The 110,479-nt window shown below is 72.6% G+C and carries 111 protein-coding genes (2 of these 111 cut by a window edge); 47 read left to right on the forward strand and 64 right to left on the reverse strand.

Annotated features, from left to right (window positions below; translation table 11 throughout):
* The 5 genes from ACIBO8_RS34925 to ACIBO8_RS34945 all read right to left on the reverse strand — a co-directional run.
* A protein-coding gene (locus ACIBO8_RS34925) for a M1 family metallopeptidase (RefSeq protein WP_396119764.1) crosses the window boundary here: on the reverse strand, positions 1-1,164 show its 5' portion. Its footprint begins 318 nt before the window's first position; 1,164 of the gene's 1,482 nt are visible here — the first part of the coding sequence; the start codon lies at positions 1,162-1,164; its stop codon lies off the left edge, out of view.
* 62 nt (positions 1,165-1,226) lie between these two features.
* Positions 1,227-2,045: an SAM-dependent methyltransferase gene (locus ACIBO8_RS34930; RefSeq protein WP_396119765.1), complete on the reverse strand. Its 819-nt coding sequence runs from the start codon at positions 2,043-2,045 to the stop codon at positions 1,227-1,229.
* A gap of 123 nt (positions 2,046-2,168) precedes the next feature.
* A complete protein-coding gene (locus ACIBO8_RS34935; protein WP_396119766.1) occupies positions 2,169-3,371 on the reverse strand; it encodes a hypothetical protein in 1,203 nt (400 codons plus the stop codon).
* Between the two features lie 186 nt (positions 3,372-3,557).
* Positions 3,558-4,805, reverse strand: coding sequence for a formaldehyde dehydrogenase, glutathione-independent (gene fdhA / locus ACIBO8_RS34940; protein ID WP_396119768.1), 1,248 nt, complete (start codon positions 4,803-4,805; stop codon positions 3,558-3,560).
* A gap of 109 nt (positions 4,806-4,914) precedes the next feature.
* A complete protein-coding gene (locus tag ACIBO8_RS34945) occupies positions 4,915-5,298 on the reverse strand; it encodes a MarR family winged helix-turn-helix transcriptional regulator (RefSeq protein ID WP_396119770.1) in 384 nt (127 codons plus the stop codon).
* A gap of 101 nt (positions 5,299-5,399) precedes the next feature.
* Between ACIBO8_RS34945 and ACIBO8_RS34950 the strand changes: the two genes are divergently transcribed.
* Complete coding sequence (locus ACIBO8_RS34950; RefSeq protein ID WP_396119771.1) at positions 5,400-6,020, forward strand: maleylpyruvate isomerase family mycothiol-dependent enzyme; 621 nt, start codon at positions 5,400-5,402, stop codon at positions 6,018-6,020.
* Positions 6,021-6,657: 637 nt separating this feature from the next.
* On the opposite strand, the gene ACIBO8_RS34955 is transcribed toward ACIBO8_RS34950, so the two are convergent.
* Positions 6,658-7,059 carry a hypothetical protein gene (locus ACIBO8_RS34955; protein ID WP_396119773.1) on the reverse strand — a complete coding sequence of 134 codons (402 nt, stop codon included), beginning with the start codon at positions 7,057-7,059 and terminating at the stop codon, positions 6,658-6,660.
* A 50-nt stretch (positions 7,060-7,109) separates the two neighbouring features.
* Positions 7,110-7,505, reverse strand: coding sequence for a nuclear transport factor 2 family protein (locus ACIBO8_RS34960; protein WP_396119774.1), 396 nt, complete (start codon positions 7,503-7,505; stop codon positions 7,110-7,112).
* A gap of 49 nt (positions 7,506-7,554) precedes the next feature.
* Here ACIBO8_RS34960 and ACIBO8_RS34965 point away from each other — a divergent pair, with 49 nt between their 5' ends.
* Complete coding sequence (locus ACIBO8_RS34965; protein WP_396119776.1) at positions 7,555-8,394, forward strand: DUF1028 domain-containing protein; 840 nt, start codon at positions 7,555-7,557, stop codon at positions 8,392-8,394.
* Between the two features lie 5 nt (positions 8,395-8,399).
* On the opposite strand, the gene ACIBO8_RS34970 is transcribed toward ACIBO8_RS34965, so the two are convergent.
* Positions 8,400-8,987: a LuxR C-terminal-related transcriptional regulator gene (locus ACIBO8_RS34970; RefSeq protein ID WP_396119916.1), complete on the reverse strand. Its 588-nt coding sequence runs from the start codon at positions 8,985-8,987 to the stop codon at positions 8,400-8,402.
* Between the two features lie 41 nt (positions 8,988-9,028).
* Positions 9,029-10,267 (reverse strand): sensor histidine kinase, encoded by a 1,239-nt coding sequence (locus ACIBO8_RS34975; RefSeq protein ID WP_396119778.1) that lies wholly within the window; start codon positions 10,265-10,267, stop codon positions 9,029-9,031.
* Positions 10,268-10,416: 149 nt separating this feature from the next.
* On the opposite strand from ACIBO8_RS34975, the gene ACIBO8_RS34980 reads away from it, so the two are divergent.
* The 9 genes from ACIBO8_RS34980 (at position 10,417) to ACIBO8_RS35020 (ending at position 21,136) form a co-directional block, all read left to right on the forward strand.
* Positions 10,417-11,964: a long-chain fatty acid--CoA ligase gene (locus tag ACIBO8_RS34980; RefSeq protein ID WP_396119779.1), complete on the forward strand. Its 1,548-nt coding sequence runs from the start codon at positions 10,417-10,419 to the stop codon at positions 11,962-11,964.
* Between the two features lie 150 nt (positions 11,965-12,114).
* The gene (locus ACIBO8_RS34985; protein ID WP_396119780.1) at positions 12,115-13,410 is read left to right on the forward strand and encodes a hypothetical protein; all 1,296 of its coding nucleotides are present in this window, start codon (positions 12,115-12,117) and stop codon (positions 13,408-13,410) included.
* Positions 13,410-14,384, forward strand: coding sequence for a glutamate ABC transporter substrate-binding protein (locus ACIBO8_RS34990; protein ID WP_396119782.1), 975 nt, complete (start codon positions 13,410-13,412; stop codon positions 14,382-14,384). The genes ACIBO8_RS34985 and ACIBO8_RS34990 overlap by 1 nt, the downstream gene beginning before the upstream one ends.
* Complete coding sequence (locus ACIBO8_RS34995; RefSeq protein ID WP_396119784.1) at positions 14,384-15,571, forward strand: hypothetical protein; 1,188 nt, start codon at positions 14,384-14,386, stop codon at positions 15,569-15,571. Before ACIBO8_RS34990 ends, ACIBO8_RS34995 begins: the two co-directional genes overlap by 1 nt.
* Entirely contained in the window at positions 15,572-17,749 is a 2,178-nt protein-coding gene (locus ACIBO8_RS35000) for a tetratricopeptide repeat protein (protein ID WP_396119785.1), read from the forward strand.
* Complete coding sequence (locus tag ACIBO8_RS35005; protein ID WP_396119786.1) at positions 17,746-18,708, forward strand: PP2C family protein-serine/threonine phosphatase; 963 nt, start codon at positions 17,746-17,748, stop codon at positions 18,706-18,708. Before ACIBO8_RS35000 ends, ACIBO8_RS35005 begins: the two co-directional genes overlap by 4 nt.
* A 10-nt stretch (positions 18,709-18,718) precedes the next feature.
* The gene (locus ACIBO8_RS35010) at positions 18,719-19,984 is read left to right on the forward strand and encodes a VWA domain-containing protein (RefSeq protein ID WP_396119787.1); all 1,266 of its coding nucleotides are present in this window, start codon (positions 18,719-18,721) and stop codon (positions 19,982-19,984) included.
* Positions 19,981-20,631, forward strand: coding sequence for an FHA domain-containing protein (locus ACIBO8_RS35015; protein WP_396119788.1), 651 nt, complete (start codon positions 19,981-19,983; stop codon positions 20,629-20,631). The genes ACIBO8_RS35010 and ACIBO8_RS35015 overlap by 4 nt, the downstream gene beginning before the upstream one ends.
* A gap of 64 nt (positions 20,632-20,695) precedes the next feature.
* Entirely contained in the window at positions 20,696-21,136 is a 441-nt protein-coding gene (locus ACIBO8_RS35020) for a DUF1707 domain-containing protein (protein WP_396119790.1), read from the forward strand.
* Between the two features lie 2 nt (positions 21,137-21,138).
* Here ACIBO8_RS35020 and ACIBO8_RS35025 read toward each other — a convergent pair whose 3' ends face one another.
* The gene (locus ACIBO8_RS35025; RefSeq protein WP_396119791.1) at positions 21,139-21,921 is read right to left on the reverse strand and encodes an inositol monophosphatase family protein; all 783 of its coding nucleotides are present in this window, start codon (positions 21,919-21,921) and stop codon (positions 21,139-21,141) included.
* Positions 21,922-21,954: 33 nt separating this feature from the next.
* Positions 21,955-22,767 carry a phytanoyl-CoA dioxygenase family protein gene (locus ACIBO8_RS35030; RefSeq protein ID WP_396119792.1) on the reverse strand — a complete coding sequence of 271 codons (813 nt, stop codon included), beginning with the start codon at positions 22,765-22,767 and terminating at the stop codon, positions 21,955-21,957.
* 59 nt (positions 22,768-22,826) lie between these two features.
* Here ACIBO8_RS35030 and ACIBO8_RS35035 point away from each other — a divergent pair, with 59 nt between their 5' ends.
* Positions 22,827-23,828 (forward strand): LacI family DNA-binding transcriptional regulator, encoded by a 1,002-nt coding sequence (locus ACIBO8_RS35035; protein ID WP_396119794.1) that lies wholly within the window; start codon positions 22,827-22,829, stop codon positions 23,826-23,828.
* A 9-nt stretch (positions 23,829-23,837) separates the two neighbouring features.
* Here ACIBO8_RS35035 and mraY read toward each other — a convergent pair whose 3' ends face one another.
* A complete protein-coding gene (gene mraY, locus ACIBO8_RS35040; protein WP_396119795.1) occupies positions 23,838-24,950 on the reverse strand; it encodes a phospho-N-acetylmuramoyl-pentapeptide-transferase in 1,113 nt (370 codons plus the stop codon).
* Positions 24,951-25,059: 109 nt separating this feature from the next.
* On the reverse strand, positions 25,060-27,840 hold the full coding sequence (locus ACIBO8_RS35045) for a DEAD/DEAH box helicase (protein WP_396119796.1): 2,781 nt from the start codon (positions 27,838-27,840) through the stop codon (positions 25,060-25,062).
* A gap of 89 nt (positions 27,841-27,929) precedes the next feature.
* Here ACIBO8_RS35045 and ACIBO8_RS35050 point away from each other — a divergent pair, with 89 nt between their 5' ends.
* Positions 27,930-28,673 (forward strand): HAD family hydrolase, encoded by a 744-nt coding sequence (locus ACIBO8_RS35050; RefSeq protein WP_396119917.1) that lies wholly within the window; start codon positions 27,930-27,932, stop codon positions 28,671-28,673.
* Between the two features lie 2 nt (positions 28,674-28,675).
* Here ACIBO8_RS35050 and ACIBO8_RS35055 read toward each other — a convergent pair whose 3' ends face one another.
* The 7 genes from ACIBO8_RS35055 to ACIBO8_RS35085 all read right to left on the reverse strand — a co-directional run bounded on the left by ACIBO8_RS35055 (position 28,676) and on the right by ACIBO8_RS35085 (position 33,591).
* Complete coding sequence (locus ACIBO8_RS35055) at positions 28,676-28,870, reverse strand: hypothetical protein (RefSeq protein WP_396119798.1); 195 nt, start codon at positions 28,868-28,870, stop codon at positions 28,676-28,678.
* A gap of 71 nt (positions 28,871-28,941) precedes the next feature.
* Positions 28,942-29,844, reverse strand: a complete 903-nt coding sequence (locus ACIBO8_RS35060; RefSeq protein WP_396119800.1) for a diacylglycerol kinase family protein — start codon at positions 29,842-29,844, stop codon at positions 28,942-28,944.
* A 25-nt stretch (positions 29,845-29,869) separates the two neighbouring features.
* Complete coding sequence (gene tatC / locus ACIBO8_RS35065; protein ID WP_396119801.1) at positions 29,870-30,832, reverse strand: twin-arginine translocase subunit TatC; 963 nt, start codon at positions 30,830-30,832, stop codon at positions 29,870-29,872.
* Positions 30,833-30,838: 6 nt separating this feature from the next.
* On the reverse strand, positions 30,839-31,159 hold the full coding sequence (gene tatA / locus ACIBO8_RS35070) for a Sec-independent protein translocase subunit TatA (RefSeq protein WP_396119802.1): 321 nt from the start codon (positions 31,157-31,159) through the stop codon (positions 30,839-30,841).
* A 149-nt stretch (positions 31,160-31,308) separates the two neighbouring features.
* A complete protein-coding gene (locus tag ACIBO8_RS35075; RefSeq protein WP_396119803.1) occupies positions 31,309-31,599 on the reverse strand; it encodes a hypothetical protein in 291 nt (96 codons plus the stop codon).
* Between the two features lie 10 nt (positions 31,600-31,609).
* Positions 31,610-32,599, reverse strand: a complete 990-nt coding sequence (locus ACIBO8_RS35080) for a helix-turn-helix transcriptional regulator (RefSeq protein ID WP_396119805.1) — start codon at positions 32,597-32,599, stop codon at positions 31,610-31,612.
* On the reverse strand, positions 32,596-33,591 hold the full coding sequence (locus tag ACIBO8_RS35085; RefSeq protein ID WP_396119806.1) for a helix-turn-helix transcriptional regulator: 996 nt from the start codon (positions 33,589-33,591) through the stop codon (positions 32,596-32,598). Before ACIBO8_RS35085 ends, ACIBO8_RS35080 begins: the two co-directional genes overlap by 4 nt.
* 149 nt (positions 33,592-33,740) lie before the next feature.
* On the opposite strand from ACIBO8_RS35085, the gene ACIBO8_RS35090 reads away from it, so the two are divergent.
* Both ACIBO8_RS35090 and ACIBO8_RS35095 read left to right on the forward strand, forming a co-directional pair.
* A complete protein-coding gene (locus tag ACIBO8_RS35090) occupies positions 33,741-34,718 on the forward strand; it encodes a cation diffusion facilitator family transporter (RefSeq protein ID WP_396119918.1) in 978 nt (325 codons plus the stop codon).
* A 10-nt stretch (positions 34,719-34,728) separates the two neighbouring features.
* Positions 34,729-35,808 (forward strand): DUF3866 family protein, encoded by a 1,080-nt coding sequence (locus ACIBO8_RS35095; RefSeq protein ID WP_396119807.1) that lies wholly within the window; start codon positions 34,729-34,731, stop codon positions 35,806-35,808.
* Here ACIBO8_RS35095 and ACIBO8_RS35100 read toward each other — a convergent pair.
* From ACIBO8_RS35100 to pafA, 3 genes are read right to left on the reverse strand one after another with little or no spacing between them, the layout of a single operon-like run.
* Positions 35,805-36,455 carry an O-methyltransferase gene (locus ACIBO8_RS35100; protein WP_396119809.1) on the reverse strand — a complete coding sequence of 217 codons (651 nt, stop codon included), beginning with the start codon at positions 36,453-36,455 and terminating at the stop codon, positions 35,805-35,807. The genes ACIBO8_RS35095 and ACIBO8_RS35100 overlap by 4 nt on opposite strands.
* 15 nt (positions 36,456-36,470) lie before the next feature.
* Positions 36,471-36,689: a hypothetical protein gene (locus tag ACIBO8_RS35105; RefSeq protein ID WP_396119811.1), complete on the reverse strand. Its 219-nt coding sequence runs from the start codon at positions 36,687-36,689 to the stop codon at positions 36,471-36,473.
* A gap of 26 nt (positions 36,690-36,715) precedes the next feature.
* Positions 36,716-38,074 carry a Pup--protein ligase gene (pafA, locus tag ACIBO8_RS35110; RefSeq protein WP_396119812.1) on the reverse strand — a complete coding sequence of 453 codons (1,359 nt, stop codon included), beginning with the start codon at positions 38,072-38,074 and terminating at the stop codon, positions 36,716-36,718.
* A gap of 118 nt (positions 38,075-38,192) precedes the next feature.
* On the opposite strand from pafA, the gene rfbB reads away from it, so the two are divergent.
* Positions 38,193-39,167: a dTDP-glucose 4,6-dehydratase gene (rfbB, locus tag ACIBO8_RS35115; RefSeq protein WP_396119813.1), complete on the forward strand. Its 975-nt coding sequence runs from the start codon at positions 38,193-38,195 to the stop codon at positions 39,165-39,167.
* Positions 39,168-39,224: 57 nt separating this feature from the next.
* On the opposite strand, the gene prcA is transcribed toward rfbB, so the two are convergent.
* From prcA to arc, 6 genes are all read right to left on the reverse strand, one after another.
* Positions 39,225-40,052, reverse strand: coding sequence for a proteasome subunit alpha (prcA, locus tag ACIBO8_RS35120; RefSeq protein WP_396119815.1), 828 nt, complete (start codon positions 40,050-40,052; stop codon positions 39,225-39,227).
* 57 nt (positions 40,053-40,109) lie between these two features.
* Complete coding sequence (gene prcB / locus ACIBO8_RS35125; protein ID WP_396119816.1) at positions 40,110-40,949, reverse strand: proteasome subunit beta; 840 nt, start codon at positions 40,947-40,949, stop codon at positions 40,110-40,112.
* Positions 40,868-41,038 carry a hypothetical protein gene (locus ACIBO8_RS35130; protein WP_396119817.1) on the reverse strand — a complete coding sequence of 57 codons (171 nt, stop codon included), beginning with the start codon at positions 41,036-41,038 and terminating at the stop codon, positions 40,868-40,870. The genes prcB and ACIBO8_RS35130 overlap by 82 nt, the downstream gene beginning before the upstream one ends.
* An 82-nt stretch (positions 41,039-41,120) precedes the next feature.
* Positions 41,121-41,336 carry a ubiquitin-like protein Pup gene (locus ACIBO8_RS35135; protein ID WP_106124861.1) on the reverse strand — a complete coding sequence of 72 codons (216 nt, stop codon included), beginning with the start codon at positions 41,334-41,336 and terminating at the stop codon, positions 41,121-41,123.
* Between the two features lie 106 nt (positions 41,337-41,442).
* Entirely contained in the window at positions 41,443-42,960 is a 1,518-nt protein-coding gene (dop, locus tag ACIBO8_RS35140) for a depupylase/deamidase Dop (protein ID WP_396119819.1), read from the reverse strand.
* A 250-nt stretch (positions 42,961-43,210) separates the two neighbouring features.
* Positions 43,211-44,992, reverse strand: a complete 1,782-nt coding sequence (gene arc, locus ACIBO8_RS35145; protein ID WP_364713778.1) for a proteasome ATPase — start codon at positions 44,990-44,992, stop codon at positions 43,211-43,213.
* 174 nt (positions 44,993-45,166) lie between these two features.
* Here arc and ACIBO8_RS35150 point away from each other — a divergent pair, with 174 nt between their 5' ends.
* Positions 45,167-45,460 (forward strand): ferredoxin, encoded by a 294-nt coding sequence (locus ACIBO8_RS35150; RefSeq protein WP_396119820.1) that lies wholly within the window; start codon positions 45,167-45,169, stop codon positions 45,458-45,460.
* Positions 45,461-45,519: 59 nt separating this feature from the next.
* On the opposite strand, the gene ACIBO8_RS35155 is transcribed toward ACIBO8_RS35150, so the two are convergent.
* The 3 genes from ACIBO8_RS35155 to ACIBO8_RS35165 all read right to left on the reverse strand — a co-directional run bounded on the left by ACIBO8_RS35155 (position 45,520) and on the right by ACIBO8_RS35165 (position 48,307).
* Positions 45,520-46,110 carry a hypothetical protein gene (locus ACIBO8_RS35155; protein ID WP_396075151.1) on the reverse strand — a complete coding sequence of 197 codons (591 nt, stop codon included), beginning with the start codon at positions 46,108-46,110 and terminating at the stop codon, positions 45,520-45,522.
* Between the two features lie 67 nt (positions 46,111-46,177).
* A complete protein-coding gene (locus ACIBO8_RS35160; protein WP_396119821.1) occupies positions 46,178-47,125 on the reverse strand; it encodes a tRNA (adenine-N1)-methyltransferase in 948 nt (315 codons plus the stop codon).
* A 15-nt stretch (positions 47,126-47,140) separates the two neighbouring features.
* On the reverse strand, positions 47,141-48,307 hold the full coding sequence (locus tag ACIBO8_RS35165) for a site-2 protease family protein (RefSeq protein ID WP_396119823.1): 1,167 nt from the start codon (positions 48,305-48,307) through the stop codon (positions 47,141-47,143).
* 76 nt (positions 48,308-48,383) lie between these two features.
* Between ACIBO8_RS35165 and ACIBO8_RS35170 the strand changes: the two genes are divergently transcribed.
* Positions 48,384-49,421 carry a RecB family exonuclease gene (locus ACIBO8_RS35170; protein ID WP_396119824.1) on the forward strand — a complete coding sequence of 346 codons (1,038 nt, stop codon included), beginning with the start codon at positions 48,384-48,386 and terminating at the stop codon, positions 49,419-49,421.
* A 102-nt stretch (positions 49,422-49,523) separates the two neighbouring features.
* Positions 49,524-50,243, forward strand: a complete 720-nt coding sequence (locus ACIBO8_RS35175; RefSeq protein ID WP_396119826.1) for a response regulator — start codon at positions 49,524-49,526, stop codon at positions 50,241-50,243.
* A 152-nt stretch (positions 50,244-50,395) separates the two neighbouring features.
* Here the strand turns inward: ACIBO8_RS35175 and ACIBO8_RS35180 are convergent, their stop codons facing one another.
* Positions 50,396-51,199, reverse strand: a complete 804-nt coding sequence (locus ACIBO8_RS35180) for a DUF4097 family beta strand repeat-containing protein (RefSeq protein WP_396119827.1) — start codon at positions 51,197-51,199, stop codon at positions 50,396-50,398.
* Positions 51,200-51,228: 29 nt separating this feature from the next.
* On the reverse strand, positions 51,229-51,726 hold the full coding sequence (locus ACIBO8_RS35185) for a DUF1778 domain-containing protein (protein WP_396119828.1): 498 nt from the start codon (positions 51,724-51,726) through the stop codon (positions 51,229-51,231).
* 238 nt (positions 51,727-51,964) lie between these two features.
* Here ACIBO8_RS35185 and ACIBO8_RS35190 point away from each other — a divergent pair, with 238 nt between their 5' ends.
* Together ACIBO8_RS35190 and ACIBO8_RS35195 are read left to right on the forward strand one after the other, a co-directional pair.
* A complete protein-coding gene (locus ACIBO8_RS35190; protein ID WP_396119829.1) occupies positions 51,965-52,732 on the forward strand; it encodes an ABC transporter ATP-binding protein in 768 nt (255 codons plus the stop codon).
* Positions 52,732-55,266, forward strand: a complete 2,535-nt coding sequence (locus tag ACIBO8_RS35195; protein WP_396119830.1) for an ABC transporter permease — start codon at positions 52,732-52,734, stop codon at positions 55,264-55,266. The genes ACIBO8_RS35190 and ACIBO8_RS35195 overlap by 1 nt, the downstream gene beginning before the upstream one ends.
* Positions 55,267-55,390: 124 nt before the next feature.
* On the opposite strand, the gene ACIBO8_RS35200 is transcribed toward ACIBO8_RS35195, so the two are convergent.
* Positions 55,391-56,104, reverse strand: a complete 714-nt coding sequence (locus ACIBO8_RS35200) for an HAD family hydrolase (protein ID WP_396119831.1) — start codon at positions 56,102-56,104, stop codon at positions 55,391-55,393.
* Between the two features lie 88 nt (positions 56,105-56,192).
* Here ACIBO8_RS35200 and ACIBO8_RS35205 point away from each other — a divergent pair, with 88 nt between their 5' ends.
* On the forward strand, positions 56,193-56,930 hold the full coding sequence (locus ACIBO8_RS35205; RefSeq protein ID WP_396119832.1) for a YqjF family protein: 738 nt from the start codon (positions 56,193-56,195) through the stop codon (positions 56,928-56,930).
* Between the two features lie 81 nt (positions 56,931-57,011).
* Here the strand turns inward: ACIBO8_RS35205 and ACIBO8_RS35210 are convergent, their stop codons facing one another.
* From ACIBO8_RS35210 to ACIBO8_RS35220, 3 genes are read right to left on the reverse strand one after another with little or no spacing between them, the layout of a single operon-like run.
* Positions 57,012-57,557, reverse strand: coding sequence for a hypothetical protein (locus tag ACIBO8_RS35210; RefSeq protein ID WP_396119833.1), 546 nt, complete (start codon positions 57,555-57,557; stop codon positions 57,012-57,014).
* A gap of 27 nt (positions 57,558-57,584) precedes the next feature.
* On the reverse strand, positions 57,585-58,304 hold the full coding sequence (locus tag ACIBO8_RS35215; protein WP_396119834.1) for a hypothetical protein: 720 nt from the start codon (positions 58,302-58,304) through the stop codon (positions 57,585-57,587).
* 53 nt (positions 58,305-58,357) lie between these two features.
* Entirely contained in the window at positions 58,358-59,371 is a 1,014-nt protein-coding gene (locus ACIBO8_RS35220; protein ID WP_396119835.1) for a CDP-alcohol phosphatidyltransferase family protein, read from the reverse strand.
* A 312-nt stretch (positions 59,372-59,683) separates the two neighbouring features.
* Between ACIBO8_RS35220 and hpt the strand changes: the two genes are divergently transcribed.
* From hpt to ACIBO8_RS35235, 3 genes are all read left to right on the forward strand, one after another.
* A complete protein-coding gene (gene hpt / locus ACIBO8_RS35225) occupies positions 59,684-60,232 on the forward strand; it encodes a hypoxanthine phosphoribosyltransferase (protein WP_396119836.1) in 549 nt (182 codons plus the stop codon).
* Positions 60,229-60,933 carry an HAD family hydrolase gene (locus ACIBO8_RS35230; protein WP_396119837.1) on the forward strand — a complete coding sequence of 235 codons (705 nt, stop codon included), beginning with the start codon at positions 60,229-60,231 and terminating at the stop codon, positions 60,931-60,933. The genes hpt and ACIBO8_RS35230 overlap by 4 nt, the downstream gene beginning before the upstream one ends.
* A gap of 103 nt (positions 60,934-61,036) precedes the next feature.
* Positions 61,037-61,906: a PAC2 family protein gene (locus tag ACIBO8_RS35235; RefSeq protein ID WP_396119838.1), complete on the forward strand. Its 870-nt coding sequence runs from the start codon at positions 61,037-61,039 to the stop codon at positions 61,904-61,906.
* A 52-nt stretch (positions 61,907-61,958) separates the two neighbouring features.
* Here the strand turns inward: ACIBO8_RS35235 and ACIBO8_RS35240 are convergent, their stop codons facing one another.
* Together ACIBO8_RS35240 and ACIBO8_RS35245 are read right to left on the reverse strand one after the other, a co-directional pair.
* A complete protein-coding gene (locus tag ACIBO8_RS35240) occupies positions 61,959-62,312 on the reverse strand; it encodes a hypothetical protein (protein WP_396119839.1) in 354 nt (117 codons plus the stop codon).
* Positions 62,313-62,323: 11 nt separating this feature from the next.
* Complete coding sequence (locus tag ACIBO8_RS35245; RefSeq protein ID WP_396119919.1) at positions 62,324-63,121, reverse strand: class I SAM-dependent methyltransferase; 798 nt, start codon at positions 63,119-63,121, stop codon at positions 62,324-62,326.
* Between the two features lie 94 nt (positions 63,122-63,215).
* On the opposite strand from ACIBO8_RS35245, the gene ACIBO8_RS35250 reads away from it, so the two are divergent.
* Positions 63,216-64,007, forward strand: coding sequence for a GntR family transcriptional regulator (locus tag ACIBO8_RS35250; protein ID WP_396119840.1), 792 nt, complete (start codon positions 63,216-63,218; stop codon positions 64,005-64,007).
* On the opposite strand, the gene ACIBO8_RS35255 is transcribed toward ACIBO8_RS35250, so the two are convergent.
* Positions 63,994-64,491, reverse strand: a complete 498-nt coding sequence (locus ACIBO8_RS35255; protein WP_396119841.1) for a MarR family winged helix-turn-helix transcriptional regulator — start codon at positions 64,489-64,491, stop codon at positions 63,994-63,996. The two genes, ACIBO8_RS35250 and ACIBO8_RS35255, sit on opposite strands and share 14 nt — an antisense overlap.
* Before the next feature lie 120 nt (positions 64,492-64,611).
* Here ACIBO8_RS35255 and ACIBO8_RS35260 point away from each other — a divergent pair, with 120 nt between their 5' ends.
* Positions 64,612-65,679 (forward strand): alkene reductase, encoded by a 1,068-nt coding sequence (locus ACIBO8_RS35260; RefSeq protein ID WP_396119842.1) that lies wholly within the window; start codon positions 64,612-64,614, stop codon positions 65,677-65,679.
* Between the two features lie 367 nt (positions 65,680-66,046).
* On the opposite strand, the gene ACIBO8_RS35265 is transcribed toward ACIBO8_RS35260, so the two are convergent.
* The 6 genes from ACIBO8_RS35265 to ACIBO8_RS35290 all read right to left on the reverse strand — a co-directional run bounded on the left by ACIBO8_RS35265 (position 66,047) and on the right by ACIBO8_RS35290 (position 71,501).
* Complete coding sequence (locus ACIBO8_RS35265) at positions 66,047-66,478, reverse strand: HEAT repeat domain-containing protein (protein ID WP_396119843.1); 432 nt, start codon at positions 66,476-66,478, stop codon at positions 66,047-66,049.
* A 454-nt stretch (positions 66,479-66,932) separates the two neighbouring features.
* Positions 66,933-68,171, reverse strand: coding sequence for a cysteine--1-D-myo-inosityl 2-amino-2-deoxy-alpha-D-glucopyranoside ligase (mshC, locus tag ACIBO8_RS35270; RefSeq protein WP_396119844.1), 1,239 nt, complete (start codon positions 68,169-68,171; stop codon positions 66,933-66,935).
* 55 nt (positions 68,172-68,226) lie between these two features.
* Positions 68,227-69,042 carry an SCO1664 family protein gene (locus ACIBO8_RS35275; protein ID WP_396119845.1) on the reverse strand — a complete coding sequence of 272 codons (816 nt, stop codon included), beginning with the start codon at positions 69,040-69,042 and terminating at the stop codon, positions 68,227-68,229.
* Positions 69,039-69,635 (reverse strand): DUF3090 domain-containing protein, encoded by a 597-nt coding sequence (locus ACIBO8_RS35280; RefSeq protein WP_396119846.1) that lies wholly within the window; start codon positions 69,633-69,635, stop codon positions 69,039-69,041. The genes ACIBO8_RS35275 and ACIBO8_RS35280 overlap by 4 nt, the downstream gene beginning before the upstream one ends.
* Positions 69,636-69,744: 109 nt before the next feature.
* A complete protein-coding gene (locus ACIBO8_RS35285; protein WP_396119920.1) occupies positions 69,745-70,428 on the reverse strand; it encodes a histidine phosphatase family protein in 684 nt (227 codons plus the stop codon).
* Positions 70,429-70,448: 20 nt separating this feature from the next.
* A complete protein-coding gene (locus tag ACIBO8_RS35290; protein WP_396119847.1) occupies positions 70,449-71,501 on the reverse strand; it encodes an LLM class F420-dependent oxidoreductase in 1,053 nt (350 codons plus the stop codon).
* A 167-nt stretch (positions 71,502-71,668) separates the two neighbouring features.
* Between ACIBO8_RS35290 and ACIBO8_RS35295 the strand changes: the two genes are divergently transcribed.
* Positions 71,669-72,685: an aldo/keto reductase gene (locus ACIBO8_RS35295; protein WP_396119848.1), complete on the forward strand. Its 1,017-nt coding sequence runs from the start codon at positions 71,669-71,671 to the stop codon at positions 72,683-72,685.
* A gap of 5 nt (positions 72,686-72,690) precedes the next feature.
* On the forward strand, positions 72,691-72,882 hold the full coding sequence (locus tag ACIBO8_RS35300) for a DUF5703 family protein (protein WP_396119849.1): 192 nt from the start codon (positions 72,691-72,693) through the stop codon (positions 72,880-72,882).
* Positions 72,883-73,144: 262 nt separating this feature from the next.
* Here ACIBO8_RS35300 and ACIBO8_RS35305 read toward each other — a convergent pair whose 3' ends face one another.
* Both ACIBO8_RS35305 and ACIBO8_RS35310 read right to left on the reverse strand, forming a co-directional pair.
* On the reverse strand, positions 73,145-73,819 hold the full coding sequence (locus ACIBO8_RS35305; protein ID WP_396119850.1) for a hypothetical protein: 675 nt from the start codon (positions 73,817-73,819) through the stop codon (positions 73,145-73,147).
* Positions 73,820-73,838: 19 nt separating this feature from the next.
* Positions 73,839-75,155 (reverse strand): M20/M25/M40 family metallo-hydrolase, encoded by a 1,317-nt coding sequence (locus ACIBO8_RS35310; protein ID WP_396119851.1) that lies wholly within the window; start codon positions 75,153-75,155, stop codon positions 73,839-73,841.
* A gap of 66 nt (positions 75,156-75,221) precedes the next feature.
* Here ACIBO8_RS35310 and ACIBO8_RS35315 point away from each other — a divergent pair, with 66 nt between their 5' ends.
* The gene (locus tag ACIBO8_RS35315; protein WP_396119852.1) at positions 75,222-75,947 is read left to right on the forward strand and encodes a hemerythrin domain-containing protein; all 726 of its coding nucleotides are present in this window, start codon (positions 75,222-75,224) and stop codon (positions 75,945-75,947) included.
* 156 nt (positions 75,948-76,103) lie between these two features.
* Positions 76,104-77,081: a LysR family transcriptional regulator gene (locus ACIBO8_RS35320; protein ID WP_396119853.1), complete on the forward strand. Its 978-nt coding sequence runs from the start codon at positions 76,104-76,106 to the stop codon at positions 77,079-77,081.
* A 44-nt stretch (positions 77,082-77,125) separates the two neighbouring features.
* Here ACIBO8_RS35320 and ACIBO8_RS35325 read toward each other — a convergent pair whose 3' ends face one another.
* Positions 77,126-79,630: an ATP-dependent Clp protease ATP-binding subunit gene (locus ACIBO8_RS35325; RefSeq protein WP_396119854.1), complete on the reverse strand. Its 2,505-nt coding sequence runs from the start codon at positions 79,628-79,630 to the stop codon at positions 77,126-77,128.
* A gap of 79 nt (positions 79,631-79,709) precedes the next feature.
* On the opposite strand from ACIBO8_RS35325, the gene ACIBO8_RS35330 reads away from it, so the two are divergent.
* The 5 genes from ACIBO8_RS35330 (at position 79,710) to ACIBO8_RS35350 (ending at position 84,677) form a co-directional block, all read left to right on the forward strand.
* Positions 79,710-80,105, forward strand: coding sequence for a hypothetical protein (locus ACIBO8_RS35330; RefSeq protein ID WP_396119855.1), 396 nt, complete (start codon positions 79,710-79,712; stop codon positions 80,103-80,105).
* Between the two features lie 86 nt (positions 80,106-80,191).
* Positions 80,192-80,452: a hypothetical protein gene (locus tag ACIBO8_RS35335; protein WP_364713724.1), complete on the forward strand. Its 261-nt coding sequence runs from the start codon at positions 80,192-80,194 to the stop codon at positions 80,450-80,452.
* Between the two features lie 4 nt (positions 80,453-80,456).
* Positions 80,457-81,338: a hypothetical protein gene (locus ACIBO8_RS35340; RefSeq protein WP_396119856.1), complete on the forward strand. Its 882-nt coding sequence runs from the start codon at positions 80,457-80,459 to the stop codon at positions 81,336-81,338.
* Complete coding sequence (locus tag ACIBO8_RS35345; RefSeq protein WP_396119857.1) at positions 81,331-83,976, forward strand: FtsK/SpoIIIE domain-containing protein; 2,646 nt, start codon at positions 81,331-81,333, stop codon at positions 83,974-83,976. The genes ACIBO8_RS35340 and ACIBO8_RS35345 overlap by 8 nt, the downstream gene beginning before the upstream one ends.
* Complete coding sequence (locus tag ACIBO8_RS35350; protein WP_396119858.1) at positions 83,973-84,677, forward strand: hypothetical protein; 705 nt, start codon at positions 83,973-83,975, stop codon at positions 84,675-84,677. Before ACIBO8_RS35345 ends, ACIBO8_RS35350 begins: the two co-directional genes overlap by 4 nt.
* Before the next feature lie 16 nt (positions 84,678-84,693).
* On the opposite strand, the gene ACIBO8_RS35355 is transcribed toward ACIBO8_RS35350, so the two are convergent.
* Positions 84,694-85,941 carry a cupin domain-containing protein gene (locus ACIBO8_RS35355; RefSeq protein ID WP_396119860.1) on the reverse strand — a complete coding sequence of 416 codons (1,248 nt, stop codon included), beginning with the start codon at positions 85,939-85,941 and terminating at the stop codon, positions 84,694-84,696.
* A 12-nt stretch (positions 85,942-85,953) separates the two neighbouring features.
* Entirely contained in the window at positions 85,954-86,271 is a 318-nt protein-coding gene (locus ACIBO8_RS35360) for a BatC protein (protein WP_396119861.1), read from the reverse strand.
* A gap of 85 nt (positions 86,272-86,356) precedes the next feature.
* On the opposite strand from ACIBO8_RS35360, the gene ACIBO8_RS35365 reads away from it, so the two are divergent.
* Together ACIBO8_RS35365 and ACIBO8_RS35370 are read left to right on the forward strand one after the other, a co-directional pair.
* The gene (locus ACIBO8_RS35365; RefSeq protein ID WP_396119921.1) at positions 86,357-87,109 is read left to right on the forward strand and encodes a DUF72 domain-containing protein; all 753 of its coding nucleotides are present in this window, start codon (positions 86,357-86,359) and stop codon (positions 87,107-87,109) included.
* A gap of 10 nt (positions 87,110-87,119) precedes the next feature.
* Complete coding sequence (locus ACIBO8_RS35370; RefSeq protein WP_396119862.1) at positions 87,120-87,902, forward strand: aminotransferase class IV; 783 nt, start codon at positions 87,120-87,122, stop codon at positions 87,900-87,902.
* A 12-nt stretch (positions 87,903-87,914) separates the two neighbouring features.
* Here ACIBO8_RS35370 and ACIBO8_RS35375 read toward each other — a convergent pair whose 3' ends face one another.
* The 5 genes from ACIBO8_RS35375 to ACIBO8_RS35395 all read right to left on the reverse strand — a co-directional run bounded on the left by ACIBO8_RS35375 (position 87,915) and on the right by ACIBO8_RS35395 (position 91,379).
* Positions 87,915-88,781, reverse strand: a complete 867-nt coding sequence (locus ACIBO8_RS35375; RefSeq protein ID WP_396119863.1) for a DUF72 domain-containing protein — start codon at positions 88,779-88,781, stop codon at positions 87,915-87,917.
* A 71-nt stretch (positions 88,782-88,852) separates the two neighbouring features.
* Positions 88,853-89,275 carry a TraR/DksA family transcriptional regulator gene (locus ACIBO8_RS35380; RefSeq protein WP_396119864.1) on the reverse strand — a complete coding sequence of 141 codons (423 nt, stop codon included), beginning with the start codon at positions 89,273-89,275 and terminating at the stop codon, positions 88,853-88,855.
* Positions 89,276-89,492: 217 nt separating this feature from the next.
* Positions 89,493-90,125, reverse strand: a complete 633-nt coding sequence (locus ACIBO8_RS35385; protein WP_396119865.1) for a uridine kinase — start codon at positions 90,123-90,125, stop codon at positions 89,493-89,495.
* Positions 90,126-90,177: 52 nt separating this feature from the next.
* The gene (locus tag ACIBO8_RS35390) at positions 90,178-90,756 is read right to left on the reverse strand and encodes a winged helix-turn-helix domain-containing protein (protein WP_396119866.1); all 579 of its coding nucleotides are present in this window, start codon (positions 90,754-90,756) and stop codon (positions 90,178-90,180) included.
* Positions 90,757-90,953: 197 nt separating this feature from the next.
* A complete protein-coding gene (locus tag ACIBO8_RS35395; protein ID WP_396119867.1) occupies positions 90,954-91,379 on the reverse strand; it encodes a signal peptidase I in 426 nt (141 codons plus the stop codon).
* A 52-nt stretch (positions 91,380-91,431) separates the two neighbouring features.
* Here ACIBO8_RS35395 and ACIBO8_RS35400 point away from each other — a divergent pair, with 52 nt between their 5' ends.
* Entirely contained in the window at positions 91,432-91,824 is a 393-nt protein-coding gene (locus tag ACIBO8_RS35400; protein WP_396119868.1) for an ankyrin repeat domain-containing protein, read from the forward strand.
* 1 nt (position 91,825) lies between these two features.
* Entirely contained in the window at positions 91,826-92,746 is a 921-nt protein-coding gene (locus ACIBO8_RS35405) for a DUF3500 domain-containing protein (protein ID WP_396119869.1), read from the forward strand.
* Here the strand turns inward: ACIBO8_RS35405 and secA2 are convergent.
* Entirely contained in the window at positions 92,743-95,037 is a 2,295-nt protein-coding gene (gene secA2 / locus ACIBO8_RS35410) for an accessory Sec system translocase SecA2 (protein ID WP_396119870.1), read from the reverse strand. The two genes, ACIBO8_RS35405 and secA2, sit on opposite strands and share 4 nt — an antisense overlap.
* Positions 95,038-95,091: 54 nt before the next feature.
* Positions 95,092-96,822 (reverse strand): ABC transporter ATP-binding protein, encoded by a 1,731-nt coding sequence (locus ACIBO8_RS35415; protein WP_396119871.1) that lies wholly within the window; start codon positions 96,820-96,822, stop codon positions 95,092-95,094.
* 127 nt (positions 96,823-96,949) lie between these two features.
* Between ACIBO8_RS35415 and ACIBO8_RS35420 the strand changes: the two genes are divergently transcribed.
* The 4 genes from ACIBO8_RS35420 to ACIBO8_RS35435 are packed head-to-tail and all read left to right on the forward strand — an operon-like array spanning position 96,950 to position 101,364.
* The gene (locus ACIBO8_RS35420) at positions 96,950-97,693 is read left to right on the forward strand and encodes an ATP-binding protein (RefSeq protein ID WP_396119872.1); all 744 of its coding nucleotides are present in this window, start codon (positions 96,950-96,952) and stop codon (positions 97,691-97,693) included.
* Positions 97,690-98,706: a chemotaxis protein CheB gene (locus ACIBO8_RS35425; RefSeq protein ID WP_396119873.1), complete on the forward strand. Its 1,017-nt coding sequence runs from the start codon at positions 97,690-97,692 to the stop codon at positions 98,704-98,706. The genes ACIBO8_RS35420 and ACIBO8_RS35425 overlap by 4 nt, the downstream gene beginning before the upstream one ends.
* A gap of 31 nt (positions 98,707-98,737) precedes the next feature.
* Complete coding sequence (locus ACIBO8_RS35430; RefSeq protein WP_396119874.1) at positions 98,738-100,579, forward strand: CheR family methyltransferase; 1,842 nt, start codon at positions 98,738-98,740, stop codon at positions 100,577-100,579.
* Positions 100,580-100,638: 59 nt separating this feature from the next.
* Positions 100,639-101,364 carry an ATP-binding protein gene (locus ACIBO8_RS35435; RefSeq protein ID WP_396119875.1) on the forward strand — a complete coding sequence of 242 codons (726 nt, stop codon included), beginning with the start codon at positions 100,639-100,641 and terminating at the stop codon, positions 101,362-101,364.
* Between the two features lie 7 nt (positions 101,365-101,371).
* On the opposite strand, the gene ACIBO8_RS35440 is transcribed toward ACIBO8_RS35435, so the two are convergent.
* Entirely contained in the window at positions 101,372-102,508 is a 1,137-nt protein-coding gene (locus ACIBO8_RS35440; RefSeq protein WP_396119876.1) for a SigB/SigF/SigG family RNA polymerase sigma factor, read from the reverse strand.
* A gap of 3,642 nt (positions 102,509-106,150) precedes the next feature.
* Between ACIBO8_RS35440 and ACIBO8_RS35445 the strand changes: the two genes are divergently transcribed.
* Complete coding sequence (locus ACIBO8_RS35445) at positions 106,151-106,402, forward strand: CDGSH iron-sulfur domain-containing protein (protein ID WP_396119877.1); 252 nt, start codon at positions 106,151-106,153, stop codon at positions 106,400-106,402.
* Positions 106,403-106,436: 34 nt separating this feature from the next.
* Here the strand turns inward: ACIBO8_RS35445 and ACIBO8_RS35450 are convergent, their stop codons facing one another.
* On the reverse strand, positions 106,437-107,390 hold the full coding sequence (locus ACIBO8_RS35450) for an iron-containing redox enzyme family protein (RefSeq protein WP_396119878.1): 954 nt from the start codon (positions 107,388-107,390) through the stop codon (positions 106,437-106,439).
* Between the two features lie 178 nt (positions 107,391-107,568).
* Here ACIBO8_RS35450 and ACIBO8_RS35455 point away from each other — a divergent pair, with 178 nt between their 5' ends.
* Complete coding sequence (locus ACIBO8_RS35455; RefSeq protein ID WP_396119879.1) at positions 107,569-108,108, forward strand: hypothetical protein; 540 nt, start codon at positions 107,569-107,571, stop codon at positions 108,106-108,108.
* Between the two features lie 118 nt (positions 108,109-108,226).
* Here the strand turns inward: ACIBO8_RS35455 and ACIBO8_RS35460 are convergent, their stop codons facing one another.
* The gene (locus ACIBO8_RS35460; protein WP_396119880.1) at positions 108,227-108,478 is read right to left on the reverse strand and encodes a hypothetical protein; all 252 of its coding nucleotides are present in this window, start codon (positions 108,476-108,478) and stop codon (positions 108,227-108,229) included.
* A gap of 15 nt (positions 108,479-108,493) precedes the next feature.
* Positions 108,494-108,742 (reverse strand): hypothetical protein, encoded by a 249-nt coding sequence (locus tag ACIBO8_RS35465; RefSeq protein WP_396119881.1) that lies wholly within the window; start codon positions 108,740-108,742, stop codon positions 108,494-108,496.
* A gap of 157 nt (positions 108,743-108,899) precedes the next feature.
* Between ACIBO8_RS35465 and ACIBO8_RS35470 the strand changes: the two genes are divergently transcribed.
* A complete protein-coding gene (locus tag ACIBO8_RS35470) occupies positions 108,900-110,375 on the forward strand; it encodes a glutamate--cysteine ligase (protein ID WP_396119882.1) in 1,476 nt (491 codons plus the stop codon).
* Positions 110,376-110,379: 4 nt separating this feature from the next.
* Here ACIBO8_RS35470 and ACIBO8_RS35475 read toward each other — a convergent pair whose 3' ends face one another.
* Positions 110,380-110,479 carry the 3' end of a cobalamin biosynthesis protein gene (locus ACIBO8_RS35475; protein WP_396119883.1) on the reverse strand. Its footprint extends 266 nt past the window's final position, so only the last 100 of its 366 coding nucleotides appear in the window; the start codon falls outside the window, past its right edge; the stop codon is at positions 110,380-110,382.

Here is a 110,479-nt window from a genome sequence, read left to right on the forward strand (position 1 = left end):
GGCGGTCGGGTCGCCCGGCTCCACCGTCCAGAAGTCGGCGGGCTCCGTCGCGTACAGGTAGTCGAAGATCTCCTGGGCGGTGCCTTCGCCCTGCTCCTCGGACCACAGCCACTCGACGTAGCTGGCGAAGCCTTCGTTCAGCCAGATGTTCTTCCACTGCGCGACCGACACCGCGTCACCGAAGTACTGGTGGGCGTTCTCGTGCACGATCACCGAGGTGTTGGCACCGGCCCGGAAGAACTTCGCCGAGTAGTTCGGCCGCGTCTGGTTCTCCAGCGCGAACCCGAGCGTGCTCGGCGGCGCCACGACCCCGCCGCGGGCGGTGAAGGGCCACGGCCCGAACAGGCTCTCCTCCCACTCGGTGATCTCGGCCGTCCGCTCCACGCTGGCCCGCGCCGCCGCGTCGAAGTCCTCCGGCAGCAGCTGCGAGTACGCGTTGATCACCGGCTCGCCGGCGGGGGTGACGTCCCGCGTGATGTCGTACTGCCCGATCGTGATGAATGCCAGATACGTGGCCTGCGGCTTGGCGGAGCGCCAGTACCACCGGGTCCAGCCCGAGATCTCCGGCGTGGGATCACGCGGCTGCACGCCGTTGCTGATGACCTCGACACCGTCCGGCACGGCGACCGAGACGTCGAAGGTGGCCTTGTCGGAGGGGTGGTCATTGCTCGGGAACCACCACCACGCCTCCTCCGGCTCCCCGACGGCCATGGCGCCGTCCGGCGTACGGATCCAGGCGGTGAAGCCGGCCGCGACCTTGTTGGACGGTACGCCCGAGTACTGCACGACGACGGTCATGGCCTGCCCGTCGGCGACCGGCCGGGCCGGTGTCACCACGAGCTCGTGATCACCCTGCCGCGCGAAGGTGGCGGGGCGGTTGTTCACCTTGACCGAGGCCACGTCCAGGATGAAGTCGAGGTTGAAGGAGCTGAGGTCCTGCTCGGCACGGGCCAGGATCGTGGTGGTGCCGGTCAGCCTGTCCTCGTCCGGGTAGTAGCGCAGCCGGATGTCGTAGTGGGAGACGTCGTAACCACTGTTGCCGTAGTCGGGGAAATACTCGTCCCCCAGGCCGGCACCACCGGGTGCGGGCGCGGCTGCGGCGGGGGCGGCGGTCCCGGCGAGGGTCAACACGGTGGCGAGGGTCGCCACCAGGAGTCGTCGCACGGTCGGGCTTCCTTCCGTCGGCGGACCGGATCACGGTCCGACGTGGATCGGTCACCCAGAACCTATCGAAGTTCGCCGATCCGGGCGACGCCCGCGTACATGGCGGTCTCGGCCGGGGCCGGGCGCGGCGCGGGCTCGTCCTCCGCCCGCCACTCCGCCACCGGCGCCAGCCCCGGCGGGATCAGCTCGAGCCCGTCGAAGAACCGGGCGATCTCGTCCCGGGTCCGCAGCCGCCCCTGCCCGTGCCGCCCCGACGAGATGTCGGCGATCAGTTCCGGCGGCAGGTAGTCGCTGGTCGCGTGGGAGACGACCAGGTAGCTGCCCGGTGGCAGGGCGCCGACCAGGCGGCGCACGATCGCGTACGGGTCGTCGCCCTCCGGGACGAAGTGGAGGATGGCGAGCAGCATCAGGGCCACGGGCTGGGAGAGATCGAGGGTACGGCGCAGCTCCGGCGCCTCGAGGATCTTCTCCGGCTCCCGCAGATCCGCGTCGACGTACGCGGTAGCACCGGCGGCGGAGCTGGTGAGCAACGCCCGGGCGTGCACCAGGACGAGCGGGTCGTTGTCGACGTAGACGATCCGCGAGGCGGGCGCGAGCGCCTGGGCCACCTCGTGGGTGTTGTTCGCCGTCGGGAGTCCGGTGCCGATGTCGAGGAACTGGCGTATCCCGGCCTGACCGGCGAGGAAGCTCACCGCCCGGCGCAGGAACCGCCGGTTCTCGACCACGGCGGTCCGGATGGCCGGAAACTGCGTGGCGATCGCATCGCCCGACTCCCGGTCGGCGGCGAAGTTGTCCTTGCCTCCGAGCCAGTAGTCGTAGCGCCGGGCGGGGTGCGCCACCGTCGTGTCGATCGCCGGCGGCGGCAGCTCCTGGGCGCCCATCCGTGAACCTCCCGGGACGTCATGATCCGTCGCACCATCGTAGGGGCGTACCGCGGCGCCGGGAAATGCCGATGTCGCCCGGACGTGGGGACAGCGATCCCCGGCGGCCGGACGACCGCCGGGTCAGGCGGTGAAGCGGCCGCCGCGGCGGCGGGTCAGGGCGAGGCCGAGGGCGCCGAGCAGCAGCATCGCCGCACCCGCGGCCGCGACGGCGCCGATGGGCAGGCCCGTGATCGGCAGGCCGCCCTCGGTGCCGGCGCCGCCGGCCGCGCCCGCAGCAGGCGCTGTCGTGGTCGCCGAGGTGCCGGGGGTCGCCGTCGGCTCGGCGGGCGCCGGGGTGCTGGGCGACGGGTTGCCGCCGGGGGCCGGGAGGACGTGGACACGCCCGAAGGCGAGATTGTTCGCGCCGTTCGAGTCCGTGGTGCGGGTGCGCCGCGCCGCCGCCCGGGGCACCAGCTTCAGGTCGTCCGAGGTGCCCTTGATCAGGCGCGGGAAGATGGCGGTCTCGTCGAAGTCGTCGCCGGTGAAGAGCATCACGGAGAAGCCGCTGTCCCTCGACGGGTCGGCGTCGCCGCGGACCGCGAGCGGGGCCGCGGAGAGCACGTACGTCGCGCCCGGTGCCAGCTCGCCGGCGAAGCGGCAGTAGAGCTCCTGGTCGTCGCCCCGCTCGTGGCCGCAGTTGGTGAAGGTGTCGCGCGACGTGAGGCCGCCGTACCCGACCAGGCGAAACGCAGCCCCGGAGACCGGCTTGGTGCCGGTGTTGGTCACCAGGATCGGCGGGTCGACCGCGTCGCCCGGGTGGCCCTCGGTCCTCGCGTCCCCGACGGTGACGGCGAGGTCCACGTCCTGGGCCACGGTGATGGTGGGGGTGGCGACCAGCGGTTCGATGCCGTCGCCGGTGACGGTCATGGTCAGCTTGCCGCTGCGGCCGATCTCGGCGCCCGGCCTGGCCTCGACGACCATGTTCGGCAGGCCGAGGGTCCAGTTCGACCGGGTGCCCAGGTCACACGTCAGGACGGTGCCGTCCTGGGTGCAGTACGGCGCCGGGTGCGGTTCGCCGTCGGCACCGAAGTTCGCGATCCACGCCGTCGCGAACTCGGCGACCGCGGTGGTGTCGATGACGAGCTTCGTGTGGTCGAGCCGCCAATCCGACCAGTCCGTGGCGTGCAGGGACGGGTGGAACCACTTGCCGGCCTCCGACACTCCCCCGTCGTTGACCGAGAAGGTCAACGACGGCGGCGCGGCCTGGGCCGCGCCGGGTGTGACGAGCGCTACGGCGGCTACCGCCACAGCGGTCAGCGCGGCGCGGATCAGGCGGATGTTCATCGACAGCTCCCCGTGTGGACGACCGCCGGAGCCTACCGACCTTGATCAATCCGTGGGGGACCACCCCGGCCGGCGGTCGCGCCACGGCCCGGGGGGCCGCTGCGGTCGCGGGGTACGGCGGGGAGCCTGGTGTGTCCGTACTTGTCAAGGGGTGCACCCGGGCCGAGCCGACCCGGGTGCGCTCCTTCAGGCGGCGCGGGACCGCAGCATGCCGTGCGGGTCCAGGACGTACTTGCGGGCGGCGCCCTGGTCGAACTCCTGATAGCCCTGCGGGGCCTCGTCCAGCGGGATCGGCGTGGCGTTGACGTTCTTCGCGATCTGCACCCGGTCGTGCAGGATCGCCATCATCAGCTCCCGGTTGTACTTCATCACCGGGCACTGGCCGGTGACGAACGAGTGCGACTTGGCCCAGCCGAGGCCGAGCCGCAGCGACAGCGAGCCGACCTTCGCGGCCTCGTCGACGCCGCCGGGGTCGCCCGTGACGTAGAGGCCGGGGATGCCGATCGCGCCGCCGGCCCGGGTCATGTCCATCAGCGAGTTGAGGACCGTCGCCGGCATCTCGGTGGCCGCGTCGGCGCCGTGCCCGCGGGCCTCGAAGCCGACCGCGTCGACCGCCGCGTCCACCAGCGGCTGGCCGATCGCCGGGGCGTCCTTGCCGAGGATCTGCTGCACCTGCTCGGCGGGTTCGCCGTCGCCCACGTTCACGGTCTCGCAGCCGAAGCTGCGGGCCTGGTCCAGCCGTTCCTTGTTCAGGTCACCGACGATCACCACCGCGGCGCCGAGCAGGAACGCCGACGTGGCGGCGGCGAGCCCGACGGGTCCGGCGCCGGCGATGTACACCGTGGAGCCGGTGGTGACACCCGCGCTGACGCAGCCGTGGTAGCCGGTCGGGAAGATGTCGGTCAGCATGGCCAGGTCGAGGATCTTCTCCATGGCCTGGTCGCGGTCGGGGAACGGCAGCAGGTTCCAGTCGGCGTACGGCACCATCACGTACTCCGCCTGGCCGCCGACCCAGCCGCCCATGTCGACGTACCCGTACGCCGAGCCCGGCCGGTCCGGGTTGACGTTGAGGCACACGCCGGTCTTGCGCTCCTTGCAGTTGCGGCACCGCCCGCAGGAGATGTTGAACGGCACCGAGCAGATGTCGCCGACCTTGATGAACTCGACGTCACGGCCGATGTCGACCACCTCGCCGGTGATCTCGTGACCGAGCACGAGCCCCTCCGGCGCCGTGGTGCGCCCGCGGACCATGTGCTGGTCGCTCCCGCAGATGTTGGTGGCGACCGTCTTGAGGATCGCGCCGTGCGGCGTCTTGCGCCCCACGTTGGCCTTGTTGACGCCGGGACCGTCCTTCATCTCGTACGTGGGGTAGTCGGTGTCGCGGATCTCGACCCTGCCAGGGCCCTGGTAGACGACCGCTCTGTTGCCTGCCATCGGCTTCGCTCCCTTCCTGGCTCCTACCGCCATCCTGCTCGCGTCGGCCGGGGAGAGAAGCCCGCAATAGTTTCGATGCCTGTCGATAAAGGCATAACGCCGCGTGTCGTCACGCGTACGGATCGGTGATCTCCCGCAGGCTGGTCAGGGCGCTGCGGAGCTGAGCCGTCGCGCGCTTGCCGAGGTGCCGGGTCCACTCCGCCTCGACCCGGGCCTCCGCCTCACGGGCCACGACCACCACCGCTTCGCCGCGCGGCGCCATGCGCACCAGCCGCGCCCGGGCGTCCGACGGGTCCGGGGTGCGGGTGACGTAGCCGGCGCGCTCGAGCTGGTCGACCAGGAAACCCGCGGTCTGCTTGGTGACCTGCGCCTGCTCGGCCAGGTCGGTGAGCCGGGTGCCGTCCGGCCCGATCCGGGCCGCCAGCCGGCCCTGCGCGACGGTGAGGTCGTCGAACCCCGCCTCGGCAACCGCCTTCATCACTTCGACTTCCATCGCCCGGTACGCGATGAAGCACAACAACCCCAGATTCACTTGATTCAGTCAGCCTCTCGTACCAATATAGTCAGAGGATCGTACCAAATTAGGGAGGCGTCATGGACCTTGACGCGGTGTGGAAGACGATCGACGACGAACGGCTGAGCCTGGCGGACCTCCTGGACGACCTCTCCCCCACCGAGTGGGAGACGCCCTCGCTCTGCACCGGCTGGCGGGTGCGCGACGTGGCGGCACATCTCACCCTCTCCCACACCGGCGTCCTTGCCGGCACCACGGCGTTCGTGCGGGCGCGGGGCAGCTTCAACCGGATGATCCGGGACTCGGCGCTGCGGCAGGCCCGGTTGCCGACGAGCAGCTATGCACCGATGCTGCGGGCGATGGCGGGCTCGCGGCGCAAGGCACCCATGATCTCCCACCTGGAACCGCTGATCGACGTGCTCGTGCACGGTCAGGACATCGCGATCCCCCTGCATCGGGAACGCGAGATGCCCCCGGCCGCCGCCGCGGCCGCCGCGGACCGGGTCTGGCCCGACCTGTATCCCTTCCGGGCGGGGCGGCGGTTGCGGGGCGTGCAGCTTCGCGCGACCGACCATGCCTGGTCGGCGGGTGAGGGCGCGCTGGTGGAGGGACCGATCTCGGCGCTGTTGCTGCTGCTGACCGGGCGGCGGGAAGCGGCGGTGAGCCGGCTTCGCGGGCCGGGCGTCGCCCTGCTGGCCTGATCCACGGCCGTCCGCGGCTCAACCCGCCGGGGACGGAGCGCCCGGCCGGCCGGCGCCCGGCACGCCGTGGGAAGGCGAGAACCGCCGAGCCAGTCCGTCAGCCGGGCCGCCTCCGCCGTGAGGGCGTGACCCACGCCGGCCCTTCCACCCCATCACGGTCGGGTCGAGCACCGGCAGCAGGGCCGGCCACGGACCGGGACCGGCCTCCTCCGCGAGATCGTCCGGCAGCACCCGGGCGACCGCGCCCCGGTCGAGAGTGACGCACGGGGCCGGAACGTCACCGAGCCGATCCCGCATCAGAGTCCATCGTGGTCGGGGACGTGAGCCAGTCCGAGGAGTTGGTGCCGCGCACGATGTCGGCGGTGGCACCGAGGTGGGTGGGCGCCCGGGGCGCCGAGGTGGGTGGGCGCCCGGGGCGCCGACGCGCCGTGCGGCCCAGGGGTGCACCGGCCAGGACGGCGAGCACCTCCGACCGGGCGCGGTGGAGCCGGTCGTGCCCGTCGGCGGCGAGGCCGGCCCTGACGACGTCCTCGGCGATCCGCGCGCGCGGCCACCGGTGAGGAGCTGCGGTGCGTGGGCGCGAGCGCCGTTCGTCGTCGGAACACGTGGCGGGCCGGCGGCGCCGCGGGGCGGCCGGTCATCGCGGCCGGCGGATGTCGGCGTGGCCGAGGCGCAACGCGTCGACGGCGCCGTCGGACCCCGGCGGCCGTACCCGGTCGAGCTCCTGCCACACCCGCTCCAGCGCCTCCTCCAGCACACCGTGCTGGCGCTGGAACTCCGCCCGCAAGGTCTCGATGCGCCGCACCCAGCCCGCCGCCGCCTCGGACGCGGCCGCACCGGAGGCGCCGGCTTCCGAGGGGGCAGCGTCCGAGGAACGGGCGGCCGGGACGATGGCGGCCAGCGGCCGGCCGCCGTCCAGGACCAGCGTGCTCTGCCCGGTCAGGCTCGCCAGCCGGGCCAGCTGCACGAAGCGCGTGCGCGCCTCGGCCAGCGACAACTCCAGACGCGGACGCGGAATCCGACCTGCGGGCTCAGCCATGCTCCGATGATGGCCGCCGGGTACGACAATTTCCGGCGGCCCCACCGGTCTCACGCCGCGAAGTAGTCCCGCAGCAACGCGATCGCGCCGTCGCGAATCCGGAAGATCTGCACGAGCGAGACCGTGGCCGGATCTCCGTCCGCGGCGGCGAAAGCCGTGTCGGTCTCGGCGATGAAGACGTCGGGATCCGCCGTCTCGTGCAGCACATAGCGGGACCGGGCGACGTCCACCGCCCCCTGGAACGCGGGATAGGTGTGGAAGGCGCCGACGCCCGCACGGATCGCCTCGCGGCCTTCGAGCCGGCGGGGCAGCGGATGGCCGTCGGGGACGAGCGGTGCTTCGAAGATGCCGTCGGGCGTGAACATCGCCGCCACGGCGTCCGGGTCCCGGCTGATCGCGCCGGCGTAGACGTACCGTTCGAAGATTTCCTGATGTGTTCTGCTCACTCTCCAGCCTAACGCGAAAGCCTGACGCGACTCGGATAGCGTGCCCTCCATGACGTTCTCGATCGTGGCGCGCTCGGCGGACGGCCGCGCCCTGGGTGTCGCCGTGGCCAGCAAGTTCCTCGGGGCCGGCGCCGCGGTGCCGGCGGCTCTCGCCGATGTGGGCGCGGTCGCGACGCAGTCTTACGCCAACCTCGCCTACCGTCCGCAGGCGCTCGCGTTGCTCGGCACCGGGGTCACCGCCGCCGGGACCGTCGGCGCGCTCGTCGCGGCCGACGCCGGCCCGGTGGACCACCGTCAGGTCGGCGTCGTGGGCACGACCGGCGAGGGCGCGACCTTCACGGGTACGGCCTGCCACGACTGGGCGGGCGGCACGGCCGGCGACGGCTTCGCGATCCAGGGCAACATGCTGGCCGGCCCGCAGGTGGTCGACGAGATGCGGGCGGCGTGGCTGGCGAGCGCGGCTCAGGAGCGGCTGGCGTACCGGCTGCTGGCCGCTCTGCGCGCCGGGGACGAGGCGGGCGGCGACCGGCGGGGGCGGCAGAGCGCGGCACTGCTGGTGGTGGCCAAGGGCATGGGCTATGGCGGGACCAGCGACGTCGTGGTGGATCTGCGCGTCGACGACCATGCCGCACCGGTGACGGAGCTGGCCCGGCTGCTGGAGATGCACACCCTCTACTTCGAACGCCCGGATCCGGCGACCCTGCTCGACCTCGACGGTCCGGTCGGCGCCGAGGTCCGGGAACGGCTGGCCGCGGCCGGGCATCCGGCGGGGCCGTCGCTCGCCGAGCTGGACGAGGCGCTGGCCTCCTGGGCGGGCATCGAGAACCTGGAGGAACGCATCGTCCCCGGTCGCATCGATCCCCTGGTGCTGGATCAGCTGCGCCGATAAAGAGATCAGCTGCGCAGGAAGGCGAGCACGGCGCGGACCCGGCGGTGGTCGTCGGCGTCGGGTGGCAGGTCGAGCTTGGCGAACAGGCTGCCGATGTGCTTGGCGACCGCCGCCTCGCTGACCACCAGGGTGCGCGCGATCGCCGTGTTGGACCGGCCCTCGGCCATCAGGGCGAGCACCTCCCGTTCCCGCGGCGTCAGGCGCTGCAACGGATCCCGGCGGCGGCCGAGCAGCTGGCGGACCACCTCCGGATCGACGACGGTACGCCCGCCGGCCACCTGCTCCAGCGCGTCCACGAACTCGGCCACCTCGCCGATGCGGTCCTTGAGCAGGTAGCCGACCCCCGCCGAGCGGCCCGAGTCGAGCAGCTCCGCGGCGTACGTCTGCTCCACGTACTGGCTCAGCACCAGCACCGGCAGCTCGGGGTCGGCGGCGCGCAGGGCAATCGCGGCCTGCAGCCCCTCGTCGCCGAAGCCGGGAGGCATGCGGACGTCGGTGACGACCACGTCGGGCCGGTGCGCGGCGACGGCGGCGTGCAGCGCGGGAGCGTCGGCGACAGCGGCGACCACGTCGTGGCCGAAGCGGCGGAGCATCCCGGCGATACCCTCGCGGACGATGAGGCCGTCCTCGGCGATCACGACTCGCACGGGATCTCCACGTGGACGAGGGTGGGCCCGCCGGGCGGGCTGGACATCGCGACGCTGCCGCCGACCGCCGCGACCCGGTCCGCCAGGCCGACCAGCCCGGTCCCCCGCTCCGGGTCGGCGCCGCCGCGCCCGTCGTCCCGGACGTCGAGGCGCAGCCGGCCGTCGTCCAACCCGGCAGTGACCAGCGCGCGGGTGGCCCGGCTGTGCTTGGCCACGTTGGCCAGCGCCTCCACGACGACGAAGTACGCCGCCACCTCGACCGCCTCCGGGAGCCGGCCGGTGAGCCGCAGGTCGAGGTCGACCGGGACCGGCGCGTGCCCGGCCGCCTCGCCGACGGCCGCGACCAGGCCGCGGTCGGTGAGGACCTTGGGGTGCACGCCGCGGATGAGCTCGCGCAGCTCGGCGAGCGCCTGCTTGGCGAGGTCCTGGGCGGCGGTCAGGGAGCTCTCCGCCGGCGAGCCCGGCGCCACCTCCAGGCGGGCCAGGCCCAGCTGCATGCTGAGGGCGACCAGGCGCTGCTGGGCGCCGTCGTGCAGGTCGCGCTCGATGCGGCGGCGTTCCACCTCGAAGGCGTCGACGAGCCGGGCGCGGGAACGGGTCAGCTCCACCAGCTCGGCGTTGGTGTCGTGGCTGCGCGGGGCGAGAATCGCGCGGGCCATCGCCGCGCGCGCACCGGCCCACGCCGTCACCGGATAGGCGGCGATGACGAACGCCAGCGGCGCGAAGAGCATCAGCGGCACGGTCCGCGACAGCGGCTGGTCGTGGATGTAGACGGGGGCGAAGAGGAGGGCCCCGGGGACGTACAGCGTGGCGAAGACGACGGCCGCGTCCATCCAGCAGAGCACCAGCGCGGACACCATCGTGTAGCCGAGCTCGCGCCACGTGGCCTGCTCCCGCAGCCGGCAGAGCAGCCAGGCGCGCAGGCCGGGCCGCGGTGGCCGCCGGTGCGGGTCGGGCAGGGCGTCGCGGTCGACGATCCGCATCCGCCACCGCTCGAGGCGGCCGACGGCCACCCCGGACAGCAGGGTGGCCAGGTATCCGGCGACGCCGATCACGACGACGGTGAGCACCAGCCCGGCGCCGAGCAGGCCGAGCACCACGAAGACCGTGGCGAAGCCGATCAGCGCGCCGCCGGTCAGGTACGCCAGCGAACGCCACGGCCAGGAGGAGACCAGGAACCGGGTCGGGCGCATGGTGAGCGCGTCCAGCGCATTGCGGGGCGGCATGGGCACTGACGCTACCGGCGGCGCGCACGGGAGAAAGTAGTGCTGGGACTACCCCGGGCTCAATCGCGACCGGAACGGGGGTTCACCCGCGCCCTCCGGCGTGCTGGGATCGAACCGTCGTCACCGCGTTTCATCGAGGAGTCTCACGCATGCTCAACCTCTCCGTGTTCCTGGAGGACAGCGCCCGGCACTACCCGGAGCGCGCGGCGGTCGTCCTGGGTGACCAGCGGTTGTCGTACGCGCAGGTGAACGCGGCCGCGAACCAGGTCGCCAACCTGCTCGTCCAGCGGGGGATCCAGCCGGGCGACAAGGTCGCGCTGTCCTGCCCGAACCTGCCCTACTTCCCGGTCGTGTACTACGGCATCCTCAAGGCGGGCGCGGTCGTCGTGCCGCTGAACGTGCTGCTCAAGGGCCGGGAGGTCGCCTACCACCTGGCCGACTCGCAGGCGAAGGCGTACTTCTGCTTCCAGGGCACGCCGGAGCTGCCGATGGGCGCCGAGGGGCACGCGGGATTCGGCCAGGCCGACGGCTGCGAACACTTCTTCCTCATCACCGCCGACCCCGCCGCGCCCTCACCGATCGAGGGCGCGGAGACGCTCGGGCAGGCCCTCGCCGGGCAGTCGCCGGTCTTCGAGACCGTGCTCGCCGCCGAGACCGACCCCGCCGTCATCCTCTACACCAGCGGCACGACGGGCCAGGCCAAGGGCGCCGAGCTGAGCCACTCCAACCTGGTGCTCAACGCGCTGACCTGCAACCGGCTGTTCCGGACCCAGCCGGGCGTCGACACCCATCTGCTCGTGCTGCCGCTGTTCCACTCCTTCGGCTCGACGGTCAACATGAACGCCGGCTTCGCCTCGGCCGCGACGCTGGTGCTGATGCCGCGCTTCGAGGCCGCCGGGGCGGTGAAGCTGCTCGAGACCGAGGACGTCACCTTCTTCGCGGGCGTCCCGACGATGTACTGGGGACTGCTCAACGCCCTCTCCGACGGGGTCGACGTGGACCGGATCGCCCGGAACATGCGGGTCGCCGTGAGCGGCGGCTCCAGCCTCCCGGTGGAGATCATCAAGGAGGTCAAGGCCCGGCTGGGGGTCCAGCTCCTCGAGGGGTACGGCCTGAGCGAGACCTCGCCGGTGGCCACGTTCAGCGATCCGGACAGCGAGCCGCGGCCGGGTTCCATCGGCATCCCGATCTGGGGTGTCGAGGTGAAGCTCATCGACGAGTCGTGGAACACCGTCGAGGGCGCGGACGAGATCGGTGAGATCGCCATCCGCGGCCACAACATCATGCGCGGCTACTACAACCGTCCCGAGGCCACGGCCGAGGTGATGAACAACGGCTGGTTCCGCACCGGCGACCTCGCCCGCCGCGACGAGGACGGCTTCTACTACATCGTCGACCGCGCCAAGGACATGATCATCCGGGGCGGCTTCAACGTGTACCCGCGCGAGATCGAAGAGGTCCTCATGACGCACGAGGCCGTCTCGCTCGCCGCCGTGATCGGGGTTCCCCATCCCAGCCACGGCGAGGAGATCAAGGCGTACGTGATCCGCACGGAGGGCGCCACGATCACCGAGGAGGAGCTGGTCGCCTGGGCCAAGGAGCAGATGGCGGGCTACAAGTACCCGCGGATCGTCGCCTTCGTGGACTCGCTGCCGATGACCGCGACCGGGAAGCTGCTCAAGCGCGCCCTGTCCTGACGGTCCACCGGACGCGCCCGCGGGGAGGACCTCGCGGGCGCGTACCGCTGCGTAGACTCTGCCGGTCGCGGGCCCATGAAGATCGTTGCACGGGTGCGGCACAGTGGCGGATGGGAGCGTTCCACCACGTACGGGATCGACGGAGGAAGCTTGAGCACAGCCCAGCTCGACCGGGCCATGACGGCGCCGAGGACCCCGGCCCCCGCGCCGGGCGGGGTGCTGCAGCGTCTGGGGCGCCTGCGCCGCACGTCTCCGGGGCGCCTGCAACTGATCCTCGCCCTGTTGCTGACGCTCGGCCTGCTGACCGGCCTGGTCGCGGGGATCACCGCCGCCTCCGCCCGCTCGGGCACCGACGACCTCGGCGAGCGGGCGCAGCCGCTGCTCGTGGAGGCGGAGACGATCTATTCGGCGCTCGCGGACGCGGACACCACCGCCGCCCAGGCCTTCCTCGCCGGCGGCCTCGAACCGGCCGACCTGACCCGCCGCTACGAGGCGGACCTCGACCGGGCCACCACGGCGCTGACGGCCGCGGCCCGCCGTACGCCCGCCGACGGCCCCGCCGCCGAGGCGATCCGCACGCTCTCCGCCGACATCCCCCGGTACGCGGCGCTGGTCGCCAGCGCCCGCGCGAACAACCGCCAGGGCCTGCCGGTCGGCGCGTCGTACCTGTCCACCGCCTCGCAGCTGAGCCGCACCTCGCTGCAGCCGCAGGCGCAGGCGCTGTTCCGCAGCGCGCAGCGGGAGGTGGATGCCGGCTACTCGAACGCCCGCAGCTCCTGGTGGACGGCCCTGCTGGTGATCCTGCTGCTGGGGCTGCTCGCGGCGCTCGTGCTCGCCCAGCGCCACCTGAGCTGGACCACCAACCGTACGTTCAACATCCCGTTGCTGGCCGCCACCGGGGTGACGCTGCTGCTGATCCTGACCACCGCAGTGGTCCTCGCCGGGCAGCGCGCGCACCTCGCGAGCGCCGACTCCGACGGCTCACAACCGGTCGCCGAGCTCGCCGAGGCCCGCATCCTGGCTCTGCGCGAGCGCGGCGACGAGGCCCTGACCCTCGCGGCCCGCGCCGGCGAGGGCGAGCAGGAGAAGGACTTCGACGAGACGAGCCGGCAGCTCACCGGGCTGTTGAGCCGGATCGGCGGCGACGCGCAGGCCGGTCACCGGGACTACGTGATCGACCATGACAAGGTGCGCGAGCTGGACAACGGCGGCAATTACGACGGCGCGGTCGAGCTGGCCATCGGCGAGGCGACGACCCGGAACTTCACCACGCTCACCGACGACCTCGGCCGGGGGCTGGAGGACCGCAAGACCGTGTTCACCGACGACATCCACGGCGCCGGCCGGGGCCTGGGCCTGCTCACGGTGCTCGGCCCGCTGCTTGCGCTGGTCCTCTGCGTCCTGGCCGCCGCCGGCATCCGCGCCCGCCTCGAGGAGTACCGCTGATGCGTACCCGTGCCGCCGTCGCCGCCGTCGCCGTGCTGACCATCCTCGGCGCCACCGGTTGCTCGGACGATGCGGCGTCGCCGTCCCGGCCGGCCGCCGCTGCCTCGACCGAGGCGAGCGCGCCCGCCGGCCCCGGCACGGCTCCCGACACCTCCTGCAAGCCGCGCGCCAGCCTGCGCCCCTCCGGGCCGTTGCCGAAGCCGGGAAACATGCCGGCCGGCAGCTACATGCGCACGATCCAGGACCGCGGCCGCCTCGTCCTCGGCACCAGCCAGGACACGCTGCTGTTCAGCTCGCGCAACCCGTTCACCGGGCACATCGAGGGCTTCGACGTGGACATGGGCCGGCAGATCGCCCAGGCCATCTTCGGCGACCCCGACAAGATCCAGATCAAGGTCGTCGGGTACGACCAGCGCGTCGGCTCCGTCGACCTCCCCGACCCCGCAGCGCGCGTCGACATCGTCGCCGACACCATGACCGCCAACTGCGAGCGGTTGAAGCACGTCCGCTTCAGCACCATCTACTACGAGGCCGGGCAGAAGGTGCTCGTCTCCTCGACGTCCGGCGTCCACGGCATCGGCGACCTCGGCGGCAAGAAGGTCTGCGCGGCGAAGGGGTCGACGTCGTACGACGCCATCGCCGCGGCGACGAGCAAGCCCGTGGCCGTGACCCGCCCGAGCTTCGGCGACTGCCTGGTCGCCTTCCAGCAGAACGAGGTCGACGCCATCTCCACCGACGACACGATCCTCGTCGGGCTCGCCGCGCAGGACCCGTACGCCAGGATCGTCGGCGACCCCATGTCCGCCGAGCCGTACGGGATGGCGATGTCCCAGAAGCACCCCGAGTTCACCCGCTTCGTCAACGCCGTGCTGGCGAAGAACCGGGCGAACGGCACGTGGAAGCGCACGTACGAGCGCTGGCTCGGCGACCTCGGCCCGGCACCGAAGCCGCCCGTGGCGGAGTACCGGGACTGATGAGCGCCCCGTTCCCCGAGTTGCTGGCCCGTGCGGACGCCGAGCTCTCCCGGCTGGAGGCCGCGGCCGCGGCCGTCGCGGCCAACCTGGTCGACCTCGACGACAACAGCGCCCGCAAGGACCTCGACAAGGGCCCGCTGACCGGCGCCACGGCCGCCGCGTGGGCGGACGCCACCGCCGCGCTGACCCAGCTGTGGGACGGCTACGGCATGCTGACGGCGCTGATCACGTCGGCCCGGGCGGCGCGGGGGCAGCGGCGGTTCACCGACGCCGAGCGGTCGGCGTACATCGATCAGGTGCTCGGCCGCTCGATCACGTTGTCCACGACCACCGTGCCGCTCGCCCAGCGGGGGCTGCTCGGCGCCGGCAAGGTCAGCACCACCTGCTCCCCCGCCGAGCTGTTGTCGGCGATGGAGGCCGCGTTCCGCACGGCGGTGGACGTCGCGTCCCGGGCCGGCGACGTGTGGCAGCGGCTGATGCCGGCCGCCGCGGACGCCGCCGCCCGCATCGGGCACCTGCGGACGCTGACCCGGTCGGCGACGCTGGACGAGGCCGACCGGCGCCTCGGCGACTTCACCGCGGCGCTGGCCGCCGATCCCCTCGGCTGCGACGAGCGGGCGCTGGACACGGTCCGGGCCCTGATCGACCGGGCGGACGCCGAGCGCACGTCGGCGTCCGAGCTCCGGGAGGCGCTCGGGCAGCGGCTCGCCGACGCGCACGCCCTGGCCGACCGGCTGGCCGTCGCCGCACGGACCGCCGCGGCCGCCGAGGAGGCGGTGGCCGGGCGGTTCGACGCTGCCGCCGTCGCCTCGGTGAGCGGTCCGGACCTGCGCCCCGACCTCGCCGCGATCGACGCCCTGGCGGCCGCCGGCCAGTGGGCCCTGATCAGCCCGCGGCTGGCCGCCTGGAGCCGCGCGGCCCGCGACCGGCTCGCGGCCCTGGAGGGCGCCGCGGCGCGCAACTCCGCGATGCTGGCCGCCCGCAACGAGCTGCGGGGCCGCTTCGAGGCGTACCGGGCCAAGGCCGGCAGCCGTGGGCTCGCCGAGGACACCGCGCTGGCGCCGCTCGCCGAGCGGGCACGTGACACGCTCTACACCGCTCCGTGCGACCTCGAGGCGGCGCGCGCCGCGGTGGCGGCGTACCAGGACGGGGTCTCCGCACTGACGACCGCGAGGGAGGGCCGCTAGATGAAGTGCCGGCGCGACTGTCCGGGCACCATTCAGGACGGTTACTGCGACACCTGCGGCATGGCCCCGCTCAAGGGGGACGCTGCGGCTCCGCGGCCGCGCACCGCCACGGCTCCATCGGTACGCACGGGCGCACTGTCCACGCGCACCAGTGGCTCGGCGCGCACCGGCAGTGCCCGCACCGGAAGCCGGAGGCGGCGCTTCGGCGGCGGCCTGGTCGACGTGGCACCGCTGCCCGCGCGCGACCCGGCGACCGCGGTCATGGCCGTGGCCGAGGTGCCCGAGGAGAAGCGGTACTGCGGCAAGTGCGGCAACCCCGTGGGGCGCGCCCGCGGCGATCGTCCCGGGCGTACCTCCGGCTTCTGCCCCTCCTGCGGCGAGCCGTTCAACTTCACGCCGAAGCTGGGCAAGGGCGACCTGGTCGGCGGCCAGTACGAGGTGGTCGGCGCGCTGGCCCACGGCGGCCTCGGCTGGATCTACCTGGCCGTCGACAAGAACGTCTCGGACCGCTGGGTGGTGCTCAAGGGCCTGCTCAACTCGGGTGACGAGGACGCGCTCGCGGCGGCGGTCGCCGAGCGGCGCTTCCTCGCCGAGGTCGAGCACCCGAACATCGTCAAGATCTACAACTTCGTCGAGCACGACGGCGCCGGCTACATCGTCATGGAGTACGTCGGCGGCGAGTCGCTCAAGGGCATGCTCAAGGACCGCCTCGCCGCCAAGGGCTCCCCCGACCCGCTCCCGGTCGACCAGGCGCTGGCCTACGTGCTGGAGATCATGCCGGCCTTCGGCTACCTGCACGACCGGGGGCTGATCTTCTGCGACTTCAAGCCGGACAACGTCATCCAGACCGGCGACCAGGTGAAGCTCATCGACCTCGGCGGCGTGGTGCACGTCGACGACCACGACGCCGCTCTCTACGGCACGGTCGGCTACCAGGCGCCGGAGATGGCCCACGCCGGCCCGTCCATTCAGAGCGACCTCTACACCATCGGGCGCACCCTGGCGGTGCTGACCACCGACTTCCGCGGCTACCAGACGACGTTCAAGGACAGCCTGCCCGAGCGCGGCGAGTTCGCCGTGTACCGCGAGCACGAGTCGTTCTACCGCCTGCTGCTGCGCGCCACCCGCACGGATCCCGCCGAGCGGTTCGTCGACGCGGGCGAGATGACCGACCAGATGCTGGGCGTGCTGCGCGAGGTGCTCGCCGCGGGCGGGGAGCCGCATCCCGCCACGTCGCGGCTGTTCACCGGCGAACTGCGGACCGACGCCCGCGGCGACGACCCGAACTGGCGCTTCCTGCCCGCGCCGATGATCGACCTCACCGACCCGGCCGCCGCGTTCCTCGCCTCGGTCACGGTCACCGACCCGGCCGAGGTGCTGGCCCTGCTCGGCCGGGCGCCCGAGCACACCGTGGAGGTGCAGCTGCGGGCGCTGCGGGCGTACATCGACCTCGGGCCGGACGCGTTCGGCGAGGCGGCCAAGCTGCGCGATGCGATGACCGCGACCTTCGGCGGCGACTGGCGCATCGCCTGGTACGACGGCATGCTCGCGCTCGCATCCGGAGACTTGAGCCGCGCCCGGGACCAGTTCGACGCCGTCTTCTCGGCGCTGCCCGGGGAGCTCGCGCCCAAGCTCGCCCTGGGACTGAGCCTCGAGCTCGCCGGCGAGCACGCCGAGGCGGCCCGCTACTACGACGTGGTCAGCCGCACCGATCCGGCGTACACCACCGCCGCGGCGGGGCTGGCCCGGTGCCGGCTCGCCGCCGGGGACCGGGACGGCGCGGTGGAGGCGTACAACCGGGTGCCGGGCACGTCGGCCGCGTACCGCAGTTCGCAGGTGGGCGCGGTCCGCGCGCTGGTCCGTCCGCACCCGACGGCTCCCACGGCCGTCACCGCCCTGGCCGCCGCCGCGGCGCTGATCGAGCGCCTCGAGATGGAGGCGGCCCAGCTCGCCGCCCTCCGCGCCGAGCTGCTCGAACAGGCGCTCGCCGCCCAGCGCGGCGGGACGCCGGTCCCGGCCGCGGTGCTCGGAAAACCCGGGGACGGTCTCGCACCCGAGCGGGAGCTGCGGTTCGCGCTCGAGGGGGCGTACCGCGAGATGGCCCGCGCCGCCCACGGCGAGGAGAAGATCCGCCTCGTGGACCTTGCCAACGCCTCCCGACCGAGGACCCGCACATGACCCTGATCGAGGACTGCGCCTCGTGCGCCGACGAGCGGGCCGCCGGTGCCGCGTTCTGTGAGAACTGTGGCAAGGCGCTCGCGACCGGTGCCGAGCCCGCGGCCGGCGCCGACTGCGCGGCCTGCGGCACGGCCGGCGCGGTGGGCCCGGACGGCTACTGCGGCACCTGCGGCATCCTCGCGGCCCGGCCCCGCGACCACGCCGAGGCCGAGGCGGGTGGTGTCGCCGCCGCGGTGACCGACCGCGGGCTGCGTCACCACCGCAACGAGGATGCGATGTGGCTGGCCGCCCGCGGGTCCGATGTGGACGTCGTGGTCTGCGACGGCGTCTCCGCCTCGTTCGACCCCGACGTCGCGTCCGAGGCCGCCGCCGAGGCCGCCGGCAAGGTGCTGGCGGCCGCGACCTCCGACCTGGCCGAGCACGTGGCCGCCGCGATCACCGCGGCCGGCGAGGTGGTCGCGGAACTGGCCGGCACCGGAGATCCGCGCCGGGCCGCCTCCAACCCGGCCTGCACGATCGTCGCCGCCTGCGTCCGCGGGACCGAGATCGGGTACGGCTGGGTCGGCGACAGCCGCGCGTACTGGATCTCCGAGGACGGCGACGCCGAGCAGCTCACCGAGGACGACTCCTGGGCGACGCACGCGATCGCGCTCGGCGCCGACCCGCAGGCGGCCTGGAACGACCCCAAGGCGCACGCCATCACCGCCTGGCTGGGCGCCGATGCCGGCCCGGTGCGGCCGCGGACGGCGACACTGCGGGCGGAACGGCCGGGTCTGCTCGTGCTCTGCAGCGACGGCCTGTGGAACTACCTGACCGAACCGGCCGCGTTCGCCGGGACCGTGCGCCGCGCCGTACGCGAAGCACCCGACCTGCTGGCCGCGGCCCGGGCGCTGACCGCCTTCGCGAACGAGCAGGGCGGCGCCGACAACATCACCGTCGTCCTCGTACCGATCAACTGAGGGAGAGCCCATGGCATACACCGCCGAGGCGTTCCAGAACGAGTTCCTCGCCCTGGGCGCCACCGAGGTCAACGCGATCGTCACCGTGACGTCGTCCGGCGCGGAGGGCGGGCGGCGCACCGCCGGGGCGACCGAGATCATCATCGTGGACTGCTCCGGCTCGATGCAGGCGGAGGGCCGCATGGTCGCCGCGCGGCAGGCCGCGAAGGCCGCCGTGAACTGCATCGACGACGGCGTCCGCTTCGCGATCGTCGCCGGGGTCAGCACGGCGCAGCAGCTTTTCCCGGACCCCGGTCAGCTCGCGGTCGCCACCGCCGAGACCCGGGCCCAGGCGGTCAGCGCCATCGACCGGCTGCAGGCCAACGGCGGTACGGCGATGGGCGCCTGGCTCAAACTCGCCCACCAGCTGTTCGCCCAGCGCCCCGGGGACATCCAGCACGCCATCCTGCTCACCGACGGCGAGAACGGCGAGTACAAGGGTTACCTGGAGAGCGTGCTGCAGGAGATCGGCGGCTCGTTCACCTGCGACTGCCGCGGCGTCGGCACCAACTGGCAGGTCTCCGAGCTGCGGAAGATCGCCACGGCGATGCTGGGCACGGTCGACATCGTGGCCCGCCCGCAGGACCTGGCCGCGGCGTTCGAGCAGATGATGACCGCGGCGATGGGCAAGACCAGCGCCGACGTCCAGCTCAAGGTCTGGACCCCGGTCAACTCCACGATCCGCTTCGTCAAGCAGGTCGAGCCGCAGGTGGTGGACCTGAGCGGCAAGCGTACGGAGGACGGCCCCCGCGCCGGACGCTACCCGCTGGGCAGCTGGGGCTCGGAGAGCCGCGACTACCACGTCTGCGTCGACGTGACCGCGGGCGCGGCGGGCGACGAGATGCTCGCGGCCCGGGTGTCCGTCGTGGAGGGTGACGTCGTGCACGCCCAGTGCCTGGTCCGTGCGGTGTGGACGGACGACACCGCCCTGTCGACCCGGATCAACCGGCAGGTCGCGCACTACACCGGGCAGGCCGAGCTGGCGGACGCCATCCAGGCCGGCATCGAGGCTCGCAAGGCCGGCGACGACCGTACGGCGACGCTCAAGTTCGGCCGCGCCGCGCAGCTCGCGCACGAGAGCGGCAACAAGGCCACCGAGGAGCTCCTCGCGACGGTCGTGGAGATCGAGGACGCGGCGACCGGCACGGTCCGGCTGCGCCGCAAGGTCGACGCGGCCGACGAGATGGCCCTGGACACCCGCTCGACGAAGACGGTACGGGTGGGACGGGCGCAGTGACGACGTACGCCTGCCCCAAGGGTCACGCGTCCACGACGGACGACTTCTGCGACACGTGCGGGGCCCGCATCGGGGGCGCCGCCGCGCCACAGCCCGCAGCCGCAGCACCCGCCGCCGCCCCCGCGGTGCACGGCGAGGCGTGCCCGCACTGCGGAGCACCGCGCGCGGGAACCGGCCGGTTCTGCGAGGACTGCGGCTTCGATCACAGCACCGGCAAGATGCCCGTCCTCGAGACCCCGGCGGCCCCGCCCCCGGCCCCGGCGGCGGGCTGGACGGCGACGATCGCGGCCGACCGCGAGTACTTCGAGGCCAACGCCATCGAAGGGGTCGAGTTCCCGGCCGAGACCCGCACCCGCACGGTCGCCCTGCCCCCGCCGCAGATCCGCATCGGGCGGCGCAGCACCTCCAAGGGCACCGACCCGGAGATCGACCTCGCCGACGACGACCCGGGCGTCTCGCACAGCCATGCGCTGCTGACGCTGAGCGTGGACGGGGTCTGGCTGCTGTCGGACCTGGGCTCGACCAACGGCACGTACCTCAACGACGAGCCGAAGCCGCTCACCGCGGGCCAGACCCGTACGCTCGCCGCCGGGGACCGCGTGCACGTCGGCGCCTGGACCACGATCACGCTGCACGCCCCCGCCTGAGCGGCGTCGAGAGCCGTCCATATCCGCCCGCGACGGCCCGGCCACGCGATACGGTCGGGCCGCGATGAAGGACGAGCGCATCGGTACGGTGCACCGCACCCAGGTGATCGACCTGCTGAACCAGGCGCTCACCGAGGGCCACCTGCCCGAACCCGCCTACGACGCCCGCATCGTCGCGGTCAGCACGGCCACCTACGCCTCCGACCTGCTGGCCCAGGTGCAGGACCTGCCGCCCCGCCTGCAATGGGACCCGCGCAACGCCGCGCCGCCCGCGCCGCCGGACCGCAATGCCGGGCGGGGGGCGCTCATCCTCGGGCTGTTCGCCGTGCCGCTGTCGTTCTGCCTCATCGGCGGCATCCTGGGCGTCGTGGCGATCGTGCTCAGCACCCGCGGCCGCGGCGCGCACGGGGTCGGCCCGGCGCTGATGGGCCGGGTGCTGGGCATTCTCAGCGTGGTCCTGTCGATCGGCGCTGCGGCCGCCCTGATCTTCGCGGCCCGCTCCTGATCTCAGCCCCACAGCGCCCGGCGGGCCTCCTCCCAGAGGGCCGGGCTCCTGGCGAACAGCGACGTGCCGGGCCGCGGGCCCCGGATGCCGTCCACGCCGCCGTACGCGCCGCCGGCCTCGGTCACGATGAGGGAGGTCGCCGCGAAGTCCCAGACCTGCCCCCGGGTCTGCACCGCCAGGTCGAGGCCGCCGCTCGCGACCATCAGCGGGGCGTGCACGTCCCAGTCGACGGTGGTCGCCCGGGCGGCGAGGGGTGCGGCGATCAGCCGGTCGGATTCCAGGTAGTTGGGCGGGGCCGGGACCACGCCGAGGCGGGCGCCCTCCAGGACGTCCGGACGGTCCGTGGGGACGGTGACGGGTGCTTTCCCCGTACCGTCGAGGGCTGAGCGGAACGCACCGCCGCCGCGACTCGCCCACCAGAGCGTGCCCTGCGCGGGCTCCGCGGCCGCCGCGGCGACGACGGCGCCGTCCTCCTCGAGGGCGACCAGCACGAGCCACCGGTTGTCGCCGGCGAGGAACTGCGCCGTACCGTCGATCGGGTCGACGATCCACCGCCGCCGGCCCTCGCCCGCCGCCCCGCCCTCCTCGCCGAGCAGCGCGTCGCCGGGGCGTTCGCGGCTCAGCAGCTCGCGGATGGCGATCTCGGTCTCCCGGTCGGCCGCGGTGACCAGGCTGCCGTCGGGTTTGACCTCACGGGGCAGTTCGGCCAGCGCGGCGAAGTGCCGCAGCGCGACGTCCGAACCCGCCCGGGCGGCCGCGCACGCCAGATCAAGATCACTCAGCATGCGTCCATCCTGCCCCGGACCGGCGGCCCGGGTTCACGCCTCGCCCATGACCAGACCTTCGATGGTGTGCTTCTGGGTGATCGGCGTCAGCACGTCCACGACCGGGCAGTGCAGGTGGTCGCGGACCTGCCGGGGCAGCCTCTCCCAGTAGCCGCGGGTAACGGCCGTGTCGTGCCGCTCGCCGTTGATGCCGCCGGGGGCGTCGACGCCGAGCACGAGAACGGGCCGCGACTTCTGCGACTCGTTGCGGGTGCCGCGGTGGATCGTCAGCGCGGACCGCGCCGAGATGTCGCCGCGCTTGGGGTACTTGCGGACCGCGCGCTGCTCGTAGCGGGGGTAGAACGGCTTCGGCGGGAACATGCCGTGACCGAACTCCGGTTCGTCGTCGAACTGGGTGCCCGGGGCGATCTCGAACGGTCCCATGTCCTCCTCGGTGTCCACCGCGGTGAGGTTGAAGGCGAGCGAGTCGAGGACCCCGGTCGTCCGCGTGATCTCCGGCATCGGGAAGTCGCGGTGCCAGGGCTGGTTGACCGCGCCGGCGAACGGGATGTCGAAGCCGAGCTCGACGATCTCGTAGCCGGGGCCGAGCACCGCCTCGCACACCGCGGTCACCCACGGATGGGTCACCAGGTCGACGAAGCCGCGCAGCTGTTCGGGATGGATCTCCACGTAGTAGCGGCGTGGGCCGCGGCCGACGGCGCCGCCGGGCCGGGCGATCGCCTCCGCGAACGCCTTCTCGATGTCCTCGCGCATCATGTCCGCCCATTCGACGCTGAACGCGCCCCGGCACGCCGTGATGCCGTCCTCATAGATCGCTGCCTTCGCGGCCGCTCCGATGTCCGTCATGACGCCATGGTTGCAACGTTGCATGCCACGTTGCAACCAGGGCCGGTAAGGTTTTCACCATGAGCGCGAGCCTGCGTCAGGTGGCCGAGCGGGCCGGGGTGTCGATCCGGACGGTGTCCAACGTCGTCAGCGGCTTCGCCCTCGTGGCACCGGAGACCCGGGCCCGGGTCCAGGCGGCGATCGACGAGCTGCAGTACCGGCCCAACGCCGCCGCCCGGCACCTGCGCGGCGGCCGCTCCGGGCTGGTGGCACTGGCCATCCCGGAGATCGCCTCGCCGTACTTCGGCGAGCTGGCCGGTCTGCTCGTCGAGGAGGCCGAGCGACGCTCCTGGATGCTCCTGGTCCAGCAGACCGGCGGCGACGCCGAGCACGAGCGCGGACTCCTCGGCGGCGTCCGCGGCCAGGTTGTCGACGGCCTCGTCCTCAGCCCGTGGGCGCTGTCACCCGCGGAACTGCGGCGGCGGCCGGACGCCGTACCGCTGGTGCTGCTGGGCGAGCAGGACGCCGACGGCCTCCTCGACCACGTGGCGGTCGACAGCGTCGCCGCGGCCCGCGACGCGACCCGGCACCTCATCGGCCGCGGTCGCACCCGGATCGCCGCCATCGGCCTGCAACCCCACCTGGAGAACGGCACCGCCGCGCGGCGCGTCGAGGGCTACCGGCAGGCGCTGGCCGAGGCGGGGATGCCCGCCGACCCGAGCCTGGAGATCGCGGTCCAGCGGCTGCACCGGGCGGACGGCGCCGACGCGATGCGGCGCCTGCTCGACGCGGGACCGGCGGCGGACGCCGTCTTCTGCTTCAGCGACCAGCTGGCCCTCGGCGCCATGCAGACGGCGTTACGCGCCGGGCTGCGCATCCCCGGCGATCTCGCGGTGGTCGGCTTCGACGACGTGGAGGACGGCCGGTACGCGACGCCGGCCCTGACCACCATCACCCCGGACAAGGCGGCGATCGCCCGGGAGGCGCTGACCTGCCTGGCCGACCGCGTCTCCGGCGACCGCACAGCCCCGGCGCGGCGCATCGTCGTGCCGCACACCCTCACGGTCCGGGACAGCGGCTGACGACCCGGGTCAGATGCGCTGTCCGGCGGCCGTCAGGAAGTCCGAATAGAACAGACCCAGGCCGATCGCCACGCAGACGCCGGCCACGGTCCAGAACCGGACCACGATGTTGACCTCGCTCCAGCCGCCCAGCTCGAAGTGGTGGTGCAGCGGCACCATGCGGAAGACCCGTCTGCCGGTGGTGCGGAACGAGACGATCTGGATCACCCAGGTCACGGTGATGATGACGAACAGCCCGCCGATCAGGATCGAGAGCAGCGTGGTGCGGGTCGCCACCGCGAGCCCGCCGATCACGGCGCCGAGGCCGAGCGAGCCCACGTCGCCCATGATGATCCGTGCCGGGGACGTGTTCCACCACAGGAAACCCAGGCAGGCACCGGCGGCCGCCGCCGCGATCATGGCGATCTCCAGGGGATCCCGGACCTGGTAGCAGTAGTTGTGCGCGCGGGCGTACGCCTCGTCGGCGCACCAGTGCCGGTATTGCCAGTAACCGATCAGCGCGTACGCGCCGAGCACCAGGGTCGACGCGCCGGTGGCCAGGCCGTCGAGGCCGTCGGTGAGGTTCACGCCGTTCGACATCGCCGTGATCACGAAGACGAACACGATCACCGAGCCGACCTTACCGACGTTCAGCCAGCTGATGTCCCGGATGAACGAGATGTGCTCGCTGGCCACGGTCTGGCCGTTGCTGCTGGCCACGTAGAGCGCGGCGATACCGAACCCGCTGCCGACGATCGCCTGGCCGAGCAGTTTGCCCTTGGCGGACAGGCCGTCGGAGTTGCTCCGGCGCACCTTGAGGAAGTCGTCGAGGAACCCGACCACTCCACAGAAGACGAACAGGCCGAGCAGGACCAGGGCCGTCATGGTCGGCTTCTCCTGCGCGATCTGCCGTTCGGGCAGCGTGATCAGCGCAAAGTGCCCGGCGACGTAGGCGAAGAGGGTCGCCACGATGAACACGACGCCGCCCATGGCGGGAGTGCCCTTCTTGCCCTCGTTCGAAGCGAGCCCGAGGGATCGAATCGGTTGAGCGGCCTTGAGCGCGGTGAAGACCCGGATCGCCACCGGCGTGCCGAGCAGGGAGATGACGAACGCGACCGCCGCCGCAACGATGACCGCCCTCACGGGGTGACCCCCACGAGATCCGACCCGCTCAGGGCGTCCCCACCGGCATCAACGATCACATGGAACGATCTTGCCATCCGGCAGCAACCGGACGGCCGCGCCTGCTTCGTCACAGACCTGTCTGGTAGGCCAGCACCCCCCGGTTGATCGCCGTCATCGCCTTGCGCGCCGTCTCCCGCACCCCCGGCGAGGCCGACGACGCGTCCTTCAGCTGCGCCAGCAGGTCGAGGACCTGCCGGGCCCACCGGACGAAGTCACCGGCCGGCATGTCCGAATCGTAGTTGTGGCCGCTGGCCAGCACCCGCGCGAGCGGTTCCCCACGGGCCCAGCGGTACATCGGCCACACGAACCCGGGATCCGGCTCGCGGGTCAGCGAGAGCCCGTGCGCCGCCTCCTGCGACTCGATCTCGGCCCAGAGCTTCTGGCACGCGTCCACCGCGGCCGTCGTCGCGCCCTTGGGGACCGAGGCTCGTTCGTCACCCTCCCGGCGGGACTCGTAGAGCACCATGGACACCGCCGCCGCCAGCTCCTCGGGCTGCAGGTCCTCCCACAGGCCGCGGCGCAGGCACTCGGCGACCAGGAGGTCAGCCTCCGTCCAGATCCGGCCGAGCATCCGGCCGGCGTCGGTGACCTCGCCCTCGGGGGTGAGGTAGCCGCGCTCGGTCAGCACCGCGCAGACCTGGTCGAAGGTGCGCGCCAGTGAGCCCGTGCGTCCGGCGACCTTCTCCCGCAGCGCCTCGGTGTCGCGCTGGAGCCGGTGCCGGCGCTCGGCCCACCGGGCGTGCTCCTCGCGCTCCGGGCAGGCGTGGCACGGATGCTGCCGCAGCTGCACCTTGAGCAGCGCGATCTCCGCGTCCTCGCCCGGCGCACCGCGGTTGCGTCCCCGGCGGCCGCCGGGCCCGTCGTGCCGGTCCAGGCCGGTGGCGCTGATCGTGGCGGCGAGGTCGCGGCGGTGGGCGGGCGAGCGCGGGTTGAAGTGCTTGGGCACCCGTACCCGGTCGAGCACCTCGAACGCGCCCGGGAAGTCGGCCGGGCCGACGCGGCCGGCCCAGCGGTCCTGGGTCAGCACCAGCGGGCGCGGCTCGCCGAAGCCACCGGAGGGCGGCTCCAGCACGACCGCGAGGCCCGCGCGCCGGCCCTGCGGCACCCGGATGACGTCGCCGACGCGGAGCCGCTCCAGTGAGGACACCGCGGCCGACCGGCGCTGCGAGGCGCCCTGCCGGGCCAGCGCCCGCTCCCGGTCGGCGATGGCCACGCGGATGGCGAAGTACTCGTCGAAGTCGCCGTGGTGGCAGGCGGCGTCCTTGCCGTACGTCCCCATGGTGTCGATGTTGCGCTGCACCTGGCGGGCCAGCCCGACGACCGAGCGGTCCGCCTGGAACTGCGCGAAGGAGGACTCCAGCAGGTCGCGGGACTTCTCGGCGCCGACCGAGCCGACCAGGTTGACGGCCATGTTGTACGACGGCCGGAAGCTCGACCGCAGCGGGTACGTCCGGGTCGAGGCCAGCCCGGCGACGTGCCGGGGATCGACCTCGGGGCTCCACAGGACCACGGCGTGGCCCTCGACGTCGATGCCGCGGCGCCCGGCCCGGCCGGTGAGCTGGGTGTATTCCCCCGGGGTCAGGTCGACGTGGGCCTCGCCGTTGAACTTCACCAGCCGCTCGAGCACCACGCAGCGGGCCGGCATGTTGATGCCCAGCGCCAGGGTCTCGGTCGCGAACACCGCCTTGACCAGGCCGCGGACGAAGCACTCCTCGACGGCTTCCTTGAACGCCGGCAGCATGCCCGCGTGGTGGGCGGCGACGCCGCGCTCCAGCCCGTCGAGCCATTCCCAGTAGCCCAGCACCGACAGGTCCTCCGCCGGGATGCCGGCCACCTTGGCCTGGGCGATGGTGCGGATCTCGGCCCGCTCCTCCGGGTCGGTCAGGCGCAGGCCGCCGGCCAGGCACTGCTGCACGGCGGCGTCGCAGCCGGCGCGGCTGAAGATGAACAGGATCGCGGGCAGCAGGCCGGCCCGGTCGAGCCGGTCGACCACCTCGGCCCTCGGCGGCGGCTGCCAGCGCCGGGGACGGCCGCTGCGGTTGTGCCAGCCCGGCCCCGCCGTGCGGTCGGTGAGCTCGAGCCGGCGCAGCATCTCCCGGGTGTAGCGCAGCAGCTCGGGGTGCACGTCGTGCTTGCGGGCCGCGTCGGCGTCGTGGAACAGGTCGAACATCCGCTTGCCGACCAGCATGTGCTGCCACAGCGGCACCGGCCGGTGCTCGCTCACCACGACCTCGGTCTGCCCGCGGACGGTGACCAGCCAGTCGGCGAACTCCTCGTAGTTGCTGACCGTCGCGGACAGCGACACGAGCGTGACCGAGGCCGGGAGGTGGATGATCACCTCTTCCCAGACCGCGCCGCGGAAGCGGTCGGCCAGGTAGTGCACCTCGTCCATGACCACGTAGGCGAGGCCCTGCAGGCTGGCCGAGCCCGAATAGAGCATGTTGCGCAGGACCTCGGTCGTCATCACGACCACGGGCGCGTCGCCGTTGATGGCGTTGTCGCCGGTCAGCAGGCCCACCTGAGCGGCGCCGTAGCGCTCCACCAGGTCGTGGTACTTCTGGTTGGAGAGCGCCTTGATCGGCGTCGTGTAGAAGCACTTGCGGCGCCGGCCGGAGCCGTCGGAGCGCAGCGCCAGGTGCACGGCGAACTCGCCGACCACCGTCTTGCCGGCACCGGTCGGCGCGCACACCAGCACGCCGCTGCCGCGTTCCAGGGCCTCGCAGGCGTGCCGTTGGAAATCGTCCAGGTCGAAGCCGACGTCCAGCATGAAATCTTCCAGAGCCGGGAACTCGGCCACCCGGGCCGCCCGCCTCTTCGACTCCGCGTAGCGTTCGGCGGGGCTCGTCATGACCACAAGGCTAATGCGTGGGTACGACACAACGAAGGTCATGGCTCGCCGGGCGGTTGCCGACAACCGCGCCGGAGCGCCTCGGTATCGTGCACGGCGTGCCGGATGCCGCCGAATCGACCGCTCCCCCGTCGCGCCGCCAGGTCGACGCCGTGCTCTTCGACTTCCACGGCACGCTGGCCCAGGTGGAGGACCCGGTGGCCTGGGTGATCGCCGCCGCGGCGGCCTGCGGCACGGAACTGGACCGGGGCAAGGCCACCATCCTGGCCGACCGGCTGGTCACGGCCGGGCGGGCCGGCGGCCCGTTACCGCGCCGGGTGCCGATCCACCTGGCCGAGCACTGGGCCGACCGCGACCTTTACGAACACAGCCACCGAGCCGCGTACACGGGCCTCGCGGAGACGGTCAGCACGGACGTCGAGGGACTGGCCGACGCCCTCTACGACCGGCTCCTGGGACCCGACGGCTGGCTGCCCTACCCGGACACGCTGCCGACCCTGCGCATCCTGCGCGAGGCCGGCGTCAAGGTCGGCGTGGTCAGCAACATCGGCTTCGACATCCGCCCGCACTTCGCCGCCTGGGGTATGGACACCCTGATCGACGCGTTCGCGCTCTCGTACGAGGTGGGCCGCACGAAACCCGACCCGGCGATCTTCCTGCGCGCCTGCGGCATGCTGGGCGCGGACCCGGAGCGCACGCTCATGGTCGGCGACAGCCCGGCGGACGCGGGCGCGGTGCAGGCCGGCTGCGCGGCGCTGGTGCTCCCGGCGGCGGAACCCGGCCGCGCCAACGGCCTCGGAGCCACCCTCGCCCTGGCCGGCTGCGAGGTGTGACCTCAGAGGTACGTGTCGACCAGCGTGCCCATCGTGGCGGAAGCGCTGCGGATCGGCTGCTGCTCGTCGGAGGCCGCCACGTGGTCGGCGATCGTCGGCTCCCCGCCCGTCTCCGGCGCCTGCTTGGCGGCGGCGGTGTCCGCCGAGCCGAGGTACGCGGTGGAGACCGTGCTGGCGCTGACCGAACCGACCGACATGCTGCCTCCTGAGGAATCTGGCGGGTTGCACCGGTCCGTTCGGCCCCGCCGGGGATCCGCTTATCGCGAGGTCACCGCAGCAACCGGAGAGCACCCGGCTCGCAGCCGATCACGAGGGGCAGCGCGGCGAGCCGTTCACCGTCGGCGTACCCGATGATCCCGGGCGTGTCGATCCGCACCTCGCGCGCCCGATAGCTGGTGACCAGCGGGTCCGTGACGTGGGTGCCGCGCCGCAGGCGGGGCTTGAGCCGGACGAGCTCGCGCCGGCCGAGCGGTGCCGCGACGACCACGTCCAGCAGCCCGTCGTCGGGGTCCGCGTCGGGGCAGATCCGCAGGCCACCGCCGTAGCTGACGGTGTTGCCGACCGCGGCCAGCACCCCGTCGAAGCTGTGGTCGACGCCGTCGAGGACCAGCGTGTAGGGGCGCGGCCGCAGCCGGGCCGTCTCGAGCACGATGGCGAGGTCGTAGCGGCGGGGCCCGCGCGGCCACACCATCCGGTTGGCGCGCTCGTTGACGACCGCGTCGAAGCCCGCCGCGAGCACCGCGCCGAACCAGCGGACGTCACCCTGCGTCGTGATCACCCGGGCCAGATCGAGCGGCTGGTCCCGCCCGTCGCCCAGAGCGGCGGCGATCGCCTCCGCTGCCCGCAACGGATCCGACGGTACGCCGACGCCGGCCGCGAAGTCGTTGCCGGTGCCGGCCGGAACCAGGCCGAAGCAGGTCCCGGTGCCCGCCACGGCCTGCAGCGCCCGGTGCACCGTGCCGTCCCCGCCCACCGCCACCAGCGCCGCCACCCCTTCGGCGACGGCCCGGTGACATGCCTTCTCGGCGTCCTCGGCACTGATCGCCTCCAGGAGGCGCACGGTCCGGCCACCCGCCCCGAGGCGCTCGATGACCGCCGGAAGCACGCCGCGGTGCCGGCCGCGCCCCGCTTTGGGGTTGGCCAGCACCGCGATGTCGTCACTGCTGCTCACAGCCGGGAATGTACCGGCCGTGCGCTCAGGTCATATCGTCGAAACGGCTCTCGAGCGGCATCGGTTTCGCCACGGGCGCCGGAGGCTCGACCGAGGTGGGCGCGTCAATGCGGTCGGAGACGCCGACCGGCACCTGCTCCTCCTCCAGCGGCGAGATCTCGTCGTCGTCCAATCCGGCGTAGATCTCCTTGCCCCGGCCCTTGCGCTTGTCGTTGATCGCCGCCACAGCCACCGCGATGAAGTACAGCACCGTCATGCAGGCCGCGAGCAGTGTCATGCCGAACGGTCCCGGGTCGGGGGTGGCGATCGCCGCGAAGGCGAACGACAGGAAGACCACGATCCGCCACCAGCTCAGCAGCCGCTTCGCGGTGACAACGCCGGTGAAGTTGAGCATGAGCAGGACGAGCGGGAACTCGAACGCCGCGCCGAAGATGAGGAGCATGTTCGTCACGAAGCCGACGTAGGCGCCGACCTCGAGCTGGGTCGTCACGCCGAGGATGCCGGCCGTCTGGATGAACGCGAGGCTGTGCTTGACGACGAAGTAGGCCAGCGTGACGCCGCCGACGAACAGCGGCGCCGCGATGGAGACGAAGACGTACGCCCACTTGCGCTCGTGCCGGTGCAGTCCCGGCGCGATGAAGGCCCACAGCTGGAACATCCAGACCGGCGAGCCGACGATGAGTCCGACCCACAGCGCGATCTTGAGCTTCACGATGAGCGGATCGACGACGCCGAGCACCACGAAGTTGCAGACCCGCTGGCCTTTGGCGTTGACGATCCACGAACTGTCCAGCGAGCAGTACGGGTCTCGCAGGATGTCGAAGACCCATCCCGAGATGATGAATCCGACGATCAGTCCGGCGACGATGCCGATCGACGCCCAGAACAGCCGGTTACGCAGCTCCCGGACGTGCTCGATCAGGGTCATCGAGCCGTCGGCGGCCTGCTCGAACTTGCTCGGACCCCGGCGGCGCAGGGAGATGGCCACGGTGGGTCAGCGGTCGTTCGTACGCTGCACCGGGTCGACGTACGGCTGCGCCGGGGGCTGCTGCGGCTGCTGGTACGCCTGACCGGGCTGCTGGTAGCCCTGCTGCCCCGGCTGGTGGATCTCGTTGGGGTGCAGCGGCTGGCGCGAATACTGCGGCTCGGCCTTCTCGGCCACGTTGTCGTCGTCGACCAGGCCCTTGGTCTCCGCCTTGATGATCCGCAGCGACCGGCCCAGCGACCGCGCGGTGTCCGGAAGGCGCTTCGCGCCGAACAGCAGCACGAGCACGACAACGATGACGATGATGTGCCATGGCTTGAGGGCGCCCATGGGTGACTCCAGTCGGTTCGGATCAAGGGTGGATCAGGACGGTGCGGGATCCATCGTACGTGTGGTTGTCGGGAGTGACCCCCGCCGCACCGGTTTGTTTGGCCACCGATCCGAGGAATTTTCGGACAACGGACCGGGAACGCGGCAGGTTACCACGGGCCGGCAGCATTCTGTAAGGAGTGCTTACCGTCGGACGCGCCGCGGCCGGCCTTGATCACGGCCACCTGCTCCTGCGCCAGCTCGGCGCGGCGCTCGAGCCCGGCGATGGTCTCTTGCAGCACCTCGGCCTTCGCCTGGAGCTTCGCGGCCTGCTCCTGGCGGCGCAGCAGCTTGCGCATCGCCCGGTCGAGACCTCGCAGCCGGCCCAGCACCGCCATGACCGTCGCACCCAGGATGACGAGCGCGAGCACCACCACCGCAATCACGATCCACAGCACCATGGCGGACAGCTTAGGGCTTGGCCGGACCGGGGCCTGCGTACTGGTCCAGCGCCGTGGCCGCCTGGGCCCGGATCCGGTCGACCAGCGCCGCCGGCGCGACCACCGTCACGTCGGGGCCGACGCCCAGCAGGAAGCGCTGCGCCCAGCCGAGGTCGGTGACGCGCATCGTCACCACCCACTCGTCGCCGTCGCGGCGGACCTCCTCGCACGGGTAGTACTCGGTGATCCAGCGGCTGCCCCGGCCCACCCGCAGCGTCACCAGCGGCAGGTCGGGCCCCGGGTGGAACACGCCGTCGCGGACGTCGTGCGGCACCGCCCGGGCCGGCGGCGCGGCCGGCTCGTCCAGCTCGGTGAACGCGTCGACGCGGTCGACCCGGAACAGCCGGGTGCCCTCGGCGCGGCGGCACCACGCCTCGAGGTATGCCCGGTTGCCGACCATCAGCACCCGCATCGGGTCGACGACCCGCTCGGTCGTCTCGTCCCGGGCAGCCGTGTAGTACGTGATGCGCATGGCGTGGCGGCGCTCGACGATGGCGCGGATGGCGTCGAGGCGCTCGCTGTTGGCGGGCAGCCGTACGGCCACCGGCGCGTCGCCGAGCTCGCCCGCCGCGTTCTCGATCTTGGCCAGGGCCCGCTCGATCGCGTCCCGGGCGCCGATGCCCGGCGTCTCGGCGAGCATCCGCAGCGCCACCACCAGGGCCAGCGCCTCGTCCGGGTTGAGCCGCAGCGGCCGGTCGATGCCGGCGTCGTACGTGATGGTCACGCGGTCGCCGTCGAGGGCCATGTCGATGAGGTCGCCGGGGCCGTAGCCGGGCAGGCCGCAGACCCAGAGCAGTTCCAGGTCCTCGCGCAGCTGCCGCTCGGTGATCCGGAAGTCGGCGGCCGCCTCGGCGACCGCGATCCCCGGCCTTGCCAGCAGGTACGGCACCAGGTTGAGCAGCCGCCCGAGCCGATCGGCCGAGGCGCGCCCGGCGGGGCCGCGCTGGTGCGGCGGCGTCACGGCGCCACCCCGGCGGCGGCCGGCTCGTGCCGGGCCACCACCTCCTTGAGCTGCTGGATGACCGCCTCGCGCAGCTCGGGCGGGCCGTCCGCGCGCACCTCGGCGCCGTAGCCGACGAGCCGGGAGGCGAGCCACTCGACGTCGGAATACGGGATCGTCAGCCGGTCACCGGCGGGCCCGGGCACGGTCTCCACCGCGAGCCGCCGCAGCCCGGCCGCCCGGCCCGGCCGGACGACGACCGTGGCCCGGCCGGTGCGTTCGACCGGCCCGGAGAAGCGGGCGACGTGGCTGATGAGGTCGACGTCCTGCGGCGGGGTGAAGGCGCCCTCGGGCCCGACTGTCCGGACCGGGCCGACGATGCGCGACAGGCGGAAGCAGCGGGTGGCGTCCCGGTCGCGGTCGTGCCCGACCACGTACCAGCGGCCCTGCCAGCAGACCACGCCCCACGGTTGCAGGCGGCGGGTGGAGGGCTCGTCCACCTCCGGTACGCGATACGAGAACGTCACCGCCCGCCGCGCCCGGGCGGCCCCGGTGAGCGGCGCGAAGGCCGGGTCGACGGTCACCACCGGCTCGACGCCGAGGGTGGCCTGCGGGTCGACCTCCACCCCGGCGGCGCGCAGCTTCGCCAGGCCGGACGACGCCGCCGCGGCCAGGCCGGCGTGCTGCCACAGCCGGGCGGCGATGCCGACCGCGGCGGCCTCGTCCGGCTCGAGCGGGATGTCGGGCAGCGCGTACTCGCGGTGGGCGATGCGGTAGCCGTGCTCGGTGTCGAAGGCGCTCGCCAGGCCCGTCTCGAGCGGTACGCCCAGCTCACGCAGCTCGGCCTTGTCCCGCTCGAACTTGCGCTGGAACGCTTCGTGGTCGCGCGGGTCCTCGGGGTCGTGCTCGTATCCGGGCACGGTCGCGGCGATCTGCGCGGCGGTCAGGAACCGTCGCGTGGACAGCAGACAGATCACCAGGTTCACCAGGCGCTCGGTACGGGTCCGCGACACGACCGAAACGCTAGCAGCCCGCAGGCCCGAGGCGGTTATCGCTCACCGCCACGGGGAACGAAGCAGACGTGCCTGACATCTCCCCCGCCGCAGATACCTCGCAAACCTCGCAGCACGAGCCTCCGGTCGGCCTCGCCGCGGCGGCGGCCCTGCCCGCGCCCGCCGAGCCCGACTCCGGCGGCGAGAGTGAGAGCGTCGGCACGGTGATCATCGCCGGGCTGGCCAACCTCGTGATCGCCGCCGCCAAGCTCGTCGCCGGCCTGCTCTCCGGCTCGGCGGCGATGCTGTCCGAGTCCGCGCACTCGCTGGCGGACACCGTCACCGAGGTCTTCCTGTTCGTCGCCCTGCGCCGCGGCGGCAAGCCCGCCGACGAGGAGCATCCTTTCGGGTACGGCAAGGAGAGCTTCGTCTGGGCCTTCATCGCCGCCCTGTTCACCTTCATCGGCGGCGCCGGCTTCTCGATCTACCACGGCGTGACGACGATCCTCAGCGGCGAGCACAGCGGCCACTACGTGGTCTCGTACATCGTGCTGGTGGTGTCCTTCGTCGCCGAAAGCGTGTCCTTCGTCAAGGCGCAGCGGCAGGTGACCGGCGAGTCGAAGCGCTGGGGCATCAGCCGCCGCCGGTTCCTGCGGCTCACCCCGGACACCACGGTGAAGGCCGTGTTCCTCGAGGACTCGGCGGCACTGATCGGCCTGCTCCTCGCCGCGGCCGGGATCGGGCTGGCACAGCTCACCGGCTCGGAGGTCTGGGACGGCGTCGCCTCGATCCTCATCGGTGTGCTGCTCCTGGTGGTCGCCACGATCCTGGCCCGCGCCAACGTATCGCTGCTGGTCGGCCGGGCGGTGCCGCGCCGCATGCACAACCAGATCGCCGACGACCTCGCCGCCATCCCGGTCGTGACGGCCGTGCCGACGCTGCTGACCATGCAGCTCGGGCCGGGCGACATCCTGGTCGCGGCGAAGGTCGACTTCGACGACGACGTCACCGGTGGCGACATCGAGGAGGCCTCCGACGAGGCGGAACGCCGGCTCCGCGCCCGCTACCCGGGCATCCGCTACGTCTTCCTGGACCCGACGCGCGGCCACGCGGGACGCAACCATCGCGACGGCGGGGTGGACATATAGGGTCGCCGCCATGGTGCGCTGGCGGTCGGGAACGGTTTCTTCGGTACGGCGGCAGTGGCGTGGCGCGATCGAGCTGGAGGTCGCCACGGACGACGGTCCGGTCAAGGCGCTCGCCTACCCGGCCCTGACCGGCGCCCCGCAGCCCGGCGACCGCGTCCTGCTCAACGTGGGCGCCCAGGTGATGGGCCTCGGCACCGGCGGGTATGCGTTGGTCGTGGCGCTGCCCGACCGGCTGCCCCCGGATCCGGGCACCGACGGCACCACCCGCGACTCGGGCCACCTGGTCAAGGCCCGCTACACGCCGCTGCAGCCGATCCTGCTCGGCGTGGACGAGGAGGCGTCGCCGCACCACGAGGTGCTGGCCGCGGCGACCGGCATCGACGACATGCCGGTGGTCACCGCGGACCTGCACTCGGCGCTGCCCGCGATCCTTGCCGGCATCCACGCCGACCGCCCCGACGCGCGCGTCGCGTACGTGATGACCGACGGCGGAGCGCTGCCGGCCTGGTTCTCCCGTACCCTCGACGGCCTGGGCGGCCACCTCGCCGGCACGGTGACGACCGGCCAGGCCTTCGGCGGCGACCTGGAGGCGAGCACGGTCCACACCGGCCTGCTCGCCGCCCGGCACGTGCTGCACGCCGACGTGACCATCGTCGCCCAGGGCCCCGGCAACCTGGGCACCGGTACGCCCTGGGGGTTCTCCGGAGTCGCCGTGGGTGAAGCCGTCAACGCCGTCGTCGCGCTCGGCGGCCGCCCCGTAGGCGCGCTGCGCATCTCCGACGCTGACGGCCGGCCGCGGCATCGGGGGGTCTCCCACCACAGCCTCACCGCGTACGGAAAAGTCGCGCTGGTCCCCGCCGACCTGCCGGTGCCGGCCGACCTGCCGGTGGATCTGGCGAAGGATGTCGCCGAGGCCCTCGCTCCGCTGGCGACGCTGCACCGCGTCGTGGAGATCGGCACCGAGGGCCTGGACGCGGCGCTGCAGGAGAGCCCGGTCAAGCTGTCGACCATGGGCCGCGGCCTGACCGAGGACCACGCCTACTTCGTCGCGGCCGCCGTGGCCGGCCGGCACGCGGCCGCGCTGCTCTAACTCTTCCGGATGAGGGTGACGCCGTCGCGCATCGGCAGCATCACCGACTCGACCCGGTCGTCGGCCACCACGAGATCGTTGACCTCGCGGATGGCGGCGACGTCGGCGCCCTGATCGCCGGGCTGCACGACCCGGCCGCCGCGCAACACGTTGTCGAGCACGACGAGGCCGCCGGGCCGCAGCCGCGGCACGATCTCCTCGTAGTAGGCGCGATATCCCGTCTTGTCGGCGTCGATGAACGCGAAGTCGACGACCGGGTCGGCGGGCAGCGCCCGCAGCGTCTCGACCGCCGGGGCGATCCGCAGGTCGATGCGGTCGTCGACCCCGGCCCGTTTCCAGTACGCCCGGGCCACCGCCGTCCACTCCTCGGAGACGTCGCAAGCGAGCAGCCGCCCGCCCTCCGAAAGGCCCCGCGCGATGCAGACGGCCGAGTAACCGGTGAACACCCCGACCTCGATCGCCGTGCGCGCCCCGGTCAGCCGCACCAGCATGGTGAGCAGCTCGCCTTCGTCGTGCGAGATCTGCATGCGCGCGGCGTCGGGGAAGGCGGCCCTGGTCTCCGCCGCCAGTTCCTGGAGGACGTCGTCGGCGGGAGTGCAGTGGGCGAGCAGGTAGTCGCTGATCGCGGGATCGATGATGTCAGGCATGTCCCCAGCAAAGCATCAATCGAAGAAGATCAGGTAAAGCCAGCCGAGCAGCAGCAGACCCAGGACGGCGGCCAGCACCCACGTCGGGATCTTGTGGCCGCCCTGCCGGTTCCGTGCCACCTGGCTACGGATCTTCTCCCGGCGCCGTTCGACCCGCCCCCACATCACGTCCTCGAACGTGCGCTCGGGCTTCTCCCCGGGCGGCGGCTGATCGGGCTCGTGCGATGTCGTCATGGCCCGACCAGCCTAACTGCCCGGCGTCACATGCTGGCGATCAGGCGCTCCACCCGCTCGTCGTACGCCCGGAACGGGTCCTTGCAGAGCACGGTCCGCTGCGCCTGGTCGTTGAGCTTGAGGTGCACCCAGTCGACGGTGAAGTCGCGCCGCTTCTCCTGGGCGTGGCGGATGAACTCGCCGCGCAGCCGGGCCCGCGTGGTCTGCGGCGGGGTCTCCTTCGCCTCGAAGATCTCCAGATCGTTGGAGATGCGGTCGACCTGCTTACGCTTCTCCATCAGCGCGTACAGGCCGCGACCGCGGCGCACGTCGTGGTATGCGAGGTCGAGCTGCGCGATCCGCGGGTGCGACATCGGGATCTCGTGCTTGGCCTGGTAGCGCTCGATGACCTTGAGCTTCGACACCCAGTCGATCTCCCGGGCCACCGGGTCCAGGTCGCCGCTCTCGATGGCGGAGAGCACCCGGCCCCACAGCTCCACGACCCGCTTGGCGGTCTGGTCGCCGCCCCGGCGCTCGACGAACTCGGTCGCCTTGGCCAGGTATTCCTGCTGGATCTCGAGGGCGCTGACCTCCTTGTTGTTGGCCAGCCGGATCTTGCGGCGCCCGGTGACGTCGTGGCTGACCTCCCGGATCGCCCGGATCGGGTTCTCCAGCGTCAGGTCGCGCATGACGACACCGGCCTCGATCATCCGCAGCACGATGTCGGCGCTGCCGACCTTGAGCAGCGTGGTGACCTCGTTCATGTTGGAGTCGCCGACGATGACGTGCAGCCGGCGGTAACGCTCGGCGTCGGCGTGCGGCTCGTCGCGGGTGTTGATGATCGGCCGGCTGCGCGTGGTGGCGCTGGAGACGCCCTCCCAGATGTGCTCGGCGCGCTGCGAGAGGCAGAACACCGCACCGCGCGGCGTCTGCAGGACCTTGCCGGCGCCGCAGATCAGCTGCCGGGTGACGAGGAACGGGATGAGGACGTCGGCGAGGCGGCCGAACTCGCCGTGGCGGGACACGAGGTAGTTCTCGTGGCAGCCGTACGAGTTGCCGGCCGAGTCGGTGTTGTTCTTGAAGAGGTAGATCTCCCCCGCGATCCCCTCGTCGTGCAGCCGTTTCTCGGCGTCGACCAGGAGACCCTCGAGGATGCGCTCACCGGCGCGGTCGTGGGCGACCAGGTCGGTGACGGAGTCGCACTCGGGGGTCGCGTACTCGGGGTGGGAACCGACGTCGAGGTAGAGGCGGGCACCGTTGCGGAGAAAGACGTTGCTGCTGCGTCCCCAGGACACCACTCGGCGGAACAGGTAGCGGGCCACCTCGTCGGGAGACAGCCGCCGCTGCCCCCGGTAGGTGCACGTGACTCCGTACTCGGTTTCGAGGCCGAAAATTCGCCGTTCCATGACGAAACATTAGCCTCAGAACGGCTCCCAACGGCAGTGACAACGCGCCCTTTCACCGCAGCACTGCGTGGTCATCCCCCGCCGCAGCGCTGTCACCTGCGGATACACTGAGCCACTGATGAATCTTCTGGTCACCGGCGGCGCCGGCTTCATCGGCTCGGCCTTCGTGCGCGCGGTCCTCGCGGACGCCCTGCCGGGCCTCGAGGGAGCGCGGGTCACGGTCCTCGACAAGCTCACGTACGCCGGGAACTTCGCGAACCTGGGCCCGGTGGCGGAGAGCAAGCGCCTCGACTTCGTCCCGGGCGACGTCTGCGACGCGGCGCTGGTGGAACCGGTGGTGCGCAAGCACGACCACGTGGTGCACTTCGCGGCGGAATCCCACGTCGACCGCTCGATCGTGGCGGCCGCCGAGTTCGCCACCACCAACGTGCTGGGCACCCAGATCCTGCTGGACGCGGCCCTGCGGCACGGCATCGAGCGGTTCGTGCACGTGTCGACGGACGAGGTCTACGGCTCGGTCCCGTCGGGCGCCTGCACGGAGACGACCCCGCTGTCACCCACCTCCCCGTACGCTGCCACGAAGGCCGGCGCCGACCTGCTGGCGCTGGCCTTCCACCGCACGCACGGGCTACCGGTGACGGTGACCCGCACGGCGAACACCTATGGGCCCTACCAGCACCCGGAGAAGCTCATCCCCCGCTTCGTCACCGCCCTGCTGGAGGGCCGGGCCGTGCCGCTCTACGGCGACGGCAGCCAGGTACGCGACTGGGTCCACGTGGACGACCACTGCCGCGCCACCGCCCTGGTGCTGACCGGGGGCCGGCCCGGCGAGGTGTACCACGTCGGCGGCACGGAGGAGCTGACGAACAAGGACCTGACCGAGCTGCTCCTGCGGGAATGCGGCGCCGATGCGGACCGGGTCGAGCACGTGGCGGACCGCAAGGGCCACGACCACCGCTACGCCCTCGACGACCGCCGCATCCGTGACGAGCTCGGTTACCGCCCGCGGGTGGACTTCCGCGCCGGCCTGGCGGAGACGGTGCAGTGGTACCGCGACCACCCGGACTGGTGGCGCCCCCTGCTCACCGACTGACCCGCGGCCGCGAGGCGTCCCCGGGCCGTCGGCCGGCCCGGGGACGCCTCACGCGCGTCAGGAGCCGTCCTTGTCCTCGGGCTTGCCCTCGAGGTCGACCGAGGCCGCGGACACCGTCGGCTTGTCCTCGCCCGGCGCCGGCGGAGCCGTGTCGCCCGCCTCGCCCACCTCGGGCTCCGGCTGGTCCTTGCCGCCGCCGAGCAGCGTCTCGAGCGCCGCTCCCGAGATCCGCCGGAACGCCCGCCCCTTGCGGGTGCGGTCGAGCACGGCGACCTCGAGCTGCGAGGCGCCCAGCTCGCGGGCGGCACCGTTCTCGCCGCCCACGCTGCCGAGGCCCTTGACCGCCAGGGCCAGCGCGGTCGGCAGGTCGGCGGCCACGTCGTGGCGTTCCTTGAGGACGGTCGAGATGGCCTCCGCCGAGCCGCCCATCGCCATGAAGCCCGGCTCGTCCATGACCGAGCCGTCGTACGTGATGCGGTACAGCTCGTCGGCCTCCGGGGTGGCACCGACCTGCGCCACGCAGATCTCCACCTCGTACGGCTTCTGAGTCTCGGAGAAGATCGCGCCGAGCGTCTGGGTGTAGGCGTTGGCGAGGGCCCGGCCCGTCACGTCACGCCGGTCGTACGCGAGGCCGTTGAGGTCGGCCATCCGCACGCCGGCGCGGCGCAGGCTCTCGAACTCGTTGTAGCGGCCGACCGCCGCGAAGCCGATCTTGTCGTAGAGCTCGCTGATCTTGCGCAGCGAGGTGAGGTTCTCGGCGACCAGCAGGATGCCGCCCTCGTACGTGAGCACGACGGCGGAACGGCCGCGGGCGATGCCCTTGCGGGCGTACTCCGAGCGGTCGCGCTGGACCTGCTCGGGCGAGGCGTAGAACTGCATGGCCACGGGTGGTTACTCCTTCGATGACCTTCGAGTGGTTTCGTCGTCGGACTCGGCGTGGGCTCAGCCGCCCGGGTTCTCCATGCGTCCGGCGACCACTTCCTCGGCCACCGCGTTGATCTCGGCCTCGGTGAGCCGGTGGGTGCTGTCCGCCGTCGCGGTCATCACCACCGGGTAGATCTTGCGGGTCAGGTCGGGGCCGCCGGTCGCCGTGTCGTCGTCCGCGGCGTCGTAGAGCGCCTCCACCGCGAGCCGGATGGCCTCCTGCGTGCCGATCCCCGGCCGGTAGCGCTTCTTCAGCGCGGCCTTGGCGAACAGCGAACCGGAGCCGATCGCGTCGAAGCCGGTCTCCTCGTAGAGCCCGCCGGCGACGTCGAAGCTGAAGATGCGCCCGACCTTCGACGGGTCGGCCGGGGACAGGTCGAAGCCGGCGAAGAGCGGCACCACGGCCAGACCCTGCATGGCCGCGCCGAGATTGCCCCGCACCATCGCCGCCAGCCGGTTGGCCTTGCCGTCGAGGGACAGCATCGCGCCCTCGATCTTCTCGTAGTGCTCGAGCTCCACCTGGAACAGGCGCATGAGCTCGATGCCGATACCCGCCGTGCCGGCGATGCCGATCAGCGAGTAAGCGTCGGCGGGGTGAACCTTCTCGATGTCCCGGCTGGCGATCAGGTTCCCCATGGTGGCGCGCCGGTCACCGGCCATCACGACGCCCTCGGTGGTGGCGATGGCGACGATCGTGGTGCCGTGCGGCGCGATGTCGGCCGCCATGCCCGGCGGCAACGGCCGGCGACCCGGCAGCAGCTCGGGGGCGGCCTGGCTCAGGAACTGCGTGAAGGATGACGTCCCCGCGTTGGTGAACACATCTGGAAGACGCCCGGATGGATCAAAACCCGCTGCCACGTGGTTCCTCTCGAAAACGTGATCGCGGCGGCGAGGGGTTCCGGGCTGTCCCGCAACCACCCGAGTCCGCCGTCGCAGTTGAAGCACAATATCCTGCGCGCCGGACCGACGCGATCATCGCGATGGAGGTGTCGACCCGGCGCGGCAGATGTCCTTTACGGGGCTTATGCCCTACTGGCCGCCTTTTTGTACATACCCTCGCACGAATTCCTCGGCGTTCTCCTCCAGGACGGAGTCGATTTCGTCCAGCAGGTCGTCGACGTCCTCGGTGATCTCGGCGTGCCGCTCGGCAACCTCCGGGTTGGCCTCGGTGGTGACGTCCTCGATCTCCTCGTCGCGCTTGCCCTTGCCGGACTGCGACTGACCGCCGGTGTCTCGCGTTGCCATCCCTGTCCCCCTTCAACACCCAACCGGTTCGGGTTGGGAAAAACCTACCTCGCCGGTACGACGAAAACGCCTGCCCGTCCGCGTGTTTCTCGCGCAGCGAAGCCGGTCACCGGCTCGTGATCACCTCGAGCAGGTCCTTGGCCGTGTCGCACTTGTCGAACAGGGCGCCGACGTGCTTCTTGGTGCCACGCTCCGGCTCCATCATCGGGACCCGGACCAGCGACTCGCGGCCCACGTCGAAGATGACCGAGTCCCAGCTCGCGGCGACCACTTCGGACGCGTAGCGGGCGAGGCACTGGCCGCGGAAGTACGCCCGGGTGTCCTCGGGCGGCTCCACCATCGCGCGCAGGGTCTCCTCGGGATCGAGCAGCGTCTTCATCGAGCCGCGGGCCACCAGGCGGTGGTAGAGGCCCTTCTCCGGCCGTACGTCGGAATACTGGAGGTCGACGAGCTGGAGCTTGGGCGACGACCAGGTCAGGTTCTCCCGCTCGCGGTAGCCCTCGAGCAGCCGCAGCTTGGCCACCCAGTCGAGCTGGTCGGAGCAGCTCATCGGGTCGTCGCCGAGCTTGGTGAGGACGTCCTCCCAGCGCCGGAGCACGTCGGCGGTCTGCTCGTCGACGTCGCTGCCGTAGCGCTCGTCCACGAACGCCTTGGCCCGCTCGTAGTACGCCCACTGCAGGTCCAGGGCGGTGAGCCGGCGGCCGTCGCGCAGCCGCATCAGGTGCTTCAGGGACGGGTCGTGGCTGACCGCCTTGAGCTCGGAGACCGGGTCGGCCACGCCGAGCTCGCCGGTGAAGACCTTCTCCTCGATCATGTTGAGGATCAGCGCCGTGGTGCCCATCTTCAGGTACGTCGCGATCTCGGAGAGGTTCGCGTCGCCGATGATGACGTGCAGGCGGCGGTACTTGTCCGCGTCGGAGTGCGGTTCGTCGCGGGTGTTGATGATCGGGCGCTTGAGCGTGGTCTCCAGGCCGACCTCGACCTCGAAGAAGTCGGCGCGCGAGGAGATCTGGAAGCCCGAGCCGGAGCCGTCCTGGCCGATGCCGACGCGGCCGGCGCCGCAGAAGATCTGCCGGGTGACGAAGAACGGCGTGAGGTGGGCGACGATGTCCGCGAACGGCGTCTGGCGGCGCATGAGGTAGTTCTCGTGCGAGCCGTACGAGGCGCCCTTGTTGTCGGTGTTGTTCTTGTAGAGCTGGATGCGGTGGGTGCCCGGGATCGTGGCGGCGCGGCGGGACGCCTCGGCCATGACGCGCTCGCCGGCCTTGTCCCAGCGCACGATGTCGAGCGGGTTGGTGCACTCGGGGGTGCTGTACTCCGGGTGGGCGTGGTCCACGTAGAGCCGCGCGCCGTTGGTGAGTATGACGTTGGCGAGGCCGAGGTCCTCGTCGGCGAGCGCGTCCGCCGGATCGTACGCGGCACCGGAGTAGGTGAAGCCGCGGGCGTCGCGCAGCGGCGACTCCTCCTCGTAGTCCCACCGGGCCCGACCGCCGCGGTTGAGCTCGGGGCGGGCGCCGTAGGCGTTGACGACCTGGGACGAGGTGACCATGGGGTTGGCGCCGGGCTGCCCGGGCACGGAAATGCCGTACTCGACCTCGGTCCCCATAATCCGCCGAACGCTCATACGACCACTCCGCCCGCGACTGTGTTGCCGTTGCCCATGTGTCGAGCCTAGACGCTTCCGTATCGGTTCTCGCCCCGGGCCGTACGCGTCACGGCACTCTCGGTGGCGATCTTCAGGCGCAGTGGCCGCCTCCGCACCGCGGAGCAGGCGACCCGCCGGCGGCCGGCACCACGGAGAGCGACGAAGACGACAGGAATTGAGATGAGAAGACGCGGGCGGAGGATGACCTCCGCCCGCGTCCCCAGATGCCTTACAGGTATTGACCGGTGTTGCTGGCCGTCTCGATGGAGCGGCCGGCCTCGGCGCCCTTGCCGCCGGAGACGAGCGTACGGATGTAGACGATCCGCTCGCCCTTCTTGCCGGAGATCCGGGCCCAGTCGTCCGGGTTGGTGGTGTTGGGCAGGTCCTCGTTCTCGCGGAACTCGTCGACGCAGCTGTCGAGCAGGTGCTGCAGGCGCAGCCCCTTCTTGCCGGAGGTGAGGAACTCCTTGATGGCCATCTTCTTGCCGCGGTCGACGATGTTCTGGATCATCGCGCCGGAGTTGAAGTCCTTGAAGTACAGGACCTCCTTGTCACCGTTGGCGTAGGTGACCTCCAGGAAGCGGTTCTCCTCGGACTCCGTGTACATCCGGAGCACGACCGCCTCGATCATGGCCGCGACCGTCACGTCGGCGTCGCCGCCGTGCTCGGCCAGGTCCTCGGCGCTCAGCGGCAGGCCGGGGAGGATGTACTTGGCGAAGATGTCCTTCGCCGCCTCCGCGTCCGGGCGCTCGATCTTGATCTTCACGTCGAGCCGGCCGGGCCGCAGGATCGCCGGGTCGATCATGTCTTCCCGGTTGGAGGCGCCGATGACGATCACGTTCTCCAGGCCCTCGACGCCGTCGATCTCGCTGAGCAGCTGCGGGACGATGGTGTTCTCGACGTCGGAGGAGACGCCGGAGCCACGGGTCCGGAAGATCGAGTCCATCTCGTCGAAGAACACGATGACCGGCGTGCCTTCGCCGGCCTTCTCCCGCGCCCGCTGGAAGACCAGGCGGATGTGCCGCTCGGTCTCGCCCACGTACTTGTTGAGCAGCTCGGGACCCTTGATGTTGAGGAAGTAGCTGGTGTGCTTCTCCTCGCCGCGGCGCTCGGCGATCTTCTTCGCCAGCGAGTTGGCGACCGCCTTGGCGATCAGGGTCTTGCCGCAGCCGGGCGGGCCGTAGAGCAGGATGCCCTTCGGCGGGCGCAGCTGGTGCTCCCGGAACAGGTCGGCGTGCAGGAACGGCAGCTCCACCGCGTCGCGGATCTGCTCGATCTGCGAATGCAGACCGCCGATGTCGGTGTAGTCGACGTCGGGCACTTCCTCCAGAACGAGCTCCTCGACCTCGCTCTTCGGGATGCGCTCGTACGCGTACGCCGAGCGCGGCTCGATCATCAGCGAGTCGCCGGCCCGCAGCGCGGACACCTGCAGCGACTCGGCCAGGTGGACGATCCGCTCCTCGTCGGCGTGCGAGACGACCAGCGCCCGGTCGCCCGGTGCGCCGCCCGGCCCCGCCAGGACCTCCTTGAGCAGGACCACCTCGCCGACCCGCTCGTAGCCGAACGCGTCGACCACGTTGAGCGCGTCGTTGAGCAGGACCTCCTGCCCCCGCTTCAGCTCCTCGACCTCGAGGGACGGGGACACGGCGACCCGCAGCTTGCGGCCACCGGTGAAGACGTCGACGGTGCCGTCCTCGTGGGCGGCCAGGAAAACGCCGTAGCCGCTGGGCGGCTGGGCGAGCCGGTCAATCTCTTCCTTGAGAGTGACGATCTGAGCCCGGGCTTCCTTGAGGGTCGCCACGAGCCGGTCGTTGTTCTCGGTCAGTCGGGCCAGCTGCGCCTGCGTCGCCGCGAGCCGCTCCTCGAGCTGCCGGACGTGTCGGGGGCTTTCGGTCAACTTGCGCCGTACCAGAGCGAGTTCCTCCTGCAGGAACGCAACCTGGCTGGAGAGATCGTTGGCCTCTTTCTCCCAACGTGCGGCGCGTGAATCCGCCTCGTCGCTACGTGCCACGTCCCACCTCCCCGGGGGCTCGAACGTCTTGAGACAACACTAACCGCTGCCGGGCGGATTTCGACCCATGCAACACCCTCGTCACTGAACCTTGATCGATTCGGTCAGGTGCCGCCACCGGGTGGTCAGACCCTTCGGGTACCGTCGGACAGGGCGATTCCTGGGAGGTGTTCGGTGTCCGCACCGACCGAAACTGACGAACTTCAGGTCTGGGTGGATCAGGACCTGTGCACCGGCGACGGGCTCTGCGTGCAGTACGCACCGGAGGTCTTCGAGTTCGACATCGACGGCCTGGCGTACGTCAAGGACAGCGCCGGTGAGCTGCTGCAGAGCCCCGGAGTGCGCACCGGCGTGCCGGCCCGGCTACGGCTCGAGGTGATCGACGCGGCCAAGGAGTGCCCGGGCGATTGCATCCACGTCGTGCGCTCGTCCGACGACGTCGAGGTGGCCGGTCCGGACGCGGACTGATCTTTTTCGGTACGGGCCTCGGCGGGGCCCGTACCGATCACCGCCGGCAGCGGAAATTGTCACAGTGTCGGACGGCCGACCAAAGATGCGACAATCCGGGAGAACTCCTCCAACCGGGCGATTTGCCCCGGCCCGCCGTCGTCGAGGGTCTTGCCGAAGCGCAGCGCGTCGTGGCGCAGGGCGGCCCGCCCCTCCTCCTCGGCCATACCCGGCGGCGGCACCGCGTCGTCCACCGAGCTCAGCAGCAGGTAGACGTCGATGCTGTCGACGCGCGCCTGCCCGGTCGACGTCCGGGTCAGGCGCCGCCGGCAGCCCACCTCGGTGACCGTGGACAGCGGCACCACCCGCAACGAGGACGTCATCGAGCCCACGGGCCCGTCGCCGGGCGCCACGTCCTCGCCGTGCCACAGCACCAGCCGGCTGCCGTCACAGATGACGACCTCCTGCCACACGCCGTTCACCTCGTTGACGAACCGCTCCAGCGTGAAGCACAGCACCGACGCCCCCCGCAGCACGCCGAAGAGGGCGTCCAGCGCCACCTCCGGATCCCGCAGGTAGGCGCGCGCGGCCGAGTCCAGATCCTCGTACGGCGACCAGTCCGGGAAGACCGCCGGCATCTCGTTGCTGCCCCCGAACGGCGGAGAAGACATCGCGCCCACCCGTTCCCTCCCAAGCCCCATCAACCCGCGAGGAAACTACCGGACGCGGGTTGAGCCGTCACACCCCGGTATCGGTCGCGGTCTCCGCCCGCTCGGCGGCCAGAGCTGCCTGAGCGGCCCGGCGCAGTGCGTACGCCTCGGCACCCTTGCTGGGCTTACGCCGCCGCGGCGGCGCCGTGACGCCGGGCGCGAGCTTGCGGGCCGACACGAGGAACGCGGTGTGCGCGATCATGCGGTGATCCGGGCGTACGGCCAGACCCTCGGCGTGCCAGTCCCGGATCAGCGACTCCCACGCCCGGGGCTCGGTCCACCCACCGCGCTCGCGCAGCGCCTCCACGAGCTCGGAGAGCTGCGGCGTCGTGGCCACGTACCCGATGAAGACCCCGCCGGGCACGAGCGCCTTCTCGACCATGCCGAGTGCCTCCCACGGGGTCAGCATGTCCAGGATGATGCGGTCGAAACCGGTCTCGGTGGCATCCGCGACGTCCCCGTGGTGCAGGTGCCAGGCCGGGTGGGGCCCGCCGAAGAACGCCTCGACGTTCTTACGGGCGACGGCGGCGAAGTCCTCCCGCAGCTCGTACGAGTGCAGCTCGCCGCTGCCACCGACGGCCCGCAGCAGCGAACAGGTCAGCGCGCCGGAGCCGACGCCGGCCTCCAGCACCTTGGCACCCGGGAAGACGTCACCCATCGCGACGATCTGCGCGGCGTCCTTCGGGTAGATGACCTGCGCGCCACGCGGCATGGAGAGCACGTAATCGGACAGCAGGGGCCGGAGCGCCAGATACGGCGTGCCACCGCTGGAGACGACGACACTGCCGTCGGGCAGCCCGATGAGGGCGTCGTGCTCGAGCGCACCCCGATGCGTGTGGAACGCCTTCCCGGGCTCGAGGACGATGGTGTGCATGCGATTCTTGGGATCGGTGAGCTGCACACGATCGCCCGGGCGGAACGGCCCGCGGTGGGCGGGCACCGGCTCGGCGGCGACGGTGTTTTCCTGAACGGTCACTGATCCCTCTCCTGGTCACCTGGCGGTCGCACGGCGGGCCGGACGGCGCGGCTCCAGCAGCTCGGCCAGATCCGCGACGTGCAGCACGCCGACGACATCCTCGCCTGAGGTCACCACGTACTGCGCACCCGGGTGGGCCTGCACGGCCCGGACCACCTGCTCGCCCGTGAGCCCGACCCGCATCACCGGCAGCCGCGCCACGTCCCGCGCCACCGTGTCGACGCTCACCCAGGGCCGCCGCTCGGCCGGCACGGCAGCCGCGGCGGTGCCGTCCACCACCGCCACGACCCGCCCGCTCGAATCGGCCACGGCCAGACCCTTGCGGGCCGGCTCCGCGGCATCGGCGCGGCGCTGTGCCTCCGCGATCGACGTTCCCGACGGTACGGCGAAAAGCGGCCGGGCAAGAGTGCTCAGGTCCACCAGCGGGAACCGCCGCGTCATCCGCGCGAGCCGCATGGACTGCCCCGCGCCCTGCCACAGCGTGAACACGACCAGCAGGATGAAGAGCAGCCCGAACAGGGTGAGCACGTGCAGCCGGTAGAGCGTCAGAACGGCACACCCGGTGAGGAGGGCGATGCCGCGCCCCGCCCACGCGGCGAGCTCGGTGGCCCGGTTCCGGTCCCGGATCAGCGCCCACAGCCCGGCCCGCAACGCCCGTCCGCCGTCCAGCGGCAGCCCCGGCAGCACGTTGAAGATCGCCACGATGACGTTGCTCGCGGCCAGCTGGAACGCGATCTGCCCGGCGACCGTACGTTCGGGCAGCACGACCGCAGCGCCGGTGGCGAGCCCCCCGAGCACCAGCGACACGGCGGGCCCGGCCAGCGAGACCAGCGCGTCGACCCGCGGCGTGGGCGCGTCCCGATCCATCTCCGTCCAGCCGCCGAGCAACTCCAGCGTGATACCGCGCACACCGATCCCGTACCGCCGCGCGGTGAGGGCGTGACCGAGCTCGTGCAGCAGGACGGAGCCGAGCAGGCAGACCACGAAACCCATGCCCACCGCGTACGCGAAAGGGGGAGCCAGGCCGAGGTCCCGCTTCGCGTAACCGCCGTAGACGACCGTGACCAGCAGGGCGAGCAGCAGCATGGAGGCATTCACGAAGATCGGGATGCCGAGCACCCGCCCGACCTCCCGAGCCCCGCGCCGCCGGGCGGGCCGGGTCCGCTGCCCCCTGTCGTCCACGGTGCCGATGCTACGGACCGAGTCTGAGAGACCCGGCTCGCCGGTTTCGTCGTACCCCTCCCCTAGCCTTACCCCCATGACGGCAGAAACGGTTTTGTCCCCTTCCGAGCCCGGCCGGGAACGGCCCGCCGGGCCGTCGCTCTCGCCGTCACGAGCGGCCGACTTCAAGACCTGCCCGCTGCTGTTCCGCTTCCGCACCATCGACCGCCTCCCCGAGCAGCCCACCCGCGACCAGGTCCGCGGCACGCTGGTCCACGCGGTCCTGGAACGCCTCTTCGACCTCCCGGCAGCGGACCGCACACCGGACGCCGCGGCAGCCCTGGTGGCGCCGCAGTGGGAACGGCTCGTGGAGGAGGAGCCGGGACTGTCACAGCTGTTCGAGGCGGCTGTCGACGTGCGTGCGCCCGTCCCGGTCGTCGACCGTCCCGCCGCGCGCCCGGGTGACGGTGACTCGGGCGACGGGAGCTCGGCTCACCGGGCGGAGATCCTGCCCGGCATGCCGGAGCCTCCGCCGGCCGAGTTGATCCGGCTGGAGGCCTTCCTGCAGAGCGCGGGCGAGCTGCTCGACGGCTACTTCGCCGTGGAGGACCCGCGCCGGCTCGAGCCCGCGGAACGCGAGAGCCTGGTCTCCACACTGATCGACGACGAGCTGCTGATCCGCGGCTACATCGACCGCCTCGACGTCTCCCCGGCCGGCGACCTCCGCGTGGTCGACTACAAGACCGGCGGCGCGCCCCGCGAGGCCTTCGAGGGCCGGGCGCTGTTCCAGCTGAAGTTCTACGCGCTCGTGCTGTGGCGCACCCGCGGGGTGGTGCCCCGAGTCCTGCGCCTGCTGTACCTGAAGGACGCGGAGATCTGCGACTACAGCCCCGACGCGGAAGAACTCGAACGCTTCGAACGCACCCTGGTGGCGTTGTCGCAGGCGATCGAGCGCGCCAAGCAGGAGAAGGACTTCCGGCCGAAGCCCAGCAAGCTCTGCGGCTGGTGCAGCCACCAGCAGTTCTGCCCCGAGTTCGGCGGCACCCCGCCGCCCTACCCGGAGCTCGCTGTCGCTCACGACACGAACGGCTCCCCGACCGACGCCTCCCTGATGCCGGTTCCGCGTCGTCCCTGAGCCGGTCCATCGTCCTTCGGGGCCGGCCGCGGACCGGTGTCCCCGAGGGCCCTCGTCCATCGCCTAGGGTGAGCGCCGAAGTCGGGCGTGGGGAGGCTGACGGTGACGGCGAGCGACGGTGAGGGGCCGGCCGGGGCGGCCGGGGCGGGGGTCGCCGACGTGCGTACCGTCCGGGTGCTGCTCGCCGACGATCAGCCGATGCTGCGGTCCGGGCTGCGGATGGCGCTCGCCGGCGCCGGTGGGCTGGCCGTCGTCGGGGAGGCCGGCGACGGCGCCGAGGCCGTCGATCTGTCGCGGCGGCTGCTGCCCGACGTCGTGGTCATGGATCTGCGGTTGCCGCGGCTCGACGGGCTGACCGTCACCCGCCGCATCACCGGGTCCGGCCTGCCGGTGCGGGTGCTGATCCTGACCGCGGACGACACCGACGAGACGGTGCTGGGGGCGGTCGCCGCCGGGGCCACCGGTTACCTCGGCAAGGACGTGCCGGCAGAGGAGCTGGTGGCTGCCATCCGTACCGTCGCTTCCGGGGGTGCGGTCGTAGCCCCGCCGATCCTGAGCCGGCTGCTCACCCGGATGAGCGAGATCCTCCCCGCCACCCAGGCGACCGCGCCGGTGCTCGACGCCCTCACCGAGCGGGAACGCGAGGTGCTCGTCCACGTGGCGAAGGGCCACTCGAATGCCGAGATCGCGCGGGCGCTGCTGGTGAGCGAGACGACCGTCAAGACGCACGTCGGGCACGTGCTGACGAAGCTGCGGCTGCGTGACCGGGTTCAGGCGGTCGTGCTGGCGTACGAGACGGGCCTGGTCCGCCCGGGCGGCTGAGAACGCGAACCGCTCACCCACCCGGACGCCCCCGATTTCACCACGGCGACCGCGACCGCGGGCACCGCCCGCAGCGCCGGCGCTGACATCGCTCCGACCAGGCACCGCCCCGGCAGCGGGCACATGACCAACCGGCACACGGGCCCGGGCCGTCAGGCGGCGGCCGACAGGCCGAGCGCGCGGTGCACGTCGATGTCGCCGCTGGCGGTACGCACCCGCAGTTCCAAAGTCGCCGCCGCACGGCCCTCCGCCGGTGCGTCCCCCATGGACAGGTCGCTCGACGTCGAGCCGGACGCGGTGTTCAGATCCAGCCACACGCCCGTACCGGGGCTGACGCCGACCGAGACGTCGCCGGACATCGAGCGGAGGTCGGCGCGGCCCTGGCTGATCGTGCCGATCTCCACGTCGCCCGATGCGGACTGGGCGTGGATCGAGCCGCCGACCCGGCGGACGGTGATGTCGCCGCTGGCCGTGCCGGCGCTGACGTCACGGGTGACGTCACCGGCGCGCAGGTCTCCCGAGGCGCTGTTCATGCGCAGCGAGCCGCCCACCCGGTCGACGGTCACGTCGCCGCTGGCGGACTTGAGCTGGACGTCGCCGGTTACCTGGTCCAGGTGGACGTCGGCCGACGCCAGCATCGCCTGCACCGTCGTGTAGCGGCCCGCGAGGCGCAGGTCGGCCGCAGCCGATTTCGCGGCGATGGTGCTGTCCAGCGGTACGCGCACAGCCACGTGGACCTTGGCCGTACGGCGCCACGCCCAGCCGCCGGCGTCCGGGGCGTGCACGGCCAGGGTGTCGCCGTCGAGGGCGATGGTGAACTGGCCGGCGGCGTCGGTGCCGTCGGGTGCGGTGACGTCGACTCGTACGGTGTCGCGTTCCTCGGCGACGACCTCGGCGGAGCCCCGCTGCAGGCGCAGGGACACGGTGACGGGGGTGGGGTGGTCGAACTCGGGCACGGGAATGCTCCTTAGCTTGATAGGGCAGGTCAGGCCTGCGCGAAGCCGGTGATGCGGCGGCCGCGCCGCGTGGCCGGGGTGGAGGGGGGCTGTGGTGGTGTGCCGGTGGCTGCGGCCATCACGGCGCGCACCAGCCAGGCGTTGACCGAGACTCCTTCGGCGGCTGCCGCCTGCTCGACGTGGGCCTTGAGGGATTCCGGCATCCGCAGGGTGAGCCGGGCGAGGTCGCCGCCGTCGCCGGTGGGCGGCGGCGGGGCGGGGATGGGGTCGGGCGCCGGCTCGGCCGGCGCGTGGCTGACGACGAGGTCGGCCTCGCGGCCGCGGAGGCGGACGTCGACGACCGGGCCGTGCAGCCGCGTCGTGATCTCCGCCGTGGCGTCGGACAACGCCTGCAGCAGTGCCAGCCGGGCCGATGCCTCGAGGGCGTGGCCGAGCAGTTCCGCGGCCCGCGCGGTGTCCGGGCCTCCGGGGGCGGCGGCGGCCGAGAGATCGGCCTGCAGCGATTCCAGATACGGCGTGAGGTCCATGCCACCAATATGACGTCATCCATGACGTCTGTCAACCGCCATAGTGACGTCATGCGGGAACCCGGGGGAAACCCTGACGCGACGTAGGTGGCGTCCCGTACCGAAATCTCCGCGTCGGTCTCCGCCCGCGGTCGGACGCCCGGCGGATGGTGCGCCGGAAGACTGACGGAGCCGGCGGGGCGGCCCGCCCCGCCGGACCACGGGGAGCCGACGGCCCCCACAACACCAGGGAGTGACAGTGACGACGACCAATGCCGACCGACCGGCGGCGGCCCGGGCTGATGAGGTCTGGAAGGTCTACGGTTCCGGCGAGGCGCGCGTCGTCGCGCTGCGGGGCGTGAGCGCGGAGTTCGGGCAGGGCCGGTTCACCGCCATCATGGGACCGTCCGGCAGCGGCAAGTCGACGCTGATGCACTGCCTGGCCGGCCTGGACACCGTCGACCGCGGCACCGTGCACGTCGGCGGCACCGAGATCAGCAAGCTCGGCGACCGGGCGCTCACCCGGCTGCGGCGCGACCGCGTCGGGTTCATCTTCCAGCAGTTCAACCTGCTGCCGACACTGAGCGCGCAGGAGAATATCCGGTTGCCGCTGGACATCGCCGGGCGCAAGCCCGATCCGCAGTGGTGGGACATCGTCATCGACACCGTCGGGCTGCGCGACCGGCTCGGCCACCGGCCCAGCCAGCTGTCCGGCGGCCAGCAGCAGCGGGTCGCGTGCGCCCGCGCGCTGATCGGCCGGCCGGACGTGATCTTCGCCGACGAGCCGACGGGCAACCTGGACTCGCGGTCCGGGGCCGAGGTGTTGTCGTTCCTGCGCGCCAGCGTGCGCGAGCACCACCAGACCATCGTGATGGTCACCCACGACCCCGTGGCCGCGAGTTATGCCGACCGGGTCGTGTTCCTGGCCGACGGGGAGATCGTCGACGAGCTCACCGCGCCGACCGCCGACACCGTGCTCGACATGATGAAGAAGCTGGACTCGCACGCCGAGCCGGTGATGCTCTGATGCTGCGCGCCACCCTCAAGAGCCTGCTGGCGCGGAAGCTGCGGCTCATCCTGTCCGGGCTGGCCGTCGTGCTCGGCGTCATGTTCGTGTCCGGCGCCTTCGTGGTCACCGATACGCTCAGCCGTTCCTTCGACGCCGTGTTCGCCAGCGCGTATTCGACCACCGACGTCGGGGTGACCGCCCGGCCCAGGGTCGAGGTCTCCGAGATGGAGGGCGAGGAGGTCGCCACGCCGCTGCCGGCGGACACCGTGGACAGGATCAAGACCGTTCCCGGCGTACGCTCGGCCACCGGTCTCGTCGAGGCCGACGGGGCCCGCGTGATCGGCAGCGACGGCAAGGTCCTCAGCTCGGCGGGGCCGCCGCGGCTGGGCGTCGCGTGGACCGGCGCGGATGCCCTCGTGAAGCTGCGGGAGGGCCGTGGACCGGCGGCCGCCGACGAGATCGCGGTCAACGCGACCGTCGCCAAGGCCGCCGGGCTCAAGGTCGGTGACCGGGTCGGCGTACTGACCCTGGAACCGAAGAAGCAGTTCACGCTCGTCGGCGTCTTCGGTTTCAGCGGCGACCGGGACAGCCTCGGCGGCGCTCAGCAGGTCGCCTTCACCGAGCCGGTCGCGCAGAAGCTGATGCTCGGGCGTACCGGGGTCTACAGCTCGGTGCGGGTCCGGGCCGCCGACGGGGTCACCCCTGCCGAGCTGCGTGACCGGATCGGGTCCGCGCTCGGCTCCGCCTACGTGGTCAGGACCGGTGAACAGCTCGCCGACGAGAACGCCGCGGACCTTCAGGAGGGGCTGAGCTTCTTCGGCCGGATCCTGCTCGGCTTCGCGGGCGTCGCGCTGTTCGTCGGCGTCTTCCTCATCCTCAACACGTTCTCGATCATCGTGGCGCAGCGGACCCGCGAGCTCGCCCTCATGCGCGCGCTGGGTGCGAGCCGGCGGCAGGTCATCACCTCGGTGCTCGTCGAGGCCGTGGCGATCGGCCTGGTGGCGGCGGTGCTCGGGCTCGCCGCCGGGGTCGGGGTCGGCGCGCTGCTCGCGTACCTGTTCGGGTCGTTCGCCGGCGGCGGCCTGGAGCTCGCCTCGATCGCCGTGCCGCCCGCTGCCGTGATCAGTGCCTTCGTGGTGGGCGTCGTCGTGACGGTGATCGCCGCCGTCCTGCCGGCCCTGCGGGCCTCGCGGATCGCGCCGGTCGCGGCCATGCAGGACGTCGCGACGCCCGACCGGCCGCTGACCAAGCTGAGCGTGGCGGGCGGCGTGGTCACCGCTGCCGGTGCCGCGGCGCTCGGCGTGGGGCTCTTCGGCGACGGCGGGCTGTGGCTGATCCTCGGTGGCGTCCTCGTCTCGTTCGTCGGTGTCGCGCTGCTCACGCCGCTGATCAGCCGCCCGGTGGTGGCCCTGCTCGGCCGCTTGTTCTCGTGGTCGCTGCCGGGCCGGCTGGGCCGGCTCAACTCCGGCCGCAACCCGCGCCGTACGGCGATCACCGCCGCCGCCCTCATGGTGGGCATCGCGCTGGTCACCGGCGTCACCGTCGTCATGGACTCGGCCAAGAGCAGCCTCAAGGCCGAGGCCGCCCGGGTGCTCAAGGCCCAGATCATGATCAGCGGTGACCAGAACGGTCCCCGGCCGCCGACGTACGATCCGGCCGTCGTGCGCCGGGCCGCCCAGATCCCGGGGGTACGGGCAGCGGCCGGCCTGTGGAACGACCAGGTGCTGATCGACGGCGAGAAGCAGTGGGTCGACGCCACCGACGACCTGGCGGCGCTCGCACAGACGTACGGCGGCAGCGCCACGCTCGCCGCGCTGAAGGACGACCAGATCGCCGTGAGCGCCCCGGAGGCGGCGAAGCACGGCTGGCAGGCCGGCTCGACCGTGACAGTCCAGGCCTCCCGCGGGGAGCCGCACCACTACACGGTCGTGGCCACGTACCCGGAAGACGCCCTGCCCGGCAGCATCATGCTGCCGGCTGCGGCCACCCGGGATTTCGGCATCCCGCAGCCGGTCCTCGGCTTCGTCCGCCTGGACGACGCGATCCCGGTCTCGGCGGTCCTCCCGCAGGTCAAGGCGCTGGTCGCGGACAGCCCGGAGGTGTCCGCGACGGACGCCGCGGCGTTCGTGGACCAGCAGGCCGCCACCTTCGACACCCTCATCACGATGATCCAGATCCTGCTGGCGCTGGCGATCCTCATCGCGGTGCTCGGCGTGATCAACACCCTGGCGCTCTCGGTCCTCGAGCGCACCCGCGAGCTGGGCCTGCTCCGCGCGGTCGGGCTCGGCCGCGCACAGACGATGCGCATGGTGACGGTCGAGGCGGTGGTCATCTCGGTCTTCGGCGCGCTGCTCGGGGTGACGGTCGGTGCGGGCATGGGTACGGCGGTCGCCCGGGCCCTGAAGAGCGACGGGATCACGGAGCTGGTGCTGCCGTGGACGCGGATGGGGACGTACCTGGTGCTGGCCGCACTGGTCGGGGTGATCGCCGCGGTGCTGCCGGCGATCCGCGCGGCGCGGCTGAACGTGCTGGGGGCCATCGCGCACGACTGACCGAGACGGGCACCATCGCACGCGACGGGTGAGACGGGGGTCGTTGCGCGGGATCGTGCCGAGGGAAGGGCCCGGGGAGTGATCCCGGGGCCCTTCATCACTTGCGGCGCCGGCCCGGAGTGGATCAGGTCGTGACGCGGCTGAAGATCGTGGCCAGGTAGTCCGGGTCCACCCCGACCAGGGTGTCGCGCAGGTGCACCCCGTCGGTCGGCGGCAGCTCCAGCTCCGCCGGCACCGCGAGCACCGCCGCCCCGGACGCGACGGCGCTGGCCATCCCGGTCGGCGAGTCCTCGATCGCGACGCACTCCGCGATCGGCACCCCGAGCAGTTGCGCCGCCGTCCGGTACGGTGCCGGGTCGGGCTTCGGGGCCGACACCTCGTCGCCGCACACCACCGCGTCGAAGTTCTCCCGGCCCAGGGTTTCCAGGGCGACCTCCACGAGCCGGCGTCCGGTGGAGGTCACCAGCGCGGTCGGCAGCCCGGCCTCCCGGACGGCCCGCAACAGCTCCATCGCGCCCGGACGCCAGACCAGGCCCTCGGCGAACAGCTCCTCGACGCGCCGCTCCAGCCATTCGACGTCGGCGGGCTCGTCGCGGTCGGGCTGGCCCAGATCCTCGCGCAGGATGCGCATGGAGGTGGCCATGCTGCCGCCGATCATCGCGAGCCGCGCCGCCTCGGAGAGGGTGCCGCCCGCGTGCGCCGCCAGCTCACCCAGCGCGACGTCCCAGACCTTCTCGCTGTCGACCAGGGTGCCGTCCATGTCGAAGAGCACCGCCGCCGGTTGTCGTGATGTCAGAGCAGGCCTCCCGAGCCGCCGAGCCGGATTCGTCACCACCATTCTTCCCTGCCCGGCGCCCCGGCGCGGCCTGGTGTGACCGCTGCGACAGGGCGCACGGCGGGTCGACGGCGAGGTGCATCATGGGCCGGTGCGGATCGAGGACGTCACGCCCGAGACGCTGCGGCCGGTGCGGCGGTCGTGGCTGGTGCAGAGCTGGCACGACCTGGCGTTCCTGCACTGGGCCGTGCCGCCCGAGACCGTGGCGCCGTTCCTGCCGCGCGGCACCGTGCCGGACACCCTCGACGGCGTCACCTACGTCGGCCTGATCGGGTTCCGGATGGTCGGGCTGGGACCGCTGCGCGGCCCGGCGATCCCGTACCTCGGCTCGTTCCTCGAGACGAACGTGCGCCTCTACAGCGTGGACGACCGGGGACGGCGGGCGGTGGTGTTCCTGTCACTGGACGCCGAGCGGCTGTTGCCCGTCCTCACCGCGCAGGCGTCGCTGAGGCTGCCGTACAAATGGTCCCGGATGTCGTTGGAGAAGAGTGACGGCGTGCTGCGCTATGCCAGCTCGCGGCGATGGCCCGGGCCGCGGGGCGCCCGGACCGCATTTTCGGTACGGCCGGGAGCACCGCTGGACGAGCCGTCGCCCGCCGAGCACTTCGTGACGGCTCGGTGGGGGCTGCACACCCGGGCCTGGGGCCGTACGGTGCATCTGCCGAACGAGCATCCGCGCTGGCCGCTGTTCCGGGCCGACCTCCTGGAGCTCGACGACGGCCTGATCCGCGCGGCGGGGCTGCCGGCGATGCCGGGTCCGCCGGCCAGCGTCCTCTACTCGCCCGGCGTGCCGGTGGTCTTCGGCGGACCCGGCGTCGCGGCTCGCTGAAGCGATCGAGGTCGCGGACGCGCGGCCCTCGAGCGAGAAAGCCGCGAGCACTCGGCGACGGGCCGGGCGGACGCGTGGACGTCAGACGCGTGCGGGAATGCGGCGGTGCAGCTCCGCCAGCAGGACGTCCGGGCCCGGCGACATGAGGCCCACGTCGACCACGAACGCCGCCCCCGAGTCGCGGCGCAGGATCCGCGGGCGCCGGCCCGGGCCGGGCAGCTCGGTGACCGCGTTCATCGCCGCCGGGGTGATCACCAGTTCCGTGAACGGTCCCCAGCGGCGCAGCCCGACCGAGGCGACCGCCGACCACGGTATGTGGATGCCGCGCCGGCCGGTGGCGCCGAATTCCAGGCCGCGCATCGAGCTCTTGAGCCAGCCGAAGCGGTTCCAGGCGACGAGGACGATCAGGCCCGCGGCCACTACGGGGCCGACGAGCAGGCCCTCGAGCACCCTCACGAGGCCGGCCGGGGTCGGGCGGACGCCCAGCGCGAACGCCACGAGCAGCACGACCAGGGCGCAGACCAGGGCTCCGAGGGCGATCACCCACAGCATCGTCACGAACACCATGGCTCGTGGCTGGAAGAAGGTCGTCGCGTCCTCGCCGATCTCCAGCGGATGATCCTCCACGAATCTAATTATGCGGACATATCGGTCTCAGGTCTCAGGGTTGCGGGGAGCCGCTGCCGGCGTACGTCCGGTCAGCAGGTCCGCCACCCGGTAGAGGGACCCCAGCAGGTGCGGGATCGTCGCCGGATCCTTCAGCCGGCCCGGCGTGCAGGTCATCAGGTCCGTGCCCTGCAGGGTCCAGGCGGGCAGGGCACCGTCGACGTGGGCGGCGAGCAGGGCCGGGCTCAACGGGTACGGGGAGGCGCCCGGCTCACCCACCACCCGGAAGTCCCTGTCGAACCGCTCGTGGCCCAGCGTGGCACCGGCGCCGAACAGGGCCCGCCCGAACTTCGACAGCGTGCCGCGCGGCTGGATCCCCACGTACGGCGAGGACCGCTCGAGGTGGACGACGAGCACCGTGAAGTGGTGGGTGGTGGATCGAGTGCCGTGGGTGGTGCCGCCTTGGCCGTCGGGCGTGCTGGTCGTGCTCGTCTCCGTGTACGAGTAGTCGGCGACGCTCGCCCGGCGCCCCCACAACGGGCCGGTCAGGGCCAGCGTGACGCCCCGGCGGTTACGGCCGGGCAGCCGGGAGCTCCAGTCCACGGCCGGCCGGGACACCATGGTCCAGCCGTTCGCGGCGGCCCAGGCCTGCAGAGCCTCATGACGCTCGCGTTCGCGCCGGCGGCCGAGGACCAGGGCGAGCACCACCAGCGCGACGGGGACGGCCATGCAGGCGAGCACTCCACCGACGACCACCACTGCGTCCATGGCGGGTCAGCTTGCCACGCCACCGCCCGCTTGGGCAGGGGGGTCGAACGGGGTCAGGGGCGTCCGGACGCGGTGGGCAGAACCACGTTGTCGGTGCCGAGCTGCCCGGCCTCGACGACCTGCTCGACCGGCTCCACGCCCGCGGCGGCGGCCACGGCCTCGGCCTGCGCCTCCGAAGTCACGCCCATCTTCGCCATCTGTCGGGTGTAGCTGCGGGTCGCCGTCCAGAGCTTGTAGATCAGCAGCAGCTCGAATGCCGTGAGCAGGGCGCCCGACACGAGCGTGACCGGGATGATCTGCGCGGTCAGCGGGCCGACGATGAAGACGAACATCTGGAACTCGATGCCGCTGAACAGGTGGGCGCGGATCCGCTGGCGGACCAGCATGTTGCGGATGCGGACGAAGGTGCTGAACTTCGTGCGGAAGTCGCCGTACACGTCGACCACGGGCCGCTCGGCGCCCGTACCGTCGGTGGCCGTGCCCGTGGCCGCCGCCGTGCCGACCGGGTGTTCCGCGTCGGTCTCCTCGACGAACATGGGGGCCGCGCCCTCACCCTGGGCGGCCTCCAGGCGGCGGCGCATGTCGTTCTTGACCTTGCCCATCTGCAGGGCGTTCAGGTAGCGGAAGCCGTCGAGGAAGATGACCAGGCCGGCGACCCACAGGTAGTGGACGTCGTTCGTCTTCGCGTACTGCCCGCCCATCAGGGCGACCGCGCAGACGACGACGCGCAGGCGGTCGAAGACGTAGTCGAGCCAGGAGCCGAAGACCGAGCCGGTCCCCTTGAGCCGGGCGATCTTGCCGTCCATGCAGTCGAGCACGAAGCTCAAGTGGAAGAAGATCGCGCCGGCGACCAGCCACTTGTAGTCACCCTGGGCGAAGCAGAAGGCGGTGACGAGTCCGAGCAGGAAAGCGCCCATGGTCAGCAGGTTGGGCGTGATCCACCGCACCGGCGCCACGAGCCAGACGAGCCGGGACGCGAGCGGGTCGACCAGCCACACGGTCCACCACGCGTCGCGATCCTTGTACGTACGGGTGCGGATCTCGTCGAGCGTGAACCGTCGTGCCATGCCACAACTCCACCGTGGTGATGAATACATGAATAGTGAGACGCGCGGACATTACAGGAGACCGTCTCGCAGCATAGAGGGCCGCCCAAGGATCTGGACAAACGGCGAAATGTTCCGCCCTGCGGTCGGCCTGATCATGGACGGCAGGCGTCCGGACGACAGCCGAACCCGGTGATGAAGATCACCGGACGGCACGGGGGCGGCTGGTCCGGGCCGCCTCGTCAGCCGAGCGGGCGACGGCCGTGTTGGCCTCGGCCGTCCCGCGTGTCAGGATTCCGGGCAGAACCGGCCGGCCGACCTCCGGGGGGACGAGTGGACGCCGAGCATGTGGCGGGCGATCTGGCATCGGTGCTGCTGACCGAGGACCGGATCCTCACCCGGGTCGGCGAGCTCGCCGGCACCATCGCCAAGGACTACGCGGGCCGAGAGCCGGTGTTCGTCGGCGTCCTCGGCGGCGCGGCGACGTTCACCGTGGACCTGGCCCGGGCCCTGGAGACCCAGGTCGAGATCGGCTGGATGGCGATGCGCTCGTACACGACGAGCAAGCGCAGCTCCGGCTCCGTACGCCTGCTCAAGGATCTTGATCTGGAGATCGAGGGGCGTGACGTGATCATCACCGAGACGGTGATCGACACCGGCCTGACGATGTCCTGGCTGATCGCCAACCTGCAGCAGCGCCGCCCCGCCTCCATCGCGGTCTGCGCGCTGATGCGCAAGCCGCACAGCCCCGCGTTCGACGTGCCGACGTACGTCGGGTTCGATGTGGAGCCGGGCCTGATCGTGGGCTACGGCCTCGACTACCGCGGCCACTACCGCAACCTGCGCTGCGCCGCCGTCCTCGCCCCGCACGCCGTCCGGTGAAGGCCGTCGTCCTCGACTTCTTCGGCACCCTGACCGACCCGTCCCTGGAGGCGGGGCGCCGGGCGTCCTTCACGGCCACCGCCGCCGCGCTGGGCGTGCCCGCCGATGATTTCTGGACGGCGATGTCCGGCTCCTTCCCCGAGCGCATCTGCGGGCTTCTCGGCGACACCCGCGCCACGCTCGAGGTCGTCGCCCGCCGGTGCGGCGCCGCCCCCTCCGAAGCCGAGGTCACCGCCGCGGCCGAGATCCACCTGCGGGGAGCCGCCGAGATGCGCAAACCCCGGCCGGAGGCGCTGAGCACCCTGCGAACCCTGCGCGCCGCGGGCTTCCGGCTCGGTCTGATCAGCGACTGCAGCAGCGAACTGGTGGAGAGCTGGGCGTCCACCCCGTACGCCCCGCTCCTGGACGCCGCCGTGTTCTCCTGGCAGGAGGGCTACCGCAAGCCCGACCGCCGCCTGTACGAGACCGCGGCCCGGCGCCTGCGCGTCCGGCCGGCCGACTGCTGGTTCGTCGGCGACGGCGGGAGCCGCGAGCACTGGGGCGCGGCCCGCGCGGGCATGCGGCCGGTGCTGGTCACCAACGCCGGCTACGCCGATGCGGCGGCGCTGCGCAACGACCCCGACAGCTACCTCCCCACCGCGACCGTCGACGACCTGTCCGGACTGCCCGCCCTCGTGTGCCACGATCCCGCGTTTCCGTGACGCTTGCCGGCGCCGCACGCTCGCGGCCCCCCGGGGCGCCGCCGGGTGGGATTCGGTGACGCCACGTAGGCTCTGAGGTACTGAGGTACGAAAGGTTGGCATCGTGACAGAGTTCGACGGCCTCCCCTTGCTGCGCTCCCCCGTGGCGATCGCCGCCTTCGAAGGGTGGAACGACGCCGCCGACGCGTCGACGGCCGCGGTGGAGCACCTGGAGCAGGTGTGGCAGGCCCGCGAGATCACCACCATCGACCCGGAGGAGTTCTACGACTTCCAGGTCAGCAGGCCGACCATCACCATGGCCGAGGGCGAGACCCGCAAGATCGAGTGGCCGACCACCCGGTTCAGCGTGGCCAGCCCGCCCGGTACGGAACGCGACGTCGTGCTGATCCGCGGCATCGAGCCGAGCATGAAGTGGCGCACCTTCTGCGAGCAGATCCTCGAGGTCTGCCACAGCCTCGAGGTCGACCGCATCGTGCTGCTCGGCGCGCTGCTGGCGGACGTCCCGTACACGCGGCCGCTGCCGATCAGCGGCACCGCGTCGCACAAGGACGTCGCCGACAAGTACAAGGTCGTACCGACCCGCTACGACGGGCCCACGGGCATCGTCGGGGTGCTGCAGGAGGCGGCCGGCCGGGCGGAGCTCGACGCCCTCTCCTTCTGGGTGCACGTCCCCCACTACGCGAACAACCCGCCCTGCCCCAAGGCGACGCTGGCGCTGCTGAGCCGGCTCGAGGACGTCCTCGACCTGCCGGTGCCCCTGGCCGACCTGGCCGAGGAGGCCGACGAGTGGGAGAAGCGGGTCCGCGCCGCGGCCGAGCAGGACGCGGAGCTCGGCGAGTACGTCCGCGAGCTCGAGGAGCGGGTGGGCGACGAGGGCATCAAGCCGCTGACCGGCGACGAGATCGCCAGCGAGTTCGAGAAGTACCTGCGCCGCCGGGGCGGTTCCGCCGGCCCCACCGCCGGCTCGTGGTGAGCTGATTCCGCGCCGGCCCCGGGTTTCCGGGGCCGGTCCGGATGCCGGGGCGTCAGTGCCAGAAGGTCGCGACCGCCGCGTTGACCAGCGTCAGGGCGATGATGCCGATGAAGTGGCCGCGGTTGACGTCCTCACGCTTGCGCCGCCACGGGATGAACACCATCACGAAGATCATGATGGCGATCACCAGCTTCACCGCCAGCTTGACCGGGCTGGGCTCGGCGTCGCCCCCGCCCCGCAGCGGTGCGGACAGCGCCAGGCCGGTCAGGACCTGGATGACCGAGCCCCACAGCATGGCCGGATTGATCCGAAGCTTGCCCGAGACGAACTGGACGACGGCACCGCCGAGCAGCAGCGCGAAGCCGATGAGGTGCGCATAGCGCAGGATCAACCGCAGAGCCTCCATGGCGGCACAGCCTAGTGGGGCCCGCGGCGCCCGATGACGAGCAGGTGCCCGGTGGCGCCGAGGATGCCCGGATCCGCCTCGACGATGCGCATCCGCTCGAGCAGCACGGCGGTGCGCTCCGGGTCGGCCAGGATGTCGCCGAGCAGCGGCCCGGCGTAGGCCATGGGTCCCTCGACCGCGAGCACCCGGACCTCCGTGAGACCCGCCTCGGCCGCTTCCGGTGCCGCCTCCCGCGGTTCGTGGAAGTAGGCGCGGGTGAAGAACCGATCCCCCGTACTGTCGTGCACGCCGTCGCGCATCACGCCGTCGACCAGCGCCCGGAACTCCGGATCGGCGTAGAAGTTCTTCACCAGGCCGTCGAAGAGCGCCGCGTTGCGGGTGATCAGCGCGGCCACCATGACGCCGCCGGGCCGGACCGTCCGAAGTGCCTCCCGCCAGGCAGCGAGCCGGTCGGCGCGGTCGGTCAGGTGGTAGAGCGGGCCGAGCAGCAGGACGGCGTCCGCGCTCGCGTCCGCGGCGGGCAGCTGCCGGGCGTCGCCCGGCTCCGCGGTCACGCCCGGCAGGGTCGCGGCATGCGCCACGTGGTCCGGCACCGGGTCGATCACGTGTACGGCGTGGCCGGCGGCGGCGAGCGGCCCGGCGTACGCCCCGGTGGCCCCGCCCACGTCCAGAATCCGAGGCGGCGGCGCGGGCAGCACCCGGGTGAGCACGTCCCACGTACGCAGGAACTCGAGCCGTCCGGTGCCCGCGGTGAGGCGCACCTGCTCCCCGCCGCGCCGGTAGTAGTCGAGGATCTCCGGGCTCAGCATGCCGCCCATCTTGTCGCAGCCGGCGTGTCGCTGCCGCCCGCCCCACACCCCGTACGCCATCCTAGGAACCTAGGGTCTAGAGGGAGGTCGCAGGATGACGATCAATCCCGGCGCCGCCGAGTTCCCGCACCGCCAGATCGCCGCCCAGCTGAAGGAGCGCATCCGGCGCGGCGACTGGCAGCCCGGCGAGCGGCTGCCCTCGATCCCGGCGATGGCGGAGATGTTCGGCGTCGCCAAGCAGACCGTCCAGCGCACGGTGGACCAGCTGCGGGTCGAGGGCATCCTGATCACCAAGCCCGGCTCGGGCACGTACGTCCGCGGCACCCGCCGCCGGCTCAACCGGCTCTCCCGCGGCCGGTACGGGGTGCACCGCGGCTACCACGCCGATCTGGCCGCCCGCTACCGCCAGCAGCTGACCGGGGTCGGCCGCGAACCCGCACCGGCCGAGGTCGCGGACGCGTTCGGCGTACGGGACGGCACCGAGATGCTGGTCCGCCGGCACATCGTGCGCGCCGACGACGCCACGGTGGAGGTGGGTGCGTCCTGGTTCCGGGTCACCGACGCGACGGGCACCTCGCTGGAACGCACCGAGGCGTACGGCCGCCCCCTCTACCAGGAGGCGGAGGAGGCGATCGGTCGGCGCTACGCGTCGGCGACCGACACGATCAGCGCCCGGCAGCCCAGCCGCGAGGAGGCGGAGATCCTCCAGATCCGCCCGGACACGCCGGTGCTGCACCTGCTGCACGTGGCCTTCGACGAGACACGCAAGCCGATCGAGGTGGCGCAGGCGACGTGGCCCGGTCCGATGACGACGCTGACCGAGGAGTACCGCATCCCGGCGCCCACCCCCGATCCGGACCCGGACCCCGGCCTCACCCTCGCGTGACGCCGCGCTTGCCGGCGGGCATGCCGCAGCGCGAACCCTCCTCGGTGGCGAGCACGTTCTCCTCCAGCGTGCGCAGGCTGGACAGCGCCGTCTCCCGCTGCTCCGCGTCCATGTCTCCGACGGTCAGCTGCTCGAGCCGGGCCCAGATCCGCTCGACGCAGGTCCGCAGCTCGTCACCGGCCGGCGTGGACGCCACCAGCGAGGCCCGCCGGTCGGCGGGATCGGGCAGCCTGCGGACATAGCCGGCGGCCTCCAGCCGCTGCACGATGCGCGTCGTGCTCGCCGAGTCGGTGCCGAGCTCCGCGGCGAGGTCGGCCTGGCGTTGCGGCCCGGACTCCCACAGGCGCATGAGCAGCAGCTCCTGGCTGGGATGCAGGCCGACGCCGCGCAGCAACCGGCCCGCGAGCAGCTGGTGGATGCGGGCCAGCCGGAAGATCGCGTGGCTGATCGGCCCGCTCGCCGCCGCGCCCGGCGCAGTCGTCATGCAGGCCAGCCTAGCGCCGGCATCGGTGACCCTGATCACTGCGCGGTTCCGGAAGAAAAGCGGCCCGGCGGCAATTGCCTGTCCTGAACAGCAAAATCGCTGTCCAGGACAGGAGTTGTCATGACGACCGCATTCGACGGCATCCGGCTCGGCCGCTACACCACCCGCAACCGCGTGGTCATGGCCCCCATGACCCGGAGCCGGGCGTACGGGCCTGGCGCGACCCCCACCGAGCTCATGGCGCAGTACTACGGGCAGCGGGCCGGCGCCGGCCTGATCGTCACCGAGGGTACCCAGCCGTCCGCCGTCGGCCAGGGCTACGTCAACACTCCCGGCCTGCACACGGCCCCGCAGGTCGAGGCCTGGAAGCCGGTGACCGCGGCGGTGCACGAGCACGGCGGCCTGATCTTCGCCCAGCTCATGCACAGCGGCCGCATCGGGCACCCCAGCGTGCACGGCGCCACGCCGGTCGGAGCCTCCGCGGTCGCCGCCGCCGGCCAGGTGCACACCGCCGAGGGCCTCCAGGACCTGGTTACCCCCGAACCGCTCGACGACGACGCCATCCGCGCGACCATCGCGGACTTCGCGAACGCGGCGCGCAACGCCGTCGAGGCGGGCTTCGACGGCGTCGAGCTGCACGGCGCCAACGGCTACCTGCTGCACCAGTTCCTGTCCACCAACGCCAACCTGCGTACGGACGCATGGGGCGGCACGATCGAGGGCCGCATCCGGCTCACCGTCGAGGTGGCGAAGGCCGTCGCCGCCGCGATCGGCGCGGACCGGGTCGGGCTGCGGATCTCGCCGTCCAACCCGTTCAACGACATCACCGAGGACGGGCACCGGGAGACGTACCTCGCGCTGGTCGACGCGCTGAACCCGCTGGGGCTCGCGTACCTGCACGTCGGCGAGGGACCGGACACGGAGTTCACGCCGCAGCTGCGGGCCCGGTGGCAGGGGCCGCTGATCCTCAACCCGTACACGCCGGGCAGCTGGACCGGCCCCGAGGCCCTCAAGCTCGTCGAGACCGGCGAGGCGGACCTGGTTTCGTACGGCGCCCTCTACCTGGCGAACCCGGACCTGCCGGAGCGCCTGGCGGCAGGCGGCCCCTTCAACCAGCCCGACTACACCAAGGCGTTCGGCGGCGACCACACCGGCTACACCGACTACCCGGCGCTCGCCGCGGCCTGATCCGCCGTGCCGTCCGGTGGCCGCGGCCGGCCACCGGACGCCGGACGCGGTCGCCGAACGCACGCCTGGGCCCGATCGCCGCACGCCGAGCCCGATCGCCGCACGCCGAGCCCGATCGCCGCACGCCGGACCCGATCGCCGCAAGCCGAGCCCGGACGCCGCAAGCCGGACCCGATCGCCGCAAGCCGAGCCCGATCGCCGCAAGCCGAGCCCGCACGCCGGACCGTCGCCGCACGCCCGACCCGATCGCCGCACGCCGGACCCGATCGCCGCACGCCGAGCCCGATCGCCGCACGCCGCGGCCCGGTCGCCGCGAGCCGCCGGTCGATGGAACCGCAGCGGCCGGGCACGGACCGCCGTCGATCACTCAGCCGGTGAGCATGCGCAGCGCGCGGGCCGCGGCGGCGCGGACGCGTTCGTTCTCGTCGGTGAGGAGGACGGCCAGCGCCTCCTGGGCGGCGGTGAGGCGGTGGCGGGCGGTGACCTTGGCTGCCATCTCGCGTACCCGCCAATGCTCGTCGCCGAGGGCGACCAGCACCGCGGCCGTCGCCGATGCGTCCCAGGGTGCCCACATGAGACCCCGGGCGCCCCACACCCGCAGCCAGTAGCGCTGCTCCGGCGGCGCGTCCAGGAACTGCGGCGCCCGCGGGCCGGCGAGGGCCGCGATCAGCGTGGGATCGGCCTCGCCGCCGTGCAGCAGAGCCACGCAGGCGGCTACGACGCTGCCGGTGCCGTGATCGAGACAGGCCGCTTCCACGCTCTGACGGGGCGTGACCCCCCAGAATGCGCGGCCGCTCATCAGCGGGAGATCGTCCGGCCGCGGGCGATCGCGGCCAAGCGCGTGGGGCCGGGCGCCGGGAGTGCCGCCGGATGCCGGGTGACTGTCCCGGCGCTGCGCGAAGGGGCGTCCATCACCGCACTATAGGCGGACGCCGCACGAAGCGCGGACCTGCCGATCGTGGCTCCCGGCGTTCGCCGGCCCATCCCCGCGCTCAGCCGCATGCTTTCCGGTCAGGACGGGCGGGGGACGCCCACGTCCCGAGCGCGGAGCCGCCAGTTCACCAGGTGCGGAGGCCGACGTCCTGCACGGCGAGGCGCTGGCGCAGGCGGGCGCTCCGTCGGCTGCCCGCCGGTCACCGCCCGCGCTACACCCGAGACGGATCCCGGACGTAGCGCACAGAGCCGGCCGATGCCCGACGGTCGAGCCGCCCACCGGACGAAACGCCACCCCGGCCGAGGCGCGGAGCGCAGACCTACAGGCGAACGCCGAGCAGCGCGTCCACAGTGCGCGCCATCAGCTCCGGCGCCGCCTTGTCCTCCCCCGTGCCCGACAGCGCCGCGTCCGCCCAAGCGTCCACCAGCGCCAGCGCGGCCGGGGTGTCCAGGTCGTGGTGCAGGGCTTGCCGGACCGATGCCAGCAAACCGTCGCCCGACGGGCCCGACCGGGCCGCGGCGGCCGAGCGCCAGCGGGCCAGGCGGGCTTCGCCGGTCTTCAGGACGTCGTCCGTCCACTGGCGGTCGGTGCGGTAGTGGTCGGCCATGAGGCCCAGGCGCACCGCCATAGGGTCGACGCCGTCGCCGCGGAGGCGGGAGACGAAGACGAGGTTGCCCTTCGACTTGGACATCTTCTCGCCGTCGAGGCCGATCATGCCGGCGTGCACGTAGTGGGAGGCGAAGGGGGCCTCGCCGGTGAGGCGCTCGGCGTGGGCCGCGGAGCACTCGTGGTGCGGGTAGAGCAGGTCGTTGCCGCCGCCCTGGACGTCGATGGTGGCGCCGAGCAGGCCGAGGGCGATGGTGGCGCACTCGATGTGCCAGCCCGGGCGGCCGGGGCCCAGGTCGCCGCCGTCCCAGGCCGGTTCGCCGTCGCGGGCGCCGCGCCAGAGGAGGGGGTCGAGGGGGTCGCGCTTGCCGGCCCGGTCGGGGTCGCCGCCGCGTTCCGCGGAGAGCTTCAGCATCTCGTCGCGGGTCAGGTGGGACTCGTAGCCGAAGGAGGGGGCCTCGGCTACCGAGAAGTAGACGTCGCCGGTGCCGTCGTCCAGCGTGTAGGCGGAGCCGTCGGCGATCAGCTCGCGGACGTGCTGCGCGATGGCGGGGATGGACTCCACGGCGCCGACGTAGTGCGCCGGCGGGATCATCCGCAGCGCCTCCATGTCCTCGCGGAAGAGGGCGGTCTCGCGCATCGCCAGGACGATCCAGTCCTCGCCGTCGCGGGCCGCGCGCTCGAGGAGGGGGTCGTCGATGTCCGTCACGTTCTGCACGTAGCGGACGTCGAGGCCGGCGTCGCGCCAGGCGCGCTGGACCAGGTCGAAGGTGATCATCGTGGCGGCGTGGCCCAGGTGGGTCGCGTCGTACGGCGTGATGCCGCAGACGTACATCGTCGCCGTCGGGCCGGGCGAGGTGGGGACGATCTCGCGGCGGGCCGAGTCGAACAGGGCCGGCGGGGCGGCTTCTCCCGGCAGGGTCGGCACGTCGTGCCCGGTCCATGCGTCCATGGTCACGAGCCTATCGAGCCCTGCCGACAGTTTCGGCCCCGGCGTGAGTAACGACTCAGACGGGCGGCCACGGCACGGCCGGCCAGTCGCGCGGCGGCTTCGGGAAGCGTCCCGCGCGCAGCAGGCGGCGCACCCGGAGGCGGGCGTGTTGCACCTCGTTCACGGTCAGGTGCTCCTCGAGCCGCTCCCCCAGCGCGCCGCCGAGCTCGGCCTCCAGGCGGGTGAGCACCTCGACCGGCTCGGGCGGGAGGGGGCGGCCGGTCCAGCCCCACAGCACCGTGCGGAGCTTGTTCTCGACGTGGAAGGAGACGCCGTGGTCGACGCCGAGGACGCGGCCGCCGGGGGCGTACAGGACGTGGCCGCCCTTGCGGTCGGCGTTGTTGATGACCGCGTCCAGGACGGCGAGGTTGGACAGGCGTGGGTCGTCGGCGTGCGCCAGTGCGTACGCGTCGCCGTCCTCGTCGCGGGCGGAGGCGACCGGCAGCCAGCCCGGGGGTACGTCGTACGCCGGGACGAAGCCGATCAGCGCCTCGGCGTCCTCCGGTTCGTCGATCCAGAGCTGGCAGGCACCGGGGCCGAGCGGGCCGTCACGCAGGATCGTCGGGGGCACCAGCCCCCAGCCCGTGGCCTGGGAGACCAGGAACGCCGACACCTCGCGGCCGGCCAGGGTGCCGTCCGGGAAGTCCCACAGCGGGCGTTCACCCCGCACCGGCTTGTAGACGCAGCGCGCGGCGCGGCCGTCGAGGCTGATCTCGGCGCGCAGCGTGGTGTTGGAGGCGTCGACCAGGCGGCCCTCGAGCTCCATCGTCCCGTGGGTGAGCAGCTCGAGGGCTTCGTCCTCGGCGAGCACGGACGCGGGCTCCGTCGTCACCGGTGATAGCCGTTGTGCCGGGGACAGAGGTGGCCCGCCGGGTCGAGCGGCTGGCCGCAGAGCGGGCACGGCGGGCGGCCGGCGGCGACCACGCGCCGGGCGCGGTCGATGAAGGCGCGGGTCGCCTCGGGGGTGAGCCGGACCCGCAGCCGGTCGAGGTCGTCGTCGGGCTCGTCGTCGTCCTCGTCGTCGTCGATCGGGTCCTCGTCGTCCTCGTCGCCGCCGAGCTCGGTCTCGGCGTCGCCCTCGCCGGCCTCGATCGCCTCGATGACCACCGTGGTGGTGTCGACGTCGAAGGCCAGGCCGAGCGTGCCGACGCGGAATTCCTCGTCGACGGGGGTGTCGAGGGGCTCGTTGTCGCTGACGGTGACCGGGGCCGTCTCCGGCAGCTCGACGCCGAACCGCCTGCTGGCCTCGGTGAGCAGCTCCTCGAGCTTCTCCGCGAGCAGCGACACCTGGACCTTCTCCAGCGCCACGCTGACCACCCGGCCGCCGCCGCGGGCCTGGAGGAAGAACGTCCGGTCGCCCGGCTCGCCCACCGTCCCGGCGACGAACCGCTCCGGCGGCTCGAAGGCATGCACCTGGTGGGTCATGACAACGACCCTATCCGCCCGCGCGCGTGAGCGCGCAGTGCACCGGGCCGGTTCGCCGAGGGCGCAACGCGAGCACACGCAGCGGTAACAGGCCGGTCACAGGTAGTGCTCAGACCCCCGCGCCGGCGCCGCCGCCCACCGCGGCGTCGGACTGGGCGGCCGGGTCCGCGGCGTCACCGTCGTCCTTCTTCGGGGGTACGAGCACACCCAGGTCGGCGGTGTCGTTGAGGCGTACGAGGAACGGCCGGGTCGGCGTGTACCGGATCGCGGTGATCGAGGCGGGGTCGGCGACGATGCGCTGGAACTCGTCCAGGTGCAGGCCGAGCGCGTCCGCGACGATGGCCTTGATCACATCGCCGTGGCTGCATGCCAGCCACAACGCGTCGGCGCCGTGCTCGGCGGTCACCTTGGCGTCCCAGCGGCGTACGGTGGCCACCGCGCGGGCCGACATGGCCGCCATGGCCTCGCCGTTGGGGAAGACCACGGCGCTCGGGTGCTGCTGCACGACCGGCCAGAGCGGCTCCTTGGCCAGCTCCTTGAGTGGCCGGCCTTCCCAGTCGCCGTACCCGCACTCGATGAGCCCCTCGTCGACCGCGGGGATCACGTCGGGCAGGGCCAGCTCCACGGTCTGCCGGCAGCGCGCGAGCGGGCTGGTCACGACGGCCGAGAGCGGCAGCTCGCGCAGCCGTTCGCCGACCCGCGCCGCCTGGGCGCGGCCGGTGTCGTCGAGCTCGACGGGCCGGCGCCCGGCCAGGCCGCCGGTGGCGTTGGCGGTGGTGCGCCCGTGGCGCATCAGCAGGACGGTGGCCACGGTTACTCGGCCACGCCGGACGCCTCGAACGCCTCCGCGAGCGTCCGCAGCTGGTCGATGCCGCTCTCGCGGTCGGCGACGAAGAGGCTGACCGACAGCGTGGTGACACCTGCCGCGGCGTATTCCCGCATCCGCTCCACGATCCGCTCCTTGGGCCCGATCAGGGAGGTCCGTTCGATGAACTCGTGCGGCACGGCCGCGGCCGCGTCGCGCTGCCGGCCGCTCAGGTAGAGGTCCTGGCACCTTTGGGCCTCGTCCGCGTACCCCATCCGCACGGCGAGCTGGTTGTAGAAGTTCTGCTCGCGGCTGCCCATGCCGCCGACGTAGAGCGCCGCGTACCAGCGGATCACGTCCGCGCACGCCTCGACGTCGTCGCCGATCATGACGGGCACACTCGGGCAGATGTCGAAGCCGTCGAGCCCGGCGCCGGCCTTCTCCCGCCCGCGCCGGATGTGCTCCAGGTTCTCCCCCGCGGCGTCCGGGGCGAAGAAGATGGCCAGCCAGCCGTCGGAGATCTCGCCGGCCAGCTCCAGGTTCTTCGGCCCCACGGCGGCGAGATAGATGGGTACGGCCGGACGCGGCGGATGGAAGCCGAGGCGCAGCGCCTTCCCGGGCCCGTCGGGCAGCGGGAGGGTGTAGTGCTGGCCCTCGTACGCCACCGGCTTGCGCGCGATCGCCAGCTTGACGATGTCGACGTACTCACGGGTGCGCGCCAGCGGCTTCGCGAACCGCACGCCGTGCCAGCCCTCGGAGACCTGCGGACCGGAGACGCCGAGGCCCAGCCGGAACCGGCCGCCGGAGAGCGTGTCGATGGTGGCGGCGGTCATCGCCGTCATCGCCGGGGTGCGGCCCGGGATCTGCATGACCGCGGAGCCGACATCGATGCGCTCGGTCTGCCCGGCGATCCAGGCCAGCATGCTCGGCGAGTCCGAGCCGTACGCTTCCGCCGCCCACACCACCGAGTAGCCGAGCCGGTCGGCCTCCTGGGCCATGGCCAGATGATCGGCGGGGGTGGTCCAGGCTGTCTGATAACCGAGGCTGAGTCCGAGCCGCACGGGTCCTCCCGTTCCTGCCGCCGGAGCACCGATGCTCCGCACTTCGCAGCCTAGGCGAACACGCTCAGTGATCTTCTGCCCCCGCCGTCGCGTACCCGACGCTTCTCCAGCCGTTCTGACCTGCTCCGGCGTTTCGCAGCGGGTCGCGGCTGAATAAAGTTCACCCCATGCAACAGCGACCGCTCGGCCGAAGCGGGCTGGCGGTCTCCCGGCTGGCCCTCGGCACCATGACCTGGGGACGGGACACCGACCCCGACGACGCGGCCGCTCAGCTCAAGCTCTATCTCGACGCGGGCGGCACGCTGATCGACACCGCCGACGTCTACGGCGATGGCGACGCCGAGACGGTCATCGGGTCGCTGCTGGATCACCTGGTTCCCCGCGACGAGGTGCTGATCGCCACGAAGGCGGGACTGGGCCACTCACCGTACCGTCGCCGCGACAGCTCCCGCGGCCACCTGCTGCGCACCCTCGACGCGTCGCTGCGCCGGCTCGGCACCGACTACGTCGACCTCTGGCAGCTGCACGGGTACGACCCGCACACCCCGCTGGAGGAGACCCTCGCGGCGCTCGACCACGCGGTGCACACCGGCCGGGTCCGCTACGTGGGCGTGTCCAACCTCGCCGGCTGGCAGACCGCCCAGGTCGCCACCTGGCAGCGGTCGTTCCCGGGCCGCGCCCCGATCGTCGCCACCCAGGTCGAATATTCCCTGCTGGAACGCGGTATCGAACGCGAGGTCCTGCCGGCCGCGGCGGCCCTGGGCATCGGCGTGCTCCCCTGGTCGCCGCTGGGCCGCGGCGTCCTCACGGGCAAATACCGCAACGGCCGCCCGCTGGACTCGCGCGCGGCCACCGACCACCTCGCCCCGTTCGTGCAGACCTACCTGGAGCCGCGCAGCTCCAGCATCGTCGAGGCGGTGGTGACGGCGGCCGCGGGCCTGGGCGTCGAACCCCTCGAGGTGGCGCTGGCCTGGATCCGCGACCGCCCGGGCGTGGCGGCACCCATCCTGGGCGCGCGTACGGCCGGCCAGCTGCAAGGCGCACTGCTCAGCGAGCAGCTCACGCTGCCGGCCGAGATCGCCCGCGCCCTCGACGACGTGTCCGCGGTCCCGGTCGGCTACCCGGAACGCGAGGGTCTGACCGGCCCAGGGACTGGTGGCACACCCGCAGCTGACGCATATTAGGACGCATGGACTACGAATACGCGCCGCTGCGGTTGCCGTCGAATGTCGATCGTCTGACCGCCGCGGCGCAGCTCGCCATCCAAGCGGAATTCTCGGGCTGGGAACTGGCCCGCGTCCAACTCTTCCGAGACGGAACCCGGCAGGTGATGCTCCGCCGCAAGGTCGGCAGCACCCCCCAGCCGGGCTTGATTCTGTAGAGCCCCGTCTCCACGGCCCGGGCCCACCGGCAGCTCGACCCCTGCGGGGTTGATCACCTGATAACGGCCCGAACCCCCACCTGGTCTAACCGCGACCAAAGTCGCACGGCGCCCGTCGCTGTCGAGGGCGCCGAAACAGACCAGGCGCCCTTTGCCGTGGTCTGTTCCGGTGTCCTCGACAGCGACCGCCCTCGGGCGCAGTGCCGCCGGAGGGAAGCGGAGGCCGGCAACTCAGCAGCCGCGTGCCACCGGCCCGGCCACCTCAGTGGTTATGCCCCGCGTGATCATCCTCGTCCTCCTCGTCGGGGAGGAACGGGTGCTCATCCAGCCGCCCGACCAGCTGATCCTCCGGCCCGGGCGTGAACGGCCCGACCCCGTCCTCATCAGCGAACGCCTCCAGATCGAGCGGCTCCTTCACCTCGGACACCGTGAGCAGCCCGTCGAGCGGCTCCAGCTCCGGCACGTCGAGCGAGGCCAGCGACCCGTCGCCGGCCTGCAGGAGTTCGAGGACCGCCTCGCCGACGGATTCGACGGTGCCGGCCTCCTCGTCGTCGGGCACGGAGTTGCGCCGGGCGGCGTCCGCCACCTGGAGCAGGGCCGCCACGCTGGGCACGCGGTAGTCGCGGCGCTGGCGCACCGAGATCACCTGGGCGTACGGGTCGGCCGCGGCACCGTCGAGGCCGCCGACCGCGGTGCCGAAGCGGGCGTCCGCCTCGTCCGGGTCGATCGATTCGACGTCCCACGGCGTCACCTCGCCGAAGGATTCGAGCAGCTGCTCGTCGTAGGCGAACGAGGCGTTGTTCAGGTTCACGTACGCCTGCCACACGTCGTCGTCGTCCACCCGGCCCTGGGCGGCCTTCACCGCCGCCAGGTGAGCCCGGGCGGCCTCCACGACCCGTTCGAGGGCGGCGTCCAGCTCCGCGTACTGGTCGGTCATGGTTCGAAAAGTCCTCTCATCAGCTCGCCTTGAGCAGTCGGTCGAGCACACGCACGCCGAACTGTAGTCCTTCGACCGGGACGCGCTCGTCGACGCCGTGGAACAACGCCGAGAAGTTGAGGTCGGCGGGCAGTTTCAGGGGCGCGAAGCCGAAGCAGCGGATGCCGAGGGTGCTGAAGGCCTTGGCGTCGGTGCCGCCGGAGAGCATGTACGGCACGGCCCGCGCGCCCGGGTCCTCGGCGCGCAGCGCGGTGGCCATCGCGTCGACCAGGGCGCCGTCGAAGCTCGTCTCGAGGGCGGCCTGCCGCTGCAGGTGCTCGATCTCGATGTCCGGGCCGATCACGGCGCGCAGCTGCTCGAGGAAGGCCTCGGCCTGCCCGGGCAGGGTACGGCAGTCGATGGTCGCCGACGCCTTGCCGGGGATGACGTTGTCCTTGTAGCCGGCTTCGAGCCGCGTCGGGTTGGCGGTGTTGCGCACGGTGGCGCCGATGAGGGCGGCGATAGGGCCGAGCTTGGCGATGGCCTGTTCCGGCTCGTCCGGGTCGATCTCGATGCCCAGCGCCTCGGAGACCTGTTCCAGGAACGCGCGCACGGTCGGGGTGATCACCATGGGGAACCGGTGCCGCCCGACGGCGGCCACGGCCTCGGCGAGCGCCGTCACCGCGTTGTCGTCGTGGACGAAGGAGCCGTGGCCCGGGCGGCCGCGCGCGTGCAGGCGCAGCCAGTCGATGCCCTTCTCGGCGGTCTCGACCAGGTAGAGGCGCAGGTCGTCGTTGACCGTGTACGAGAACCCGCCGACCTCGCCGATCGCCTCGGTACAGCCCTCGAACAGGCCGGCGTGCTCGCGGACGAGGAACTGCGAGCCGTACTCCATGCCCGCCTCCTCGTCGGCGGTGAAGGCCAGCACGATGTCGCGGGGCGGTACGACGCCGGTGCGCTGCCAGTCGCGGACGACGGCGAGCATCATCGCGTCGAAGTCCTTCATGTCGATGGCGCCGCGGCCCCAGAGGTAGCCGTCCTTCTCCTCGCCCGAGAACGGCGGCACCGACCACTCGCTCGCGTCGGCCGGGACGACGTCGAGGTGCCCGTGCACGAGCAGGGCGCCGCGCGAGCGGTCGCGGCCCGGGATGCGGGCGACGAGGTTGGCCCGCCTGGGCGCGGACTCGTGCAGTTCGACGTCGATGCCGACCTCGGTCAGCTGGGCGGCCACGTACTCGGCGGCGACGCGCTCACCGACCGTCGTCCGCGGATCGCCGGTGTTGCTGGTGTCGATCCGGAGCAGGTCGCGGCAGATGCCCACGACCTCGTCGGCGGCAGCGCTGGGGGCTGGTTCCATCCGCTCTTCTTACCAGCTCGGCTTTCCGGCGTTTGGGGGGAGATCAGGTACGGGTATGACCCGGCCGTGTCCGTGCACCTGCCCCCGTTGCCGCCGGTCGGCGGCGAGACCACCGGCCCCGACGTGGCCGACGTGGTCGACCGCGAACACCGGGAGCTGCTCGCCCTGTGCGACGAGCTGCTCCCCGGCGGCACCGAAGCCCGCGACGGCGAAGCCCGCGGCACCGAAGCCCGCGGCACCGAAGCCCGCGGCACCGAAGCCCGCGGCACCGAAGCCCGCGGCACGGAAACCCGCGACGGCGATGCCCGCGGCACCGGGGCCGGCCGCAGCCGGACGATCGCCCAGGTGGTCAGCGCCGCCCTCTCGCGGCATCTGTCCGCCGAGGAGCAGTACGTCTATCCGGCCGTGCGCGCCATCGTGCCCGGCGGCGAGCAGCTGGCGGACCGGGAGATCGCGGAGGACCGGGCGTTGCTCGAGGCGCTGCGGCTGCTGGAGGCCGCGGGCGACGACGAGCGGGCGGAGCGGGCCGCCGATGTGCGCCGCCGGCTGCAGCGGCACGCGGACGCCGCCGCGGGCGAGCTGATGCCGCTGCTGGTGCACATGGCCTCGGCCGAGGAGCTGATCCGCCTCGGCAACCGGGTGGAGATGGCGGAGGAGGCGGCGCCGACCCGGCCGCATCCCGGCACCCCGGCGACTCCGCCGTGGAACAAGGTCGTGGATCCGGCGGTGGCCGTCGTGGACAAGATCCGCGATGTCGTGGGCCGGCGGATCACGTACCCGCGGGACCTCTGAATTCACTGATAGTGATAGATGGCGCACATACCGTTTCGGTACGAGCGTACGGGTTAGCAGCTTCTGCCCTTTTGTTTAACCCGTTTGTCACAAGAGGACGATCTTTGATCGGCCGAAGGTCTAGCCGATATCCCGCGAACGTCCTACCGTCACGCTATGAACCTGGAGCTGCGGCATCTCAAGGTGGTCTGTGCCATCGCGGAGACGGGCAGCGTGACGAAGGCGGCCTCGCAGCTCGGCCTCGCCCAGCCGGCTTTGACTGCGCAGCTGCAACGCATCGAGCGGACCCTCGGTGGCCCGCTCTTCGAACGCGACCGGCGCGGCGCCCGGCCCACCGCCCTCGGCGAGCTGGTGCTCTCCCGCGCCCGGGTCCTGCTGCCCGCCATGAAGGGCCTGCAGGACGAGGCGGCCCGGCTCGCCGGTGCCGGCTCCGACAACACCATGAGCCGCTACCGGATCGGGTCGATCGGCGGCCCGATCATCGGCGGCATGGTGCACCGGCTCTCCGAGGCCCAGCCGGACGCGCAGATCTCCACCCACGCGTCGTACTACGTGGAGGAACTGGCCACCATGGTGGTCGAGGGCAAGCTCGACTTCGCCCAGGTGGGCGTCTGCGGCGACGCCATTCCCTCCGCCGAGTACGGCCTCGTCTGGCAGACCATCGCCGTCGACGGGGTGTGCGTGCTCATGCCGGAGGACCACCGCGCCGCGAAGGGTACCGAGGTGGACCTGGCGGAGCTGGCCGACGAGCAGTGGGTGGCCGGCACCGGCGACGGCTGCTTCGGCGACTGCTTCGCGGCGTCGTGCGCCCGTGCCGGCTTCACGCCGAAGCGGATGCTGGAGACCGACATCCGCGGCTGCGTCGACATGGTCGAGTCGGGACTCGCGCTGGCGCTGTGCCAGCCGACCTTCCGCCCGCCGGCCGGCCTGACGCACCTGCCGATCCAGGGGGCGCCCCTGCGCTGGCGGCAGGTGCTCGGCTGGCACCCGGACAGCCCGGCCGCCCGGGTCGCGCCGTGGCTGATCGGCATGGCGGGCGAGGCCTACCAGGAGGTCGTCGCCCGCAACCCGCTCTACGTCGAGTGGCTGGAGGACTATCCGCAGCTCGGCGCGCAGCAGCTCACGACGGCATGACAGAAGCCCCGGCACCTCGGCGCCGGGGCTTCTGCGATCCCTCGTCAGGCGACGGCCGGCGCGGGCGACTCCACCTCGAAGGTGAGCTGCCCGCCGTCCGCGTCCACGCGTACCGTCCGGCCGGGGGCCAGATCGGCGTTGAGCAGCATCCGCGACAGGCGGTTGTCCAGCTCGCGCTGGATGGTCCGGCGCAGCGGGCGGGCGCCGTACTCGGGCTGGAAGCCCCGCTCGGCCAGCCAGTCGATCGCCGCCGGGGTGAGATCCAGCGTGACGTCCTGGGCGTGCAGCCGGCGACGGGTCTCCTCGAGCAGCATCGCCGTGATCCGCCGCAGCTGATCGGTCTCGAGCTGCCGGAACACGATGATCTCGTCGATCCGGTTGAGGAACTCGGGCCGCAGCTGCTCGCGCAGCCGCCGCTCGAGCCGCTCCCGCAGCTCCTCCTCGGCCGACCGGCCACTGTCGCCGGTGCCGAAGCCGACCGTACGCTTCGTGCCGGTGATGATCTCCGAGCCGAGGTTGCTGGTCATGATCACTACGGTGTTCCGGAAGCTCACGGTCCGCCCCTGGCTGTCGGTCAGCCGCCCGTCGTCGAGCACCTGCAGCAGGATGTTGAAGACATCCGGATGGGCCTTCTCGATCTCGTCGAGGAGCACCACGGAGTACGGGCGCCGCCGCACGGCCTCGGTCAGCTGGCCCGCCTCGTCGTAGCCGACGTAGCCGGGCGGGGCGCCGACCAGGCGCGAGACGGTGTGCCGCTCCTGGAACTCGCTCATGTCCAGCCGGATCATCCGGTCGGAGTCGCCGAACAGCGCCCCGGCGAGCGAGCGGGCCAGCTCGGTCTTGCCGACGCCGGTCGGGCCGAGGAACAGGAAGCTGCCCACCGGCCGGTCCGGGTCCCCGAGCCCCGCGCGCGAGCGCCGGACCGCCTCGGCGACCGCCGCGACCGCGTCCTCCTGGCCGACCACCCGGTCGTGCAGGTGGGCCTCGAGGCGCAGCAGCCGGTCGCGCTCCTCCTCGGTGAGCTGGGCGACAGGGATCCCGGTGGCCCGGGAGACCACCTCGGCGACGTCCTCGGGGGTCACCTGGGGCACGCTGTCACCCTCGGCACCCGCCCGTTCCATCCGCTCCTTGAGCGCGTGGATCTCGTCGCGCAGCTGGGACGCCTTCTCGTAGTTCTCCGCCGCCACCGCCTGGTCGCGGTCGCGGGTGAGCTGCTCGAGGCGGCGCTCCTGCTCGCGGACGTCGGCGGCGGGGGTCTTCACGCGCAGGCGTACCCGGGCTCCGGCCTGGTCGATCAGGTCGATGGCCTTGTCCGGCAGGAACCGGTCCGCGATGTAGCGATCGGACAGCCGCGCGGCCGCGTCGAGCGCCTCGTCGGTGATGCGGACCTGGTGGTGCGCCTCGTAGTTGTCCCGCAACCCGCGCAGGATCGCCACGGTGTCCTCGACGCTCGGCTCGCCGATCAGCACCGGCTGGAAGCGCCGGGCGAGCGCCGCGTCCTTCTCGATGGAGCGGCGGTACTCGTCCAGGGTGGTCGCGCCGACCACACGCAGGCGGCCCCGGGCCAGCGCCGGCTTGAGCATGTTGCTCGCGTCCATGCCGGTGCCGTCGCCGCCACCGCCGCCCGCGCCCACCAGGGTGTGGATCTCGTCGAGGAAGACGATCAGGCCGTCCCCGCTCTCCTGGATCTCGTCGATGACCTTGCGGAGGCGCTCCTCGAAGTCGCCGCGGTAGCGGGTGCCCGCCACCAGCCCGGCCAGATCGAGCTGGATGACGCGCTTGCCGGCCAGGGTCTGCGGGACGTCGCCGTCGACGATCCGCTGGGCCAGGCCCTCGACCACCGCGGTCTTGCCGACGCCGGCCTCCCCGATCAGCACCGGATTGTTCTTGGTACGCCGCGACAGCACCTCGACGGCCTGCTCGATCTCGTCCGCCCGGCCGATCACCGGGTCGATCTCGCCACGCCGGGCCAGTTCGGTGAGGTCCACGCCGTACTGCTCGAGGGTGGGCGTGGTCGTGCCGGCGCCGCCCTGGCCGCCGGCGGTCTGCGGCTCGGCCTGCTGCAGGGTGCGCGGGTCGATGCGGGCGGCGAGCAGCCGCCCGGCCGTGGAGTCCGGGTTCAGCCCCAGGGCCATGAGGATGTGCTCCGGGCCCACATAGGAGGCTCCGACGGCACGCGAGATCTGCAGGCTGTCGAGCAGGGCGCGCTTGGCCGCGGGGGTCAGCGCGAGGCGCTCGGGCAGCGGGCCGCCGGACGGGCGGTCGCCGCCTCCCAGCTCGGTGAGGAGCGCGTCCGGGTCGGCTCCGGCCCGGCGGACCAGGGCTCGCTGCGCGTCCTGCTGCAGCACTCCCCAGAGGAGGTGGTCGGTGTCGAGGTCCGCGGTCGCCGCCCCGGCCGGTGCCGCCGCGGCAGCCCGGTGCGCGGCGTCCGACAGGGCCGTACGGGCGTCGGCACTCATGTACTTGGTGATGTCGATCCGCTGCGCGGACCGTCGTGGCTCGGCCGCCCCGAAGAAGCGGGCGAACAGGTCGTCCCAGTCGCCGGGCATGCTCTTCCTCTCCTTCTCGAAATCCGCCCGGCACAACGTCTTGAACGATCGGTCAATTCCGGTGTGAGACCCTCCTTACATGCTGCTTCCCCTGCGGGACAAGGCTGTTCCCCTGCTGGTCGTCGACGCGGCCAACGTCGTCGGCTCCAAGCCGGACGGTTGGTGGCGCGACCGGGCGGGAGCCACCGCGCGCCTGCGCGACGCGCTGCTCCCGCTGCCCGCGGAAGGGCTGGCCGATCTCCCCGGCCCGGTGGAGGTCGTCCTGGTCGTCGAGGGCCGGGCCCGGGACGTGGCCCCGGCCGAGGGCGTACGCGTGGAGCGCGCGACCGGCTCCGGCGACGACGCGATCGTGGCCCTGGTGACGGCCGAGGGCGCCGGCCGCCGGGTCGTGGTGGTGACCGCCGACCGGGGGCTGCGCGCCCGGGTGACCGCCCTCGGTGCGGAGGTACGGGGCCCCACCAGCGTCCCACGCTGAAACGGGCACGCGGGCACGACCGCCGCATCGGGGACGACTAAGCTGAGCCTGTAACACCGTGACGATTTCACCGGGAGGCTGCACGCGTGGCCAGCGTCGCCGAGGTCAGAGCGGCCGTGGACGCCGCTCTTCAGCAGGTCACCGAGGGTCAGGCGGCCATCCAGGCGGCCCGGGAGAAGCTCGGCGAGGCGCAGCAGAGCCTGGCCGCCGCGCTCGACGGCTCCGGCAACGACGCCGTCGGCGCCGCCCACGCGTCCCTGGCCCAGGCCGATCAGCAGCTCGAGGAGTGCCTGGGCGCGACCCTGATGGCGGTCGAGCAGGCGCAGACCTACACGGCGACGCTCTGACGCGATGTCACTGCTCGAGGAACTCGGCGCCCAGCTCCGGGCCACGTCGGAGGAGCTGCCCACCGGCCTGGTGTCGGTCGCCATGGAACGGCTGCGCAGCGCCGCGGACCTGCTCAACTGGGTACGCCAGACGTCCGTCGATCCGATGGGCGTACCGCAGCTGGGCAATGCCACCGAGCATGCCGAGCACGCCGCCGCCGCGCTCCGGCTCGCGCAGGACGCGATCGCCGCTTACCTCGCCGTGCTGGGCCTGGCCGGTGGCCCGCCGGCGGACTCGGACTACAAGGCCGGGCTGAAGCCGGAGGAGGCCCCCGCGCCCGGCCCGGCCGACGAGCACCAGCCACCGCCGCCCGAGAAGCTCGGCAAGTGGTGGCAGGAGCGCGTCGCGGCGCTGACCGGCGAGGCCCCGCCCCCGCCGCAGGAGAACGCCGCCGCGCCCGGACGCTCCGCCGACACCGCCGAGCTGCTGCGCCAGGTCGCCGCCGGGGTCCGCTCCGGCGACCGGGCCCGGCTCGGCCGCGACCTGCACCGGGTGAACGCCGCGACCGGCCTGGGTCTCTCCGCGGCCAGCAACCCGGTCCTGCACCGCCTCGCCGGCGACCTGCTCGGCCACGAGCCGCGCCCCGAGGACCTGCAGCGACTGCGCACGGCGGCGAGCGGCCGGGTCAAGTCGCTGCTGCCCGGCACCCCACCGGCCGTGCTGGACACGCTGCTCGCCCGCATCTGCCGGGCACCGACCAAGGCCGAGGCGCCCGCGCACCCCGCGGACTCGGCGGTCACGGCGAGCGTCCTGACCGGAGTGCTGCTGGCCCGGCTCGGCCGCGACCCGGCCACGCTGCACCCGGACGCGCCGGAACCGCTGCGGCACCGTGGCGCCGATGCCTGACTCGACCGCGCAGCAGGTCGTGGAGGTCCGGGCCGCGCTGTCGCACGCGCTCGGGATCGCCACGGACGCCCTCGAGGCCGCCCGGGCCGAGCAGGAGGCCGCCACCACCCGGCACACCCGGATCGTCGCCGCCGCCCGTGAGCGCCGCCGGCGCCTCGCCACCGAGCGCGACAAGCGGCTGCGCGAGATCGACGAACAGCGCGAGCGTGACCTGGCCGAGCTGGCGGGCGCGGCCGCCGAGACCGCCCTCGCCGCCGCCCCGGGCGCGGCCGGGCAGCCGTGGTCGCGCTGGCGGCCCACCCCGGCCGGCTCCGCCGCGCCCGCCCCCGAGCTGCGCGTCGGCCGGCTGCTGCTGCCGTACGACGGGGAGGTGCCCGCGCTGGTGCCGCTGCTGGACCGCGGTCACGTCGTGGTCCGCGGCGACGAGGCGACCGGCGACGACGTGGTGGCCGGGCTGTTGCTGCGGGCACTGGGCAGTGTGGAGCCCGGCCGCGTGCTGCTGACCGGGTACGACCCCGAGCAGCTGGGCGGCGGCCTGGCCGGTTTCGCCCCGCTGGCCCCGGCCGGCGTGCTGCAGTTCGTCGGCCCCGGCGGCCTCGGCGCCCTGCTCGACGAGCTCGTCGACCAGGTACGCCGGATCAACGAGACCGTCCTGGCCGGGGAACACTCGTCGCTGCGCGAGCTCGCCGCCGCGACGGGACGCCGGCCCGAGCCATGGCGGGTGGCGATCCTGCTCGGCGCCGGGCGCCCCGACGAGCTGTCCCGGCACGAGCGCGGCCAGCTCGACCGGCTGCTGCGTACGGGCGCGGCCTGCGGCGTGCACCTGATCGTGCGGGACCTGCCGGTGGCACCCGGCCCCGGCATCGAGATCGTCGACGCGCTGCCCGGCGACGACGCCCGCCTCGGCGGCACCGGCGACCTGCCCGTACGCCTGGACCAGGGGCCGCCCCCCGCGGTGGTGACGCGCACCTGCCGGCAGATCGCGGACGCGGTCGCCGCCGGGCCCGCACCCGTCGCGCTGGACAGCCTGCTGCCCGAGCGCGAATGGCAGGAGAGCTCGGCGCGGGCCCTGACCGCCCCGCTCGGGGACAGCCCTCAGGGCGCGCCGGTGCACGTGACGCTCTCCGACTACCCGCCGCACGCGCTGATCGCCGGGCCCTCCGGCACCGGCAAGACCAACCTCATCTATGCGTGGATGGGCGCGCTCGCCGCCCGCTACTCCCCCGCCGAGCTGGCCTTCTACCTGCTCGACTTCAAGGAGGGCGTGTCCTTCGCCCGGTTCGCGCCGGGGCGCCGGGACCCGAGCTGGCTGCCGCACGTGCGCCTGGTCGGCCTGAACGTCAACACCGACCGGGAGTTCGGGCTGGCGCTGCTGCGGTTCCTCGCCGCCGAGCTGCGCAGCCGGGCGGACGCGGCGAAGCGGCACGAGGTGACCAACCTGGCCGAGCTGCGCGCCGAGGATGCGGAGGGCACCTGGCCGCGGATCGTGGCCGTCGTGGACGAGTTCCAGGTGCTGCTCTCCGGCCGCGACGCCGTCGCCGCCGAGGCGGTCGACCTGCTCGAGGATCTCGCCCGCCGGGGCCGGTCGCAGGGCATCCACCTGGTGCTGGCCAGCCAGGACGTGTCCGGCATCGAGGCGTTGTGGGGCCGCCCGGCGCTGGTCGCCCAGTTCTCCCTGCGCATCGCGCTGCCGCGGGCCCGCCGGGTGCTGGCCGAGACCAACACCGCCGCCGACGCCCTGCCGCGCTACCACGCGGTGGTCAACGCCGACTCGGGCGCCACCGAGGCCAACCGGGTGGTCCGGGTGCCCGACGCCGGCAACCGGGAACGCTGGAGCGACCTGCAGCACCGGCTCTGGCGGCGGCGCCCGCAGGATCTGCCGCCGCCCCGGCTCTTCGACGGTGACGCCATCCCGCGCCTCGACGACAGCCCCGACTTCCGGCGGTTCGCGCCGGCGGAGGCGGTGCCCGCGCCCACCGTGCTGCTCGGCGAGACCATCGACGTCGAGGCCCGCTCCGCTCGCACGGTCCTGCGCCGGGCACCGGGGCGCAACATCGCCGTCATGGGTACGCGCGTGGACGAGGCGTGCGCCGTCCTGCACACCGCCGCCCGCTCGCTGGCCGCCCAGTTCGAGCCGGGCTCGGCCCAGTTCGCGGTGGCCTGCCTGGACAGCGACGCGAACGCCGCGGTGGAGGCGCTCAAGGGCGTCCTGCCCTCGGACACCGGCTACTTCGACGGCGACACCGTCGACTTCCTCTTCGAGGATGCCGCCACGCGCGCCACCGAGGGCACGGCCGCGGACCGCCCGCTCTTCCTCTTCCTGTACGCCGTGGACGCCGCCCCCGGCCGCACCGCCGAGCTGCTGCGCCGCATCCTGCGCCAGGGCCCGGAGCGGCGCGTCCACGTGATCGGCTGGTGGCGCGGCGCCGCGCTGCTGCGGGACACCCTCGGCGGGCAGGGCACCCGTACCGATGTCATCGGCTCGTGGGTGGCCCTGGACGTCCACGGCAGCGAGCTCTCGCCGTATTACCCGGGGCACGGCTCGCCGGTGTGGTATCCACGACCGTGGCGTGCCCTGCACTTCGACCGCTCGGTGCACCGGGGCGCCGAGGTGATCATCCCCTATGGACCGTCATGACCGCTCCCGAGGCCGACGGCGTGCTAGAGCGCCGCACCCCCGACTACCGCAGCGTGGTCCGCAAGCTGACCAACCTGGACGAGGAGGCGGCGGCGCACCGCGCCGAGGCGCACACCTGGCACGACACCCGGGCCCGGGAGGCCGACGAGGCGGTACGCGCCGCCGACGAGCGGGTCCGCCAGGCGCAGGCGGCGGTCCGGGCGGCGCAGCGAGGGCTCGAGGAGGTCGACGCGCGGGTCGCCGGCGTCTGGGCGGAGTTCTCGCACAAGGCCGGCCGGGCCGCCGAGCGCTTCGGGCAGCCTCCCCAGCCGACGGTCCCCCGGCAGCGGGACCGCGACGCCGAGGAATATCTGCAGGAAGCGGCCGCCGCGGCGGCGTGGAAGGCGCCGGCCAAGCCGCTGAAGGGTGCCACGCTGCTCTACGCCGGGCTGGGTGCGCTCGGCGGGGCGGTGGGGCTGGCGGCGTGGTCGCTGCTGCGCTGGGCGGGCCGCGAGGGCGGCGGTGACCTGGCCGTGGGCCTGCCGGTGGTGGCCCTGATCGTCGCGCTGCTCGGCCCCATCCTGGCGGTCGTGACGGCCAAGCGGGTGGCGGACCGCAGCGGTACGCCGCTCGACGCCTCGTCGGTCGCGACCGTGCTGGTCTCGGCCCTGATCACCGCCGTCGCGATCCTGCTCGCGGTCCGCAACGGCGCCGGCGGCTGAAACCCCTCGGTGCCGGTCAGGCGGGGACGAGGACGGCCTCCCGCAGCAGGCGGCGGGCCAGGACGAGGCGGTCCGCGTCGTCGTCGAGGCCGGGCAGGTCGCCCACCCGGTGCGCACGGCCGTCCAGCGCCGTGCGGACCGCCGGGGCACAGAAGGCGGGGAAGCGAAGGGTACGCCCGGTCAGCCGCAGGACGACGTGCTCGGGGCCGTCGTCGCGCAGATCCCAGTGCAGTCCCTCGCGGGCGGTCACCCGGTTGTCCGGTGCCAGGCCTTCGGCGTACGCCAGCTGGGCCAGCGGGCGCACCGGGGCGGGGCGGCTCGCGGGCCAGGCGCGGGCGCGCAGGCGTTCGGCGACCACGGCCGGGTCGGCGGTGAGCAGCCAGTCCCGCAGCGCGCCGACCGTCTCCGTCAGCTCGGCGGCGACCTGGCCGGCGTCCGCGACGTCCATCCCGTACGGCAGGGTGGCGCGCAGGCGCTGGTCCTCGGCGGCGAGGCCGAGCAGCTCCTCCACGAGGGCGTAGCGGGTCAGGGCGCGTACGCCGAACGTCAGGTGCAGCGACCGCTCCCCCTGCGCCTCGGCCGAGTGCAGCCAGCCGCGCGGCAGGTACAGGGCGTCGCCCGGCGCGAGCACCACGTCGAGCGCGGCGGGGCCCTCGGCGACGGCACCGACCTCGTCGGCCCGGCCGCCCCAGGCCTGGCGTTCGAGCGGCTCGGGCAGGACCGGCTCGTGGATGCGCCAGCGCTTGGTCCCGTCGACCTGCAGGACGAAGACGTCGTGGGTGTCGTAGTGGGTCGCGAAGCCCCGGTTGCCCGCCGGCGTCAGGTACGCGTTCACCTGCAGCGGCTGCCGGAGTTCCGACCCGAGGCGCCCCGCGTACCGGATCAGCGGGGGCCAGATGCGGTGCAGGCCCTGCAGCACGAGCGTGGCGCCGTCGGCGTAGAGCTTCAGCGCCTTGTCGTCGAGGACCTGGTCGCCGATCTCGGCGCCGGCGCCGCCCGGGCCGGTGAACGCCGACGCGGGCAGGACCGCGCCCTTGTCGGCCACCCGCAGGAACGGGGTACGCAGCCCGCGCTCGCTGAGCAGCTCGTCGACCGCCTCCGGGGAGAGCAGGTCGCGGAAGCCGCCGGGCCCGGCCAGCTCGTCGGCGCGGGTGAGCAGGGGCTGGCGCCCCCAGTACGCCTCCGCGAACTTGGCCGGGTCGACGGCGACGACCCGGGTCAGGGCCGGACGGTCATCGGTGCCGTCCGGCGTCGGGTTCGTCATCGTCGCCGATCCTCAGGACGCGCTGCCGTCGGCGCCACCGTCGTGACCGCCGGGGTTCGCGCCGCCGTCCGCCGGGCCCTCGCCCGAGGCCCCACCGTCGGCGCCGCCGTCCACGCCGCCCGGGTTCGCGCCGCCGTCGGCCGGGCCCTCGCCCGCGCCACCGTCCGCGCCGCCGTCGTGGCCGGCCGGGTTCGCGCCACCGTCCGCCGGGCCCTCGCCCGCGCCACCGTCCGCGCCACCGTCCTGGCCGCCCGCGTTCGCGCCGCCGTCGGCCACGCCCTCGCCCGAGACGCCGCTGCCGCCGGTGATGTCGTCGTCGCTGAGTCGCATGATGGTTCTCCCGTTCGTTGGTGGAGACACCGCGGTACCCCGTTTCGATCACCCCTAATCTGGGGAGTCCCCGGGTGTGCTGGTGATGGGTACCTCGGGCTGGCAGTACAAGGACTGGCGTCCCCCGAAGGGCGGCGACGACACCCGGCCGTACCTGTATCCCGAGGGCCTTCCGCAGCGGCTCTGGCTGGAGAGATTCGCCGAGTGCTTCGCCACGGTCGAGATCAACAACGCCTTCTACCGGCTGCCCGAGCGCGACACCTTCGCCCAGTGGCGGGCCCGGACGCCGGACGACTTCTGCTTCGCCGTGAAGATGAGCCGCTACCTGACCCACGTGAAGCGGCTGAAGGAGCCGGCCGAGCCGGTCGCCCGTTTCCTGGGCCGGGCCGACGCCCTGGGCGACAAGCTGGGGCCGGTGCTGATCCAGCTGCCGCCGACGCTCAAGGTGGACGTGGCGGCCCTGGAGGAGACCCTCTCGCTCTTCCCCCGGGACGTGAAGGTGGCCGTCGAGCCGCGGCACGACAGCTGGTGGACCGACGAGGTGCGCGACGTGCTCGAGCGGCACAACGCGGCGCTGTCCTGGGCCGATCGCAAGGGACGCCCGATGACCCCGCTGTGGCTGACGGCGGACTTCGCCTACCTGCGGATGCACGAGGGCCGGGCGAACCCGTGGCCGCACTACGGGCGGGCGTCGCTGGCCACGTGGCTGGACCGGCTGCCGGAGCTGCCGACGTACGTCTATTTCAACAACGACCCGGGCGGCGCGGCCGTCACCGACGCCGCCGCGATGGCCGCGCTGGCCCGCCGCCGCGGCTGCGAGGTCACCCGGACCCCGTAGGCTGGCCGCGATGGACGTCGAACTGAACGGGCGCGAGCCCGGCGTCGCGGAGCTGCACCGGCTCCTCCTGCTGAACTACGGCCACTTCACGTCCTTCCAGGTGCGCGACGGCCGGGTCCGCGGGCTCGCCCTGCACCTGGCCCGGCTCGCCGACGGCGCCGAGGAGCTGTTCGGTCACCGGATCGGCGTCGAGGAGGAGCACCGCCTGCTCGCCCTCGTGCGGCACGCCCTGGGCCCGGCCCGCGACGCCTCGGTCCGGGTGACGTTCGTGCCGGGGCCCGGCGGCGACGAGGGGCCGCCGGACGTGCTGGTCTCGGTCTCGGATCCCGCTCCGGAGCCGCCGGGACCGCCGCTACGGGTGCAGACGGTGACCTACGAACGGGACCTGCCCGAGCACAAGCACCGCGGCACCTTCATGCTCGATCACCACTACCGCGAGGCCCGGCTGGCCGGCTTCGACGACCGGCTGTTCGTGGGCCGCGACGGCAGGGTCCGCGAGGGTACGTCGTGGAACGTGGCCCTGTGGGACGGCGACCAGGTGGTGTGGCCGCAGGCGCCGGTCCTCAAGGGCGTGACCATGGTGCTGCTGCAGATCGCGATGACCATGAACGGTACGCCGTGGGCGCTGCGCCCGGTCGCGGCGGCGGACCTGACGGCGTTCCCCGGGGCGGCGGCGGTGAACTCGCACGGGGTGCGCGGCATCGCCTCCGTCGACGAGGTGCCGGCCACCGACACACGGCTGGTCAAGCTGCTCGCGGAGACGTGGGCCGAGGTGCCCTGGGACGAGCTCTAGGCCGGCTCCGGTTCAGTCCAGGAGCTCGATCAGCGTGGTCGCGTTGCGCTGGGCGTAGTCGGAGTAGCAGTTGTTCATGAACACCTGCGTCGTCGTGGTCTCGTCGGCGAGGGCCCGCAGCTTCGGCGCCCACTCCTGGAGCTCCTTGCGCGAATACTCGTAGCCGAACTTCTCGTGGATGTCCTTGCTGGTCCACTTGTCGCTGTGGCCGTGGAAACGGACCACGGCGAGGTCGGACGTGGCGGCCACGACCGGCGGCACCGAGGACCTGTGTCCCTGCGGCATGTCCACGCACACCAGCGGCAGCTCGTACTTGCGCAGGAAGTCCAAGGTCTCCTCGGCGTTGTCGCCCTCGAACCACGACGCGTTGCGGAACTCGAACACCGGCCGGAGCGGTTTGCACCGGGCGGCGACCTCGCGCAGGTAGTCCTTGTTCGAGCGGCGGATGCCCCACCACGGCGGGAACTGGAACAGCAGCGCGCCCAGTTTGCCCGCCGCCACGAGGGGGTCCAGCGCCGACAGGAATCGGGTCCAGATCTCCTCGTACGCCTGCGGCGGCAGGTCGTCGGGATAAACGTTCTTCTTGTCGGTCTCCGGGCGCAGATCCTTGTAGATCGCGGACACCTTGGTCGGGTGGCCGGTCAGCAGGCTGAAAGCTTTGATGTTGAAAGTGAAACCGCTCGGTGTGCGTTCGGCCCACAGCTTCGTGGTCTGCTCGGCCGGCGGCCCGTAATAGGTGGCATCGACCTCCACCACCGGGAACTGCTTCGCGTAGTACGCGAGGCGCTTCTCCGGATTGTCGGCGGTGCTCGGATACCAGCCGGAATCGAGCAGCGTCCGATCGGTCCATGACGCCGTGCCCACCTGGATCCCGCCCATGAGATCAAGCTAGTCCCGATGCGGCCGGTCCGCCGCCCTGGCACGGGCGGCGGACCGGGACGTCATGGGGTTCAGCCGGCGCGACGCTCGCGATTGGCCTTGCAGTGCACGCACGTGGTGGCCGACGGGAACACCTCGAGCCGCTCGACCGGGATGGGGTTCGAGCAGTTCTCACAGTTGCCGTACAGGCCGTCCTCGAGGCGCTGCATGGCGATCTCCGCCTGCGTACGCCGGTCGAGCAGAGTGCGCAGCAGCGACGTGGCCGCGTCGCGCTCGGCGGTCTTGGACCCGCTGTCCGCCTGGTCGTCGCCGGCGGCGTCGCCGATCTCGACCAGCCGCAGCCGCTGGTTCTCCGCCACGGCCTCCTCGTACTCGGCGTTCAGGTCGTCGAACCGCGACTGCAGCAGTGCCCGGATCTGCTCGATCTCCTGCGTCGAACGCGCCTTGGCGGTGCCGGCACCTTTACCCGTGATGACCGCGCTGTTGACGAGCATGTGCTCCCCCTGCCCTTCCCTCTGCCCCTGCCGGTGGACTCCCCCGCGCCGGCCCTCCGGTGTTCCACCGTGGGGCTCGGCTTGTACCCACCGCCGAAGATCGGAAACTCCGATCCCGCAAAAAAGTAACCGCAGCATAACTGTCAGTGCTCGTTACCGCCACGGACTGCGCCAACATGCTTTCGCGTCGCAGGTCACAGGGGGTGTGAGGGCGAATTCACTCACGCTCGACGACGATCGCGGGCCGCCGGGGGTCGTCCAGGCGGACCACGACGTCGGCGAATGAGGCCGGATCCACCTCGGTGGCGTAGCGCTCGAACGCGGGCAGCGTCCAGCGCTCGTCGGGGCCCGTACGGCGGGCCAGTGCCGCGGGCGAGAGTGCGAGATGGACCGTCACGTCGAAGGGCAGCCCGGCGCCGAGCAGCAGGGGCCCGCTGACGATCACCACGGCGTCCGCCGGCAGCTCCCGGTAGGGCTCCCGGGCGGCCCGGTCGGTGGCGACGTCCCGGAGGCGGGTGACGATGCGCCCGCTCCCGCCGGGGCCGGCCGGGTCGAGCACCTCGCGGCGCAGGCCGGGCTCGTCGGTCCAGCCGGCGTAGAACGAGTCCGGATTGGTCCGGCCGAACTCCAGCCGCAGCGAGGCGGGGCGCAGGAAGTCGGTCGTGGACACGTGCACCGCCGGGCGCCCGCGGGCCCGCAGCGGGGCGACGAGAGCCCCGGCGAGGGCCGCCGGGTCCGCGGCGGCCGGTCCGTCGATCGCGACGCGCAGCCGCCGCCCGGGGTGCCGCCCGGCGAACCGGTCGGCCAGCTCCTCGATCAGGAGGCCGGTCGAGACGGGACGTACGCGCACCCGAAAAGCCTAGCCCGGGCCGCCGGCCTGCCTGCCCGGGCCGCCGGCCTGCCTACTCGTGCGGCAGGACGACGATCCGGGCCTCGTCGGAGAGCCGGTAGCCGACCCCGTAGACGGTGGTGATCAGCGGCAGGTGCGAGCCCATCTTCACGCGCAGCCGGCGCACGTGGACGTCGACCGTACGCTCGCCCGTGTGCTCGTAGCCCCACACGGCATTGAGGAGCTGGGTGCGGCTGAACACCCGGCGCGGGTGCTCGGCGAGGAAGAGGAGCAGGTCGAACTCGAGGCGGGTGAGCGGCAGCAGCACCCCGTCGAGCAGCACCTGGCGCGAGGCCGTGAGCAGGCGGACCTCGACGCCGCCCTCGCGGGCCGGCTCGGTGATGATCCGCTCGGGCTCGGACTGCGGCTGCTCCACGGCGACCGAGCCCTGACCCGCCTCGACGAGCTCGCGGAGCGCGTCGAGCAGCCGGTGCGCCTGCGGAGGCAGGGTGTCGCCGGTGAGCGGGATGTTGAGCGTGACCGTGAGGGCGGCCGCCGGCGCCGGGGGTGCCGCGGCGCGCCGGATCGAAGCCACCCGGCTCGACCCCGTCGCATGTCGTCCCGTACGCCCCGGCAGGGCGGTGACCGGCATGAAGCCTCCCGCGTCAAAGAATGGAAACGCCGTGCGTCACAACGGCGATCGAATTAATGCATGCTTAAACCGCGGTCGATATTTCCGGGATCCCGCCCGATGGGTCAAGGCGGCAACCACACTGTGGGAAACTCGTTCCATAACCGGGCGATGCATCGTGTTTTCCCGCACCGACAATGCGATTACCGTCACGCAGGTTAACGGGGGGCATCCGTTTCCTGCAGTTGTGAATAAAGGGCGGTTTCCCGTGGTGAAGCGGGGGGTAGGCGCCAGCCCGGCACCGACGGCCAGCGCACGGTCAGCACCACCGTCTCCCGGTCGCCGGCCTGCCAGGAATGATCGTGGCCGGGACCCCAGACGACGTAGTCGCCCGGTTCGCGCAGGACCACTGTGCGATCGCGCAGTTCGATGTTGAAGCTGCCGCGGATCAGCACCAGCAGCGCCGTACGGGTCTCCCGGGTGGCCCACGCGGCGCGGCGCTCGCCCGGCGGGTGCACACCCCACTTCACCTCGACGGTTTCGCTGTGCAGCAGCTGGCCCGGAGGCATGAAATGGCCGAGCAGCCAGCCCTGGTTGCGTGCGCCGTCCTCACCGGCGCGGCCGGCGTAGACCCCGTCGGACACCCCTGACCCCCTCACAGAATGCAGGGCACATTAGCACCGTAGTCTTGCCTGCATGGCCGAGGAATTGGACGCCGAAACGATCGCGTTCGCGCACCGGGTGTTCGATCTTGCGCGCTCCGGCGGCGCCGGTGAGCTCGCGGACCACCTGGCGCAGGGCCTGCCGGCGAACCTGACCAACGACAAGGGCGACACGCTGCTCATCCTCGGCGCGTACCACAACCATCCCCCGGTCGTCGCCACGCTGCTCGAGCACGGCGCCGACCCGGCCCGGGTCAACGACCGCGGGCAGACGGCACTCGCGGCCGCGGTCTTCCGCAAGAATCCCGAGACGGTACGGCTGCTGCTCGCCGCCGGGGCGAACCCGGACGACGGCAAGCCCAGCGCCCGCGAGACGGCCGAGTTCTTCGACCTGCCCGAGATGACCGCCCTGCTGCGCGGCGAGTGACATGACCCTCGCCGCCGACATGAGCGCGGCCGCGGCGCAGCTGCTGGCGGCCCACCCCGAGGCGGGGGTCGCGTTCGGGGACCGGCACCGGCGCTGGATCGAGTACAGGCCGCAGCCCCGCCCCGGCCTGTCGCTCGTGGACCTCACCCCCGAGCCGCGCAAGGCGGCACACCGGCTGCTGGCGACCGCGCTGAGCCCGGCGGCGTTCGCCCAGGCGATGGCGGTCGTCGCCCTGGAGGAGGTGCTGGACCGGCGTGAGGGCGGGCGGCGCGGGCGGCACAGCGAGGACTACCGGGTCATCGTGTTCGGCTCACCCGGCGACGACGCGTGGGCGTGGCGCTTCGAGGGCCACCACCTGTCGGTCAGCATGACCGTCGCGCACGGTCGCGTCTCCCCCGCACCGGTGTTCCTGGGCGCCAACCCGGCCCGGGTGGACGCGCTCGGGCGGCCCGTGCTGCGGCCCCTCGGGGTCGAGGAGGACCTGGGACGGGAGCTGCTGCTCTCGCTGTCGGCGGGGGCACGCCGTGCTGCGGTTGTGGCGGACGTGGCGCCGTACGATATCCGCACGGCGACCCACCCCCGGAGCGAGCCGATCGCACCGCCCGGCGTGGCACGGGCGGATCTGCGGCCCGGTGAGCGTGCACTGCTCGACCAGCTGGTCGCCCTCTATCTGGGCAGGCTGCCCGACGAGCTCGCGGCGGCACTGGACCCGGCGGGCGGCGACGTGCACTTCGCGTGGGAGGGGCCACCGCAGCCGGGGACCCGGCACTACTACCGGATCCAGGCCGACGACCTCGTCATCGAGTACGACAACACGACCGACGACGGCAACCACGCGCACACGGTGCTGCGGCGCCCGCGCGGCGAGTTCGGCGGCGACATCCTCGCCGCCCACCACGCGGGCGAACCGCACGACCGTTAGCTGTTGCCCCCGGAGATCAGGCGGCGGCCCACCGCGGCGATGAGGCGGTCGAGCTCCGAGCCGAACGGGTTGTCGTGCACCAGGTACGTCCACGTCGCGCTCGGACGGACCAGCTCCGCGCGCTCCGGCTGCCAGCCCTCGCTGAAGTCGGTCTCCTCGAACGTCTCGATGGTGCGGCGCTCGATCTCCGTGAAGACCTTCTGGAAGGCCGGCACGGCCGCGCGGTGGAACTCGTCGAGCGGGTCCAGCTTGCCCAGGGCCCGCAGGTGCACGCCCTCGCGGACCTCGGAGAGCTCGGCCAGGTGCTCGGCCCACAGCCGGTCCAGGTGGTAGAGCGCGATCGAGCGGGCCGCGTCGGAGAGCACGTCCTCGTCGAGCTCCTTGGCCTTGTCCGGCGACTTCTCCAGCAGCATGATCGCCGCGACCTCGGAGGTCAGCAGCCGCTCGCGCCGCTCGGCGAGGGCGAGGCGCTGCTGCTCGATCACCACGCTGTAGCGCCAGGTGTTGCGGTGGATCTCGTGGTTGACGCCCTCGGCGACACGCTGAGCGTGCTCGACGGCGTACTCCGCCTGGTCGTCGTGGACGACGCCGTCCATGTCCATCCGGGGCGACGACGGCAGGACGTCGCCGGCGTGCCGGGTGATCAGGTCATCCTCGAGGCTGACGAAGAACACCGAGCCGCCCGGGTCGCCCTGCCGGCCGGCGCGGCCGCGCAGCTGGTCGTCGACGCGGCGGCTGTCGTGCCGGCCGCTGCCGATCACGTAGAGGCCGCCCAGCTCCACGACCTTGTCGCGGTCCTTCTCGTCGCTGCCGCCCAGGCGGATGTCGACGCCGCGGCCGGCCATCTGGGTGGAGACGGTGACCGCGCCGAGCGCGCCCGCCTCCTTGATGATGGCGGCTTCCTCGTCGTCGTTCTTGGCGTTCAGCACGACCGACGGGACGCCGGCCGCGGCGAGCTGCTTGGCCAGCAGCTCGGAGGCCTTCACGTCGAGGGTGCCGATGAGCACCGGCCGGCCCTTCTCGTGCGCCAGCTTGATCTCCTCGACCAGCGCCTCGTCGCGCATGTCGTGCGCCGAGTAGATGCGGTCCGGCTCGTCCTCGCGGATGTTCGGGGTGTTCGACGGGATGACCGCGACCTCGAGCTTGAAATACTCGCGCAGCTGCTCACCGACGTGCACGGCGGTCGCCGTCATGCCGCAGACCGTCTTGTAGAGCGCGATGTACGCCTGCACGGTGATCGTGTCGAGGACCTCGCCCTCGGCGGTGGCGTGCAGCCCCTCCTTGGCCTCCACGGCCGCCTGCAGCCCGTCGGGCCAGCGGCGGCGCTGCGCGACCCGGCCACGCATCTCGTCGATCAGCTCCACCGTGCCGTCGCGGACGATGTAGTCCACGTCGCGGCGCAGCAGGGCCCGGGCGTGCAGCGCCACGTTGACCGCCGAGAGCTGGCCGACGTGCTCGTCCGCGTAGAGGTCGATGCCCATCTTCTCCTCGAGGGCCTTCAGGCCGGCGTCGGTGAAGGCGACGCTGCGGCCGTCCTCGGCGACCTCGAAGTGCTTGCCCGCCCGCAGGTCGCGGACCAGCTCGGCGGCCTCGTGGACCGGGTCGCTCTCGGTGGCGATGCTGCCGGCGAGCACCATCGGTACGCGGGCCTCGTCGATCAGGATCGAGTCGGCCTCGTCCACGATCGCGGTGGCGAGCTCGCGCTGCACCCGGTCCTCGACATCGGTGACGAGCTGGTCGCGCAGGTAGTCGAAGCCGGCCTCGCTGACCGAGACGTACGTGACGTCGGCGGCGTACGCCTCCCGGCGCTCCTCGGGCGTGGATGCCTCGGTGACCCAGCCGACGGTCAGGCCCAGCAGCTTGTAGACGGGTTCCATCCAGGTAGCGTCGCGGCGGGCCAGGTAGTCGTTGACCGTGAGCACGTGGACCGGGCCGTTGCCGAGGCGGACGTGCCCGTACGCGGCGATCGTCGCGGTGAGCGTCTTGCCCTCACCGGTGGCCATCTCGGCGACCTTGCCGGACAGCAGCGCCATCGCGCCGACCAGCTGGACGTCGTACGGCCGCTGCTCCAGGGCACGCCGCGCGGCCTCACGCCCGACGGCACACAGCTCCTCGTAGCTGGTGGCCTCGCCGGCCGCGGCGGTCAGCGCCTCGTCGTCGAGCTCGCGCAGGGCTTCCTCACGGGCCTCGATCGCCGGCAGCCGCTTCTCCAACGGCCCGAGATCGACCGTGGTGCCCGGACGCTGCAGAAACTTGCGGAACCGGCTCTTCAGCCGCTGAGACACACCCATGGCGCGTTACGGTACTTCACTTTCCTGCGAGCGGGGTGCCGACTCCCGCGCGGTTCACGCAACCAGCAATTGGTGCGCCGCGAGCTCCCGGTAGAGCGGGCTGGTCCCGACGAGCTCGGCGTGGGTCCCCTGGGCGACGACCCGGCCCGCCTCCAGCACGACGATGCGGTCGCTGTCGATCACCGTGGACAGCCGGTGCGCGACGACGACCAGCGTACGGCGCACCGCGGCGTTCCCGATCGCCTCGCGCAGGGCCGCCTCGTTGCGCGCGTCGAGATTGCTGGTGGGCTCGTCGAGCAGCAGGATCGGCGCGTCGGCCAGCAGCGCCCGGGCGATCGCGAGGCGCTGCCGCTCGCCGCCGGACAGCAGCACACCGCCCTCGCCGACCTGCACGTCCAGGCCCTGCGGCGTACGGGTCGCCAGAGCACCCAGATTGACCTCGTCCAGGGCGCGCAGCAGCCGGGCGTCGTCGGCGTCCGGGGCGGTGAGCAGGAGGTTCTCGCGCAGCGTGCCGGCCAGGACGGGCGCCTCCTGCTCGACGTAGCCGAGCCGGCTGCGCAGCGCCCGCCGAGGCAGCTCGCGCAGGTCTGCGCCGTCCACGCGGATCGTCCCGGCGGTGCTCTCGTAGAAGCGCTCGACGAGGGCCAGGATCGTGGACTTGCCCGCGCCCGAGGGCCCGACCAGGGCGACCCGGGACCCGCGCGGGACGGTGAAGCTCACGTCGTGCAGCACCTCCCCGCCGCCCGGATAGGCGAACGTGACGTGCTCGAACGCGAGGGCGTCCGCGTCCAGGACCGGAGCCGGTCCGGTCGTCGCGTCGTCGGCCGTCTCCACCGGCAGCGCGAGCACCTCCTCGATGCGCTGCAGCGCGCCCAGCCCCGTCTGCAGCCGGGTGTACGCGTGCAGCGCCTGGCCCAGCGGCAGCACCAGGAAGAAGAGGAACAGAATGAACGCCACCAGGTCACCGACCGTGAGCGCCCCGGCCGCCACCCGGGCCCCGCCCACCCCCAGCACCAGCAGGAACGCGCCCTGGGTCGCTGCGGTCGCCGCCGGGCCGATCAGCGCCTCGAGGCGGGCCACGCGCAGGCCGGCCGCGTACGCCTCCGCCGCGCTGCGCCCGACGATCGCGGCCTCGCGGTCCTCGGCGCCGCCGGCCCGGATGGTGCGGACGGCCGAGATCGACCGCTCCACCGCCGAGGTCATCTCGCCGAGCCGTGCCTGCGCCTCGCGGGAGAGGCCGCGTACCCGGCGGGAAGCGGTGACCGCCACGCCCAGGCCGGCCGCGAGGCCCGCCACGGCGACGCCCAGCAGCAGCGGGTCGAGCACGGCCATGGCGACGGTCGCGCCGGCCACCATCACCACGCCGGTCACGACCTCCAGCAGGCCGGACGTCACGACCGCGCGCAGCAGGGTGGTGTCGGCGCCGACGCGGGAGAGGAGATCGCCGGTGCGCCGGGCGTCGTACTCGGGGATCGGCAGGCGCAGCAGGTGGGACGCCAGCCGCCGCCGGGTGGTCAGGACGACGCCCTCGGCCGTGCGCTGCAGCAGGAAGTCGCGGATGCCGCCGAGCGCCGCCCCGGTGAGCAGCAGCGCCACGAGCAGGGCCACCGCCGCGCCGGCCGGTCGGCGCGCTGAGATGTCGTCGAGCACCGTACGCACCAGGAGCGGCTGCACCAGCGCGGCGGCGGCGCCGGCCAGGGACAGCACCGCCACGGCGGCCAGGGTGAGGCGGTATCGGCGCAGGTAGGGCAGGAGGGCGCGCAATCCCACTCCCCTGGCGTCCATGTCGGAGAGCGTAACCGGCGGTCGGCGGTCCCGGTCCCCGCGTCCGCGTGCGTTTGCCGCGGTATTTCGGCGGGCAAAGGATGCGAACGACGTGACGGACACGACGCGACGGCAACAAAGGGGGCCCATGTCGAGCCAGCTCGTCTGCCGCCCGGAGCAGGACCTCCCGGTAGCCGTCCTGCGGGTCAGCGGAGTGCTCGACACGATGACCGGCGACGCCCTGGAGCACGCCGTCGCGCGCAGCTTGTCGGCCCAGCCGGAGTCGCTGCTGGTGGACGTCAGCGAGCTCGAGGTCGCCGATCCCGGCGCCCTGGACGTGCTCAGCTCGATCATCTGCCGGACGGCCGAGTGGCCCGCCGTACCGGTGGTGCTGTGCGGGGCGGAGCGCGAGACCGCCCGGACGATCCGCGACTGGCCCGGCTGCCACGCCCTGAGCACCGAGGAGAGCTGCGAGAAGGCGCTGGCCGAGGCCGAGCGGCGGGACGGGCCGGAGCCGCGCCGGATCCGCGTACGGCTGCGCCCGGTGCCCGACGCATGCCGCCAGGTCCGCCAGCTCGTGTCCCAGGCGTGCACCACCTGGCAGGTCAGGGAGCTCGCCGCCACGGTGGGGCTGGTGGCGACCGAGCTGGTGGCGAACGTCGTACGCCACGCCCACACGACGATGGAACTCACCCTTGGCCTGCGTGACGGGTTGCTCTACCTGACGGTGCGCGACGGCAGCCGGCGGCTGCCGCGGCCCAAGGATCCGGCCTTCTCCGACGCGGGCGGCCGCGGCCTGCATCTCGTCCGTGAACTCACCGACGCCTGGGGTGTGCTTCCGGTCTCCGACGGTAAGGTGGTCTGGACGAGACTCACGACGGGAGCGGCGTGACGGCTCAACACCGCGATGTGGTCGCCGTCGGAGCCTCCGCCGGCGGCGTCGAGGCCCTGCGGGCCCTCGTCGCCGGGCTTCCCCCGGACTACCCCGGCGTGATCCTCGTCGTCCTCCACGTGCCCCGCGAAGGGCCCAGCGCCATGCCCGCCATCCTGTCGCGAAGCGGCCCGCTACCCGCGGCGTCCGCCGTCGACGGCGAAGAACTGCGCCCCGGCCGGATCTATGTGGCCCCCAACGACCATCACCTGCTCGTCCTCGACGGCCGTCTCCGGCTCACCCGCGGCCCCGCGGAGAACGGTCACCGTCCCGCGGTCGATCCCCTCTTCCGCTCCGTGGCCCGGGCGTTCGCGGAACGCGCCGTCGGCATCGTGCTCTCGGGCGCCCGTGACGACGGGGCCGCCGGGCTGACCAGCATCGCCGGGCGGGGAGGAACGACGGTCGTGCAGGACCCGGACGACGCGCTCTACCCCTGGATGCCCCGTGCGGCGATGGCCCACGTGACACCCGACCACATCGTGCCCGCCGCCAAGATGGGCGGCCTCATCGCCGGGATCACCGCCATGGATCTGCCCGAACGCCCCGCCCCTGCCAAGGACGACCTGCTGGATGCCGAAGTCGCCATCTCGGAGCTGGGACCGATGACCACGGACGAGTTCAGCGCCGATCCGGCCGGCTTCGGCTGTCCGTCGTGCGGGGGGAGCCTGTTCCAGATCGGCGACCGGCCGGTGCCCCGCTACCGCTGCCGGGTCGGGCACGCGTGGTCGCCGGAGAGTCTCCTGGACGAACAGGCCATCGCCCTGGAAGGAGCCTTGTGGATGGCATTGCGTGCGCTGGAGGAGAAGTCGGCGCTGGGCCGGCGGATGGCTGCCGCCGGTCCCACACGTTCGGTGAGCGTCGACCGGTATCGCCACATGGCCCGTGACGCCGAGGAGGCCGGCGCGGCGATCCGCCGGCTGATCGAGCAGCTCGGCTCCTCGGCCCCGCCGCACAACCCGGCGCCGTCGTCCTGACCGGGCTGACCGGTTGCGATACGGTCTGCGCGTGAACCCGATCGACCCGGACTTCGAAGCCCTGCTCGTCTACCTCAAGGAATCGCGCGGCTTCGACTTCACGGGCTACAAGCGGTCCAGCCTCATACGCCGGGTGAACCGGCGCATGTCCCAGGTGGAGGCGGCCGACTTCCCGGAGTACCTCGACTTCCTGCAGGTCCATCCGGAAGAGTTCACCTCGCTCTTCAACACCATCCTGATCAACGTCACGGGCTTCTTCCGGGACTCCGACTCCTGGGAGTACCTGCGCTCCGAGGTGCTCGAGTCCCTGGTGGCCACCCGGGCCGCCGACTCGCCCATCCGGGTGTGGTCCGCCGGGTGCGCCTCCGGGGAGGAGGCGTACACGCTGGCGATCACGCTCGCGGAGATCCTGGGCGTCGACGCCTTCCGGGACCGGGTGAAGATCTACGCGACCGACGTGGACGAGGAGCAGCTCGCCGAGGCCCGGCAGGCGTCGTACGGCGAACGCGAGATGCAAGCCGTGCCCCCGGAGCTCGCCGCCAAGTACTTCGAGCCGGCCGGCAACCGCTTCGTCTTCCGCAAGGACCTGCGACGCTCGGTGATCTTCGGGCGCAACGACCTCGTGCAGGACGCCCCGATCTCCCGGATCGACCTGCTGACCTGCCGCAACACGCTGATGTACTTCAACGCCGAGACGCAGGCGAAGATCCTGTCGCGGTTCCACTTCGCCCTCTCGGACGGCGGCGTGCTGTTCCTCGGCAAAGCCGAGATGCTGCTCAGCCACGGCACCCTGTTCACGCCCATCGATCTCAAGCGCCGGGTGTTCCGCCGTGTCCCCCGCCTCACGACGATCGCAGGTCCGGTCTTCACGGGGCCGGTCGCGAACAACAGCGGCGCCGTCGTGGGCCTCGACGAGCTGCGCGACGTGGCCTTCGCCGCCAGCCCGGTCGCGCAGCTCGGCCTCACCTCCGACGGCCTGGTCGCGCTGACCAACCGCAGCCTGGAAAAGCTGTTCGGCGTCAGCTCCCGGGACATCGGACGGCCGTTCCGCGATCTCGATCTGTCGTACCGGCCGGTGGAACTACGCCGCTACATCGAGCAGGCTCAGCTCGAGCGGCGCACGCTGCGGGTCGGCGACGTCGAGTACGGACGCAACGGCGACGTCACGCACCTCGAGGTGGAAGTCAGCCCGCTCACGGGCGGCGACGGCAGCCTGCTGGGCGTGAACTTGACCTTCCAGGACGTCACGTCGGCGCGCCGCCTGCGGGACGATCTCGAGCACGCCAACCAGCAGCTCGAAGCCGCGTACGAGGAACTTCAGTCCACGAACGAGGAGCTGGAGACCACCAACGAGGAGCTCCAGTCGACGGTCGAGGAGCTGGAGACCACCAACGAGGAGCTCCAGTCCACGAACGAGGAGCTGGAGACGATGAACGAAGAGCTCCAGTCCACCAACGACGAGCTGCAGAGCATCAACGATCAGCTGCGGGTCAGCTCCGCGCAGCTCGACGACGCGAACGCGTTCCTGGAGACGGTGCTGACCAGCCTGCGTGCCGGGGTCGCCGTCGTGGACCGCGACCTGCGCATCCGGATGTGGAACAAGCGGGCGGAGGACCTCTGGGGCCTGCGCGCCGGGGAAGTCGTCGGGCAGCACTTCCTGAATCTCGACATCGGGTTGCCGTTCGAGAAGCTCCGGCCGATGCTGCGGGGATCGCTGGTCGAGGGCGGCGTCTCCAGCGAGGTGTCGCTCGACGCGGTCAACCGGCGGGGACGCACGGTTCTCGTCCGGGTCGCGTGTGCGCCGCTGCGGAGCGAGGTCGACGGACCCGCCACCGAAGGCGCCATCATCCTGATGGAGACCAACGAGGCTTGACGGTTTCACCTCCGGCGCGGCGGGTATCCGGAGGCTTCACTGGGCAGAGAGGGACCGGCGTGAGTGTCGAGACGCAGGTGACGGCCGACGACGGGCGGCTGCTCGTCGGGCTGGCCGGCCGGCTCGACATGTCCGACGTCGCCGTGGTGCGTCAGCGGCTGATGAAGTGCCTCGCCGAACAGCCTGACGCTCTGCTGCTGAATGTCGCGAAGTTGTCCGTCCCGGAGCCGCTCGCCCTCGCGGTCTTCTCCTCGGTGGTCCGGCAGGCCGCCCGCTGGCCGGGTATCCCGGTGCTGCTGTGCGCCCCACGACCCGAGGTTCGGCGCGCTCTGACCCTGCCGGCCTACGAGAGGCTACCGCTCGCCGATTCCGTCGACGCAGCTCGCACCGTACTCGCCGACGACCGCCGGGTCCTGCCCGCCATCACCGACGAGTTGCTGCCGGTGAACGGTGCCGCGCGGCAGGCGCGCAACGTGGCCACCGACGCGTGCCTGCGCTGGGAGCTGCCACATCTGATCGCGCCGGCCAGCCTGATCGCCAGTGAATTCGTCAGCAACGTCGTCGACCACGCGCACACGATGATGGTCCTGCGGATGACCTTGCGCCGCCGGTACGTACACATCGCCGTCCGCGACGGTGCGGCCGAGCCGCCGGAGGTCCGCCCGACCGAACCCTCCGCGACGAGCGGACGGGGGCTGCTTCTGGTGAAGGCGAGCGCGCACTCGTGGGGATGGCTGCCCTGCGAGGGCGGCAAAGTGGTCTGGGCCTCGCTGATCAAGCGCTGAACCGCGCTCAGCGCTCGCCGCCGTCGAGCAGGTTCTGCAGGCCCGACACCCCGAGGATGCGGGCGACGTACGGCTGCGCACCGGTGAGCGTCAGCTGGGCCTCCGCGACCGCCGCCGCGGATGCGGCATCCAGCAGCACGGCTACGCCCGCCGCGTCGACGAGGGGCACGCCGGCCAGGTCGATCACCAGCCGGTCGCCGCCCGCCGAGCAGATCGCGTGCCGCAGGGAGGTCCGCAGCCGCTCAGCGGTGTCACGGTCGACCTCGCCCTGCACCCGTACGGTGAGCACGCCGCCGCCGCGCTGCACATCGATCTGCATGCCGTGCATGTCGGCGGGCCCGTTCGCGCCCTCCCAGCGCGGCAGCGTGTCGCTGAGCATCGCCTCCCGCAGCCAGCTGAGCGACCGGCTCAGCAGCCGCGAGACGTGCATCTGCGAGATGCCGAGCTCGGCGGCGATCTCCGCCTGGGTCCGGTTGCCGTAGAACCGCATCGCCAGCATCCGCCGCTCGCGCACGGGCAGGCGCAGCAGCAGACCGGCGACGGTGAGCTTGTCGTCGACCATCTCCAGATCGCCGTCGTGGTCGCCGAGCAGATCCCCGAACTCCGCGGCGCCGTCCCCGCCGGCCGGCGCGTTCAGCGACGAGGGTGAGTAACCGGCCGCGGACTCGAGCGCCTCCATGACCGCCGCCTCGCTGACCTTCAGGCGCTCGGCCAGTTCCGACGGGGTGGGCGTACGCGACAGCTCGGTGGTCAGAACCATCGAGGCGTGCCCGACCTCCAAGCTCAGGTCCTGGATGCGCCGGGGCACATGAACCCCCCAGGTCCGGTCCCGGAAGTGCCGCTTGATCTCACCGGAGATCGTGATGACCGCGTACGCCGTGAAGGAACCGCGCTCGGGGTCGTACCGGTCGATGGCCTTGACGAGACCCAGCCGCGCGACCTGCTCGAGGTCCTCCAGCGACTCCCCGCGACCACGGTATCGGCGGGCCATCCGCCCGGCGAAGGGCAGACAGGTACGGGTCAGCTCATCGCGCAGAACGGCGCGCTCGGCGTCGGAGGCGGTGGCCATCCGCGTCGCGTAATCGGTCGCGGCGGCGTCCAGATCCTCCAGTACGCGAGTATGCGTCTCCTCCTGCGCGGGCATGCTGATCCCCCTCGACCTGGCGCGCTCCCAAGGCAGCCCCTCCCGGCTGGAAGGGCCGCTTCGGGAATGTCCGATGCAGCGATATCCGGCGGAGGACCCCCGTGCCCGCCCGAGTCATCCGTCTTCCGCCGACGCTACTGCCCCGGACACACCGAGCCAAAACACATCGACCAGAATCGTGACGGCCAGTGTACGTCCACGCACGGTGAGCACAGCCCTTTGTCACACGGAGGCGCTTTCGTGTCGTACCACAGGGTGATGCCACCCCCACCCGGCCCACGACTCACTGCTGCGGACGCGACGGAAGTCCGCTCGGCGCGTCCCCCTCGTCCTTCGGCGCCTCCCACGCCGGAAGCGCCCGGGGAGCGTCACCTTCCGCGGACGGTCGCTGCGGAAGCCCGGACGGCGACGCCGCCGGCTCAGCAGCCCCACCCTCGGCCCGAGGATTGTGCTGCCCCATGTCCGGCGGCTCCAGCGGAGGCCGATTCGGCCGCGATGAGGCCTGCCCCACCCGCGCCGGCGCACCCTGCTGCCCCGGACCGGACGCGGCGCCCGCTTGCTGCCCCAGCCCGGACGGCGCCGCACCCGGCTGCCGCAGACCCGACGGAGCAGCGCCCGCCTGACCCAAACCCGACGGAGCAGCGCCCGCCTGACCCAAACCCGACGGAGCAGCGCCCGCGTGACCCAGACCCGACGCTGCGGCCCCCGGCCGACCGAGACCCGACGGCGCCGTTGTTTGCCGGCCCAGGCCCGACGAGGCGGCGCCTTCTTGACCCGGACCCGACGGAGCAGCGCCCACCTGGCCCGGACCCGACGGAGCAGCGCCCACCTGACCCAAACCCGTCGGGGCAGCGCCCACCTGGCCCGGACCCGACGGAGCAGCGCCCACCTGACCCAAACCCGACGGGGCAGCGCCCACCTGGCCCGGACCCGACGGGGCGACGCCCGCCTGACCCAGACCCGACGGGGCGGATGGTGGCTGGCCCAGGCCCCCCGAGGTGGTGGGGGCGGTTTGCGGTGCTGCCGTCGGTGCCGGGGAATCCCCGCCACCGACGGGGCGGTTCATCTGGCCCATCTGGGGCGGCTCGAGCGGGGGCCGGGTGCGTGCTGCCGGCGTGGGCCTGCGGAACGCGCTTTCAGCCGCCGACACGCCCGGGGCCGGCGGGGACGCGGGGGCCGGGCCGCCCGGCGCAGCCGATGGTGCCGGCGTTCCCGGCCCAGCCGGGGATGCCTGCGGTCCCGGCACAGCCGGGGCGCCCGCGGCGGGAGCGACCAGGCCGCTCAGGCCCGAGGCCGGCGGATCGCTCGGTGCGGACGCCGCCGGGGCGCTCGTCGGTTGACCGGCCTGCGAAAGACCCGACGCCGCCGGCTCCTGCCCAGCCACGGCGGCCCGCAAAAGCTCGGAGGCGGCGGCGAACTGCGAAAGACCCGAGGCCGCGGCGGACTCCGGAGCACCCGGGGCGCCGGTCTGCGAGAGCCCCGCGGCCTCGCCAGGCTGCGGGAGGCCGGAGAGGGAGGCAGAGGAGGGCGACGGCTGCCCGAGCCCGGAAGCCGCCGGGGTCTGCGCCAGATCCGAATCCATGGCTGCCCCGGAGAGGCCGGACCCGCCGGCAGCCGCCGAGAGGCCGGAGGTAGTGGCACCCTCCGAGAGGCCCGACGTGGCGGCAGCCTGCGGAAGACCGGACGTGGCGGCAGCTTCCGGAACGTCGGCGGCCGCGGATGGCTCCCGCGCAGCCGCGGGCGGCGGTGCCGTACGGGAGGCGTCTGGGGTGACGTCGGCCGCGGCAGCGGGCGCCGGGCCGGCCGCGGACGGCGCGGCTGCCGCCGACGCGTCGAAGGCGCCGGGCTGGAACGGCTTGACCGGCGGCGCCTCGCCCGGGTGGTAGGGCGAGACCAGCGGCTCCTGCGGCCGGGCCGTCGGGGTGAAACGCGGCGCGTCGAGGGGCCGGTTCTGCTGGATGAACAGCGGCGGGCCGAGCAGGAGCGGGTCGACGTCCGGCATCTCGCGGCGCTTCTCCTCGTGTTCCGGCGACGGCCGGGCGCCCGGCGGGTGCACCCCGTTGTGCGGGGCGGCCGGCGCCTCGGAGACGTGCGGCCAGCTCACCGGCTCCGCCATGCCCGCGAGGCCGGGCTGCTCGCCGGAGGACTGCGGAGCCGAAGCACCCGGCAGGCCGGTCTGCGAACCCGAAGGCTGCGGAGCGCCCAGGAGACCGGACTGCGAACCCGAAGGCTGTGCAGCGCCCAGGAGACCGGACTGCGAACCCGAAGGCTGTGCAGCGCCCAGGAGACCGGACTGCGAACCCGAAGGCTGTACAGCGCCCAGGAGACCGGACTGCGAACCCGAAGGCTGTGCAGCACCCGGAGAACCGGACTGGGGGCCCGGCGCCTGCGAAGCACCCGGAAGACCGGACTGCGGACCCGGCGCCTGCGAACCACCCGGAAGACCGGACTGCGGACCCGGCGCCTGCGAACCACCCGGAAGACCGGACTGCTCGGCGGACGGGTGCGGTGCCGGGCGCAGACCCGAAGGAGCGGCGGTCTCCTCGGGCAGCTGCGGCGCCGGGGCGGAGGAGGCCAGGCCGGAGGGCTCGTCGTGCGAGCGGTCGAACCGCGGCGGCGCGACCGGCTGACGGGCGGCTTCGGCCGGCTGCAGCCCCGGAGAGGTCGTCGGAAGTGAGGGCATCGACGAAGCGGACGGCGGAGTAGAGGTAGGAGTGAGCGGAGGCCGGACGGCCGACGGAGGCGGCGTCGGCGCGGCGGACGGCAGACCGAACGCATGCCCGGCAGACGCCGAACCCCCCGTCGGCGGACCGGACGGCGAATCCACCGCGGGCGGCGCAGGTGGCGGGGTGACCTTCGGCGAAGCGGCCGGCGGAGTCAGCGTCAGCCCAGCAGACAGCGAACCCAGCGTGGGGCCCGCGGAGGGCGAATCCAGGGTCGGCGGCGCAGACGGCGGGCTGACCCTGGGTGGGGCAGACGGCGGGGTCGAGGCCGGCCCACCGGACGGCGGGAGAGGCGGCGAATCCAGCATGGGTCCGGCGGGCGGCGATGCCGACGGGGGCGGAGCGGACGAAGACGGCCCCGCGGACTCGGGAACGGAGAACGACAGCCCGGCGGGAAGAGTGGGCTCGGGCGCGGGAGGGGAGAACGACAGACCCGCCTCGAGCGTGGGCTCGGCCGCCGAAGGAGGCGGCGAAGCGGCCGGGGGCATGGAAACGGTGGCCTGCTGGGTGGCGGCCGCCGGGAGGCCGAGCGGTGCGGCACCGAGGCCGCCGCGCGCCGCCGCGACCAGGCCCGATGATTCGGCCAGGCCGGCGGCCTGGACCACTTCCGCCGCCGCGAGGCCGGCGGTGCAGGGCAGGGGTTCGCCGCAGACCGGGCAGGTCGTGATGCCGTCGTGCGGGCCGCGGCCGCCCGCGTGAGCCTGGACCATCTCCCAGGCCGTCCGGGCCAGGACACTGTCCGGGTTGATGTAGTTCGTGATGCTCACGGCCATACCGTCCCACCCCCGTAGCTCGCCTGTGACAGGCGTTCAGGGTCCAGTTCACCGTGAACCGGGCAGCTCCGGGCCGCTTTTCCACAATCGGTAGACCGACGGGTCGGAGGGGGTTTGCCGGTCGGGGTTGTGGGCAACGCTGCGGCATGAGTGGTGCGGCGGAGCGGGCTGACGGGCACGGGGCGGTTGTTGTTCCCTACGAGGACGGGCCGTTGCTGGTGCGGGGGGATTTCGTGCTGCGTACCCCGGACGGGCAGGTCATCGAGCCGGGCCGCAACACCGTCGCCCTGTGCCGGTGCGGCAAGTCGGCCATCAAGCCGTTCTGCGACGGTACGCACAAGGCCATCGGTTTCCGCGCCGGCACCGGTCGTGACGCCCCCGCCCCCCGTACCGACTGAACCGGGCCGGGGGATCCGGGGCCGCGCCGGCTGATCAGGTGCGCAGGGACGACTCCCCCGCCTCCCAGCGGGACAGGACGTACTCCGCCCAGCGGTCCTCCATGGTCAGCACGCAGCGGGCGCCGAACAGGACGTCGGCGGCGAGTTCCGGTTCCGCCTTGCAGAACGAGCCGCACATGTCGAAGGCCGCGATCTGTTCATGGACCGCGTCGGCCTCGACGTGTTCGTCGTAGAAGCGGGTGGCGTTCTCGTCGCCGCCGAGACGGCGCAGGCCGTTGCCGTACGCGCGGTTGGGGCCGGTCGAGGTCATCTCGTACGCGGCCAGGTGGCCGAGGAGTGCCCCGCGCAGCCGCCGGTGCAGGCCGAACAGCGACATGAGGTTGTTGTTGGCCAGGGTCTGCCACGGCACGACGTCCACGTAGGCCCCGTACGTGGTGTCGAGGCCGAGCGCGCTCATCGTGTCCTTGAACATCTCCTGGTGCATGCGGCGGACCGCGCCCCCGCCGTACTCGTCGATCTGGACCTCGATGAGGGCGGCCTTGGCCTTGCCGCCGAGCCGGGGGATCGCGAAGGTGTGGGGGTCCGCCTCGCGCAGGTGGTAGACGGAGCGGTGGGTCGCGAACTCGCGGAACTGTTCGTAGGTGGCGCGGCCGCGGACATAGCCGGACAGCGACGGGCCGCCGGTCTCGCGGGTCATGGCGATCAGGGTGTGCGGGACGTCGTCGGTTTCCTCGGGTACGGGCAGCCGCCGCAGTTCCGCCTCGAACTCCGCCTCCAGCCGGCCGCGGAGGCCGAGCAGGCCGGGGTGCCACTCCCAGGTGTCGTCGACGCCGTCCCAGCCGCGGTAGTGCAGCTCGTAGAGGACGAAGAGGCTCAGGTGCAGGTCGTCGTCCGAGTCCGGGGCACCGGTGGTGAACTCGTGCGGCGCCTGGGCGAGTGCCGTGATGACGGCGTCCGACACGGGGCCTCGGGGCGAGGGAAGCTTCATGCGCCACTTCCTGATCGAGCGGAACGGACCGGAGAGATTCCCGGTCCGTTCCGCTCCAAACGATCAGGAGGCGGGCGATGCGCCGTCGGTGGCGAGAGTTCGTGAGTCGAGAATTCACTCACTGTGGTCGAAACATTGCGCTTCGTACCATGAAGGCATCCCCCAGGAGGTGATCCCCATGGATGACTCCGAGCTGTACCGCGAGCGGATCCTCCGGCATGCCGGTCCGGTCATCACCGGGCGGTTCCTCGGCTTCCGCGCCTCGTACACCCGCGAGGTCCGGGTCGGGCAGCCGTTGCTCATCGCCGTGTTCGTGACGGCGTCCATCGCGCAGGCCCTCGGTGCCCTGCTGCTCGCACTCGTCCGCAACGGCGGTGGCAATACGCGGCGCCGGTTCAAGGATCTCAAGAAGGGCCCCGAGTACCTGGTGACGCCCGTCCGGCTGCGCGACGACCTCGGGCAGACGTACGAGGTCGAGATGCACGGCCAGCTCCCCCAGTCGGCGCTGCACCGCGGCGACCTTGTGCAGGTGCGTACCGTCGCCCAGAAGGACCCCGATCTGCCGGTGAAGCTGCACCAGATCCTGAACCTGGAGACGCTGCAGCCCTACACGCCACGCATCCCGACGCTGTGGTCGCACCTCGGCCCCGGATTGCTGATCCAGGCCGTGCTGGGGCTGACCGTGGCCGCCACCCTGACGACGGCCTGGATCAGCTGACGGGCGTCAGAGCCGGGACAGCGGGACCACCGCGGCCATCGCCCGGTCACCGGCGTCGTTCGGGTGCAGGCGGTCCCCGCTGTCGTACGCGGGCAGCGGCCGCTGCGGATCCGCCGGGTCACCGGAGCCCGCGGGCGTGCGCCTGCGCGGAGATCTGCGGCGGGTCGTCCTGGTGCAAGGTCTGCTGGATGTCGTTGATGCCCTCGAAGACGATGACCGTACGCGCCCCGGCCCGCTCGAGCACGCCCCCGTTCAGCCGGGTCAGCGCGCTGGGCCCGAAGGTGCTGTAGATGGTGTAGTCCGGGGCGTCGGTGATGGAGTCGCCCAGCGCGACCACCGTACCCGGCCCGCGGCTGGAGGAGTCCTGCATCGCGGCCGGGGTACGTCACGGCGCCGGAGGGTGTCCCATGAGAACCGGCCGCGTGCCGAACCGGTTCGACACGTGGATCCGTACGCCGCTGCCGCCGGTCGTGGTGTGCACGACGTCGCGAATGGTGAACCCGCGTACCCCTGTTCCACGCCGGAGACCGCGGCGGCGGGTGCCGTGGTCCGGGCGGGCCCGCGCGTCGGCCGGCCCCGCCAGCGCCGCGACCAGCAGAATGGACGCCGCGAGGATCCGGAAAAGTCTGCGCATCGTTGCCTCACCCACCGGGTACAGGCCAACGATCAGTCTCGATGTCTTGTACCCGCCTGCAAAGCGATTGCGCAGGGCGGGAAAAGGGCACGTGCAGGGTGCGCCGGGCGGCGGACTGGCAGATCATAGAGGCGGGCTCGCGAAAGGGCGGTGCGCGGTGGGCGAAGAGGTCGAGCGTCGGGAGTTCAGCCGCGAGGACCGGACGAGGTACCGGCAGAAGATCCGCCGCAGCCTCGACGTGTTCGCCTCGATGCTGCGCGAGTCCCGCTTCGAGTTCGAGCGGCCGCTGACCGGCATGGAGATCGAGCTGAACCTCGTCGACGGCAACGCCGACCCGGCGATGCGCAACGCCGAGGTGCTGGCCGCGCTCGAGGACCCGGACTTCCAGACCGAGCTGGGCCAGTTCAACGTCGAGATCAACGTGGCGCCGCGGCGGCTGGCCGGCGACGAGAACGCCGACCTGGAACGCGAGCTGCGGGCCAGCCTCAACAACGCCGAGGAGCACGCCCGGCGTACCGGGGCGCACATGGTGATGATCGGCATCCTGCCGACGCTGCGCAAGGAACACCTGACCGCCGAGGCCCTCTCGGCCAACCCGCGCTATGCGCTGCTCAATGAGCAGATCTTCGCGGCCCGGGGCGAGGACCTCGACATCCGCATCGACGGCATCGACCGGCTCGCCGTCACCACCGACACGATCGCGCCCGAGGCGGCCTGCACCAGCACCCAGTTCCACCTGCAGGTCAGCCCCGCGCAGTTCGCCGCGTACTGGAACGCCGCGCAGGTGGTCGCGGGCGTGCAGGTGGCCCTCGGCGCCAACTCGCCGCTGCTGTTCGGCCGGGAGCTGTGGCGCGAGACCCGGATCCCGTTGTTCGAGCAGGCGACGGACACCCGGTCGGAGGAGATCCGGGCCCAGGGCGTACGCCCGCGGGTGTGGTTCGGCGAGCGCTGGATCACCTCGGTCTTCGACCTGTTCGAGGAGAACGTGCGCTACTTCCCGGCGCTGCTGCCGATCTGCGACGACGAGGATCCCGAGCAGGTGCTCGAGAGCGGCGACATTCCCCAGCTGAGCGAGTTACGGCTGCACAACGGCACGGTCTACCGCTGGAACCGCCCGATCTACGCGGTGGTCAAGGACCGTCCGCACCTGCGGGTGGAGAACAGAGTGCTGCCCGCCGGCCCCACCGTCGTGGACACCGTGGCCAACGGCGCCTTCTACTACGGCCTCGTGCGTATGCTGGCCGAGGCCGAACGTCCGGTCTGGACGCAGATGTCGTTCAGCGCCGCCGAGGAGAACTTCCACTCGTGCGCCCGCCACGGCATCGCCGCGTCGGTCTTCTGGCCCGGGCTCGGCTACGTGCCGGTCTCGGAACTGGTGCTGCGCCGGCTGCTGCCGCTCGCCCACGAGGGCCTGGAGAAGTGGGGGGTGTCGGGCCCGGAGCGCGAACGGTTGCTCGGCATCATCGAGCAGCGCTGCCTCACCGGCCGCAACGGCGCGACCTGGCAGGTGGAGACCCTGCACGCTCTCGAGGGCGACGGCCTGGACCGGCAGGCCGCACTGCACGAGATGCTGCGCCGCTACCTGCCGCCGATGCACGAGAACGTCCCCGTGCACGAATGGCCGCTGTCCTGACCCGCTAACGGGAGGCGATCGCGACCGCGACGCCGCGCACGATCGTCTTCGGCACGAGCAACTGCGCACCGGGCCCGGCCGCGGCCAGGGCGGCGGCCTCGGCG

Origin of the sequence: Actinoplanes sp. NPDC049681 (assembly GCF_044465265.1) — a bacterium.
Taxonomy (GTDB): domain Bacteria; phylum Actinomycetota; class Actinomycetes; order Mycobacteriales; family Micromonosporaceae; genus Actinoplanes.

What these genes read in the sequence shown, in the direction of transcription:
- ACIBO8_RS35300 (WP_396119849.1), top strand. Translation starts at nt 72,691, where the DNA reads ATGGACTACGAATACGCGCCGCTGCGGTTGCCGTCGAATGTCGATCGT.
- ACIBO8_RS35010 (WP_396119787.1), top strand. Translation starts at nt 18,719, where the DNA reads ATGGCATACACCGCCGAGGCGTTCCAGAACGAGTTCCTCGCCCTGGGC.
- ACIBO8_RS35380 (WP_396119864.1), bottom strand. Translation starts at nt 89,275, where the DNA reads ATGCTCGTCAACAGCGCGGTCATCACGGGTAAAGGTGCCGGCACCGCC.
- ACIBO8_RS35045 (WP_396119796.1), bottom strand. Translation starts at nt 27,840, where the DNA reads ATGACGAGCCCCGCCGAACGCTACGCGGAGTCGAAGAGGCGGGCGGCC.
- ACIBO8_RS35020 (WP_396119790.1), top strand. Translation starts at nt 20,696, where the DNA reads ATGAAGGACGAGCGCATCGGTACGGTGCACCGCACCCAGGTGATCGAC.
- ACIBO8_RS34980 (WP_396119779.1), top strand. Translation starts at nt 10,417, where the DNA reads ATGCTCAACCTCTCCGTGTTCCTGGAGGACAGCGCCCGGCACTACCCG.
- ACIBO8_RS35220 (WP_396119835.1), bottom strand. Translation starts at nt 59,371, where the DNA reads ATGGCACGACGGTTCACGCTCGACGAGATCCGCACCCGTACGTACAAG.
- ACIBO8_RS34955 (WP_396119773.1), bottom strand. Translation starts at nt 7,059, where the DNA reads ATGGCTGAGCCCGCAGGTCGGATTCCGCGTCCGCGTCTGGAGTTGTCG.
- ACIBO8_RS35445 (WP_396119877.1), top strand. Translation starts at nt 106,151, where the DNA reads ATGAGTGGTGCGGCGGAGCGGGCTGACGGGCACGGGGCGGTTGTTGTT.
- ACIBO8_RS35095 (WP_396119807.1), top strand. Translation starts at nt 34,729, where the DNA reads ATGGTGCGCTGGCGGTCGGGAACGGTTTCTTCGGTACGGCGGCAGTGG.
- ACIBO8_RS35455 (WP_396119879.1), top strand. Translation starts at nt 107,569, where the DNA reads ATGGATGACTCCGAGCTGTACCGCGAGCGGATCCTCCGGCATGCCGGT.
- ACIBO8_RS35345 (WP_396119857.1), top strand. Translation starts at nt 81,331, where the DNA reads ATGCCTGACTCGACCGCGCAGCAGGTCGTGGAGGTCCGGGCCGCGCTG.
- ACIBO8_RS35450 (WP_396119878.1), bottom strand. Translation starts at nt 107,390, where the DNA reads ATGAAGCTTCCCTCGCCCCGAGGCCCCGTGTCGGACGCCGTCATCACG.
- ACIBO8_RS34950 (WP_396119771.1), top strand. Translation starts at nt 5,400, where the DNA reads ATGGACCTTGACGCGGTGTGGAAGACGATCGACGACGAACGGCTGAGC.
- ACIBO8_RS35375 (WP_396119863.1), bottom strand. Translation starts at nt 88,781, where the DNA reads ATGGGCGGGATCCAGGTGGGCACGGCGTCATGGACCGATCGGACGCTG.
- ACIBO8_RS35100 (WP_396119809.1), bottom strand. Translation starts at nt 36,455, where the DNA reads ATGCCTGACATCATCGATCCCGCGATCAGCGACTACCTGCTCGCCCAC.
- ACIBO8_RS35035 (WP_396119794.1), top strand. Translation starts at nt 22,827, where the DNA reads ATGAGCGCGAGCCTGCGTCAGGTGGCCGAGCGGGCCGGGGTGTCGATC.
- ACIBO8_RS35460 (WP_396119880.1), bottom strand. Translation starts at nt 108,478, where the DNA reads ATGCAGGACTCCTCCAGCCGCGGGCCGGGTACGGTGGTCGCGCTGGGC.
- ACIBO8_RS35310 (WP_396119851.1), bottom strand. Translation starts at nt 75,155, where the DNA reads ATGGAACCAGCCCCCAGCGCTGCCGCCGACGAGGTCGTGGGCATCTGC.
- ACIBO8_RS35320 (WP_396119853.1), top strand. Translation starts at nt 76,104, where the DNA reads ATGAACCTGGAGCTGCGGCATCTCAAGGTGGTCTGTGCCATCGCGGAG.
- ACIBO8_RS35440 (WP_396119876.1), bottom strand. Translation starts at nt 102,508, where the DNA reads ATGCCCGCGCAGGAGGAGACGCATACTCGCGTACTGGAGGATCTGGAC.
- dop (WP_396119819.1), bottom strand. Translation starts at nt 42,960, where the DNA reads ATGAGCGTTCGGCGGATTATGGGGACCGAGGTCGAGTACGGCATTTCC.
- pafA (WP_396119812.1), bottom strand. Translation starts at nt 38,074, where the DNA reads ATGGAACGGCGAATTTTCGGCCTCGAAACCGAGTACGGAGTCACGTGC.
- ACIBO8_RS35055 (WP_396119798.1), bottom strand. Translation starts at nt 28,870, where the DNA reads ATGTCGGTCGGTTCGGTCAGCGCCAGCACGGTCTCCACCGCGTACCTC.
- ACIBO8_RS35185 (WP_396119828.1), bottom strand. Translation starts at nt 51,726, where the DNA reads ATGGACCTCACGCCGTATCTGGAATCGCTGCAGGCCGATCTCTCGGCC.
- ACIBO8_RS35390 (WP_396119866.1), bottom strand. Translation starts at nt 90,756, where the DNA reads ATGCCGGTCACCGCCCTGCCGGGGCGTACGGGACGACATGCGACGGGG.
- ACIBO8_RS35420 (WP_396119872.1), top strand. Translation starts at nt 96,950, where the DNA reads ATGTCGAGCCAGCTCGTCTGCCGCCCGGAGCAGGACCTCCCGGTAGCC.
- ACIBO8_RS35280 (WP_396119846.1), bottom strand. Translation starts at nt 69,635, where the DNA reads ATGACCCACCAGGTGCATGCCTTCGAGCCGCCGGAGCGGTTCGTCGCC.
- ACIBO8_RS35400 (WP_396119868.1), top strand. Translation starts at nt 91,432, where the DNA reads ATGGCCGAGGAATTGGACGCCGAAACGATCGCGTTCGCGCACCGGGTG.
- ACIBO8_RS35200 (WP_396119831.1), bottom strand. Translation starts at nt 56,104, where the DNA reads ATGGTGGTGACGAATCCGGCTCGGCGGCTCGGGAGGCCTGCTCTGACA.
- ACIBO8_RS35030 (WP_396119792.1), bottom strand. Translation starts at nt 22,767, where the DNA reads ATGACGGACATCGGAGCGGCCGCGAAGGCAGCGATCTATGAGGACGGC.
- ACIBO8_RS35255 (WP_396119841.1), bottom strand. Translation starts at nt 64,491, where the DNA reads ATGACGACTGCGCCGGGCGCGGCGGCGAGCGGGCCGATCAGCCACGCG.
- tatA (WP_396119802.1), bottom strand. Translation starts at nt 31,159, where the DNA reads ATGGGCGCCCTCAAGCCATGGCACATCATCGTCATCGTTGTCGTGCTC.
- ACIBO8_RS35075 (WP_396119803.1), bottom strand. Translation starts at nt 31,599, where the DNA reads ATGGTGCTGTGGATCGTGATTGCGGTGGTGGTGCTCGCGCTCGTCATC.
- ACIBO8_RS35135 (WP_106124861.1), bottom strand. Translation starts at nt 41,336, where the DNA reads ATGGCAACGCGAGACACCGGCGGTCAGTCGCAGTCCGGCAAGGGCAAG.
- ACIBO8_RS35195 (WP_396119830.1), top strand. Translation starts at nt 52,732, where the DNA reads ATGCTGCGCGCCACCCTCAAGAGCCTGCTGGCGCGGAAGCTGCGGCTC.
- ACIBO8_RS34930 (WP_396119765.1), bottom strand. Translation starts at nt 2,045, where the DNA reads ATGGGCGCCCAGGAGCTGCCGCCGCCGGCGATCGACACGACGGTGGCG.
- ACIBO8_RS35000 (WP_396119785.1), top strand. Translation starts at nt 15,572, where the DNA reads ATGAAGTGCCGGCGCGACTGTCCGGGCACCATTCAGGACGGTTACTGC.
- ACIBO8_RS35245 (WP_396119919.1), bottom strand. Translation starts at nt 63,121, where the DNA reads ATGCTGAGCCCGGAGATCCTCGACTACTACCGGCGCGGCGGGGAGCAG.
- ACIBO8_RS35025 (WP_396119791.1), bottom strand. Translation starts at nt 21,921, where the DNA reads ATGCTGAGTGATCTTGATCTGGCGTGCGCGGCCGCCCGGGCGGGTTCG.
- ACIBO8_RS34945 (WP_396119770.1), bottom strand. Translation starts at nt 5,298, where the DNA reads ATGGAAGTCGAAGTGATGAAGGCGGTTGCCGAGGCGGGGTTCGACGAC.
- ACIBO8_RS35285 (WP_396119920.1), bottom strand. Translation starts at nt 70,428, where the DNA reads ATGCGCCACGGGCGCACCACCGCCAACGCCACCGGCGGCCTGGCCGGG.
- ACIBO8_RS35355 (WP_396119860.1), bottom strand. Translation starts at nt 85,941, where the DNA reads ATGACGAACCCGACGCCGGACGGCACCGATGACCGTCCGGCCCTGACC.
- ACIBO8_RS35250 (WP_396119840.1), top strand. Translation starts at nt 63,216, where the DNA reads ATGACGATCAATCCCGGCGCCGCCGAGTTCCCGCACCGCCAGATCGCC.
- ACIBO8_RS35465 (WP_396119881.1), bottom strand. Translation starts at nt 108,742, where the DNA reads ATGCGCAGACTTTTCCGGATCCTCGCGGCGTCCATTCTGCTGGTCGCG.
- ACIBO8_RS34965 (WP_396119776.1), top strand. Translation starts at nt 7,555, where the DNA reads ATGACGTTCTCGATCGTGGCGCGCTCGGCGGACGGCCGCGCCCTGGGT.
- ACIBO8_RS35260 (WP_396119842.1), top strand. Translation starts at nt 64,612, where the DNA reads ATGACGACCGCATTCGACGGCATCCGGCTCGGCCGCTACACCACCCGC.
- ACIBO8_RS35350 (WP_396119858.1), top strand. Translation starts at nt 83,973, where the DNA reads ATGACCGCTCCCGAGGCCGACGGCGTGCTAGAGCGCCGCACCCCCGAC.
- ACIBO8_RS35405 (WP_396119869.1), top strand. Translation starts at nt 91,826, where the DNA reads ATGACCCTCGCCGCCGACATGAGCGCGGCCGCGGCGCAGCTGCTGGCG.
- mshC (WP_396119844.1), bottom strand. Translation starts at nt 68,171, where the DNA reads ATGGACGCATGGACCGGGCACGACGTGCCGACCCTGCCGGGAGAAGCC.
- ACIBO8_RS34995 (WP_396119784.1), top strand. Translation starts at nt 14,384, where the DNA reads ATGAGCGCCCCGTTCCCCGAGTTGCTGGCCCGTGCGGACGCCGAGCTC.
- ACIBO8_RS35370 (WP_396119862.1), top strand. Translation starts at nt 87,120, where the DNA reads ATGGACGTCGAACTGAACGGGCGCGAGCCCGGCGTCGCGGAGCTGCAC.
- ACIBO8_RS35365 (WP_396119921.1), top strand. Translation starts at nt 86,357, where the DNA reads ATGGGTACCTCGGGCTGGCAGTACAAGGACTGGCGTCCCCCGAAGGGC.
- ACIBO8_RS35295 (WP_396119848.1), top strand. Translation starts at nt 71,669, where the DNA reads ATGCAACAGCGACCGCTCGGCCGAAGCGGGCTGGCGGTCTCCCGGCTG.
- ACIBO8_RS35340 (WP_396119856.1), top strand. Translation starts at nt 80,457, where the DNA reads ATGTCACTGCTCGAGGAACTCGGCGCCCAGCTCCGGGCCACGTCGGAG.
- secA2 (WP_396119870.1), bottom strand. Translation starts at nt 95,037, where the DNA reads ATGGGTGTGTCTCAGCGGCTGAAGAGCCGGTTCCGCAAGTTTCTGCAG.
- ACIBO8_RS35415 (WP_396119871.1), bottom strand. Translation starts at nt 96,822, where the DNA reads ATGGACGCCAGGGGAGTGGGATTGCGCGCCCTCCTGCCCTACCTGCGC.
- ACIBO8_RS35360 (WP_396119861.1), bottom strand. Translation starts at nt 86,271, where the DNA reads ATGCGACTCAGCGACGACGACATCACCGGCGGCAGCGGCGTCTCGGGC.
- ACIBO8_RS34990 (WP_396119782.1), top strand. Translation starts at nt 13,410, where the DNA reads ATGCGTACCCGTGCCGCCGTCGCCGCCGTCGCCGTGCTGACCATCCTC.
- ACIBO8_RS35325 (WP_396119854.1), bottom strand. Translation starts at nt 79,630, where the DNA reads ATGCCCGGCGACTGGGACGACCTGTTCGCCCGCTTCTTCGGGGCGGCC.
- ACIBO8_RS35155 (WP_396075151.1), bottom strand. Translation starts at nt 46,110, where the DNA reads ATGTCTTCTCCGCCGTTCGGGGGCAGCAACGAGATGCCGGCGGTCTTC.
- ACIBO8_RS34935 (WP_396119766.1), bottom strand. Translation starts at nt 3,371, where the DNA reads ATGAACATCCGCCTGATCCGCGCCGCGCTGACCGCTGTGGCGGTAGCC.
- ACIBO8_RS35240 (WP_396119839.1), bottom strand. Translation starts at nt 62,312, where the DNA reads ATGGAGGCTCTGCGGTTGATCCTGCGCTATGCGCACCTCATCGGCTTC.
- fdhA (WP_396119768.1), bottom strand. Translation starts at nt 4,805, where the DNA reads ATGGCAGGCAACAGAGCGGTCGTCTACCAGGGCCCTGGCAGGGTCGAG.
- ACIBO8_RS34970 (WP_396119916.1), bottom strand. Translation starts at nt 8,987, where the DNA reads ATGCTCCGCCGCTTCGGCCACGACGTGGTCGCCGCTGTCGCCGACGCT.
- ACIBO8_RS35330 (WP_396119855.1), top strand. Translation starts at nt 79,710, where the DNA reads ATGCTGCTTCCCCTGCGGGACAAGGCTGTTCCCCTGCTGGTCGTCGAC.
- ACIBO8_RS35305 (WP_396119850.1), bottom strand. Translation starts at nt 73,819, where the DNA reads ATGACCGACCAGTACGCGGAGCTGGACGCCGCCCTCGAACGGGTCGTG.
- ACIBO8_RS35105 (WP_396119811.1), bottom strand. Translation starts at nt 36,689, where the DNA reads ATGACGACATCGCACGAGCCCGATCAGCCGCCGCCCGGGGAGAAGCCC.
- ACIBO8_RS35170 (WP_396119824.1), top strand. Translation starts at nt 48,384, where the DNA reads ATGACGGCAGAAACGGTTTTGTCCCCTTCCGAGCCCGGCCGGGAACGG.
- rfbB (WP_396119813.1), top strand. Translation starts at nt 38,193, where the DNA reads ATGAATCTTCTGGTCACCGGCGGCGCCGGCTTCATCGGCTCGGCCTTC.
- ACIBO8_RS34975 (WP_396119778.1), bottom strand. Translation starts at nt 10,267, where the DNA reads ATGCCGCCCCGCAATGCGCTGGACGCGCTCACCATGCGCCCGACCCGG.
- ACIBO8_RS35265 (WP_396119843.1), bottom strand. Translation starts at nt 66,478, where the DNA reads ATGAGCGGCCGCGCATTCTGGGGGGTCACGCCCCGTCAGAGCGTGGAA.
- ACIBO8_RS35005 (WP_396119786.1), top strand. Translation starts at nt 17,746, where the DNA reads ATGACCCTGATCGAGGACTGCGCCTCGTGCGCCGACGAGCGGGCCGCC.
- ACIBO8_RS35215 (WP_396119834.1), bottom strand. Translation starts at nt 58,304, where the DNA reads ATGGACGCAGTGGTGGTCGTCGGTGGAGTGCTCGCCTGCATGGCCGTC.